The 115343-nt window shown below is 56.8% G+C and carries 103 protein-coding genes and 3 tRNA genes (2 of these 106 only partly in view); 61 read left to right on the top strand and 45 right to left on the bottom strand.

All coding sequences use genetic code 11. The features are described 5' to 3' along the window. The 7 genes from ACTRW9_RS00775 to ACTRW9_RS00745 all read left to right on the top strand — a co-directional run. Positions 1–533 carry the 3' portion of an RluA family pseudouridine synthase gene (locus ACTRW9_RS00775; protein WP_442427936.1) on the top strand. Its footprint begins 373 nt before the window's first position, so the window shows 533 of its 906 coding nt (coding positions 374–906); its start codon lies beyond the left edge, outside the window; it ends in the stop codon at positions 531–533. Between the two features lie 986 nt (positions 534–1519). Further along, positions 1520–2623: a rod shape-determining protein RodA gene (gene rodA, locus ACTRW9_RS00770; protein ID WP_442426491.1), complete on the top strand. Its 1104-nt coding sequence runs from the start codon at positions 1520–1522 to the stop codon at positions 2621–2623. Between the two features lie 134 nt (positions 2624–2757). Beyond that, positions 2758–4290, top strand: coding sequence for an Rne/Rng family ribonuclease (locus ACTRW9_RS00765; protein WP_442426490.1), 1533 nt, complete (start codon positions 2758–2760; stop codon positions 4288–4290). Between the two features lie 184 nt (positions 4291–4474). Then, positions 4475–4792 (top strand): outer membrane protein assembly factor BamE domain-containing protein, encoded by a 318-nt coding sequence (gene bamE / locus ACTRW9_RS00760; RefSeq protein WP_442426489.1) that lies wholly within the window; start codon positions 4475–4477, stop codon positions 4790–4792. Between the two features lie 31 nt (positions 4793–4823). Then, positions 4824–6242, top strand: coding sequence for an MFS transporter (locus tag ACTRW9_RS00755; RefSeq protein ID WP_442427935.1), 1419 nt, complete (start codon positions 4824–4826; stop codon positions 6240–6242). A 19-nt stretch (positions 6243–6261) separates the two neighbouring features. Next, positions 6262–7362, top strand: coding sequence for a redox-regulated ATPase YchF (gene ychF / locus ACTRW9_RS00750; protein WP_442427934.1), 1101 nt, complete (start codon positions 6262–6264; stop codon positions 7360–7362). Between the two features lie 107 nt (positions 7363–7469). Beyond that, complete coding sequence (locus ACTRW9_RS00745) at positions 7470–8216, top strand: tetratricopeptide repeat protein (protein ID WP_442427933.1); 747 nt, start codon at positions 7470–7472, stop codon at positions 8214–8216. Between the two features lie 35 nt (positions 8217–8251). On the opposite strand, the gene ACTRW9_RS00740 is transcribed toward ACTRW9_RS00745, so the two are convergent. From ACTRW9_RS00740 to ACTRW9_RS00725, 4 genes are read right to left on the bottom strand one after another with little or no spacing between them, the layout of a single operon-like run. Beyond that, the gene (locus ACTRW9_RS00740; RefSeq protein ID WP_442427932.1) at positions 8252–8578 is read right to left on the bottom strand and encodes a hypothetical protein; all 327 of its coding nucleotides are present in this window, start codon (positions 8576–8578) and stop codon (positions 8252–8254) included. Positions 8579–8638: 60 nt separating this feature from the next. Then, on the bottom strand, positions 8639–9259 hold the full coding sequence (locus ACTRW9_RS00735; RefSeq protein ID WP_442427931.1) for a hypothetical protein: 621 nt from the start codon (positions 9257–9259) through the stop codon (positions 8639–8641). A 4-nt stretch (positions 9260–9263) separates the two neighbouring features. Next, complete coding sequence (locus ACTRW9_RS00730) at positions 9264–9749, bottom strand: hypothetical protein (protein ID WP_442427930.1); 486 nt, start codon at positions 9747–9749, stop codon at positions 9264–9266. 3 nt (positions 9750–9752) lie between these two features. After that, entirely contained in the window at positions 9753–11276 is a 1524-nt protein-coding gene (locus ACTRW9_RS00725) for a leucyl aminopeptidase (RefSeq protein WP_442427929.1), read from the bottom strand. 256 nt (positions 11277–11532) lie between these two features. Between ACTRW9_RS00725 and ACTRW9_RS00720 the strand changes: the two genes are divergently transcribed. The 3 genes from ACTRW9_RS00720 to ACTRW9_RS00710 all read left to right on the top strand — a co-directional run bounded on the left by ACTRW9_RS00720 (position 11533) and on the right by ACTRW9_RS00710 (position 15441). After that, positions 11533–12591, top strand: a complete 1059-nt coding sequence (locus ACTRW9_RS00720; protein ID WP_442427928.1) for a Vgb family protein — start codon at positions 11533–11535, stop codon at positions 12589–12591. Positions 12592–12622: 31 nt separating this feature from the next. Beyond that, a complete protein-coding gene (locus ACTRW9_RS00715) occupies positions 12623–13165 on the top strand; it encodes a hypothetical protein (protein WP_442427927.1) in 543 nt (180 codons plus the stop codon). A 449-nt stretch (positions 13166–13614) separates the two neighbouring features. After that, positions 13615–15441: an NADH-ubiquinone oxidoreductase-F iron-sulfur binding region domain-containing protein gene (locus ACTRW9_RS00710; protein WP_442427926.1), complete on the top strand. Its 1827-nt coding sequence runs from the start codon at positions 13615–13617 to the stop codon at positions 15439–15441. A 101-nt stretch (positions 15442–15542) separates the two neighbouring features. Here ACTRW9_RS00710 and ACTRW9_RS00705 read toward each other — a convergent pair whose 3' ends face one another. Together ACTRW9_RS00705 and ACTRW9_RS00700 are read right to left on the bottom strand one after the other, a co-directional pair. Then, entirely contained in the window at positions 15543–17033 is a 1491-nt protein-coding gene (locus ACTRW9_RS00705) for a hypothetical protein (RefSeq protein WP_442427925.1), read from the bottom strand. Then, entirely contained in the window at positions 17026–17706 is a 681-nt protein-coding gene (locus ACTRW9_RS00700) for a hypothetical protein (RefSeq protein WP_442427924.1), read from the bottom strand. Before ACTRW9_RS00700 ends, ACTRW9_RS00705 begins: the two co-directional genes overlap by 8 nt. 126 nt (positions 17707–17832) lie before the next feature. On the opposite strand from ACTRW9_RS00700, the gene ACTRW9_RS00695 reads away from it, so the two are divergent. After that, positions 17833–19443 (top strand): peptide ABC transporter substrate-binding protein, encoded by a 1611-nt coding sequence (locus ACTRW9_RS00695; RefSeq protein WP_442427923.1) that lies wholly within the window; start codon positions 17833–17835, stop codon positions 19441–19443. 63 nt (positions 19444–19506) lie between these two features. Here ACTRW9_RS00695 and ACTRW9_RS00690 read toward each other — a convergent pair whose 3' ends face one another. Then, complete coding sequence (locus ACTRW9_RS00690) at positions 19507–19929, bottom strand: C1 domain-containing protein (RefSeq protein ID WP_442426475.1); 423 nt, start codon at positions 19927–19929, stop codon at positions 19507–19509. A gap of 32 nt (positions 19930–19961) precedes the next feature. Further along, positions 19962–20282 (bottom strand): hypothetical protein, encoded by a 321-nt coding sequence (locus ACTRW9_RS00685; RefSeq protein WP_442426474.1) that lies wholly within the window; start codon positions 20280–20282, stop codon positions 19962–19964. Between the two features lie 148 nt (positions 20283–20430). Between ACTRW9_RS00685 and ACTRW9_RS00680 the strand changes: the two genes are divergently transcribed. The 9 genes from ACTRW9_RS00680 (at position 20431) to ACTRW9_RS00640 (ending at position 30373) form a co-directional block, all read left to right on the top strand. Beyond that, positions 20431–21345, top strand: a complete 915-nt coding sequence (locus tag ACTRW9_RS00680; protein WP_442426473.1) for a formimidoylglutamase — start codon at positions 20431–20433, stop codon at positions 21343–21345. Next, a complete protein-coding gene (gene hutU / locus ACTRW9_RS00675) occupies positions 21346–23091 on the top strand; it encodes a urocanate hydratase (protein ID WP_442427922.1) in 1746 nt (581 codons plus the stop codon). Between the two features lie 226 nt (positions 23092–23317). After that, positions 23318–24550, top strand: coding sequence for an imidazolonepropionase (gene hutI, locus ACTRW9_RS00670; protein ID WP_442427921.1), 1233 nt, complete (start codon positions 23318–23320; stop codon positions 24548–24550). Between the two features lie 119 nt (positions 24551–24669). Next, positions 24670–26121, top strand: a complete 1452-nt coding sequence (hemG, locus tag ACTRW9_RS00665) for a protoporphyrinogen oxidase (RefSeq protein ID WP_442427920.1) — start codon at positions 24670–24672, stop codon at positions 26119–26121. A 47-nt stretch (positions 26122–26168) separates the two neighbouring features. After that, entirely contained in the window at positions 26169–27362 is a 1194-nt protein-coding gene (locus ACTRW9_RS00660) for an FIST signal transduction protein (protein ID WP_442427919.1), read from the top strand. Positions 27363–27420: 58 nt separating this feature from the next. Next, entirely contained in the window at positions 27421–27690 is a 270-nt protein-coding gene (locus ACTRW9_RS00655) for a NifU N-terminal domain-containing protein (RefSeq protein ID WP_442426468.1), read from the top strand. Next, positions 27683–29149 (top strand): thioredoxin-like domain-containing protein, encoded by a 1467-nt coding sequence (locus tag ACTRW9_RS00650; RefSeq protein ID WP_442427918.1) that lies wholly within the window; start codon positions 27683–27685, stop codon positions 29147–29149. Before ACTRW9_RS00655 ends, ACTRW9_RS00650 begins: the two co-directional genes overlap by 8 nt. Before the next feature lie 80 nt (positions 29150–29229). Beyond that, on the top strand, positions 29230–29379 hold the full coding sequence (locus ACTRW9_RS00645; RefSeq protein WP_442427917.1) for a hypothetical protein: 150 nt from the start codon (positions 29230–29232) through the stop codon (positions 29377–29379). A 427-nt stretch (positions 29380–29806) separates the two neighbouring features. Then, positions 29807–30373 carry a hypothetical protein gene (locus tag ACTRW9_RS00640; RefSeq protein ID WP_442427916.1) on the top strand — a complete coding sequence of 189 codons (567 nt, stop codon included), beginning with the start codon at positions 29807–29809 and terminating at the stop codon, positions 30371–30373. 277 nt (positions 30374–30650) lie between these two features. Here ACTRW9_RS00640 and ACTRW9_RS00635 read toward each other — a convergent pair whose 3' ends face one another. Further along, positions 30651–31403: an MBL fold metallo-hydrolase gene (locus ACTRW9_RS00635; RefSeq protein ID WP_442427915.1), complete on the bottom strand. Its 753-nt coding sequence runs from the start codon at positions 31401–31403 to the stop codon at positions 30651–30653. Positions 31404–31515: 112 nt separating this feature from the next. On the opposite strand from ACTRW9_RS00635, the gene ACTRW9_RS00630 reads away from it, so the two are divergent. From ACTRW9_RS00630 to ACTRW9_RS00620, 3 genes are read left to right on the top strand one after another with little or no spacing between them, the layout of a single operon-like run. Further along, complete coding sequence (locus ACTRW9_RS00630) at positions 31516–32016, top strand: DUF1566 domain-containing protein (RefSeq protein WP_442427914.1); 501 nt, start codon at positions 31516–31518, stop codon at positions 32014–32016. 51 nt (positions 32017–32067) lie between these two features. Further along, positions 32068–33939: an ethylbenzene dehydrogenase-related protein gene (locus tag ACTRW9_RS00625; RefSeq protein ID WP_442427913.1), complete on the top strand. Its 1872-nt coding sequence runs from the start codon at positions 32068–32070 to the stop codon at positions 33937–33939. A 9-nt stretch (positions 33940–33948) separates the two neighbouring features. Further along, positions 33949–35229: a hypothetical protein gene (locus ACTRW9_RS00620; protein WP_442427912.1), complete on the top strand. Its 1281-nt coding sequence runs from the start codon at positions 33949–33951 to the stop codon at positions 35227–35229. Between the two features lie 57 nt (positions 35230–35286). Here the strand turns inward: ACTRW9_RS00620 and nuoB are convergent, their stop codons facing one another. Further along, positions 35287–35820: an NADH-quinone oxidoreductase subunit NuoB gene (gene nuoB / locus ACTRW9_RS00615; RefSeq protein ID WP_442426460.1), complete on the bottom strand. Its 534-nt coding sequence runs from the start codon at positions 35818–35820 to the stop codon at positions 35287–35289. 251 nt (positions 35821–36071) lie between these two features. On the opposite strand from nuoB, the gene ACTRW9_RS00610 reads away from it, so the two are divergent. Next, positions 36072–36632 (top strand): hypothetical protein, encoded by a 561-nt coding sequence (locus tag ACTRW9_RS00610; protein WP_442427911.1) that lies wholly within the window; start codon positions 36072–36074, stop codon positions 36630–36632. Between the two features lie 107 nt (positions 36633–36739). On the opposite strand, the gene ACTRW9_RS00605 is transcribed toward ACTRW9_RS00610, so the two are convergent. Next, positions 36740–37579: a hypothetical protein gene (locus tag ACTRW9_RS00605; protein WP_442427910.1), complete on the bottom strand. Its 840-nt coding sequence runs from the start codon at positions 37577–37579 to the stop codon at positions 36740–36742. Between the two features lie 160 nt (positions 37580–37739). Continuing rightward, positions 37740–38348, bottom strand: a complete 609-nt coding sequence (locus ACTRW9_RS00600) for a NifU family protein (protein ID WP_442426457.1) — start codon at positions 38346–38348, stop codon at positions 37740–37742. A gap of 368 nt (positions 38349–38716) precedes the next feature. Here ACTRW9_RS00600 and ACTRW9_RS00595 point away from each other — a divergent pair. Next, positions 38717–38802, top strand: a tRNA-Leu gene (locus ACTRW9_RS00595). 191 nt (positions 38803–38993) lie between these two features. Here ACTRW9_RS00595 and ACTRW9_RS00590 read toward each other — a convergent pair. Continuing rightward, positions 38994–40268 (bottom strand): T6SS phospholipase effector Tle1-like catalytic domain-containing protein, encoded by a 1275-nt coding sequence (locus ACTRW9_RS00590; protein WP_442427909.1) that lies wholly within the window; start codon positions 40266–40268, stop codon positions 38994–38996. 281 nt (positions 40269–40549) lie between these two features. On the opposite strand from ACTRW9_RS00590, the gene ACTRW9_RS00585 reads away from it, so the two are divergent. The 8 genes from ACTRW9_RS00585 to ACTRW9_RS00550 all read left to right on the top strand — a co-directional run bounded on the left by ACTRW9_RS00585 (position 40550) and on the right by ACTRW9_RS00550 (position 48714). Further along, positions 40550–43594 carry a DNA polymerase III subunit alpha gene (locus tag ACTRW9_RS00585; protein ID WP_442427908.1) on the top strand — a complete coding sequence of 1015 codons (3045 nt, stop codon included), beginning with the start codon at positions 40550–40552 and terminating at the stop codon, positions 43592–43594. 526 nt (positions 43595–44120) lie between these two features. After that, a complete protein-coding gene (locus ACTRW9_RS00580; RefSeq protein WP_442427907.1) occupies positions 44121–45194 on the top strand; it encodes a formylglycine-generating enzyme family protein in 1074 nt (357 codons plus the stop codon). A 14-nt stretch (positions 45195–45208) separates the two neighbouring features. Next, complete coding sequence (locus tag ACTRW9_RS00575; protein WP_442427906.1) at positions 45209–45688, top strand: c-type cytochrome; 480 nt, start codon at positions 45209–45211, stop codon at positions 45686–45688. Between the two features lie 26 nt (positions 45689–45714). Next, on the top strand, positions 45715–46098 hold the full coding sequence (locus ACTRW9_RS00570; protein ID WP_442427905.1) for a hypothetical protein: 384 nt from the start codon (positions 45715–45717) through the stop codon (positions 46096–46098). Beyond that, positions 46095–46394, top strand: coding sequence for a hypothetical protein (locus ACTRW9_RS00565; RefSeq protein ID WP_442427904.1), 300 nt, complete (start codon positions 46095–46097; stop codon positions 46392–46394). Before ACTRW9_RS00570 ends, ACTRW9_RS00565 begins: the two co-directional genes overlap by 4 nt. Before the next feature lie 41 nt (positions 46395–46435). Beyond that, entirely contained in the window at positions 46436–47056 is a 621-nt protein-coding gene (locus tag ACTRW9_RS00560; RefSeq protein ID WP_442427903.1) for a tetratricopeptide repeat protein, read from the top strand. Positions 47057–47079: 23 nt separating this feature from the next. Next, positions 47080–47586, top strand: coding sequence for a pyrimidine dimer DNA glycosylase/endonuclease V (locus ACTRW9_RS00555; RefSeq protein ID WP_442427902.1), 507 nt, complete (start codon positions 47080–47082; stop codon positions 47584–47586). A 198-nt stretch (positions 47587–47784) separates the two neighbouring features. After that, positions 47785–48714 (top strand): NmrA family NAD(P)-binding protein, encoded by a 930-nt coding sequence (locus tag ACTRW9_RS00550; RefSeq protein ID WP_442426448.1) that lies wholly within the window; start codon positions 47785–47787, stop codon positions 48712–48714. A 9-nt stretch (positions 48715–48723) separates the two neighbouring features. Here the strand turns inward: ACTRW9_RS00550 and ACTRW9_RS00545 are convergent, their stop codons facing one another. Next, complete coding sequence (locus ACTRW9_RS00545) at positions 48724–49344, bottom strand: MBL fold metallo-hydrolase (protein ID WP_442427901.1); 621 nt, start codon at positions 49342–49344, stop codon at positions 48724–48726. 211 nt (positions 49345–49555) lie between these two features. Between ACTRW9_RS00545 and ACTRW9_RS00540 the strand changes: the two genes are divergently transcribed. Beyond that, entirely contained in the window at positions 49556–49819 is a 264-nt protein-coding gene (locus tag ACTRW9_RS00540; protein ID WP_442427900.1) for a hypothetical protein, read from the top strand. 37 nt (positions 49820–49856) lie between these two features. On the opposite strand, the gene ggt is transcribed toward ACTRW9_RS00540, so the two are convergent. Continuing rightward, on the bottom strand, positions 49857–51587 hold the full coding sequence (gene ggt, locus ACTRW9_RS00535; RefSeq protein ID WP_442427899.1) for a gamma-glutamyltransferase: 1731 nt from the start codon (positions 51585–51587) through the stop codon (positions 49857–49859). A gap of 135 nt (positions 51588–51722) precedes the next feature. Between ggt and ACTRW9_RS00530 the strand changes: the two genes are divergently transcribed. The 7 genes from ACTRW9_RS00530 (at position 51723) to ACTRW9_RS00500 (ending at position 62412) form a co-directional block, all read left to right on the top strand. Continuing rightward, positions 51723–52940, top strand: a complete 1218-nt coding sequence (locus ACTRW9_RS00530) for a hybrid sensor histidine kinase/response regulator (RefSeq protein ID WP_442427898.1) — start codon at positions 51723–51725, stop codon at positions 52938–52940. A gap of 26 nt (positions 52941–52966) precedes the next feature. After that, positions 52967–54331 (top strand): sigma-54-dependent transcriptional regulator, encoded by a 1365-nt coding sequence (locus ACTRW9_RS00525; RefSeq protein ID WP_442427897.1) that lies wholly within the window; start codon positions 52967–52969, stop codon positions 54329–54331. A 278-nt stretch (positions 54332–54609) separates the two neighbouring features. Beyond that, positions 54610–55740, top strand: a complete 1131-nt coding sequence (locus ACTRW9_RS00520; RefSeq protein WP_442427896.1) for an ATP-binding protein — start codon at positions 54610–54612, stop codon at positions 55738–55740. 272 nt (positions 55741–56012) lie between these two features. Beyond that, positions 56013–57119 (top strand): HD domain-containing phosphohydrolase, encoded by a 1107-nt coding sequence (locus ACTRW9_RS00515; RefSeq protein ID WP_442427895.1) that lies wholly within the window; start codon positions 56013–56015, stop codon positions 57117–57119. A 175-nt stretch (positions 57120–57294) separates the two neighbouring features. Further along, the gene (locus ACTRW9_RS00510) at positions 57295–58242 is read left to right on the top strand and encodes a GGDEF domain-containing response regulator (protein WP_442427894.1); all 948 of its coding nucleotides are present in this window, start codon (positions 57295–57297) and stop codon (positions 58240–58242) included. A gap of 80 nt (positions 58243–58322) precedes the next feature. Further along, positions 58323–61220: an ATP-binding protein gene (locus ACTRW9_RS00505; protein WP_442427893.1), complete on the top strand. Its 2898-nt coding sequence runs from the start codon at positions 58323–58325 to the stop codon at positions 61218–61220. Positions 61221–61245: 25 nt separating this feature from the next. Beyond that, complete coding sequence (locus ACTRW9_RS00500; RefSeq protein ID WP_442427892.1) at positions 61246–62412, top strand: hybrid sensor histidine kinase/response regulator; 1167 nt, start codon at positions 61246–61248, stop codon at positions 62410–62412. Between the two features lie 45 nt (positions 62413–62457). Here ACTRW9_RS00500 and ACTRW9_RS00495 read toward each other — a convergent pair whose 3' ends face one another. The 4 genes from ACTRW9_RS00495 to ACTRW9_RS00480 all read right to left on the bottom strand — a co-directional run bounded on the left by ACTRW9_RS00495 (position 62458) and on the right by ACTRW9_RS00480 (position 67995). Then, on the bottom strand, positions 62458–63642 hold the full coding sequence (locus ACTRW9_RS00495; protein WP_442427891.1) for a HAMP domain-containing protein: 1185 nt from the start codon (positions 63640–63642) through the stop codon (positions 62458–62460). Positions 63643–63707: 65 nt separating this feature from the next. Further along, the gene (locus tag ACTRW9_RS00490) at positions 63708–64370 is read right to left on the bottom strand and encodes a carbonic anhydrase (protein WP_442427890.1); all 663 of its coding nucleotides are present in this window, start codon (positions 64368–64370) and stop codon (positions 63708–63710) included. A 188-nt stretch (positions 64371–64558) separates the two neighbouring features. Continuing rightward, a complete protein-coding gene (locus ACTRW9_RS00485) occupies positions 64559–66358 on the bottom strand; it encodes a SulP family inorganic anion transporter (RefSeq protein ID WP_442427889.1) in 1800 nt (599 codons plus the stop codon). A gap of 326 nt (positions 66359–66684) precedes the next feature. Beyond that, positions 66685–67995: a porin gene (locus tag ACTRW9_RS00480; RefSeq protein WP_442427888.1), complete on the bottom strand. Its 1311-nt coding sequence runs from the start codon at positions 67993–67995 to the stop codon at positions 66685–66687. Positions 67996–68480: 485 nt separating this feature from the next. Between ACTRW9_RS00480 and ACTRW9_RS00475 the strand changes: the two genes are divergently transcribed. The 7 genes from ACTRW9_RS00475 (at position 68481) to ACTRW9_RS00445 (ending at position 77480) form a co-directional block, all read left to right on the top strand. Next, positions 68481–68891, top strand: coding sequence for a pentapeptide repeat-containing protein (locus tag ACTRW9_RS00475; protein WP_442427887.1), 411 nt, complete (start codon positions 68481–68483; stop codon positions 68889–68891). A gap of 9 nt (positions 68892–68900) precedes the next feature. Continuing rightward, entirely contained in the window at positions 68901–69428 is a 528-nt protein-coding gene (locus ACTRW9_RS00470) for a sirohydrochlorin chelatase (RefSeq protein WP_442427886.1), read from the top strand. 130 nt (positions 69429–69558) lie between these two features. After that, positions 69559–71511 carry a hypothetical protein gene (locus ACTRW9_RS00465; protein ID WP_442427885.1) on the top strand — a complete coding sequence of 651 codons (1953 nt, stop codon included), beginning with the start codon at positions 69559–69561 and terminating at the stop codon, positions 71509–71511. Positions 71512–71528: 17 nt separating this feature from the next. Then, on the top strand, positions 71529–73010 hold the full coding sequence (locus ACTRW9_RS00460; protein WP_442427884.1) for an AAA family ATPase: 1482 nt from the start codon (positions 71529–71531) through the stop codon (positions 73008–73010). 89 nt (positions 73011–73099) lie between these two features. Next, on the top strand, positions 73100–74257 hold the full coding sequence (locus tag ACTRW9_RS00455) for a zinc-binding dehydrogenase (RefSeq protein WP_442426429.1): 1158 nt from the start codon (positions 73100–73102) through the stop codon (positions 74255–74257). Between the two features lie 35 nt (positions 74258–74292). Next, positions 74293–75489 (top strand): glycine C-acetyltransferase, encoded by a 1197-nt coding sequence (gene kbl / locus ACTRW9_RS00450; protein WP_442427883.1) that lies wholly within the window; start codon positions 74293–74295, stop codon positions 75487–75489. Positions 75490–76298: 809 nt separating this feature from the next. Further along, positions 76299–77480, top strand: a complete 1182-nt coding sequence (locus ACTRW9_RS00445; protein WP_442427882.1) for a KamA family radical SAM protein — start codon at positions 76299–76301, stop codon at positions 77478–77480. Positions 77481–77616: 136 nt separating this feature from the next. Here ACTRW9_RS00445 and ACTRW9_RS00440 read toward each other — a convergent pair whose 3' ends face one another. After that, positions 77617–79074, bottom strand: a complete 1458-nt coding sequence (locus tag ACTRW9_RS00440; protein ID WP_442427881.1) for a pentapeptide repeat-containing protein — start codon at positions 79072–79074, stop codon at positions 77617–77619. A gap of 139 nt (positions 79075–79213) precedes the next feature. Next, positions 79214–79987, bottom strand: coding sequence for an ADP-ribosylglycohydrolase family protein (locus tag ACTRW9_RS00435; RefSeq protein WP_442427880.1), 774 nt, complete (start codon positions 79985–79987; stop codon positions 79214–79216). A 330-nt stretch (positions 79988–80317) separates the two neighbouring features. On the opposite strand from ACTRW9_RS00435, the gene ACTRW9_RS00430 reads away from it, so the two are divergent. From ACTRW9_RS00430 to ftsY, 5 genes are all read left to right on the top strand, one after another. After that, positions 80318–82456, top strand: a complete 2139-nt coding sequence (locus ACTRW9_RS00430; protein WP_442427879.1) for a methyltransferase domain-containing protein — start codon at positions 80318–80320, stop codon at positions 82454–82456. Positions 82457–82471: 15 nt separating this feature from the next. Next, positions 82472–83305: an MBL fold metallo-hydrolase gene (locus tag ACTRW9_RS00425; RefSeq protein ID WP_442427878.1), complete on the top strand. Its 834-nt coding sequence runs from the start codon at positions 82472–82474 to the stop codon at positions 83303–83305. Between the two features lie 92 nt (positions 83306–83397). Then, positions 83398–84999, top strand: coding sequence for an SDR family oxidoreductase (locus tag ACTRW9_RS00420; protein WP_442427877.1), 1602 nt, complete (start codon positions 83398–83400; stop codon positions 84997–84999). A 58-nt stretch (positions 85000–85057) separates the two neighbouring features. Further along, complete coding sequence (locus ACTRW9_RS00415) at positions 85058–86239, top strand: FG-GAP repeat domain-containing protein (RefSeq protein WP_442427876.1); 1182 nt, start codon at positions 85058–85060, stop codon at positions 86237–86239. A gap of 111 nt (positions 86240–86350) precedes the next feature. Continuing rightward, positions 86351–87307: a signal recognition particle-docking protein FtsY gene (gene ftsY / locus ACTRW9_RS00410; RefSeq protein ID WP_442427875.1), complete on the top strand. Its 957-nt coding sequence runs from the start codon at positions 86351–86353 to the stop codon at positions 87305–87307. 24 nt (positions 87308–87331) lie between these two features. Here ftsY and ACTRW9_RS00405 read toward each other — a convergent pair whose 3' ends face one another. The 7 genes from ACTRW9_RS00405 to ACTRW9_RS00375 form a co-directional block, all read right to left on the bottom strand. Continuing rightward, a complete protein-coding gene (locus ACTRW9_RS00405) occupies positions 87332–89326 on the bottom strand; it encodes an Lnb N-terminal periplasmic domain-containing protein (RefSeq protein WP_442427874.1) in 1995 nt (664 codons plus the stop codon). Between the two features lie 10 nt (positions 89327–89336). Further along, positions 89337–89849, bottom strand: coding sequence for a DUF3015 family protein (locus tag ACTRW9_RS00400; protein WP_442426418.1), 513 nt, complete (start codon positions 89847–89849; stop codon positions 89337–89339). A 388-nt stretch (positions 89850–90237) separates the two neighbouring features. Then, positions 90238–90311 (bottom strand) — tRNA-Cys (locus tag ACTRW9_RS00395). Between the two features lie 35 nt (positions 90312–90346). Continuing rightward, positions 90347–90421: transfer RNA gene (locus ACTRW9_RS00390), tRNA-Gly, on the bottom strand. Positions 90422–90489: 68 nt separating this feature from the next. Then, positions 90490–91092, bottom strand: coding sequence for a glycerol-3-phosphate 1-O-acyltransferase PlsY (gene plsY, locus ACTRW9_RS00385; protein WP_442427873.1), 603 nt, complete (start codon positions 91090–91092; stop codon positions 90490–90492). A gap of 77 nt (positions 91093–91169) precedes the next feature. After that, the gene (locus tag ACTRW9_RS00380; RefSeq protein ID WP_442426415.1) at positions 91170–92072 is read right to left on the bottom strand and encodes a sigma-70 family RNA polymerase sigma factor; all 903 of its coding nucleotides are present in this window, start codon (positions 92070–92072) and stop codon (positions 91170–91172) included. Between the two features lie 15 nt (positions 92073–92087). After that, on the bottom strand, positions 92088–92858 hold the full coding sequence (locus ACTRW9_RS00375) for an outer membrane protein assembly factor BamD (protein WP_442427872.1): 771 nt from the start codon (positions 92856–92858) through the stop codon (positions 92088–92090). 143 nt (positions 92859–93001) lie between these two features. Here ACTRW9_RS00375 and ACTRW9_RS00370 point away from each other — a divergent pair, with 143 nt between their 5' ends. Together ACTRW9_RS00370 and ACTRW9_RS00365 are read left to right on the top strand one after the other, a co-directional pair. Then, on the top strand, positions 93002–93823 hold the full coding sequence (locus ACTRW9_RS00370; RefSeq protein WP_442427871.1) for a MotA/TolQ/ExbB proton channel family protein: 822 nt from the start codon (positions 93002–93004) through the stop codon (positions 93821–93823). A gap of 3 nt (positions 93824–93826) precedes the next feature. Next, a complete protein-coding gene (locus ACTRW9_RS00365) occupies positions 93827–94222 on the top strand; it encodes an ExbD/TolR family protein (RefSeq protein ID WP_442426413.1) in 396 nt (131 codons plus the stop codon). Between the two features lie 72 nt (positions 94223–94294). Here ACTRW9_RS00365 and ACTRW9_RS00360 read toward each other — a convergent pair whose 3' ends face one another. Further along, a complete protein-coding gene (locus tag ACTRW9_RS00360) occupies positions 94295–94597 on the bottom strand; it encodes a hypothetical protein (protein WP_442426412.1) in 303 nt (100 codons plus the stop codon). Between the two features lie 345 nt (positions 94598–94942). On the opposite strand from ACTRW9_RS00360, the gene ACTRW9_RS00355 reads away from it, so the two are divergent. After that, a complete protein-coding gene (locus tag ACTRW9_RS00355; protein ID WP_442427870.1) occupies positions 94943–96259 on the top strand; it encodes a M18 family aminopeptidase in 1317 nt (438 codons plus the stop codon). Positions 96260–96274: 15 nt separating this feature from the next. Here the strand turns inward: ACTRW9_RS00355 and ACTRW9_RS00350 are convergent, their stop codons facing one another. Together ACTRW9_RS00350 and ACTRW9_RS00345 are read right to left on the bottom strand one after the other, a co-directional pair. Next, positions 96275–96583, bottom strand: a complete 309-nt coding sequence (locus ACTRW9_RS00350; RefSeq protein WP_442426410.1) for a NifU N-terminal domain-containing protein — start codon at positions 96581–96583, stop codon at positions 96275–96277. Positions 96584–96611: 28 nt separating this feature from the next. Then, the gene (locus ACTRW9_RS00345) at positions 96612–97178 is read right to left on the bottom strand and encodes a tetratricopeptide repeat protein (protein WP_442427869.1); all 567 of its coding nucleotides are present in this window, start codon (positions 97176–97178) and stop codon (positions 96612–96614) included. 233 nt (positions 97179–97411) lie between these two features. Here ACTRW9_RS00345 and ACTRW9_RS00340 point away from each other — a divergent pair, with 233 nt between their 5' ends. Beyond that, positions 97412–98140 (top strand): dolichyl-phosphate beta-glucosyltransferase, encoded by a 729-nt coding sequence (locus ACTRW9_RS00340; RefSeq protein WP_442426408.1) that lies wholly within the window; start codon positions 97412–97414, stop codon positions 98138–98140. Between the two features lie 8 nt (positions 98141–98148). On the opposite strand, the gene ACTRW9_RS00335 is transcribed toward ACTRW9_RS00340, so the two are convergent. The 8 genes from ACTRW9_RS00335 to ACTRW9_RS00300 form a co-directional block, all read right to left on the bottom strand. Beyond that, positions 98149–98940 carry an ABC transporter ATP-binding protein gene (locus tag ACTRW9_RS00335; protein ID WP_442427868.1) on the bottom strand — a complete coding sequence of 264 codons (792 nt, stop codon included), beginning with the start codon at positions 98938–98940 and terminating at the stop codon, positions 98149–98151. Then, positions 98937–99617, bottom strand: coding sequence for an alpha-ribazole phosphatase (gene cobC, locus ACTRW9_RS00330; RefSeq protein WP_442427867.1), 681 nt, complete (start codon positions 99615–99617; stop codon positions 98937–98939). Before cobC ends, ACTRW9_RS00335 begins: the two co-directional genes overlap by 4 nt. Positions 99618–99713: 96 nt before the next feature. Then, positions 99714–99896 carry a hypothetical protein gene (locus ACTRW9_RS00325; RefSeq protein WP_442426405.1) on the bottom strand — a complete coding sequence of 61 codons (183 nt, stop codon included), beginning with the start codon at positions 99894–99896 and terminating at the stop codon, positions 99714–99716. A gap of 516 nt (positions 99897–100412) precedes the next feature. Then, entirely contained in the window at positions 100413–101126 is a 714-nt protein-coding gene (locus ACTRW9_RS00320) for a DUF420 domain-containing protein (protein ID WP_442427866.1), read from the bottom strand. 21 nt (positions 101127–101147) lie between these two features. Then, on the bottom strand, positions 101148–101324 hold the full coding sequence (locus ACTRW9_RS00315) for a hypothetical protein (RefSeq protein WP_005009069.1): 177 nt from the start codon (positions 101322–101324) through the stop codon (positions 101148–101150). Between the two features lie 6 nt (positions 101325–101330). Beyond that, on the bottom strand, positions 101331–101912 hold the full coding sequence (locus tag ACTRW9_RS00310; protein WP_442426403.1) for a hypothetical protein: 582 nt from the start codon (positions 101910–101912) through the stop codon (positions 101331–101333). A gap of 171 nt (positions 101913–102083) precedes the next feature. Further along, a complete protein-coding gene (locus ACTRW9_RS00305) occupies positions 102084–102872 on the bottom strand; it encodes an HmuY family protein (protein ID WP_442427865.1) in 789 nt (262 codons plus the stop codon). 11 nt (positions 102873–102883) lie between these two features. Beyond that, positions 102884–103819 carry a hypothetical protein gene (locus ACTRW9_RS00300; RefSeq protein WP_442427864.1) on the bottom strand — a complete coding sequence of 312 codons (936 nt, stop codon included), beginning with the start codon at positions 103817–103819 and terminating at the stop codon, positions 102884–102886. Positions 103820–104057: 238 nt separating this feature from the next. Between ACTRW9_RS00300 and ACTRW9_RS00295 the strand changes: the two genes are divergently transcribed. Next, entirely contained in the window at positions 104058–106055 is a 1998-nt protein-coding gene (locus ACTRW9_RS00295; RefSeq protein WP_442427863.1) for a (Fe-S)-binding protein, read from the top strand. A gap of 128 nt (positions 106056–106183) precedes the next feature. Continuing rightward, a complete protein-coding gene (locus tag ACTRW9_RS00290) occupies positions 106184–107884 on the top strand; it encodes a glutamine--tRNA ligase/YqeY domain fusion protein (protein ID WP_442427862.1) in 1701 nt (566 codons plus the stop codon). 555 nt (positions 107885–108439) lie between these two features. Here the strand turns inward: ACTRW9_RS00290 and ACTRW9_RS00285 are convergent. The 6 genes from ACTRW9_RS00285 to ACTRW9_RS00260 all read right to left on the bottom strand — a co-directional run bounded on the left by ACTRW9_RS00285 (position 108440) and on the right by ACTRW9_RS00260 (position 114526). Continuing rightward, positions 108440–108838, bottom strand: a complete 399-nt coding sequence (locus ACTRW9_RS00285) for an endonuclease domain-containing protein (protein ID WP_442427861.1) — start codon at positions 108836–108838, stop codon at positions 108440–108442. Positions 108839–109028: 190 nt separating this feature from the next. Next, positions 109029–110441 carry a glutamate--tRNA ligase gene (gltX, locus tag ACTRW9_RS00280; RefSeq protein ID WP_442427860.1) on the bottom strand — a complete coding sequence of 471 codons (1413 nt, stop codon included), beginning with the start codon at positions 110439–110441 and terminating at the stop codon, positions 109029–109031. Between the two features lie 192 nt (positions 110442–110633). Further along, on the bottom strand, positions 110634–111074 hold the full coding sequence (locus ACTRW9_RS00275; protein ID WP_442426394.1) for a hypothetical protein: 441 nt from the start codon (positions 111072–111074) through the stop codon (positions 110634–110636). A gap of 113 nt (positions 111075–111187) precedes the next feature. Then, a complete protein-coding gene (locus tag ACTRW9_RS00270) occupies positions 111188–111589 on the bottom strand; it encodes a hypothetical protein (RefSeq protein WP_442426393.1) in 402 nt (133 codons plus the stop codon). Positions 111590–111932: 343 nt separating this feature from the next. Then, positions 111933–112589 carry a response regulator gene (locus tag ACTRW9_RS00265; RefSeq protein WP_005009109.1) on the bottom strand — a complete coding sequence of 219 codons (657 nt, stop codon included), beginning with the start codon at positions 112587–112589 and terminating at the stop codon, positions 111933–111935. Between the two features lie 17 nt (positions 112590–112606). Continuing rightward, positions 112607–114526 (bottom strand): GAF domain-containing sensor histidine kinase, encoded by a 1920-nt coding sequence (locus tag ACTRW9_RS00260; RefSeq protein WP_442427859.1) that lies wholly within the window; start codon positions 114524–114526, stop codon positions 112607–112609. A gap of 179 nt (positions 114527–114705) precedes the next feature. Between ACTRW9_RS00260 and ACTRW9_RS00255 the strand changes: the two genes are divergently transcribed. Next, complete coding sequence (locus ACTRW9_RS00255) at positions 114706–115200, top strand: hypothetical protein (protein ID WP_442427858.1); 495 nt, start codon at positions 114706–114708, stop codon at positions 115198–115200. Between the two features lie 28 nt (positions 115201–115228). Further along, a protein-coding gene (locus ACTRW9_RS00250; protein ID WP_442427857.1) for a hypothetical protein crosses the window boundary here: on the top strand, positions 115229–115343 show its 5' end (the start). The gene runs 761 nt beyond the window's last position; only the first 115 of its 876 coding nucleotides appear in the window; the start codon lies at positions 115229–115231; its stop codon lies beyond the right edge, outside the window.

Genomic DNA, 115343 nt, shown 5'->3' with positions numbered 1-115343 from the left:
TTGGCGGGGTGGAGCGTCCGGGCATCGTGCACCGGCTGGACAAGGACACCTCGGGTCTCGTGCTGGTGGCTAAAACTTCGACCGCGCTGGAGAATCTGCTAAAGCAGTTCCAGGAAAGGCAGGTGAAAAAGGTGTACCTCGCGCTGGTGAAGGGAAAGGTCGAGCCGGCATCGGGTTGGATCGAGGCGCCCATTGGACGGCACCGGGTGCATCGCAAGAAAATGGCATTGAATGATGGGGGCCGTGACGCGCAAACGTACTACGCCGTGGAAAAACAATTCCGGGAGTACGCGCTGGTGCGTGCTGAACCCAGGACAGGCCGAACTCACCAAATCCGGGTACACCTCGCCTCTATCGGCCATCCTATCCTTGGAGACCGTTTGTACGGTCACCTGCGCGGAGCTTCGGTCCCGCGTCTGGACCGGCAGGCCCTTCATGCCCACCGGCTGCAAGTGACCCATCCGCAGTCCGGGGAGGGTTGTGACTGGACCGTACCCTTCCCGGAAGACCTGGCGAAGTGGGTGGACTCCTGAATTCTGCATATATAGGATATTCTAAGTTGGTCGAAACCTGAAAGATTTCGGTTTTTCTATACATGGGGTGGAAAACGGGGGGCTCGCAATTTTTTTTACGGAATTGAGCCACGTTGTGGAAAACCTGTGAGTAGAACACGGGGGTCATCTATTATTACTCAAAAAAAGTAATTTTTTTTTAATTGCGCCAATCCAACTCCAATGATTAAACCCTGCTAAATACAATGGTTTTCCCAATGGTTTAAATATGCCCCTTTTTTAGGCTGATTTTTTTAAGTTATTCACAATTATTCTCTCTTTTTCTATAAGCCTGCTTTAGGGCCCCACAAATGAACTCGGGAAGGCTGTCCAAAAATTTGTCATGCGGATTTTGCGGTTGCCGGGCGTATGCCAAAAGAGATAATCCAGGTTGCATTCCATGCCTTCCCGAGGTGCTTTAAAATGGGCTTGAGAGGGTAATCAAAAATTTGACGCTCATTCAGGCCTTTATTTAAGCAGGATTTAAGGCGTGCAAAATGCGGTGGGTCCGGAGAGCTCTATTTTTAGGGGTTTTCCGGTATGCCGGGTGAAATTTCCCCAGTCCCTAAAGAGAAACCTGCTGGTCTCATTTTAGTCCGCTGAATTTTAATTGCCTATGTGATTTTTGAGAACGGAAGTGCAGTATCCACAAAATTTGTGTATAAACTGTGGATAACTTTGGGAGTATCACTACAAACTTAAAAAAACAAAGGGGTAAGGGAATAACGATTACATTCTAAGCAAAAACAATTATAATTGATTTATAAGGGGTTACTTGCTTGGAAAAGAAAAGGGGGCCGCAATGTTTTTCAAGAGGAAGTCAGTATAAAGACCCGCAGATTTATCCACAATATTAAATCCTACAAAGAGTCGTAAAAACGCTACATTTTAGGGGTGTTTCGTAAATCTGCTTTTTAAGGTCGTGTCCTCCCCGCCTCCAATTTGCTAGGATTTTTTCTGGATTAAGTATGATGGACCGAAGGCTGCTTTCCCATTTCAATCTCTGGTATTTCCTGTTGATCCTGGTCATTGCCGGGATCGGGGTGATTACCATCCACAGTGCCAATCACACCCGGGTGGAAACCTTCTTCCGGGGCCTGTATCTCAAGCAGATTTACTGGATTCTGATCGGCCTGGTGGCCATGTTCATCGCCGTGGCTGTGGACTACCGGGTATGGAGCCGTTACGCCTGGTTGATTTACGCAGGCATGGTGCTGGCCCTTTTATACGTTTTGTTTTTCGGTAAAGTCTCTTCCGGCGCCCAGCGGTGGATCCATTTGGGTCCCCTCACCTTACAGGTCTCGGAGTTTGCGAAATACGCCCTCATCATCATCCTCGCCAAATATTTTGAAGAAGCCAAACCCCAGGGGCAAAAATACGAGTTGAAAGACCTGGTGGTGCCGTTTTTGTTGACGGCGGTGCTCGGGGGGTTGATCGCCCTGCAGCCGGATCTCGGGACCGCCCTCATCATCTTCTTTATTTTCTTTGTTTTTGTGGTGGCCGCCGAAATGCAGTTTCGAACCCTTTGGCGGCTGGGGGCTTCGGTATTGATCCTCGCTCCGCTCACCTGGTTTCTGATGAAGGACTACCAGAAGCAGAGGGTGATGACCCTGTTCAATCCGGAACTCGATCCTCTGGGTGCGGGTTACCATACCATCCAGTCGAAGATCGCGGTGGGTTCCGGGGGGTTCTGGGGCAAGGGGTTGTACGCGGGAACTCAGAGCCGTCTCAACTTTTTGCCTGAAAAGCACACGGACTTCATCTTTTCCGTTTATGCGGAGGAAATGGGGTTTCTGGGAGTGATGGTCCTGCTCACACTGTTCCTGATACTGGTGTTGAAAGGGCTCAACATTGCATATCGAGCGGCGGACCGGTTTGGGGTGTTTCTTGGATTGGGCATTGTCGCCGCGATTTCGTTTTATATTATCTTCAACATTGGGATGACGGTGGGCCTGTTTCCCGTCACGGGGCTGCCTTTGCCGCTCATGAGTTATGGAGGTTCGTCGCTCATCACCACGTTTTTTGCGCTGGGATTGCTATTGAATATTGAAATGCGGCGAAATGTCCTTTGATTTCAACCCATTGGTTTTTAAACCAAAAAATCGCAATTAACCGTTTGCGAGCGTGATATACTTTTTCCGCTCTCCCTCACACGACGAAAATCGGTCTGAAGGCCGGAAGACGCTTCCGGGCTTCCACTAAAATTATGGCATCCGAAATCATCATCAATTCCAATCAGCGGGAAATCCGCGTGGCCCTGGTGGAAAACCACCAGCTTGTGGAAATTTTTGTCGAGCACAAGGCGAAGCGGGGCATCGTCGGCAACGTTTATAAAGGGGTGGTCACCAAGATCCTGCCCGGCATGCAGGTGGCCTTCGTGGACATCGGCCTGGAGAAGGCGGGATTTCTCTATGTGGGCGACATCGATGCGGGTGACCTTCTCGACGACGGTGAAAACCCCAACCAGGTGGACATCAACGAGGACAAGGATGGGCACGAGGAAGGAGAAACCGTGTCCCCCACCCGCTCGATGGACCACATTCCCATACAGGACCTGCTTTGCGAAGGGCAGGAGATCATGGTGCAGGTGGCAAAAAACCCGCTTGGCACCAAGGGCCCGCGCATCACCTCATACATCACCCTGGCCGGTCGGCATATAGTTTACATGCCGACGGTGGACCAGGTGTGTGTGTCCCGGCGCATCGAAAATGAGGATGAAAAAGAAAGGCTGAAAGCCATTATCGGTGAAATCGGCCGCCCGGGCGAAGGCTACATCATCCGTACCGCCGGCCAGGGCCGTCAAAAGGTGGATTTCGAAACCGATATCCAGTTTTTGCACAAGCTGGGTGACAACCTGAAAGTCCGTGTGGAAACGGAACCGGCGCCCAGCCTGTTGTACGAAGACCTCAACCTCATCTTCCGCTCCATCCGCGACCTGTTCAACGAGGACGTGCAGAGACTGGTCATCGATTCCAAATCCGATTACGAGAAGTGCATCGAGTTCTGTTCGAATTACCTGCCGGAGCTGGTGGACAAGATCGAGCTGTACAAGGAATCGGTTCCCATATTCGACTACTTCGGCATCGAGATCGAGATCAACCGTGCGCTGGGACGCAAGATATGGCTCAAGTCCGGTGGCTTCATCACCATCGACCAGACCGAGGCGCTGGTGGCGATCGACGTCAATACGGGAAAATTCGTCGGCCACTCCGATCCGGAAGAGACCATCCTCAAGACGAATCTGGAGGCGGTCAAGGAGATCGTGTACCAGTTGCGGCTGCGCAACATCGGCGGCATCATCATCGTCGATTTCATAGACATGTCGCGAGAAGAAAGCAAAGAGATCGTGTGGAGCGCGCTCCAGCAGGAATTGCGCTTTGACCGCTCGCGCACCAACATCCTTAAAATTTCCGAACTCGGCCTGGTCGAGATGACGCGCAAACGCGTTCGCGGCAGCCTCAGCCAGACCTTGTGCGACCCGTGTCCCTACTGCGAAGGCAAGGGCCACATCAAATCCCCCGCCACGGTGTGCTACGAGATCATCCGCGCCCTGCAGCGCATGGTGGGAAATCACCTCACCCCGAAGAACATCACCATCGAAGTCCCGCCGGCGGTGTACGACTTGCTTTTTGAGGAGGAGACCTCCTACATCGACGAGCTGGAAAAGTTTTACGGGATCGAAGTCAATATCAAGGTCAACCAGAAACTGCACCAGGAAAAATACAACATCATCACCTGAATGCCCTGATTTCATTCCCCTTCCCAACTTGCGTTTGGGTTGCCTCCCGCTGCGTGATAGAATCGGATCATTCCGTCAGGAAAGTTGGCCTGTTTGGACCCCGAATCGGTTTCGGCGGTCTGCTGGAACCATCAGGCGGAATAGGCAGGAAATGCAAACTGGATTTCCGGAAGGAGGTTAAGCCATGAAAAAGAATGTATTGTTTTCGATGTTGCTGGCCGGGGGGTTGTTGCTTGCGGGTTGTGGATCCGTGGGTACGGATTTTGACCTGTCGCAGACGCAACACATCACTCAGGGCAGCACCACCAAGCAGGATATCCAGGCCATGTTCGGGGAGCCGTTCCGCACCGGCGTGCAAAACGGGCATCCCGTCTGGGTTTACGAGAAAAGCGTATACCGGGCCATTGGTGACGACACGAGCAAAAGCCTCATCGTCGAATTCGACGACAACGACGTGGTGCGCAAGTACCAGGTCATGTCGAATGAGTCCGAAACAAAATAAGCATCCCGAAAGAAAGACCCCTTAGCCTTACATGTTCGGATTCGACAGGAACCAGCAGGGCGTCCTGCACTTGACGTGGATCGCCTTCTTCCTGACGTTTCTGACATGGTTCAACATGGCGCCCTTCAACACCACGCTGGAACACCATGCGGGGCTGAGTGCGGACCAGATCCGCATCCTCATGGTGTGCAACGTGGCGTTGACCATTCCCGCGCGCATTGTCATCGGCGCGCTGGTGGACCAGCATGGCCCGAAGATCGTGTTTGTCTGCCTGCTGGTGTTCTCCGGTGCGGTGAGCCTTTATTTCGCGCAATGCACCCGCTTTCATGAATTCCTCGCCGCACGCCTGCTGATGGGCATTGCCGGCGCGGGATTCGTGGTCGGCATCAAAATGATTGCGGAATGGTTTCCGCCGGAGAAGATGGGCACGGCGCAGGGCATCTACGCGGGCTGGGGCAATTTCGGCGCAGCCGCCGCGGCGTTCACCCTGCCGCCGATCGCGGCGGCGTTCGATCCCGCCACCGGATGGCGGGTGGCCACGGCGTTTTCTGGCGTGCTGTGCCTCGTCTGGGCGTGGGTGTATCACCATAGGGCGCGAGAAATTCCCGAACGTGCCACCCAGTTTCCCGTCACGCTCGAAAAAACCATCGAAGTCACTTCCTACCGCGACCTGGTCCTGCAGGTCCTGTTGTTCCTGCCGTTGTACGGCGCGCTTGGCGTGTTCGTCTGGAAGCTGTCGCATCCGTCCACGCCGTTGCTTTCCGGCTGGGAGATGTGGGGGCTGCTGGCGGCGGTCGGGGTGTTCTGCCTGTTCGAAATATACCGCTGCCTGCAGGTCAACCTGCCGCGCCTTCAAAACGGCCTGCACGCAGACCGGCATTACCCGTTCCAGCAGATCGTGGTTTTGAGTTTTGTCTATGCGCTCACCTTCGGCTCGGAGCTGGCGGTGATCTCCATGTTTCCCGAATACCTGGAGACCACGTTCGCCCTGTCGGCCACGGCAGCGGGCATCCTGGGATCCTCCTTCGCATTTTTCAACCTGGTCACGCGGCCCAGCGGCGGCTGGCTGGCGGACAGGATCGGCCGGCGCCGCGTTTTGTTTGTTCTGGTATTGGGTTGCATGATCTGTTATTGGTTTATGGGCGAAATCACTTCGGCATGGCCGCTTACAGCGGCCATCGCGCTCTGCGTGGTGTGCTCCATGCTGGCGCAGGCCGGCAACGGCGCGTGCTTCGCCATGGTGCCGCTCATCCGCAAGGACCTCACCGGCAAGATGGCGGGCATGGCCGGAGCTTACGGCAACGTCGGCGCGGTGTACTTTCTCACCCTGCTCAGTTTCGTGGATGCATCCGAATTTTTCCGCTGGATCAGTGCCTACGCTTTGTTTGTGCTGATGAGCCTCATGTTTTTGAAGTCGTTCAACCACCTCCACAACTCGTTCAGAAAATAGAAACGGAGACACTCGCATTATGGGATTCACCTGTGGCCTGGTCGGCCTGCCCAACGTCGGCAAATCGGTCATCTTCAACGCCCTCACCAAAACCCAGGCGGAGTCCGGCAGTTACGCCTTCACCACGGTGGAGGCCAACGTCGGTGTGGTGGAGGTGCCCGATCCGCGTCTCGAAACCATCAACCAGCTGGTGGAAGCGAAAAAGAAAACGCCGACGACGCTCCAGTTCGTGGACATCGCCGGACTGGTGAAGGGCTCGTCGCGCGGTGAAGGACTCGGCAACAAGTTCCTGGGCAACATCCGCGAGGTGGACGCCATCGCCCACATCGTCCGCTGCTTCGACGACCCCAATGTCATGCACGTGCATCCCGAGGTGGACCCGGCGTATGACATCGACGTCATCAACATGGAGTTGATCGTCGCCGACATGGAAACGCTGGAAAAACGCACGGTGAAACTGGAGAAGACCGCCAAGAGCGGTGACAAGGACGCCAAGTGGCAGCTGGAGCTGATCCAGAAACTGATGGGCACGCTGGAAGAGGAGAAGCCCGCACGATTCCTGCCGCTGTCCACGGTGCAGGAGGAACGTTTCGTCAAATCGCTCAACCTGCTCACCACCAAGCCGGTGCTCTACGTTTGCAACATCGACGACCCCACCGGCACCGACGACAACCCGCACGTGAAGGCGACGAAAGAGATCGCGGAGAAGGAAGGCGCGCCGGTGGTGGTGCTGGCGGGCAAGCTGGAGATGGAGATCATGGAGATCGACGACCCGGAAGAACAGCGTGTGTTCATGGACGAGATGGGGTTGAAAGAAACCGGCCTGCATCACATGATCAACGAGGGTTACCAGCTTCTGGACCTGTGCACGTTCTTCACCGTCGGCGAAAAGGAAAACCGTGCGTGGACCGTGCGCAAAAACTCGAAAGCGCCGCAGGCGGCGGGCAAGATCCATTCCGACATCGAACGCGGTTTCATCCGCGCCGAGGTGTTCCACTTCGACGACCTGGTGCAATACAAGTCCGAGCACGCGGTGAAAGAGGCAGGCAAAATGCGCCTCGAGGGCAAGGAGTACATCGTGAAGGACGGCGACATCCTGCACTTCCGCTTCAACGTCTAAGCTTTGAGAAATCAAACCTCCCGCAGAATCGGGCCGAATGCGTTCGACCCCGTGCTCTCCATTAAGGTATAATTGAGGCGACGTGACGATTCCCTCCTGGAGTCCGCATGCCCCGGTTTCTGAACAAAAAACGGATCGCGCTTTTATTCGGGTTTCTGATTCTGCTCGGACTGCCGTTCACCATCATCCGCGACCTTCCCGTCGAGGTCAAAACCGATACGCGCGAGCTGAATCCTTACAAGGAACCCAAAGACCCCGCCGCCGCGTATCTGCACAAGGCATCGGACAATTATTTTTACCGCGAGTTCGACGCCGCCGCCGACAATTACATGAAAGCCATCGCCATCTATGAGGAACGGGAGGACTGGGTTCATGTTGCGCGAACCTACGAGTCGCTGGGTGACCTGTACCTGTGGGCCAACCGCTCCAATGAGGCGGAGAAAAGCTACCTCACTGCTGTGAAGTACCACACGCAGAACAACGACGTGTTGGGGCAGGCCACGGCGCTCAAGGACATCGGCGACATGTACAGCAAAATGGAGGACCTGGAGGAGTCGGAAAGCTGGTACCTGAAATCGCTCGCGGTACTGAAGGAGGAGAAGGGCAACCGCGTGTTCGGCAACGTGCACGAGAACCTGGGCCAGTTGTACTGGAAGATGGAACGCATCGCCGAAGCGATGGAGTCCTTCATGCATGCGCGGGATACCTACGGTGCGCTCAATTACCGGATGGGGTACGACCACATGGAGAACGTGCTGAAACGCCTCCAGCGGGGCGGCGAATCCACGCACAACCACCGCGTGCCCAGAAGCATGAAAAATCCCTACCACAACCCGCCGCCGGCACACCCGTAACCGGAACGGCAATCATCTTAAATTAAAGCAAGGAATCAGGATTCGTCAGGGGGAGGAGTGTCCCCGGCGGTTTCGTCCGGCGATGCCGCGTCTTCACTTCCAGACGAGTCGTCGTGGTCTTCCATAAACCGGTCCTTGATGACCTCGATGTCGTGTTTCTGTTTGTGGACTTTTTTGAGCAGGGTTTTCAGTTCCGGTTCAGGAAACAGGTCGTTCAGGTCCTGGTCCGCGTCCGGAAACAGTTCGTTCAGGTTGATCTCTTCTTCCGTCTTATGCGGTGCGGCCGGGGCTTCTTCCGTGAGAAACTCCGCCTGCTGGGACGGGGAGGTTTGCTCGGTGGGTTGCGATTCGGTGTCGGTCATGCGCGGCTCCCAAAAAACGTAATTCTTCGTCATGGTACTGGAAATGCGGGGGACTGACAACTAGCTTTTCGGCATTCGCGCGAGGATGAGCGGAATGGCCTCGATGGCCAGCGTGCGGTCAAAATCGAGCAGGAACCGGATGACGCGCTTGATCTGATCCCAGTCCGGTTGCGGCTTGGATAGCGCACGCTCGACACGCTCGATCTCATCCAGAATTTCCGCCTTGTCGCGCGACGAAAGATCCATGCGATCCACCACCGCGTGTAAATCGCCGGCGGAAGCGGGTGCTGGAGTTGCGTTGCGCTGCGGCACGTGTCCGACCGCAGGCGGCGGTGCAGAGGCGGGCGCTGCCTGTTTTCTCGCTTTTTCCTTCTTCGCGTTTTCTTCGGCGGTCTCCCCCACCTGTTCCAGGAGTTGGAAGCACAGATCGATGTCGCTCACCAGCGCGATGCGGTCGTTGATTTCTTTCTGCTCGTCTTCGGGTTTGGAAAGAAGGAAGTCGGAGGCGAAACGGATTTCGTCGAACGCGGGCCGTTTCTTCGGGGCGAATTCCTGAACGAAAGCCTGCGCTTTCGCATGCCAGTCGGAGAAACGAGCGTCGTGGCGGTTCATTGCCGATTTTTTCAGCGCTCCGCCTTCGTTTCGAAGGAACGAGAGGGTTTCCTGCCAGCGTTCGCTCATGACGTCAAAACCGGGCCAGGTAGATTCCCATAAAAACGGCGAACACAATGGTGATCAGCGTCACCTGGCTGAGCGTGCGCATGGTGTCGAGAGTCGGCCCCACTTCCTTTTTCGCCTCCTCCGGTTTGAGGTCGAGGTCGGAGATGCGCGGGCGCAGGGCGAAGGTGGTGTACACACTCAGGAAAAACGCGGCGATCACGAAGATCAGCTTGATGCCGAGGATGTTGTAGTACCCGTCCTTCAGGTTCACCTGCTCGGTGTAGTTCTCCATCAGGTAATAAATGCCGGACCCGACGAGCAACAACACCGAAACGAACACCGTCGGCACCAGCACGTCGAGCAGTTTGTAGGTGATGGAATTTTCGTCCATGGCCTGGCCCGCCTCCTGCTTGTCGAAACGGGGCAGGATCAGGTACAGGCAGTACACACTGGCCCCCACCCCCACGGCGGCGGACATGAGGTGAACGAAGATGATGATGGAGTCGATCATGTCTCAGAGGTTTTTCAGGTAATGGACCAGCAGGCGGACGCCCACACCGGAGCCGCCTTTCGGCACGTAGGGTTTTTCTTCCGATCCCCAGGCGGTGCCGGCGATGTCGAGGTGAGCCCACGGAAAATCGCCGACGAACTGTTTGAGGAACGCGGCGGCGGTGATGGTGCCCGCGCCAACGCCCGCACCGGCGATGTTTTTCAGGTCGGCGATGTCGCTTTTGATGGCTTTTTCGAATTCGTCATAGAGCGGCAGCTGCCACAGGCGTTCGCCCGTCTCCGTGCCGCAGTCCATGAGGTTCTGGATCAGCTTGTCGTCGGTGCCGACCACCGCGGTGGCGACGTGCCCCAGGGCCACGATCACCGCGCCCGTCAGCGTGGCGAGATCGATCACCGCACGCGGTTTGTATTTCTGCGCGTACACCAGCGCGTCGGAGAGGATCAGCCGTCCTTCCGCGTCGGTGTTCAGCACCTCGATGGTCTTGCCGTTGGAAGCGGTGAGGATGTCGCCGGGCTTGATGGCCGAACCGCCGGGCATGTTCTCCGTCGCCGGAACCAGACCGACCACGTTGACCGGCAGTTTCAGGCTGGCCACGGCCGCCAGGGTGCCGATGGCCACCGCGCCGCCGGACATGTCGAACTTCATCTCGTCCATGCTTGCCGGCGGCTTCAGCGAAATGCCGCCGGTGTCGAAGGTGATGCCCTTGCCGACGATCACCACCGGGGCCTGGTTTTTTTTGCCGCCGTTGTATTCCATGACGATGAACTTGGGCGGCTCGTGACTGCCGCGGGCGACCCCCAGCAGGGCCCCCATTTTCTTCTGTTGCATGTCCTTCTTTTCGAGCACGCGGCAGGTGAATTTGTATTGGCGCGCCAGCTTTTTCGCCTGGTTGGCCAAATACGTCGGAGTGGCGGTGTTGCCGGGATGCGTCATGAGGTCGCGCGTGGTCATGACCGCTTCCGCCAGTCTTTCCGCCGACTGCACGCCCTTCTGGAATGCAGGCACCTTCGCCCTGGACCCGACGAGAAACACGATTTCCTGGATGCGGCTGGGCGGATCGTCCGCGTCCTTCTGCTTGTAGGCGTCGAAGTGGTAGAGCGCGAGGTGCGCGCCTTCCGCCAGCGCGTGGGCGACGGGGTCGCCGTACTTGTCCTTTTTCGATTTGCCCGGCTTGCCGGCATCGTCTTCCGGCAGGTAGAGGGCGACCTTTTTGTACCGCGATCTTTCGGCGAGTTTCACACCGGTGCCCGCCGCCTGGCGCAGTTGCTCTTCCTTGATGTCCTTCGTTTTGCCGAGACCCACCAGAATCAACTGCTGTGCGCCCAGGAGTCCCATCACGTTGAACGAGCAGGTCTGGTTGGGCTTGCCTTCGAAACGTTTGGCCTTGTGCGCGACGGAGATGGCCCCGTTCAACAGGCCGTCGATCTCCTTCACCACGCCCGCGGGTTTTTTCTCCGGGCAGAGCACGATCAGGCATTCGGTTTTGTGTTTCCGCACATCGTCCGTTTTGACACTGGTTTTGATCATGGTTGGGTCCAATCGGTTTGACGTTTCAAGGAGTATGAAGAATCGATTGTATGGAATTTTAAACAGGCAGACAAGGGGAAAACCCGGAGGCTGTGTCCAAAGGGGCACGCTGTCTGTGGAGTGCTTTTCCGGTGCGGCGGGGGTGGGGGAACCAACAGCCTTGCTTCACCGGCTGGATGGAAATTCAAAAACCCGCCGCCCTCGATCCGTACTATAATGACGGCACACCCACGCCAACGACATGGAGGACCATGTTATGACGCGTTCGAAACCGATTTCGTTCTGGCTGAACGCCTGGGCGGTTTGCTTGTTGTTGTCAGCACCGGCGGCGCAGGCGGTCACCATCGAGGAATACATTACGCCATCGGGCGGAAGCAGTCCGGCGGACATCGCCATCGCCCCGGACGGCACGGTGTGGTTCACCGAAATCAACGCCAACCGAATCGGCAGACTCATTCCCTCCGAGACCCGGCCCGGAACCTCCAACGGCATCACCGAGTTCGAACTGCCGGAGCCCAACAGCCAGCCGCATTACATCACCGTGGCGGAAGACGGCGCCGTGTGGTTCACTGAAATGGCGGGCAACCGCATCGGCCGGCTCGACCCCGCAAGTGGCAAGATCAGGGAGTACGACATCCCGACGGAAGACAGCGAGCCGCACCAGATCAAGGAAGGGCCGGACGGCTCTATCTGGTTTCTCGAGTTCAACGCCAACAAGGTGGGGCGGTTGAATCCGGAGGACGGAACCATCAAGGAATACACGGTGGGCGAGGGGCATCCGCATGCGATGGTGGTGGACGGCGCGCATGTGTGGTACACACAGGGCGGCATGTTCTGGGCCAAAAAGTTTTTCAACAAGGTGGGCAGGCTGAATACCGAAAGCGGGAAGGTTGAGGAATGGACCGTGCCGCCGGAGAAATCCGTGCCGCACGGCATGACGCAAAGCGGCGACGGCACGGTGTGGTTCACGCAGATGTTCGCCAGCAAGCTGGCGTACCTGGATTTCAAACAGGGCACTCCCCCGGAAATCGTCGAGTTTCACCTGGGCGAGCGCAAGGGGCCGCACGACCTCATCGTCGATGACCGGCGCCAAGTCGTGTGGTTCACCGCCAATCGACCCGACAGCATCGGCCGCCTGGACCTGGACAAAGCGCAACCGGGCACGAGCGAGGGCGTCGCGTTTTTTCCACTGGCCGACCCGAAGGCGCATCCCAGCCAGCTTGCGCTGGATGCCGACGGCAACGTGTGGTTCGCGGAGATGGGCATGTACTTCCGTGGCAAATACAACAACAAGATCGGGAAACTGATCCCATAACGAATATAAGCGGTGGATTCAGGAGGTGGATTTGTTTGCACTCACGAAGCATATCAATTGGGGTTTTGTTCTGGCGTTCATATTGATCGGGATCGCCGCCTGTGGCCAGCCGGAGAAACCCGGAGCGGCCAGTGCGGCGACAGCGGAGTCCTTGAAGCAGCACGTTGAGGCGGCCATCGCCGGGCTGGATCCGGCGAAGCTCAAGGACCTGGGCTTCGCCCCGCCGTACAACATGGCGGACAAGCAGTTCGAGACGCAATACGAAGTGAAGGTGCTCCGCATGAAACCGGCCGGCGACAAGGGCAAGCACACCGAGGGCGAGGTTCAACTGGTCGGAAGCATGCAGGACCCGCGGACGGAATTGTGGTTGACGGAGATGGTCCGCCTCAATTTTGTTCAACCCGGCGGGCGGGGAGAATGGAAACTGGTTTTGTACCGGGGGCAGATCGAGGACTATTTGTCGCAGGTCATCCCCGACCAGGAGTTGCGCACCCTTTCCGATTCCTTGCAGAATTACCTCAAGTCCGCGTTCGCCACCGTGTCGGCAGACGAACTGGAATCCGCCGCGCCCTGACCCTTTGGATCCCGTTCTTGGATGAGGTGGGCGATCGCCTCTCGATTCCAGGCCGGTTGCAGGGGGTGTGTTCCCATCGAACCGGTGTCCAGCCGTCGCGTTCCCTCGAACCCCTGAAATTTTATTTAAAATTAATGGGTTACGCCTATTTTATGTCCGGGATCGGAGGCGTTCCGGGGAAAAGGGGGTCCGAGGTGGGCGGGCTTTCAGCAAGTTGCGGCAAAATTAGGGATTTTCCATGAAGAAACGCCCCCGATTAGGTTGACAATGGGGTGTGGGCTCACTAGAATTTCTGGAAAAATCTCGCAAAATGTGAGATGGTATGAAGTCCTGAAAGCCCAAATGGAACCACCCCTTGGGCTGGATTCCAATCAAACAGATTGCATTGTTTTTTCAAAGCTTACGTATATAAAAAGTTTACAGGCAACTAAAGGTAAAAGGAGATCCCCATGACGGTTGCGGAAGCGACAGAATCCCAGGCCACCGAGCAGGAAAAAGGGACCATCAAGATCACGGTCTGCATGAGCCTCAGTGGTCAGGCCGAGGGAGCCAAAGACGTTTACGCGGAATTTCAGAAACTGATCGACGAGAACCAGGGTTCGGCGGAGTTGTCCGAGCGCGGCGGTTGCGAAATGGGCCAGGTCGGGTGCCGTGGTTATTGCAGCCGTGACGTGCTGGTGGACGTGTACGTCCCGGGCCAGCCGCGCGTCACCTACGAACGCGTGAAGGTCGCGAACGTTCCGCAGATTTTCAAGGATCACGTGCTGGGCGGCAAACCGTTTGCCAGGCTCGCGTCCAAGCCGGACTATTACGAAACGCTGGAGAAGCAGGCGCGGGTCGCGTTGAAGCATGGGGGCAACATCGATCCGGAAAGTATCGACGAATACATCAAGGTCGGCGGCTACGAGACGCTGAAAAAAGTGATGACCACCATGACGCCGGAACAGGTGCGCAAGGAAATCCGGCGATCCGGTCTGCGCGGCAAGGGCGGCGGCGGATTCTTCACCGGCGACAAGTGGGAGAAAACGGCAAACGCCAAGGCCGAACGCAAATACATCATGGTCAACGGCGACGAGGGCAACCCGGCGTCCTACATGGACCGCAGCATCATGGAAGGCTGTCCGCACCAGGTGCTGGAAGGCCTCCTGATCGGCGCGTATGCCATCGGCGCCACCGACGGCATCATCTACACCCGCTCCGACTACTCCATCGCCGTGCGGCGCCTCAACATGGCGCTGGAATCGGCGCGCGAGCGCGGCCTGCTCGGCAACAACATTCTGGGCACGGATTTCAGCATCGACTTCTACGTGCATGAAGGCATGGAGGCGTTCATCGGTGGCGAATCGACGGCGCTGATGTCTTCCGTCGAAGGCAAACGCCCGTTCCCGAAAGCCCAGCCGCCGCACTCCGCGGATAAAGGCGTCTTCGGCTACCCGACGAACCTGAACAACGCCGAGACCTGGGCGACGGTCACCGAGATCATGAAACAGGGCGCCGACTGGTACCTGTCGATGGGACCGGAGAACTCGCCGGGCTGCAAGACCTGGGCCATCGCCGGCAACCTGAAGTATGCCGGGCTGATGGAGTTCGACATGAACACCACCGTGGGCGAGATCATCAACGATTACTGCGGCGGCATCCTGAAAAAGAAAGAACTGAAGGTGGTGCACATCGGCGGCGTCACCGGCGGCTTCCTGCCCCCGGAGAAACTCGACACCAAGACCGACTACGAAAGCCTCATCGAGGCCGGCGCCATCATGGGCCAGGCCAGCCTGTCGGCCTACGACAACTCGGCCTGCGTCATCGACCTCACCCGTTTTTCCATCGGCTTCAACGAGTCGGAGACCTGCGGCAAGTGCACGCCGTGCCGGATCGGGCTGACGCTCATCAAGAACATGCTGGACGACATCGCCGAAGGCCGCGGAAAAATGGAATATCTCGACAAACTGCAGGCGATGTGCGAGGAGATCAACGTCACTTCGCTGTGTGGCCTGGGTGAGACGGCGGTCAAATCGGTGCTCAGCGGCCTCAAGTATTTCCGCAAGGAGTACGAGCGGCATATCGTCGACCAGGTTTGCGACGCGGCCATGTGTACGGGCCTGTACCGCTACGTGGTCAAGGAAGAAGACTGTGTGGCCTGCGGCGCGTGCATCAAGCCATGCCCGACCGGCGCCATCACCGGCGGCACCAAGAAGGTTTCGGCGCACATCGACATGGACCTGTGCATCAACTGCAACGCCTGCTACCAGGCCTGCAACTTCCTGGCGATCGCCTGACGGCACTTCAAGTCATAAAAAACAAAACCCCGGAACCTTCGCGGTTCCGGGGTTTTTTTATGCCTTCAAATTCGTTGTTGTGCGCCTGTTTTACATCCTGTTTAAAACCGGAATTCCTTCAGGGTCCGAAGGCGTTCCGACTCCGTAAACAGTTTGAAGCTGTCCACGCAGAAGTTGTTGCGCCGAAGGTCGAGGGTGGCAAGTGAGGTGAACCGCGGCGATTCGGAAAGCGCCTTGAAGCCGGAATAGCGGATGCCGTTGCTGTTGAGACGCAACTCGGTGACATTCGCCATGTTCTCCGAGCAGGCCAGCGCGATGACGCCGTCGCTCTCCATCCACGTGTTCCACAACTTCAGGGTTTTGAGCCTGGCGAAGTTGGGCGATTGTGCGAGGATCCTGCCGCCCTGGTTGCTGATGTCGTTGTGGCTCAGGTTCAGGTCTTCGAGCTTTGTCAACACGCGCGAAGTGCCGAGCGCCTGCACGCCCGCGACCTTGATGCCTGTCTTTTCCAGGTTGAGCGCAGTGAGGCCGGAAAATACCGCCTCGGCTAAAGCCAGCATGCCCTTGTCGCCGATGGGGTTGTCCATCAGGTTGAGCGATTTGAGGTTCTTGAGGTGCTCCGACTGGCAGAGCGCCAACAGTCCCATGTGGTCGGCGAAGTTATTGCGCAAAGAAAGGTGCTCTATGTTTGCCATTTCCGGGCAACGCGCGATGGCCTGAAACCCCTTATTGCCGAGACGCTGTCCGTTCAGGTTGAGCGTGCCGTTCTGCGCGCGCGCTTTGATCAATTGCCGGATGCGGAAATCCAGCAGCGTTTCCTCGCCTTCGCGGGTGAACTCGTTTTCGTGCGTGTACAAATCTTGAAGGTTGGCGAGGTGTTTGGATTTGGCGAGCGCCTTCGCGCCGTCGTTGCCGATCCAGTTGAAGTCGATCACCAGTTTCTTCAGGCGCGCCACGGTGGGCGATTGCGCCAGCAGTCTGGCCCCGGCGTCGTCGATGCGGTTGAATCCGAGATTGAGCACTTCCACCGGGGAGAACGCGCCGGTCTGAATCCAGTCGGAGAGCGTGTCGGTATTGATCTTGTTCTTGCGCAGGTTCAGCCAGCGCAATTGCGGGTTGGCCGCCCCGTCGGGAAACCGCGACAGGCGTTCCTCGCCAATGTGGTTGAGTTCCAGTTCCAGAAACTCCAGTTTCGGCAGTTTTCTCGATTTGAGCAGGCGCAGGGCGCCGTCGTCGCCGATTCGGTTGTTGGTGAGGTTGAGCAGTTTCAACTGACCGAGGTGAGGCGATTGCGCGAGCGCCGCCGCGGCTTTGTCCGTGATGGCGTTTGAATCCAGGTGCAGGTGCGTGACCCCCGCAAGAGAAGGGCACTGTGCCAGTGCCTCGATGCCCGTGTCGCCGATGTCGTTCCATGACAGGTTGAGGACGCGCACATGCGACAGGTCCTTGTGGCGGGCGAGGAACACGGCCCCGGCATCACCCAGCGAATCGTAACTCAGATCGAGCGTCGAATGGCGCAGGGCCAGCTTGTCCGCAATGGACTGGACCGTCTTCAGTCCGTTATCCCGGGATTTGGTTTGGGGATCAGTCATCGTCGGTGGGAAAATCGAAACGGAATTCTTTGAGTGATTGCAGACGTGGCGATTCACGCAGGCGTTCGAAGCCTTCGGGCGTAATCATGTTGTACGTCAGGTTGAGGACTTCCAGTTTTTTAAGACCCGGCGACTCCGCCAGCGCTTCCATGCCTTCCTGTCCGATGCCATTGGAGTCGAGGTGCAGGGCTTTGAGGCGAGGCAGGTTGCGCGAGTTGGCCAGCGCCACGGCCCCGGCGTCGCCGATCTTGTTGAACGACAAATCGAGCGTTTCCAGCCGCGACAGGTTGGGCGATTCGGCAATGGCTTCCGCGCCTTCGGAACCGATCTTGTTCGAGTACAGGCTGAGATACCGGACATTGTCCAGCTTGTCGCAGTCAGCCAGGTATTCCGCCCCCTGGTTGCTGATCTTGTTCTCGTACAACCACAACTCCTGCACGCCCTGGAACAGGTCCCCTTCCACCAGTTCTTCCAAATAAGTGTCCTTGATCCAGCAGTTGTGCATGTAAAGGATTTCGATGCCCGGTACGGCGAGATTTTCGGCCACGTCGAGGGCGATCTGCAGATCGAAGCGCTTGTTGGACAGGTCGAGCGTTTTCTTGTCCTTGCTCAGGCCTTTTTTGATCCAGCGCCGGATCCAGGTGATGTCGTCAACGTTCTGGTTTTTCGCCATATGTATGCGTGTATCGTGGTGGTGGAAAATTTCAATTCTATAGATGTCCCATGAAAAGTAAAGGTTAAATCTGACAGCCCTGTATGGCCGATTTTCCCGGCATGCCGATTCTGGTATGGTAGTCGAATGAACCTTGTACCGGCTCATACGGCCCTTTGGCGGGCCCTTTTGACGGCATGCCTGCTGGCGGCGGGGATGCTGGCGGCCCCCGGTTGTTCCAACCCGTCGGATGCCGGTGGGGAGAACGCCACCCTCCGCCTCGCCATCCATTCGGAGCCGCCCACGCTCGACTGGTCCCTCGCCACCGACAACGTGTCCTTCGACGTGCTGACCAACATCATGGAGGGCCTCACCCAGTACAACGAAAACCTGGAACCCGTCCCCGCCATCGCCCATCGCTGGGAGTTTTCGGACGACGGCACCGTCATCACCTACCACCTGCGCGACGACGTCTTCTGGACCGATGGAAAACCCGTCACCGCGCACGACTTCGAGTATTCGTGGAAACGCCTGCTCAGCCCTGCCACCGCGGCGGAGTACGCCTACTTCCTGTTCGACGTGAAAAACGCCTACGCCTACAACTCGGGCAGGCTCAAGGACGCCGGACAGGTCGGCGTGCGCGCGCTCACGGATACGGTGCTGGAGGTGACACTGGAGCGTCCCGTCATTTATTTCCCCAGCATCACAACCTTCATGGTGACCTTTCCCATGCGAAAGGACATCGTTGAGCAGTACGGCGACCTCTGGACCGATCCGCAACACATCGTTACCAACGGACCCTTCACGCTGGACGAATGGCAGCACGAGTACAAGCTGATCCTCAAAGCCAACGAAAATTTTTATGAAGGACGGCCCGGTGTGGACCGCGTCGTGCTCTACGTCGTGCGCGAACCGACAACGGAGTTGACGCTCTACGAGACGGGCGAACTGGAGATGGTGGAGCTCCCGCCGGTGGCCATCCCGCATTATAAAAGCAGTCCCGAGTACCGCAACCTGCCTCTGTTGCGCGGCTACTATTACGGTTTCAACGTGACCAAAGCGCCATTCGACAACGCCGCCGTGCGGCGCGCGCTGGCACACGCCATAGACCGCGATCAGATTCCGTTGATCCTGAAAGGCGGCGAGCTGCCGGCGGCGTCGTGGATTCCCAAAGGCATGTTTGGTTACAACCCGGACATCGGCCCGCATTTCGATCCCGAAAAAGCGCGGCGGCTCCTGGCAGAAGCGGGTTATTCCGGAGGAAAAGGCTTCCCACCATTTTCCATTGCCTACAACACCGACGCCACCAACAAACTCATCGCCGAGTTCGTGCAGGCGCAGTGGAGAAAACATCTTTCGCTGGACGTGACCCTGGAGAGTATGGAGTGGAAAGTGTTTCTGAGCAGACTCCGGCTGGACGCGCCTCCTGTGTTCCGGCTGGGGTGGGGCGCGGACTTTCCCGACCCGGACAACTTCATGAACCTGTTCACCTCGACCAGCGGCAACAATCACCTGAACTGGGGCAATCCCGAATACGACCGGTTGATCCGCCGGGGCGCGGCGGAGCGCGATCCCCAAAAGCGTCAGGCCATTTATGATACCGCACAGAAGATCCTCACCGAAACCGACGCACCGCTCACTTCACTGTTCGGTCTCACGCACAACGTGCTGGTCAAACCTTACGTGAAGGGGTTGCGCCTCAACGCGATGGAACTGCTGTACCTGAAGCACGTGCGGCTGGAAAAAGACCCGGCCTGAAACGAACGCACTTTCGGCGTTGGCCTGAAAGGAAAAAAAGGGAAGGAAAACCAGGACGCCGGATCAGTTGTAACCCGGGTCCTGATCAAACAGTTCGTTGTAATCGTCCAGGGTGTCCCCGCCGGAAGATTCCGACCGGTACCAGTCGAACCCGTTGCCGTCGTCATTGTCCTCTTCCAGCTCAAACGCCCCGGCTTCCTCGGCGTCTTCGGCGATGGTGGAGGGGTCGACCTTGAACACATTGGTGCTGCCGCACCGGCAGGGCGTGTTGCCCTCATCGAATTCCGTTTCCTTCAACAGGCACACCGAGAAGCCGCAGTCCTCGCAACGGTACTCGTTGTGCGTCTCGTTGAAATCCGGATGAATCAGCCGGTCCCGGCACTGGTTGCAGAATGTCGGTTGATCGGGCGTGTACTCGGAAAACACGTTTTCGATGTTGCAGGCCGAGCACTCGATCAACAGGTCTCTGGGTTCATCAAGAGCCATGAACGCCTCTCTCGTTACCGGAAGTTCTCGATTTATTCGAACGTCGGGGGTTTCATTTGGGAGATGTCGATGCCCATGTCCGCCAACTGCTTCGAGAAGGGACACTTGCTCGCGCCGGATTTTTCGCCCTCGGCGGCTTCGCCGGACTCCGACGGGCTGGTCTCCACCGACCCGGTCTCCGCCATGATGAACCACGACAGCGTGTCGATTTTCTGTTCTTTATCCGTGATGTAGCCTTTGAGCGCTTCGCGGGTTTCCTGGTGCGTCGCCGTTTTCAGCGCTTCCTGGTATTTCTCCAGCGCCGACCGCTCGAACTCGATGGCCTGTTTCAATGCCGTGATGGAATCTGCCATTTCCTTGCTCCTCGCGTGGATGTGATCGTTGGATTTCAGGTAAAAAATATAACAAAACCTATTTTAGAAAGTCCATGCCAAATTTGAAATACAATAGGTTGTGGGTGGGGTAGTTTACAATCCCCCAAAACCATTCTATAAAGAGACTATGAAGGACGATCCGAGGCTGGCGGATATCATTTATCCGGGAACGGATGGAAACGTGGTCCTGCTGGGCTTTCCCTACGATGAGGGGGTTGCCCGGAATGGCGGGCGTACCGGCGCACGGTCGGGTCCGGAGAAGATGCGGTCGTGGCTCCGCCGCTTCGGCACGGTGTTCAATCCCGAGTTGGGGATCGATCTGGCCCCCCTCCGCATCACCGACGCAGGCGACATCGACCCCGGCCTGCCGCTGGAGCAGGCCCACGCCGCCCTGACGGCCAAATTGAAGGATATATTGCAGGCAGGGGGCACCCCCTTCGTGGTGGGCGGCGGCAACGACCAGTCGTGGCCGAACGCGCAGGCCCTGCTTGACACCCACGAAAGCCGCCAGGTGGGGGCCATCAACGTGGACGCGCACCTGGACGTCCGCCCACTCATCGACGGCAAGGCGCATAGCGGCTCGCCGTTCCGCCTTCTACTTGAGGACGCCCGCTTCTCCGGCGAGCATTTCATCGAATTCGCCACGCAGGGAAGCCAGGCCGCGAAGGAGCACGTGGAGTATGTCCGCCACAGGGACGGGCACATCCACTGGTTGTCTGAGATTTACATGAACGACGACGCGCTCGGCTGGTTCAGCTCCGCCCTCGGTCGCGTGGCGTGGGACTGCGACGCGGTTTTCGTGAGTTTCGACCTCGATTCCGTCCGCATGGCGGACGCGCCCGGTGTGTCGGCCCCGTCGGTCATGGGCCTGCGCGGAAGCGAGGCGCTGGAGATCGCCCGCATCGCCGGGCAGAACTCGAAAGTCCAACTGTTCGACCTCTCGGAGTACAACCCGGAAATCGAGGAAGAACGCACCGGCCGCCTGGCGGCATCGATGTTCTATTACTTCTGCCTGGGGGTGGCATCCCGAAAGGAGGCATGAATGAACCGGCAACGCGGCTCGCCCATCAAACCCGCAGGATCGAACAAACCCTCCTCCGAACGCCCGCTCTACAGTGAGCTGGCTCCGAAAAAAGCGCCGCGGGCCTCCACCTCGCTCAAACTCCGATGTTGTGACTGGGACGCCGAAGCGGCGCTCCGCATGCTGATGAACAACCTCGACGACCGCGTCGCCCTCGACTGGAAGCAACTCATCGTCTACGGCGGCACCGGCCGCGCCGCGCGCAACTGGAAGGAATACCACCGCCTGGTCGCCGAACTCAAACGCCTCAAAAAAGACGAGACGCTGTGCGTGCAGTCGGGCAAACCCGTCTATATCGCGCGCACGCACCCGGACGCGCCGCGCGTCCTCATCGCCAACTCCAACCTGGTGCCGCACTGGGCCACGGACGAGCATTTCGATCACCTCGACCGCCTCGGCCTCATGATGTACGGCCAGATGACGGCGGGAAGCTGGATCTACATCGGCACGCAGGGCATCCTGCAGGGCACCTACGAAACCTTCGGCGCCTGCGGGCAGATCGATTTCAACCAGCCGAGCCTCAAGGGGAAATGGATCTTCACCGCGGGCCTCGGCAACATGGGTGCGGCGCAACCGCTGGCGGGCACGATGAACGATGCCTCGGTGCTGGTAGCGGAAGTGAATCCCGACCAGGTGGAGCGGCGGTTGAAAGAGGGGTATCTCGACCGCGTCGCCAAAAACCTGAATGAGGCTTTGAACCTGATCGAACGCTCCATCAAGGAAGGCGAACCCATCAGCGTCGGCCTCGTCGCCAACGGCGCAACGGTGGCGCGCCAGCTCGCCGAGGGCCGACGCCTGCCGGACATCGTCACCGACCAGACCTCGGCGCACAACCTCATGACCTACGTGCCCGAAGGCGGCGATTACGCCTCGCTCATGAAGCTGCGGAAAGGCGCCCCCGATACCTACCGCAAGCTGTCGCTGGAAACGGCAGTCAAACACTGCTCGGCAATGATCGACCTGCAATCGAAAGGATGCGTTGTGTTCGATTACGGCAACAACCTGCGCGGGCAGGCGGAACTGGGCGGACTCACCGTGCGCGATGCCGACGGCGCGTTCCTCTATCCCGGCTTCGTCCCGGCGTACATCCGGCCGCTGTTCTGCGAGGGGCAGGGACCGTTCCGCTGGGCTCTGCTTTCCGGTAAAAAGAAGGACCTGCACACGGTGGACCAGGCGGTGCTCGACACGTTTCCGGAAAAGAAGGCGCTCGAGCGCTGGATCACCAAAGCGCAGAAACAGGTTCCGGTGCTGGGGCTGCCGACGCGTGTCTGCTGGCTGGGTTACGGCGAGCGCGCGAAGATGGGCGCGGTGATGAATCACCTGGTCAAAAAGAAAAAGGTGGCGGCGCCGATCGTCATCGGCCGCGACCACCTCGACTGCGGCAGTGTCGCCTCGCCCAACCGCGAGACCGAAGGCATGCTGGATGGCAGTGACGCCGTGGCCGACTGGCCGCTCCTGAATTTTGCGGTGAACGCGGTGTCGGGCGCGAGCTGGGTCAGTTTCCACCACGGCGGCGGCGTGGGCATGGGCAACAGTCTGCACGCGGGCATGGTGATCGTCGCCGACGGCACGAAACGGAAAGAGGACCGACTCGACCGCGTGCTCACGCACGATCCGGGACTCGGCGTGGCGCGGCACGTTGATGCCGGGTACGAGGAGGCGAAACACATCGCCAAAAAACGAAAAGTGAATCTTCCCAAACCGTAGCGGAATCTTCATCGCAAGGAGAGCTTTGAAAAAGTCATAAAAAATCAGAGGAAGCCACCCTCACCCCAGCCCTCTCCCGTCAAGGGAGAGGGAGTATTTAAGGTCCCTTCTCCCCTTGCGGGAGAAGGTCAGGATGAGGGGGTTTCATGACTTTTCCTTTGTTCATAAATGGGTTGTAGGTGATTCCTAATTCATTTGTGCCAAGGTCTCAATCGCAAGAGGTTTCATGACGGAAACGCTGTGCTTCCGAAACATCGGGCAGTTGATCCAGGCTGACGCAACGTCCCAGCCCGGCGTTCGCGTGCGCAAGAACTCCGCGCTGGTGGTGAAGAACGGTCACATCGAAAAAATCTTGAAGGATTCGGAGGTGAAGGCATCGGCGAAGTACAAAAAGGTGATCGACGTGAACGGCCGTGCGGTGGTACCGGGGTTCGTCGACTGCCACACGCACCTGGTGTACGGCGGCGAGCGCAAGGACGAGATGGTGGACCGCATGAGCGGCGTGTCGTACCTTGAAATCCTGAGCAAGGGCGGCGGCATCCACGACACCGTGCGCGCCACCAGGCAGGCGTCGGAGGCGACGCTGTTCGATCAGGCCAAAGTGCGCATGAAGCGCATGATGGCTTTGGGCACCACCGCGTTCGAGATCAAGTCCGGCTACGGCCTCGACCTCGACACGGAAATGAAAATGCTGCGGGTGGGGCAACGGCTGAGGAAGACGTTGAAAGCGCCGGTGACGCTCACCTACCTTGGTGCGCACGCCATTCCACCGCAGGTGAAACGGAAACAGTACGTCGAGTTCGTGCTGGAGAACCTGCCACGGTTCCGCGGCCTCGCCGACGGCGTGGACATCTTCTGCGAGAAAAACGTGTTCACCGTCGCCGACCTGCGCCTCATTTTCCTGCAGGCGAAGCTTTTGGGATTCGACCTGCGCGCGCACGTCGAGGAGTTGTCGCACCAGGGCGGATCGTACGAGGCGGCGCGGCTGGGCGCGCTCTCGTGCGATCATCTGGAGCACGCCACGCCGAAGGACATCCAGGCCATGCACGCCGCGGGCACCGTGGCGGTGCTGATGCCCGGCGTCACGCTGTTCCTGGGCGGCACCAAGCAACCGCTGGTGCACAGCATGCTGGACGCACGTGTGACGCTGGCGCTTGCCACCGACTGCAACCCCGGCAGTTGCCCCACCTACAACATGCAGACGGTGATTTATCTGGCGTCGAACCTGTACCGCATCACCCCCGGTCAGGCCTTGGCGGCGGCGACCTACGGCGCGGCGAAGGCGCTGGGGCATCATCGATTGTACGGAGGACTCCTTCCCGGCCAGCGCGCCGACTTCAACATCCTCAAGACCGGCGACTACCGCGACCTCGTGTATTACTTCGGCGAGAACTTCGTCGACCAGACCTGGCTCGCCGGCAAACGCGTCACCGGCGGCAAGGAGCCTGCGGGGTTTTAGCCCGGTCAGGCTGGAAATCCATTGAGCGTTTCCCTCCATAAAATTTCGTTTTCGTGATTGAAAAATCATGGGATTTCGCCGGATTGCCTCGCCGTGGGAAACCTGTCATAATTAGCGCCATGAAAAAACTGGTCATCATCGGGGGCGGCATCGCCGGGCTGGCGGCGGCGTACCGCATTCAGGAAGAGTTCAACAACGGGCAGGGCGATATCGACTGCACCGTGCTGGAAGGGGCCGACCGCTGGGGCGGCAAGATCTGCACGATCCGCGAAAACGGGTTCCTCCTGGAACGCGGGCCGGACAGTTTCATCACGCAGAAACCGTGGGCGCTGGAGTTGTGCAAGAAGATCGGCCTCGAAGACCAGCTGATGAGCACCCGCCCGGAAACCCCCAAGACCTACGTCTATCTGAACAAAAAGATGGTCACCCTGCCCGACGGGCTGACGCTCATGGTGCCGACCAAGTTCCTGCCGTTCGCGCTGTCCCCGCTGTTCAGCATTCCCGGCAAGGTGCGCATGGCGATGGACCTGGTCCTGCCAAAAAAGTTCAGCAACCGCGACGAAAGCCTGGCGTCGTTTGTGCGCAGAAGGCTCGGTGAGGAGGCGTTGCAGAGGATGGCGCAACCGCTCATGTGTGGCATCTACTCCAGCGACCCGGAGACGATGAGCCTGCACAGCACGTTTCCCATGTTCGCGCAGACGGAAAAAAAATACCGTTCGCTGATCCTCGGCATGCTGGCAGCAAAACGCCAGCGCATGAAAGCCGCGCCGGCCCCGCAACCGAAAAAAGGCTACACGCCGTTCACCTTTTTCGTGAGTCTGAAGAACGGACTGGGATCGATGATCGAACGCATCATCGAGGAGTCGCCGGACATCACCTTCCGCAAGCAGACGCGGGTCAAGGCGCTGTTGCGGAAGGACGACGGCTGGCAGGTGGAGCTGGACACGGGCGAGCGGATAGAGGCCGACGCGGTGCTGGTGACCACGCCCGCGAACGTGACGGCCAAGCTGTTCGAACCGGTGGCGCCGCGCGCGGCGGAGTTGCTGAACCGCATTCCGTTCGTCTCGACGGCGGCGGTGACGCTGGCCTTTAAAAAGGACACGTTCAAGCATCCGCTCAAGGGGTTCGGTTTCGTGGTGCCGTACAGCGAAGGACGCAAGATCAGCGCCTGCACGTGGGTGACGTCGAAATTTTACGGCCGCGCGCCGGAGGATTACGTCCTCCTTCGCTCCTACGTCGGTGGCGCGTTGAACGAACCGTACGCCGAGCAGTCGGAGGAAGACATTTACAAAACCGTGCTGGGCGAATTGCAGGACATCATGGGTTTTGACAACGAACCCGAATTTTACAAAGTGTTCCAGTACAAAAAAGGCAACGTGCAGTATCATGTCGGCCACGGTCAACTGATCGAGTCCGTGTACAACGAACTGAAACCGTTCCCCGGCCTGTACGTGGCGGGCAGTGCCTACCACGGGGTCGGCATTCCCGACTGCGTGTTGAACGGCACCCGCACGGTGGAGTCGGCGCTCCGCACCCTGCGCGGGGCGCCCGCCGAAACCTCCGCCGGATGACGTTCGTGACGGCGGACCATCTTAAATAGAATTCAGGAGAGTTCCGAATGAAATGGGCCTCTAGCATATCGACGGGCGAGACGATTGAGCAGTGCATCCAGGAGACCGCAAAGGCGGTCCGTGAGCAGATGGGCGACAACGAAATCCATCTGACGGTGATGTTTGTTTCGCCGCATTTCAAAGACAAACTTCCGCAGATTCCAAAGCTGTTGCGCGAACAGCTGTCGATCGGCACCCTTTTGGGTTGCACCGGTGGCGGCATCATTGGCGGCGGGCAGGAGGTGGAGCAGCAACACGCATTCAGCCTGACCTGCGCGCACCTGCCGGGCGTGAAAATCCAGGAAATCCAAACCGACACCATGGCCCTGCCGGATCCCGACACCGCGCCCAGCGTGTGGCGCGAATGGCTGGGTGTGCCTGCGGAATCGAACCCGCACTTCATCCTGCTCGCCGACCCCTTTTCGTTTCGCGGCGAGGAGTTTCTGGCGGGCATGGATTTCGCCTACCCCAATTCGGCGAAGGTCGGCGGACTCGCCAGCGGTTCGCATTTCCAGGGGGGCAACGTGATGTACATCGGCGACCGCATGTACAACAACGGCCTCATCGGCTTGGCGCTCAGCGGCAACATCCAGCTCGACACCATCGTCGCGCAGGGGTGCCGTCCGATCGGCACACCCATGAGCATCACCAAGTGCAACGATTATCTGCTGGAGGAAGTGGACAACAAGCCGCCGATCCAGGTGCTGGAGGAGATGGTGGAGACGATGAGCGAAAACGACCGCAAGCTGATGCAGACATCGCTGTTCCTTGGAATCGAGATGGACCCGTTGAAGGACGATCCGGGGCAGGGGGACTTCCTGATCCGCAACCTGATCGGCGTCGATCGCGAGACGGGTGCGTTGTCCATCGGCGCGCCGCTGCGCGAGGGCCAGCTGGTACAGTTTCATCTGCGCGACAAGGTGATGTCGGCCGAAGATTTGAACGTCATGCTGAGCAAGTATTCGAAGCAGGGAAGGGGTGACGACGCCTGCGGTGCACTGTTGTTTTCCTGTCTCGGCAGGGGGCAGTATCTGTACGGCGAGGCCAACCACGACTGCAACGTGTTCAAGGACAAGCTGGGTGCGATTCCGCTGGGCGGGTTTTTCTGCAACGGCGAAATCGGACCGGTCGGGCAGAACACGTTTCTTCATGGCTACACCAGCTCGTTCGGCATCTTCCGTCCGGCGCCCGGTTCTGTTTGATGTCCAACCCAAAACAATGTATTCCATCTGATATATAAATTGAGGAGGAGAAACCACCATGCCTGTCAACATTCAGGTGTCGTCGACGCCGAATGAAAACGCGTTGAAATTCACACTCGACAAACCCGCCATCGAAAGCGGGCACAAGACCTATCCCAATCAGGAGGCGGCGGCGGAGTCACCCGTGGCCACGGCGCTGTTCGGTATCGAAGGCGTGGTCAGCGTGTTTCTGATGGCCGACTTCATTACCGTCACCAAACGTCCCGATGTCGGCTGGGACGTCATCCAGCCCGCCGCCGAGGCCGCCATCCAGAAAGCTTATGAATGAACGACTGATCCACGCGCCGCCCCTGGAGGCGAACGACCTGCCGTGGTTCAACGCGGCCCGGCCGCTGGACCTGCCGGACCTGAAAGGCAAGATCGTCATTCTCGACTTCTGGACGTTCTGTTGCATCAACTGCATCCACGTCATCCCGACCCTCAAGCGCATCGAGGAAAAGTTCCCCGAGCACGTGGTGGTCATCGGCGTGCACAGCCCGAAGTTCCCCGGCGAGAAGGTGACCGATAACGTCGAGCGCGCCATCCGGCGGTACGAGATCGTGCACCCGATCGTGCACGACCGCGATTTCAAAATCTGGAACCGCTACGCCATCCGCGCGTGGCCGACACTCGTGTTCATCGGCCCGGACGGGTACATCCTGGGCCAACTGCCAGGGGAGCCGAACGCGGATCTGCTGGAAGAGACGATGAACAGCCTGGTGAAGGAACTGAAGGAGAAGGGATTCCTGCAGGGCAACGCGGCGGAGTTGATCCAGCCGCCGAAACCGGAGGCGAAAAGCGAACTCAGCTTTCCCGGCAAGATCGCCTATAGCGAAAGCGACGGGGAGTTCGCCGTGGCCGACGCCAACCACAATCAGGTGGTGGTGGCGGACAGGGAAGGAACGGTCCTGCATCGCGTTGGAAGCGGGGCGGTGGGCAAGGCCGACGGCGGGTTTGAAGAGGCTTCGTTTTTCCGGCCACAGGGATTGTGTTATCAGGACGGGGTTGTGTGGGTGGCCGACACGGAGAACCACCTGCTCCGCAAAATCGACTTGAATTCAAAACAGGTGACGACGGTTGCGGGCACGGGCGAACAGGGCGGGTTTCTGCGCGACACGCATCCGGCGAAGGAGACGGCACTCAGTTCTCCGTGGGATGTGTCCCTGCATGACGGCGCGTTGTATTTCGCCAACGCCGGCACGCACCAGATCGGGCGATACCACATCGCCGCCGACACCGTCGAGCAGTTTGCAGGCACCGGCGCGGAAGCGCTTCAGGACGGCCCCCGCCTGCAGGCCCCGTTCGCCCAGCCGAGCGGGTTGACCGTGGGGGACGGCAGGCTGTTTCTCGCCGACAGCGAAACCAGCGCCATCCGTTCCATCGAGCTGGCTGGACAGGGCAAGGTGGAAACGTACGTCGGCACGGGGTTGTTCGACTTCGGCGACCGCGACGGCGTCGGTAAGGAGGCCGTGCTTCAGCATCCCCTGGGCGTGCATTACGTCGAGGGTGCGGTGTTCATCGCCGATTCGTACAATCACAAGATTCGGGTGCTGGACCTCGCTACCCACGAAGTGCATACCGTCGAGGCGTCGGTGGACATCGTGTGCGACGACAAGCGGTGCACGCGGCTGTGGGAACCGGCAGGCGTGCTCTGCCTCGACAAGGTGCTGTACGTCTCCGACACCAACAATCACCGCATTCTGAAAATAGACCTCGACACCGAAAAAACCGAAGTATTTATCGGATGAACCCGGCGGGGGCCCGGTCCGGCAATGTGGGGAACTGTGTTATGATGGCCTCCAATTTATAACCTTCGCTTTAATATTCCATGTCCGATCTCTTTACCTGGTTCGACAATTTTCTTGCACAACTGCCGCCGTTGTTGCAGTTGATTGCCGGCATTCTGGGCGGTATTGCCGTGTTCAAATTGCTCAGCTGGTTCTTCGCCCTGCTCAGGGGCGAAAACAAAACGGAATAAAAAACAGTTCGATAAAAATCAGAAAAAAGAAAAGGGCCGGCGCCCCCGCATGGAGCCGGCCCTTCCCATTTGAGGCAAGTTACTTGGAGGAGTCTTGCCAAATACACTGCCAGGTGGCAGTGCTAAGTCGGTTGCCGTTGAACGGCACCACCTTCTTGCTGCCATTTAAAGAGCAAATTGCATTCCAAAATCACGTCTTTCCTCCCCGCCTGCATCATTTCTTTTCGAGCGATTTTATAACGGCTTGATTTCATTTGGTCTGCCTTGAAAGAAGGTTTTGAGTCGATCTTAAGAATATTTGTCGAAGTCGGGATTCCCCGGAAAACGATGGATTGTCTGGCCTGATTTGAAATAAAAAATGACAAAAATGGTCAGTATGCTTGTCAAAAAATGACACGTGTTTCCTGATACAAGTTGGATGGAGGCAGTGGCTTCCCGCAAAAAAACCAGCCATCCGGGGGACCGGCGAATGCCCGAATTCGCAGGTTTCGAATGGCTGGTTGTTGAAGAGATTGAGGTCAAGATAGATGATACGGATTCAGTTATTGCGGAATTGACTGAGTTGCACCCAGGAAGCAAAGTTTTGCCCGATTTTCAAATGCCGCAAGTGGGCCTGCTGGGGTTCCCATTCACAATACTCGTGTTCCTCGGGGAACAGCTGGTTTGCCTGACTTTCAGAATACAAGTAATCCAGGTTGAATACCTCGTCCGAATTCACAACCTTTTCGTCCCATTCCGTCACCGCGGGGGGCGGCACCCTGTTTTCCTTCGAACTTGCATGGATGAAACTTTTGTAAAAAATCGCTCCGGCCATGAATGCCATGAGAATGAGAACGGCTCCAGGGTACAGGTCGAAACCTCCACTCACCTCGTCAGATTTGGAGTGCGCGCAAAACGCCAGTACGTGTTCCACGGAACAATTGAGGAAAACCAGGCTGAGTACGAGGCTGAAAATCGGGCGGCTGAGTTTCATCTTAGAATCCTTTCTGAATGACCGATCCATGTTCTGCCTGCTATAGAGCAATCCCCGTTCCAAAATTTAAGAGAATCGATATATTTTTATTCAATTATTGTTTGGGGTTTACGAATATGCTGAAAAAAGCGGGGTTAGGTCAAAAATAGAAAACGGAAAAGGGATATGAAGAAGAGAGGGCGGGGAGTGGTCCCGGGCCAAAACCCAATCCTGAGGACAAACTTCGTCACCAAAAAACGAAATTCGGGCCGGGGAGACGTAAATTGTCACAAAAGGATATCAGGATACTGGGCGGGGTTCACAGGTCGAAGCGGGTGAGGTCCCGGGCCAGCACGATTTTGCCGTTGAACTCTTTCCGGCATTGTTCCAGGACGGTTGCGTCGTCGCAGGGTGGGTAAAAGTGGGTGAGGCACAGGGTTTGGCATCTGGCTTCCCGCGCCACGCGTCCGCAAATGGAGGGAGTGGCATGCTTCTCCACTTTCATTTCGTCCGGCGTGGAGCACTCAATGATCATCAGGTCCGCGTCCTGTCCCAGCACCGCGAGGTTGGGATGGTATTCCGTGTCGCCGGAGATGGCCACGCTTTTCCCCTCGGCGTTTTCGAAGCGATAACCCCGGCTCATCTCGATATGCTGAACCCGTGCAGTGGTGACACGCAACCCGTCGTAAACCCGGGTCTCTTCATCCTGTTCCAGGATGTTCACCTGGAAGGTCTTCGGCACCAGCCAGTTGTTGAATGCGTTCATCAGAGTGTCGAAGTAGGTACGGAATCCCGGTGCGGCGATGATCGGTAGATCCTTTGTCCTCGGGTCGGCCGGATACTGACTGCCGAACAGCAGATAGACCAGGTCGCACATGTGGTCGGGGTGATGGTGGGTGAAGAAGATGCCGTCAATGTCGTGGTAGGTGATGCCGAGTCGAAGCAGCTGATGCACCGTGCCGTAACCGCAATCGACGAGGTACCGCCTGCCGTCGTTTTCCAGCAGGACACCCGCCGAGTTTCGCTTCAGATCGGGAACGGCGGTGCCGGAACCGAGGATGGTGACCTTCATGAAAGCCCCTGAAATCATTATAATAAAAAGGGTTTGGTTTGCCTTATCCCGGTAAGTATAATAAAGGAACGTTGCCGTTCAAATGAATTTCACACTCACTCAAGGTGGTTTCATGCGTTCAGGTTTCTTGCTCACGCTCCTGCTGACACTGTGGACAGGTTTGATGGGGTCTGTTGCTACGGCAGCGGATGCCCCGCGATTCCAGAAAAACGGAAACGGAACGGTGCTGGATACGCAGACGGGTCTGATGTGGCAGGCGAAGGATTCCTACCACGAACTGAAAGAGGGCATGAACTGGTACGATGCCCTGGAATACGTCAATAAGAAAAACGCCGGCAAGTTCGCCGGGTACAGCGACTGGCGTCTTCCCACAATGGATGAACTCAACGCATTGTGGGATGCACGGCGGCCTTTGAGCAGCAAGGACGGAGAACCCATCGGCCTTCCGGAGGCGTTTGAAGGCGGGGGCAGTTATTATTTGTGGAGCCGGGACGAACGCAATCTGGATCATGCCTGGTATTTCGGACTGGGACAGAACGAGGACTATTTCAACCTCAAGGACCTGGGCGACCTGGACCAGGGGGTGCGAATGGTCCGCGAGCACAAACCATGACCGGCAATGGAACGGGGGAGACCAACCCATTCATTTAGGGGGCCTCAGGCAATGAAAATTTTTTTCAAGGGTGGAACGGGGTTGTGGAACACGCTTGCGGCATTGGGCGTCCTCGCCGCATTTCTCGTTTTCGTCACCCCTGCGGGCGTGTTCTCACACGGCGAACAGAAACACGAACACGATCTGGAAAACCTGCCGGACAAACCGGAGGGCATGATCCAGTTTGAAGGTGAAGGCAAGGGCACCCCCACGCCCGGATCGGAATACATGGAACCGGCCCCCAAGGACGACATGAAGATGGATCACGGCGGCCACGACATGGGTATGGATCATGGCGGCCATGATATGGGACACGATATGGGCCACGGCGGTCATGACATGGGTCACGACATGCACGGTGGCGGACAAAAGGACCCGTTCCTCACCCGTGGTGAGCACGATCTGTCCAACATCCAGCAGCCGCAGACGAAAAGTCAGGCTTTACTGGCCCGCGGTCGCAACATCTACCTGCACATGTGCGTGTTCTGTCACGGCAAGGACGGTAACGGCGGCGGCGAGGCGGTGGATTACCTTTATCCCTGGCCGCGCGATTTCCGCAAAGGCATCTTCAAATTCCGCTCGACGCCCACCGGCAGCCTGCCGCGCGACGAAGACCTGTACCGTACCATCATCAAGGGTGTGCCCAACACCTCCATGCCCGCATGGGAAGCGGCTCTGTCTCCGCAGGACACCTGGGCGCTGGTCAACATGATCAAGAGCTTTTCCGACCGCTTCCGCAAGGAACCAGCCGGACCGCAGATCGAGATCCCCAAGCCGCCGGAACCGACGGCCGGGATGATCGCACGCGGCAAGGAATTGTTCGACGAGCATAAATGCGACGACTGCCACGGCATGTCCCTCAAGGGTGACGGCAAACTGGCGGGTTCACTGAAAGACGCGTGGAAGCACGCCGTGTTCGTTCACGACATTTCCAATCCCAATTACCTGAAGTCGGGCCGCCGACCGGAGGACCTGTTCCGAACGCTGTCCACCGGCCTGGACGGCACGCCGATGAACTCCTACGCTCACCTGCCGGAGAAAGACCGCTGGGCGCTGGTGCATTTCATCCGTTCGAAATTCACCAAAGAGTTTGAGAAGGGCGAGTTCGAAACCGATGTGTATTCGTTCTATGTGCCTTACGAGCTGGACACCGATCCGGAAAGCCCGGTCTGGGAGCAGGCGAAAACCACGAACATCGTGCTTCGGCCCCTGTCGGCGCGGCGTGATGCGGTGGAGGTGATCCGCTTCCAGTCGGTGAACAACGGCAAGCAATTGGCCATCCGTCTTCGGTGGAAGGACACCACCAAGGACGGTTTCGTCGAGAACCGGGGCGATGTGTTCCGCGACGGCGGTGCAGTGCAGTTGGCGCTGGGGGATGTGACCCTTCACACGCACGGCCACAACGAACCGTTCTTTGGCATGGGCAACCGCGGCAAGCCGGTCAACATCTGGCACTGGAAAGCCGGGCTCGAAGAGACGCTGGAAGCGACGGAGGATTCCGAGTACTCCACAGGTGGCGTGGACATGGATGCGCTCATCTTCGGTGGCACCATGACCAACCCCGTCGTCAAACTGGGAACCACCCAGCAGAACACGGTGGAGGAATTGAACGGCGAAGGCTTCGGCACACTCACACCGCAACCCAAAGATCAGCAAAACGTCCTGGGATACGGTGTCTGGGAGGACGGCGAATGGAGCGTGGTGTTCCTGCGCGACATGGACACCGCCGGTAAGTGGGATGCCAACCTCAATAAAGAAGAGCCGATCCTCGTCGCCTTTGCGGTGTGGGACGGCAAGAAGGAAGACCGCAACGGGCGCAAGGTGGTCAGCGTGTGGCAGAGGTTGAACGTCCTCAAGGAAAACGCCACCCAGCAGGGGGGTTGATTGCGCTCCGTGCCGTGCACAATGGCGGCGTGGATCGCAGGCGGGTTGTTTTGGGGATGTGCCGTGTTCTCCATCGCGCAACCCCCGGTCGGTGTGGGTGAATTGAGTTTTCTCATCGATTCACACCTGCCCAAACCGGATCCCGCCGGCCGCGTCGATCAGTTGAAACCGTTCCAGATGCAACTGCCGCTGGGCGAATCCGGCGCGCCCACCACCTTCCTCATCCCCGGGTTTGAAAATTACGAATGCGGGCGTTGCCACCAGCCTGCCGAACTGGTGGAAAAGGCGCACTCCCGCATGCAGTGGGCGCTGGCACGGCTGAAGGAAATGATGCCGGAAGTTCGCGAGATACCGGTTAAACAGTACATCATCCAGCCCTACGAAGACCCTCTCCTCAAGGAAGGCCAACTGGCCCACGCCACGTTCGATACCATCCGCATTTTTCCCGCTTCGATCCTGATCGATGAAAAAGCCTACGGACGCGCCACACACGTTCACGAAGCCCTGCACCTGTCGCAACCGTTTCTCGGTCATGTCAATGAACTGGAAGCGTATGGACTGAATGCACGGACCGATCCGCGGTTCCTGCTCCTCAACTACCCGTATTTCGAGGAAGTCATGCGCGCGTTCTTTGTTCCGGAACTGGACGACATTCTGAATGCCTACTTCCAGCGCGGCACCAAGGACGAACTGCGCGTGCCGCGCGAGGTGCAGTGGTTTCTTGGCGAGTTCGATAACGATGCCCTCGACCGTCTGCGCGCCGGGATGAAAGGGATGACGCCGGTGTTGAAGGAAGCGAGCCGTCTTTACCGGGCACATCCGCTGGAGGCGGCGTACTGGAGCGAGCGCACCGGCATCCGTTCCCTGATGCTCGACATCGCCGCGGCCCGCACACTGGACTTGCCGCCTGCGGCGGTGGAAGGCGAGAGATTGCGGCAGGCAATGGACCTGTTCGAACTGCAATTCGAAAAAGACGACAACACCCGCCTGGGCTACATCATCGACCGCAAGAAAGAATCCCAGATGCACCTCAAACACGGCATGCACGTCAAGGAGGCGCGCGACCGGTCGGTGCTTTATTTTCATTACCTCAAGCAACGGTTTGTGGACGGAGACGGCAATGTCGATTTGACCGTGCCGGAACGGGCGCAAAAGGATTTTTCAGATTTCGTGAATGCGAAATTGAAAGGGATTGAGGAGCTGCTTGCCCAGCCGGGGATGACCGAGGTGGAGCGGCAGGCGGGGAACCAGTGGGTTAAGAGCATCCGCCAAATTAAAAACCCCCGGTGATTGAACACCGGGGGTTAAAAATTCATCTGGCGCCGGTCGGAACCGGGACCATGAAAATCAGATGCGTTCGCTCGGTGTGACCAGAGCCGGACCTTTCACGTGGTCGGCCAGGGTCTCCTGCTGAACCTTGTCCTGCAGTTTGATCAGCGCGTCGATCACCATCTCCGGCCGCGGCGGACATCCGGGGATGTACACGTCCACCGGGATGAGGGTGTCGATGCCCATCACCGTGGCGTAGTTGTCGTAGAACCCGCCGGACACCGTGCACACGCCGTAGGCGACGACCCATTTCGGTTCCGCCATCTGGTTGTACACCTTAACGAGGATCGGCGCCTGCTTGTGGCTGATGGTGCCGACCACCATCAACAGGTCCGCCTGGCGCGGCGAGAAACGCGGGAAGGCGGCGCCGAAGCGGTCCAGGTCGTAACGCGGACCGGCCACGGACATGAACTCCATGCCGCAACACGCTGTAATAAAAGGGTATATGAAGAAAGAGTATTTGCGTGCCCAGTTCACGGCCTGGGTCATCTGGGTCACGATGACGTTATTGCCGAGGCTGAACTCAAGTTCAGACTGACTTAAATTAGCCATTACAAAAAGACTCCTAAAATCGATGCATTCAGGTTAGAATATTGGGCACAATATAGCAGAGAATGGCCCGGAACACCAATAAAACAGCCCCTTTTCATTGAATTTTTGAGGGCGTTCGGGGCCGCCCCGGACGCATTCCGGTTTTAGCGATCTGTGGCCTTATCTGCTTCAAATTGTGGACTCAACAGGTGCACGGCCGTGGGCCGCCGCGCCTCGAAATCATAGATGGAATCTTAGGAGGTCAATTTCCCATGGACATGTCGTTGAACAAGGAAGCCCGGGGTCAGAACCGGGGCTTCGAGGAATCGGTGGAGATCGTCAAGGCGGATCTCAGCAAGGACGGCAAGACACTGGACATCACAGCGGTCTATCTGAAGGAGTTCGGCGCCAAGGACCTGGCCAACATGGATTTCCTGGAAGGGCTGACCACGCTGGAGATGGGCACGAACCTGATCGGCCCCAAAGGAATGAAGTCCATCGCGCGGTCGCCGTACCTGAAGAACCTGACGTCCCTCAACCTGTTTTACAACAAGATCGGCAACGAGGGAGTCAAGTACCTGGCCACCTCCGACAACCTGGTGAGCCTGAAAAGCCTCACATTGTCGGACAACGACATCACCGACGAGGGCGCGAAGTACCTGGCAAAGTTCCTGCCGCTGTTCACCAACTTACTGCGGCTGGACATGCGCCTCAACAAGATCAAGGAAGAGGGCAAGAACGCCCTGCGTGAGATTCAGCCGAAGACCACCATCAAGCAGCTGCTCCTCGACAAAGAGGAAGGCTTCCAGGTCAAAACCAGCGGCCATCTCTAAAATAGAATTTTCGATCGACCCCACCCGGCCCGGCACTCTGTGCGTGCCCCCTGGTGAGGGGGAGGGAATATTAAGGACCCGCTTTTGGCGCAACCGGCCTTTGGGCTTCACGCCGCATGCAACGGCACGCTTTCCGGATCGAACAGCGTCCTCCCGTCTTCCAGCCGGATGCCCGCGAGCGGCAGGGTCGCCTTCAACTGAAGGCCGTTGTACACCACGTTCCACAACCCGCTTCCCAGTTCGCCCACGTTTTCCACCAGCTGGTGCAACTCGTCATGGCGGATCACCGCAAACAGGTCCAGCCCCGTCACCGCCCAGCGGATGTTCACCTCCAGGCAACGCCGGTAAAACCCCAGTTCCCATTGAACGTCTTTCAAGTTGCGTCGTAACGGATGCGCTTTGCGCGCCTCAGGGAACAGCGCTTCGAACTGCTTTTCGATGCCGCGCGCCGGGAAGCCGGTGAACAGGAACCCCACTCCCCGCCAGTGCAGTCGGCGCAGGCGCAGGATATAATCGTTGACGCGGTCCACGAGGTCGCCGGAGATGGCGGAACCCAGCAACAGCGTGGCGTGTTCGGTCGTTTTCAACTGGTTGATGCCGGACAGGTCGCGGAACAACTCGCGCAGGAAGGTGTTGAGGTTGGCGACGGTGACCGGGTCGCCGGGCGTCCGGGTTTCTTTCAACGAATGCCGCTCGACGTCGAGGTTGCGGTCGGTGGTCTCGTAGAAATTGATCTCCGGCAGGTCGAGCAGTTTTTCGAACGTGCCGGGAGACAGCGCCACATCGATCCCGGCATGGTCTATCAGCCAGCCGCGCAGGCGGCGCATCTTCTGCACCTCGCGCAGGGTTTCGATGAGGAGTTCAATCGGTTCTCCCGACGCCTCGAACGGAGCGAGGTCGGTGTCCTTGCCGAGGATTTTTCCGAGTACGCGTTTGGGATCTTTCATGACACAAAGCGTGAAGCCAACGGGCTGATACGTTTGTTGCGAATGAGGGTTGGTGGGCGCGGGTCAAAGGCCGTTCGTCCGTGGAGACCGGCTTTGCCCGGACAGGCTGGGGGCATCGTTCGCCACAGGAATTTCGTGCTGTTGCCCGGGCCCGGCCGGGTCAGAGGTCGTCGAAGCCGCGGACGACCACGCGCAGGTCCGGATGGACGCTCCGCTGCAGGATGTTCTGCATCGCCGACAGCGTGCTCGACTGCGACTTGGAACAGCTGCCGCACGCCCCCTGGTACTGGATGAAGACCACGTCGCCGTCGACGTCTTTCACCAGGATGCCGCCGCCGTCCTGCGCCAGCGCCGGGCGCACGCCCTCGTCCATGAACGCGTCGATGATCTCGCGTTTCGTTTCGTCGTCGTAGTCCATGAACTTCTCCAGGTCCACGTCGTCGAGAATGGATTTCTCCGGTTCGCCCGTTCCCCCGTCCTCGTAAGGCACCAAGTGCTCTTCGATGGTCTGGATGAAGGGATCGAACATGTCTTCCCACTCGTCCGGGCTGAGGAGGGTGATGGAGACGAAACGGTCTTTAATGTATAGAAAATCCACCACGCCGAAATCGAAGATTTCCTTGGCGAAGGGGTCGGACTCCGCTTCTTCCGCGTTGTTGTAAGCGCGGGAGCCGTCCTTGATGATGACGCTGTCCACCACGAATTTGAACGCCGAGGAATTCGGCGTCGGTTCGGTGGCGATGACGTTGAATTTTTTGGTGTGGGCCATGTCGGGTCGATCTATATGTAAAGTGAATTGAAGTTACGTTAAAAGGAACGCACCGGGCGGCTCCGGATACCCGTCAACCTTATCATACCTGTAGTTCGAAACCCTTTAAAAATCGGGGGAACCCGGGTGAAAAGGAGGGCAGGGCCGACCGGTCCTGTACTTCTTTAGATGCGGGGCGGCGGCGGGCGATTCGGCGGGGCCGACGATTGTTTGATTTTTGGCCAAAAACTGCTACATTTGGACGCCGCCGGGGTTTGGCCCCGATGCCTGGCACACCATTGAAGTTTCGCCCATGAGCCGTTTCCCTGTTGTGTTCCCCCGGGGGTTCGTTCGAATGGGCGGTTGAGACTCCCACAAAGACAAAACATGCCGGGGTGGTGGAACGGTTTACACAGTGGACTTAAAATCCATGCCCTGAAAGGGGTTGCGGGTTCGAATCCCGCCCCCGGCACCAATTTGAGTTTTCAGCCCCGCAAAACCTTCAGCAAGTTATCTTTCCAACCCCAGGTTGAATCCGATCGTGGACCATGCGGCGACCCGCCCTGGTGTTTCTTTTCCAGACTTCTTCAAGGCGTTGTAGGTGAAAAGTCGGGTTTACCGGATCTCACCTGAAGCGTCTAGCGAAAGCCAGAGATTGGGAAAATGTTATTTTTCCACCAAGTCATGAGGCGGGCAGAAACCCGTACCGGGCGTAGGCGGTTGGTTGTAATCGACAACTTGAAAGCACTGTTTTTCTTCGAGGTAATGGATGGCCCCGTCATTACTGGAGAAATCAAAACACTTCGCAAACCCGGATTTTTGCCAGTCGAACTCGAAAGACTGGCGGCAGGCTTTTTCCAAACGGTCGAACACGGATCGATGTATTTTCAGCCTGCCCCTGTTGTAGGTCGGCGTGGCATAGGCGGGAAGGTTCCGGTTGCGGTTGCGGTAGATGAAACGGAACCAGCCGCTTTCGGGATCGTGCGTGCGCCCGTAGGGATCAGCGTACACCCGGGTGTTTTCCGGAACGAGTTGGTAGAGTTCGATCTGGTTCAGCATCCAGTTGAAGGAGACGCCGTTGATGTCGGTGTCGTTGTAACCGCCGCCGATATCCGAATGTGCGCCGGCGAACCACACTTCCTCCACCACGCTGTTCAGGTCCTTGGCAACACAGTTTTCTACCAGGTGGGCATGTGTTAACAGAATGGGAGTGAAAATGCGGGCGCGGTCGTCATCGATCGACATCGCGTGCGCGGCTTTGTCCACGTTGCACAGCTGATCGACGTAACGGGGATTGGGAAAGGTGAAGTCTTCTTCATAGTCGGGAAGTCCGAGTGCTTCCACCGTATCCCACAGGCCCATGAAGCGGACGTTCACCGGTTGCGGGGTGATACCGGTTTCTTCCTTCACTTCCTGACGCCGTTCTGTGACGGTCATGTCCCCCTTGAAAGCGGAGTAGATGTCCTCTATGAAATCCATCTGGTCCGCTTCGGGAACCGCATTCAAATCCGGGATGCCCACGGTATAAAGGAGCCCGGCCAGAATGCGCGCCGCGTAAGCGCCGCGGCTGAATCCGAAAAGATAGACTTCGTCTCCCCGCCCGGGCCGGTAGTTGCGGGCCAGAAACAGGTAGGCCTCCCGCACGTCCCTCCCGATTCCCCAGCCCATTCCCATACCGATGACTTTTGCCCCCGTTCCCACGCCGACGATGTAAGTGGTGTGAAGGTCGGTCCGGTTCTGCAGGGTGACGAGGTTGTGAAGCTTGGCGATGCTCGTGTGACTGCTTTCGTCGTTATGGGTGCCGTCCAAAAACACCACCAGTTTTCTTTTCGCGGTGATGTCCGGCGTGAAAGGCGTGTGGTTGACGGGCGGCGTGTGGGAACAACTGACGAGCAGGGGGAGCGTCAATGCGAGCAGGGTGAAATGAAGCAAACGGGTCATGGGCGCTTTCCGGGCGGTGGACATGGAAATCAGGGGTCAATTGAATCAGGTCAGGCAGGCATCTTTATACCATGTCCGAACTGAATACGGAAAAACCTCTCCGGGACTTTTCCGGGGCAGATTCCATTTCCGCCCGTCGTACCCGCCTTTTACATTGCTATACGAAAAATTCCAGGATGCGCCTGCCCGATTGACAAGTTGTGGGAGGAGGGGGTAGAGTAAGGGTACCGAAATCAGTCGTTTAAATTTTTTTGCCGTTAACTTTCGCTTTGTTTTCGCCTATGTGGGTGCCGCTCAATTGTCACAGTGTCTATTCCTTCATGCAGGGCACGGCGTGGATCGAGGACCTCGCCCGCACCGCCGCGCGCATGGGGTGTCCGGCGCTGGCGCTCACCGACACCAACGGGACTTACGGCGCGGTCGCGTTTCAGAAAGCGGCGCAGGCGGCGGGCATTCGACCCATTTTCGGCGCGGAGGTGACCGATCCCGCAACCGGTTCCCACGCGGTCCTGCTGGCGAAAACCCTCGCGGGTTACGGCGAGGTCTGCCGCGTCGTCACCGACCGCCAGCTCGACAAGAACTTCTCCCTGGCGGAGCGGTTGCAGCACTGCGGCGATGCGGTCGTCATCCTGAGTCCCGACCTCGGCGTGATCGATGCGGTCGCCCGCGCGCGCGGGAGCGGCAACCTCGGTATCGAGTGGATCCGCTGGCGCACGGGCACGCGTCATGACATCGACGTCTGGGAGTTTTCGCGCCGGCACGGCATCCCGCTGGTCGCTTCCAATCGCATCTTCTTTCTAAAACCGGAGGACGGGCACACGCACCGGCTGGTGACGGCGATCCGCGAAAACCGCCTGCTCGATGCGCTGCCGCCGGAAAGCACCGCCAGTCCCGAAGCGTGGTTCAAAAGTCCGCAGGCGATGAAGCGCCTGTTCCGCTACTGCCCGCAGGCGCTCGACAACACACTGCGCGTGGCGGAGCAGTGCGACGTGACCCTGCCCGTCGGCCAGCTTCAGCATCCACCGTTCCCCCTGCCGGAAGGCATCACCCACGCCCGCCGCCTGCGCGAGCTGGCGTGGCAGAAGGCGCGGCGCCGGTACCGCCCTCTCACCCGCGCCGTCCGCGACCGCCTCGAATACGAGCTCGGCATCATCGAACGCATGGACTTCGCTTCGTACTTCCTGCTGGTGTGGGACATCGTCGAGGAGGCGCATCGCCGGGGCATCCTCACCGTGGGGCGCGGTTCGGCGGCGAACAGCCTGGTGTGCCGCGTGCTGGGCATCACGGAAGTCGATCCCATCCGCCACAACCTGTACTTCGAACGTTTCCTCAATCTCGAGCGCTCGGACTTCCCGGACATCGACATCGATTTCCCGTGGAACCGCCGCGATGAAATGATCCAGTACGTGTTCGACCGTTATGGATCGGAGCACGTCGCGCTCATCTCGTCGCACATCCACATGCGCGGGCGCTCGACGCTGCGCGAGGTGGGCAAGGCGCTGGGCCTGGCCGCCGTGGACATCGACAAACTCACCCGCAACCTGCCGCACTCGGCGCACGTGGACCGTCTCGACGCCGTGCGCGACGCGGTGCCGGAATGCCGCGACCTGCCTCTGGATGAGGAACCGTACAGGAGCGTCATCGAGCAGGCGGCGAAGGTGGAAGGCGTGCCGCGTCACCTGTCCATCCACTGCGGCGGCATCGTGGTCAGCCCCGGACGCATCACCGACCTGGTGCCGTTGCAGAACACGCCGAAGGGATTCGTGGTGACGCAACTCGACATGTACCCGGTGGAAGACCTCGGCCTGCTCAAGATCGACCTGCTCTCGCAGAAGGGGCTGGCGGTGGAGATCGATACCGTACGCTGGGTGCGGGAGTGGTATGGTGCGGCGCCGGACTTCGACCGCATCGATCCCGTGACCGACGACAAAACGCGCACGCTCATCATGCGGGGCGACACCATCGGCTGTTTCTACATCGAGTCGCCCAGCATGCGCAACCTGTTGCAGAAGCTCAGGGTGGATTCGTTCGAGGAACTCACCGCCGCCAGTTCCATCATCCGTCCCGGCGTGGCGAGCAGCGGCATGATGCAGGCGTACATCCGCCGTCACAACGGCAGGGAGCCGGTGACGTACCTGCACCCGAAGCTGGAGGCGGTGCTCGCCGAGACCTGCGGTATCATGATTTACCAGGAGGACGTCATCAAGGTGGCGCACGCCATCGCCGGCATGGGACTGGGCGAGGCGGAGGGACTGCGCAAGTGCATGAGCAAGAAACGCGACTGGGAACGCATGGAGACCTATCGCGAACGGTTCCTCTCCGGCGCGAAGCGGAACGGGGTGGCGGACGACACGGCACTCGAAATCTGGCGGCAGATCGAAAGCTTCGCAGGCTACTCGTTCTGCAAGGCGCACAGCGCGTCGTTCGCCTTGGAGTCGTACCGTGCCGCGTACCTGAAAGCGCACTACCCGGCGGCGTTCATGGCGGCGGTGCTTTCGAACGAAGGCGGTTTCTACGATGCCTGCGCCTACACGGAAGAAGCCCGGCGGCTGGGACTCGACATCCTTCCCCCGCACGTCAATCACAGCCAATATCATTTTACTGCCGAGCGTGTCGATGCGGTGCGCGTGGGGTTGATGCAGGTGAAGGGACTGAGCCGCGACGGCATCGAGTCCATCCTGCACGCGCGGGAGGTGCGGCGGTTCGACACGTTGCACGATTTCATGGAGCGGGTTTCGTTGGAGGAGCCGGAGTTCGACGCGTTGATCTACTGCGGCGCGCTGGACGGGCTGGGGCCGTCGCGTCCGGTCATGCTGTGCGAGATGATGAAGTGGTGCCGCAACCTGCCCCGGAAGAAAAACGGATCACAGAAGCCGTTGCCGCTGGCCCGTGGCGGGAGGCGCTGGGCGGTGCCGGCATTGCGGGAATACGACGCGCAGGCGTGCGGCCTGGCGGAGCTGGAGACGCTGGAACTGATGGTGAAGGCGCACCCGATGTCCCTGTTCGGCGTCACCGAGAAGACCTGGCCCAGAGGATTCATCCCGGCGAAAGACCTCGCCACCACGCGCCGCAAGTTCGTGACCATGATCGGGTTGCTCGTGACGTACAAATCGACGCGCACGACGAAAGGCGAACTCATGAAGTTCGTCAGCCTGGAAGACCCGACGGGGATTTTTGAAGTGACCCTGTTCCCGAAAGTTTACAGGAAGTACGGTCACCTGCTCCGCGACAAGGGACCGTTCATCGTGAAGGGGCAGGTGGAAGAGGACAGCGGAAACCGCACGCTGACGGCGCTGTGGGTGAGTGACGGATGGCAAGCGGAATGATCAAAGGGAGTTTCAATCTAGCCGGCCCCGGAAATAAAACTTGAGTCCCATCCCGAAGTGATGGATGTCGAACCGCTTGGGTGTGAACGCGTCGCAGTCCGGAGCCCATGCTCCGAAAATTCGTTCCGGTCCTCCCTGTGGTGTCCAGATTCACCCTGCCAGGTTCCGGTACAGGCAGCAGTGGACCGGGTCGCCGTGATTTTCTACGCAAAAACTTTGCCAGCCCCATCTTTGGAACTTGGGTCTAACCTTAATATAACTAATTGATTTAATTGCTATAATTATAATTATTAATCTTTTCTTAAAATTATTTAAAAACATTTGACAAACAATAGAAATAAGGCGTATTCTTTCCTTAATAAATAACCCAACCTTTGTTGGGCGCCCTTAACCGGGCTCGTCCTCTTCTTAGCGCCGCTCCCCTTATCCTTCGGCTCTTCCGACCTCGCGAGATTCGAGCCACCCCGGCAAATCCGCGAGGGGAGTTATTCCTTTAAGAATTCGTTTCGAGAAAGGAAGGCGCTGAATGGTTTCATCATCCGTCAAATCCGGTTCCAGGTTTCTTCTGAAGCTCTGCGCGGTCGTTTCCATGCTGTACGCGCCAGGCGCGGCTTTTGCCGAATCCCCCCCACCCGAAAACATGGTGCTGGTAAATGCAAGCGGTTTTGTCCGCGGCATGGATGCCGACAAGGCCCGTCTCCTGAAAGAAGGTTCGGGTTCGACCGCCGCCACACCCATGTCGAAAGAAGCGTTTGGGGATGAAGGGCCGGCGCGCATGATTTACCTCGATTCCTATTACATCGATATCTTCGAGGTGTCCAACGCACAGTACACCGAATTCATCATGGCCACGGATTACCCGGCTCCGGCTTACTGGGATCACCATGAACTGAACAAACCCAATTACCCGGTGACCGGCGTGAACTGGTTCGACGCCAACGCGTATTGCCACTGGGCCAACAAACGTTTGCCGACCGAGGCGGAGTGGGAAAAGGCCGCCCGCGGTCCGGCGGGTTTCCTCTATCCCTGGGGCAACGCACTCGATTACAGCAAGGCCAATTTCGCCCGAGGCAAAAGGGGCGAAACGTACATCACCCAGCCGGTGGACTCGCATCCGGAGGGTAAAAGTTATTACGGCGCGTACAACATGGCGGGAAACGTTTTCGAATGGGTGCAGGACTGGTACGACCCCAACTACTACAAGACTTCCCAAAAAGTGAGAAACCCGAAAGGTCCCGACTTTGATCCGATCCAGGGCACTGCAGGCAATTTGCCTCCTGGTCAGGCCGTGGGCACCGGTAAAAAGAAAGTCATCCGCGGCGGCTCCTGGTTTGCTCCGGCGCAAAGCATCACCACCACACATCGTTTCTGGAACGACCCGATGAACAATTCCTACGGCGTGGGCCTGGGTTTCCGTTGCGCCCGTGACTTTGAGGAAGAGCCCGCAATGGAATCGCGTATGCATTACATGGATGCTCTGATCCATCTGGGAGCGGAAAAATTCCAACGGGCGCATGAAGCGATTCGAAAAGCCTTGAAACTGGAGCCGGATAACCAGGAATACCTGAGTCTCCAGAAAATGATTGCGAACAGATTGTGAAGGGGGGCGTTGCCATGAATAGAAATGGGATGCTCACGATACTGGTCATCGGTTCCCTGCTGGTTCTGGGTCGGGGAGACGTGCAGGCGGAGAATGTACCTGAGACGGGAATCTGCCCGCAGGTCAGAAAGACCCTCTCTGCGCCGGGAGAGTTTTTGAAAAGAAAAAACCCCCTTCGTAAAGAACCGCGCCACCTGAAGCGAGGCAAGGTACTGGCGTTGATCAAAGCGAAACCCCTTGCCTGCAAGCAGTGTCACGGAATGAAGGGGAATGGAATGGGCGCCATGGCCCCGAACATGGATCCGAAACCACGCAACTTCACCTGCAGAATGACAATGGATACCATTTCCGACGGGCAGTTGTTCTGGATCATCAAGAACGGGTCGAAAGGCACGTCGATGCCTGCTTATTCGCACCTGTCGGATGAAAGAATCTGGCAAATAATCCATTACATTCGTTCACTTTCGGTTGAAAAAAATGAGGTGCCGGAATGAATCCATCCTATTTAAAAGGGGGCACCATGGAACCGAGTGAAAAAATATTATGGGTTGTGATTTTGATGGTCGGGTTGATGGCATGGGTTATGGGCCCAAGCAGGGCTTTTCCCGCTGACACCGTCCAGGTGGCACAGGCTAAAGAGGTGGAAGTGGAAGATGACGTTGAATCGTGGGAAGGGTTTCGCGGATTCAGCCCGCGGGTTCCTTATGGACAGGGACCGGATTCCGGCCAGGTTAGACAAGAGGGCACCTTGTCCATGCCGCAGGTGGAGGGAGTGCATTCCGAAACCAGCCAGTCGAAAAAAGAACCGGATTTGAAAGAAAAAGAAAAACCAGCGAATACGGACGAGGTCGAACCATGGGAAGGGTTTCGGGGATGGAGTCCCCGGGTGCCCTACGGAGAATGAAATTAAAAGTAAGCTGGAGGGTGCGGGTCATGAACAATTCAATTGTGCCAATGATTTTGTTACTTGGATGTGCGCTGACCCTGGCGTCTTGCGGTCCCGCAAAGGATTATCAGGCCTATCGGGACCAGACCGGGCAGGGAGAGCAGGTGTTTGACCGGCATTTCGAGCTTTGTTATCAGATGGCGTATCAAAAACCAAAACCGATTGAGGGGAGCTCCGGTGCGGGCCAGCGGCTTATCTGGAAAGGCGAAGAGTTTCATCGGTGCATGCTCGACCACAACTGGGTTCTGAAATGAATCGGAACAAGCCAACCTCGAAAAAAATGCAGGAGGTGGGTATGGATAAGAAAAGAAACGCAATGATTGGAATGTTGATGTGGTTGTGGCTCGGAGGAAACAGCGTCACCGGGGCATGGGCTTTTTCACCCGTTGACGGGTATCTTTTGGGATACAAGGCTTACCTGCGTCACGATTTCAATTCAGCTTTTCAGCATTGGATGCCCCTGGCGTGGGCCGGAAACGCCGATGCCCAGTATCAGCTTGGGATTCTTTATCTCAATGGCCAGGGCGTGCCCCTTGATACAAAGAAAGCGGCGAAGTGGTTTCTTGCCAGTGCTCTGCAGGGAGACGTCGGTGCGCAGTATTTTCTGGCAGAGCTGTATCGTAAAGGGCTGGGAGTGGACCGCGACCTGGAAATCGCCGCCGCCTGGTACCGGAAAGCCGCGGAGCAGGATTACCCCGACGCCCAGTACCGCCTGGGAACCTGGTATGCGGACGTCACCCACGATGCCGCCGATCCGGTTCAAGCGTATGTCTGGCTGGCGCTTGCCGCCCGCAACGGCATCCAGCCGGTCGGTGTGGATGTTCTGGGCCTTCTGTTCAATTTGAGCGAGGATGAACTTTTGCTTGCAAAGCAAAGCGTCCAGGACTGGGTGAATCGGTTCGAATCGCGTTACTAATATTGCGCAAGGGCGGGAGGATCATGAACATTTTCATCCTGGACCGGGATTTCGACCGATGCGCCCGGTATCACTGCGATCGGCACGTAGGGAAGATGATCCTCGAGTCCGCCCAGATGCTGAGCACCGCCCTTCGGGTGAATGGGGTGTTCCTCGGTTACCGGGTCGTCCATCTCAACCATCCCTGCACTCTCTGGACCCGTGCATCGCTTGCGAACTGGCGCTGGCTGCGTCAGCTGGCGGAAGCCCTGAACCGGGAGTACCGTTTCCGTTTCGACAAGAAGACCAATCATCGTTCGTGGGACCTCATTGCATCGTTGCCCCTGCCCCCGATTGCCGATGTCGGTCTCACCCCGTTTGCCCAGGCCATGCCGGACAGTTATAAACATAAGAATGCTGTTAAGGCGTACAGAAACTTTTACTGTGCGGAAAAACGCAATCTTTTTAAATGGACCCGGAGAACTCCGCCTGAATGGATTCAAACCAGCCTTCCATTGGAACCCACGTCGATGAAGGTGGGGACGCTTTAAAACCACCGGTACGAAAATCAGATTTGCAAAGAGGGAAGGTTGATGGAGGATGGATTTGTGGGATCATCCGGGTAACTTCTCACCTTAATTTAGGTGGGAGTTGAGTGCCCGAAAATGTGGAGTGATGATTGCTAATTCCTTCCTCAAAATCAATCAATTGGTTTAAACTTTAGACATTATTGGGTCTGGGGGGAAAACATGGGGGGCAGTCGAGAAAGCATACTGGTGGTCGGGGGTACGGGTTACGTAGGCAGTCGACTGGTCCCGCGCCTGTGTGAGAAAAACCATTCCATTCGCTGCCTCACCCGGTCCCGGGTCGAGAAAAAGAAATCCTCCTTCCACGACGTGGAACTGGTCCGGGGCGACCTCCTCCAACCCGCCACCCTGCCGAAAGCGTTGGAAGGCATCGAAATCGCCTTCTATCTGGCGCACAGTCTGGACGAAAAAACAGACTTTGAGGAAAAAGAGCGGCGTGCCGCGGAGAACTTTGGAGCCGCTGCCAAAAAAGCGGGGGTGAAGCGCATCATTTACCTGGGCGGCCTGGCTCGCGGCGAAGGCAACAGCCTGTCCCCGCATCTGCGTTCCCGCAAAGCCGTAGGGGACACGCTTCGCGCGTCCGGAGTTCAGGTCATCGAGTTTCAGGCGTCCATCGTGCTGGGCCGGGGCAGTTTATCGTTTGAAATGATCCGGGCCTTGTCGGAACGTCTGCCCATCATGATCATGCCTCGCTGGGTCCGGGTGAAAGCCCAGCCCATATGCATCTGCGACCTGGTCCTGTATCTGGTGCAGGCGGTGGACCTGCCCACACAAGAAAACGAGATTTTCCAGATCGGGGGTGCCGATCAGGTGTCTTACAAGGAGCTGATCGCCGAGTATTCGCGCCAGCGGAAACTGTGGCGCATGCTGATTCCGGTACCGGTGCTGACACCGTTCCTTTCCAGCCTGTGGCTGGCGCTGGTGACCCCGGTGTACGCCCGTGTCGGGCGCAAATTGATCGAAAGCATCAAAAGCCCGACGGTGGTTACCGATCTCCGCGCAGAGACGGTATTCCCCGATATCAAGCCGATGGGCATGGTCGCGTCCATCGAATATGCCCTCCGTGAAATCGAGTTGTTCGGTCCGGTGTAAGAAACGTCCTCAATCCGTGAAGAACACGTCCAGCGTCTGGCGTGCGTTGCCGCGGATGGGTTCGCCGTCACCGAGCAGAAGATCCTCGAAATCGTAATTCAACAGCACCTTCAAACCTTCCTTGGCTTTCGTGATGTCGTCGAATTTGTCCGGCGGCAGTTGATTGACCTCACCCGGTACCTTGCCGATCAGCGCGTCGCCGACAAACAACCATTTCTTTTCCTTTTGCAGGAGGGCGCACTCGCCCGGGGATTTCTGGTTCTGCAGGTGAATCACCTGCAGGCCGCAGGGCAGGGTGTCGCCATTCCTGAAGGTGGCGTCGGGTGAAAATTCCAACAGGGGCTTGTCCTGTTCATGGATGTGGATGGGCACTTGAAAGACGCCCTTCAGCCGCTGGCTGGCACGGTCGTGGTGCACATTGGTGAGAAGGATGGCTTTCAACGGATTGTTTCCGGCGCGGGCGACGGTGTCCTTCAGCGCGTGCAGGCCGTCGGTATCCAGTTCCGGCGGATCGATCAGCACGGCCTCGCCGCCACAGGCCAGGTAGTAGCCGTTGAAATTGAGTTGTTTTTCATCTGAAAACTCGGACCAGCGGTACAGGCCCGGAGCCAGTTCTTGCAATGCGGACATGTTGCCCTCCTCCTGGTATGCGATTTCGCCCGAAAAATTCCCATCTCTCTTTAGAGCGGCGGATTATAAACATTGTGGTGGTTCGGGCACCTGTACTAGACTTGTTTCTGTCAGGCGTATTGTAGAACGAATTGTTGTTTTCTCCCAACCCGCAAACTTCTTGCCCCATCCCAGGGCTGAAGGCGGGACGTTATATAAGGAATCGATTGTTATGAGCGAAAATCAGGAAAGCCCTGCACCGGAGTCCGCCAATCAGCGGCACATCCTGCGCTTCAAAGCCGCCACCGGCTTCACCGTGGTGCTGGAGTTTGGAAGCCTGGAGGTAATGAAGAAGAACCAGGAAAAAATAGAAGAAGCCGGGTTGACCTGCGATCACCTGAAACAATTCACCACGCAGTTCGACCAGGCCGATCTTTACATGGACATGCGCAGTCCGGAATGCCAGGTGCAGTTCGACCTCGACGACTGGATTTGAAATTAGCCCCGGTCCCCTCTTTGTTTCAGGTCAACATTCAGTATCCCACCGCCCCCGCACCGGGCCGGCGCGGGTCGGCCGCTCCAAAGAACAATTTTCCCTTGTGCATGACCGTCTGTGTGGAGCCGATGGTGTTGGTCACACGTACGTCGTGGCCCATGCTTTTCAGGATGTCGATGGTGTCCTGGCTCATTCCCTTTTCCACGCGAAGCCTGTCAGGCACCCATTGGTGATGGATGCGCGGCGTGTTGGTGGCCGCCGCAATGTTCATGCCGAAGTCCATCACGTTGATCAGCACCTGGAGTGTTGCCGTGGTCAGGCGCGGCCCGCCGGGACTGCCTGTCGCCATGAGCGGTTTGCCGTTTTTGAACACGATGGTCGGACACATGGAACTGAGCGGTTTCTTGCCGGGCTGGACGGAATTGGCATCCCCGCCCAGGAGGCCGTAAGCGTTCTTTGCCCCGACCTTGGCGGAGAAGTCGTCCATTTCATTGTTGAGCAGGATGCCGGTGCCCGGCACCACGATGCCGGAGCCGAAGCTGAAGTTCAGCGTGTACGTGTTGGCCACCACGTTGCCCGCTTCGTCCATCACGGAGAAGTGCGTGGTCTCGTCGCTTTCCTTGTTCATGAATTCGCCCGGCTTCACTTTCCCGGACGGCGTGGCGTGTTCGGTGTCGATGTCCCGGCTCAGTTTGGCGGCGTATTCCTTGGAAATGAGTGTTTTCACCGGGACCGGCCAGTAATCGGCATCACCCATGTACTGGCTTCGGTCGGCGAACGAGCGGCGCATGGCCTCGGCGATCAGGTGCAGGGTCTGCGCGGTGTTGGAACCGTATTCCTGCAGGGGGTAGTGTTCGAGGATATTGAGGATCTGGATGATCTGGATGCCCCCCGCACTGGGCGGGGGCATGCTGGCGATTTCGAACCCGCGGTAGGTTCCGCGAACGGGTTCGCGCATGACGGGGCTGTAATTTTTTAAATCTTCCAGGGTGATGATGCCGCCGTTCGCCTGCATGTCCGCCACGATTTTCTGTGCGATCTCCCCTTCATAAAAAGCGGAAGGCCCCTGCTCCGCGATGAGCTTCAGGGAATGCGCGAGGTCCGCAAACACGATCTTCTCTCCGAGCTTGTACATCGAACCGTCGGGTTTGAAAAACATCTTGCGCGTGGCCTCGAACGCTTTCAGCCGTTTCTTTCCCTTGGTGATGGTGAAGACGTGGTCGTAGTTGATGAAGATGCCGCGGTCGGCGAGCTTGATGGCGGGTGCGACGAGGTCCTTCCACGGAAGTGAACCGTATTTTTGATGCGCCATCCAGAGGCCTGCCACCGTGCCGGGAATACCGGCGGAAAGGTGGTGTGCTTCCAGCAGGCGGCGGTTCACCGTGCCGTCCGGGTTCAGGTACATGTCGGAGTGGGCCTGGGCCGGGGCTTTTTCCCGGTAATCGATGATGACCGTCTCCCCGGTTTTGGCGAGGTGCACCATCATGAACCCGCCGCCGCCGATGTTCCCGGCGCGCGGAAGGGTGACCGCGAGCGCGAACCCAATGGCGATGGCCGCGTCCACTGCGTTGCCGCCTTTCTTCAGAATTTCCACTCCGATGGCACTCGCGGTTTTTTCCTGGCTGACCACCATGCCGCGGTGGCCCACTTCCGGGTGAAACCGGTCGCGCTGGGAATAGATGTTTTTCAACTGCGCTTCGGTGGAGAGAGGAAGCGCGAGTACCAACAGTCCTGCTAAAAGGGTGCAAGTGAATCTGGCAAGTCGCATAAGGCTGGGCTCCCGAGTTGGGGTTTCCGCTGAATCGAAATTCTCGCCAATGATTTTACCGCAACCCGGCTGGCCCGGTGGAAACACTTTCAATAATCGGAAAAATGATTAAAATGGAAAGAACTTGGCCAATGAATGAAGACGGGAGCAGGCGTGGTCACAGCAGAAGACATCATGGCGTCGAAAATTTTGATTGTGGACGACGAATTGACGAACGTCCAGCTATTGGAAAAAGTTCTCCAGCATGAAGGTTACGCCAATTTTCAATCCATCACCGATCCCCGCAAGGCCATCCCCAAATATCAGTCGTTCCAGCCGGACCTGGTCCTCCTCGATCTGAACATGCCGGATATCGACGGCTTCGAGATCATGGAGCAGTTGAAGGAAATCGAAAAGGAATCGTATCTTCCGGTTCTGGTGCTGACCGCACAGGCCGACCTCAACACCCGCCTCCGGGCGCTTCGCATGGGCGCTCGCGACTATGTGAACAAGCCGTTTGATATTTCCGAGATCTGTTCGCGCATCCGCAACATTCTGGAGGTGCGCCGGCTCCACAATCAGATTCGCAAACAGAACGAGATTCTGGAAGAAAAGGTGCGGGAACGGACGGCGGCGATGATCGCCTACCACCAGCAACTGATGCACGTGGAAAAGCTTTCCGCCGTAGGCAAGCTGGCCGCTTCCATAGCCCACGAGATCAACAACCCCTTGCTTGGGGTGCGCAATATTCTGGAACAGATTCAGGACGGGACGCAACTCAATGAAGATTTGAAAAGCCTGGCCGACCTGGCCGTGCGGGAGACGACGCGGGTGATGGATCTGGCTACGCGACTCAAGCAGTTTTATCGTCCTTCCACGGGGAAGTCCGTACCGCTGGACTTGCACCATGTTTTCGATGACATGATGGCCCTTGCCATGAAAAAATTTCAGTCGAAAAAAATCAAGGTCGTCAAGCAGTATGCTGACGAGTTGCCTCCGGTGCTGGGTGTGGAGGACCAGGTCAAGCAGGTGGCGTTGAACCTCCTGCAGAATGCCGAAGAAGCCATTCATCAGGAGAACGGCACCATCCACATCAGCACCGCAACCGACGGCAAACACGTCACGGTTGAAATCGAAGACACGGGTTGCGGCATTGAGAAAGACGCCATCCCGAAAATTTTCGAGCCGTTTTACACCACCAAGTCCGAGGTGAAGGGGACCGGACTGGGTCTTTCGGTCAGTTACGGCATCGTGCAGAAGCATGGAGGAACCATCGAGTGCGACAGCACGCCGGGGCAGGGGACCCGGTTCACGCTCAAGTTCCCCGTATCCCAGAACCGTCCGGTTGCCGAGAATAACGAGGAACCGGGTTGAGTGATTCCGGAGATTTTTGAAGCTTTATGGAAACGGTCAACAAGATCCTGATTGTGGATGATGAGGAAATCGTTCGTCGCGCCTACTCACATCAGTTGAACCAACGTGGATTTGAAGTCGAAGCCCGGGATTCCGCCGAAAAGGCGTTGAGCCTGTTGTCCCCGGCCTGGCCGGGAATCGTCATCACCGACATGATGATGCCCGGCATGAACGGGCTGGACCTGCTGGCGGCGATTCGTGAAATGGATGCGGATCTTCCCGTGGTGTTGATGACCGGCCAGGGGGACGTTCCGATGGCGGTGAAGGCCATCCAGGACGGAGCTTACGACTTTCTCGAAAAACCGTTCGAAACGGACCGTTTCATGGACGTGCTTCACCGGGCGCTGGAGAAACGGCGGCTGGTGATGGAAGTCCGCGAATTGAGAGCTTCCCGCGAAGGCAGTCGCGGCAAGGCTCAGATCATCGGCAAATCTCCCGCGATTGAAAAATTGAAACAAACCGTGGAGAACATCGCGGACTGCGATGTGGACGTGCTCCTGCTGGGTGAAACCGGAGCGGGCAAAGACCTCGTTGCCCGTTGTCTTCACGATCAGAGCAAGCGCGCCGGCAATCACTTTGTCGCCATCAACTGCGGCGCCATCCCGGAAGCCATTATAGAAAGCGAACTGTTCGGACACGAGGCGGGATCGTTCACCGGTGCGAGCAAGCGGCGCGTGGGCAAATTCGAGCACGCCCAGGGCGGCACGGTTTTTCTGGATGAAATCGAGAGCATGCCTCTGCACCTGCAGGTCAAGCTGTTGCACGTCCTGCAGGACCGTTACATCCTGCGTGTGGGGTCCAACGATCCGGTCAACGTGGACGTGCGGGTGATTGCCGCCACCAAGGAAGACCTGAAGCAGGCGTACGCGGAAAACAAGTTCCGCAAGGATCTGTATTACCGGTTGAACGTGGTGCAGATCGAACTGCCCGCTCTCCGTGACCGCAAGGAAGACATCCCCGTCCTGTTCCAGCATTTTGTTCTGGAAGCCTGTGCCCGTTACAATATACAGGCCCCTGCGCCGTCCAAGGAAACGATCCAGCGCCTGTTGAGCCGGCAGTGGGAGGGCAATGTGCGTGAGTTGCGCAACGAGGCGGAAAAATTCGTGCTCGGCCTCAATCTCGACCTCGAATCGTCGCTGTTGTCTTCCGACGATCTCCCCGACCCCAACCCGGACAGGCTCAATTTGACGTTTAAGGAGCAGGTTGCAAATTTTGAACGGAACCTGATTGAACAGGAACTGGTCCGGCAGAAGGGAGACCTCAAAAAAGCGCAGGAGGTCCTGCAGATTCCGAAACAAACGCTGTATGACAAAATTAAAACCTTCGGTTTGAACCGAAAAGACTATCAGTAACCCCCCCCCCCGAACCCTTTCTCCTGTCCGCATTCGTGCGCCCCGGTAAAAACGTCCGTCTCCTGTCCGACGTGGTCCGAAATCCAGAAAAAAACCCGGAATTCGTGAAGCGAACCCCCTGAACGGTATCCGGTTTGGGACCCCTCCCTCCCTGTAACTATAAGTAATATATAGGCTTGTTTTCCATTGTGTCCGGTGGCATGCAATTTGCTGTATCAGGATAAGTGGAGTTGGACCCGTCTTTCCTTACTCCTCCCAAAAATATAAAGGAAACCAAAATGAATTCCTTGCAAGCGAACGGCACCTTGGAAGTGACAGGCGAATTCCTGAGAGATGTGTTGGAGGCCAGTTATCAGGGTGTGGTCTGCACCAATGCCACGGGAATGGTGGTTTGGGCAAACAGCCGGGCGGGGGAAATGCTGGGGTTCCATCACGAACCGATAGACCACCCTTTGATGGATGAATTCATGGAACCCGGGCACCTGAGTGCGTATCACGATGCATTGAACCGGCAGGTTAAAACGAAGGTTCCTTCGAGGACCCTGCATCTGAAAATGGTGGGTCCCGGAGGGAAGGTTTTTGATGCTGAAATCGGGTTGCGGGCCATGACACATGAAGGTGTTCTCATGGTGGTGCATACGATTCTCCCAAGGGAACCAAAACAATCCAGTTCACACGCCGGGCAAAACGATTTCATTGCCGGCGAAAAGCAGTTTGAAATGTTGATGGACCAGGTGCAACGCCATCTTCCCGGACCGGTCGGGGAGATGGTGGCTCTCAGTTACCAGGCACTGAGAAATTTTGAAAAAAATAGAGACCGGGAGGGGATGGCCAAAGTGCAGGAACTGGAGCGGACGGCGGGTGACCTGACGCGGCTTTTGACCGAGATGGGCTTGAACGAAGCATTGGTACCCAATTCCGGACCGCTCCGGATGAGGGTCGCTTTGGATCAGGTGGTCTCGCGGGTGGCGGTGGAGTTTTCCGATTTACTGCAATCTCCTCCCAATCGGCTGGAGGTGGGTTACCTGCCGGTGGTGGAGGGGGACCCGGAAAAATTCTACCTGCTGTTCCGGCATTTGATTGCCAACGCGGTGGCTTTTCGCAAAAAGCAATGCCCGGTGGCGATCACTGTGGACAGTTTTCAGGGAGGAAACGGGGTGTGGCACATTCTGGTGAAAGACAACGGGATCGGATTCGACAACAAGGATTCGGACCGCATCTTTGAACCGTTCGTGCAACTGGGTCCGGCGGGGGAACGCCTGGGCTCGGGTCTGGGTTTGACCGTATGTCAGCGCATCGTGACGGAAATGGGGGGGAAGATTTCCGCGCTGGCGGAAAAGGGGGAGGGCACGACCGTGATCCTCACCTTTCCCGGTCAGGCCGGGGCAAACGAGGGTGCCGGATTTTGACAACACGCTCCGGACCTTTATCAGGGGTGAGGTAACCTGCTATGATTCGATAGTTGTAATTGACTGCATGCTTTGTCATATCCGAAAATATTATTCGGATTTTCGAATTTAATTGTGAAAAGGGAGTTTGGTAAAAGAAGAAACTGGGCAGGGGATAGGTTTCGGATTAATATAAGCGGAATTTCATGCGAGAATAATATCAGGGGTCTGCGGTAGAGATTTTCATGGGTTCCGCTTAAACTGAGTAAAACTACAAGGATACGTGGCCTGTTATGTTGACCGAAGACGATATTCTCGACGGCAAGATTTTGATAGTGGACGATGAGGTGTCTAACGTGAAGCTGTTGGAGCAAATGCTCCATCAGAGGGGATACAGTTCCATCAACGTATGCACGGACCCCCACGAGGGTTTGAAGAAATACCAGGAATGGGGTCCGGACCTTGTTTTGCTGGACCTGAACATGCCGGGGATGGATGGTTTTCAGTTTTTGAAGGAAATCCAGGTTTACGAGCGTGAGGTCAATCCCCCTCCGATATTGATCCTCACGGCCAATAACAGCAACGACATCCGGGTCAGGGCGCTTCTCGCCGGGGCGATGGATTTCATCACCAAGCCGTTCAATGTGATCGAGGCGCTGGCCCGGATCAAGAACATGCTGGACGTTCGGCTGCTGCATAACCAGGTTCGCCAGCAGAACCAGGTTCTCGACCAGAAAATTCAGGAACGGACCCAACAGCTGGTTGACACCCGTCTGGAGGTGATCCAGCGGCTCGGCCGCGCGGCGGAGTACCGGGACAATGAAACCGGCATGCACGTCATTCGCATGAGCAAGTTTTCTGCGCTGCTGGCGGAGTCCATCGGCATGACGGAGGAAGAATGCGACCTGATCCTGAATGCGAGCCCCATGCACGACATCGGCAAAATCGGCATACCCGACCGCATTCTGCTGAAACCGGGGCGGCTCACACCGGAAGAATGGGAAGTGATGAAAACCCACACCACAATCGGTGCGGAAATTCTTTCCGGGTCCAGTTCGGAAATGATGAAGATGGCAGAGAGCATCGCTCTCACGCATCACGAGAAATGGGACGGGTCAGGCTATCCATCAGGGACGAAGGAGGAAGAAATTCCTGTGGAAGGCCGGATCGTCGCCATTGCCGATGTGTTCGACGCCCTCACTTCCGACCGGCCTTACAAAAAAGCCTGGACGGTGGAGGAGGCCGTTGAGGAATTGGATAAATGCGCCGGGCAGCATTTCGACCCCCACCTGGTTGAAAAATTCAAAAACATTTTGCCGGAAGTCAAAGAAATCAAAAACCAATATGTGGACACGCCGGACCAGTTTCCGGATCTGGAAAAGTTCCTCACCAACTCGTAAGTTCAATCGGCGGGCCGGTTGGTGAATGTTTGTGGGTTTTTGGCGATGGCCCGGAAAATCTCCTTCCCGGACTGAAGGTGAAGCAGGGGCCCGTTTTGTGTGCGATTCGCTTGTGGAAGTGGATGGTTCACGGTGTTCGATCCAGTTCTTTCCAGGAGTGGAGATGGAAGGTGGGATGAAAAGTCATTTCGGAATGAACATTCTCATTGTGGATGACATTCCCTCCAACATCGATATCCTGAGGGGAATGTTGGAGAAGGAAGATTACGTCATTTTCGCCACTTCCGCCGGAAACCGCGTGCCTGAAATCCTTTCCCGTTCTCTACCCGATCTCATTCTGCTGGATGCACATCTTGAAGGGACAGACAGCTTCGAGCTGAGCAGGCAGCTGAAATCCAACCCCGTCACTGCGGACATCCCCATTATTTTTCTGCTGGGCCAGACCAGCATTGAGGAAATTGATAATTGTTATCTGTCGGGCGGTGCCGATTACATAACCAAACCCTTTCGGCAGGACGAGGTGTTGGCCCGTGCCCAGAATCAATTGCGAATCCAGCAGCTTCAGCGTGAAAAAAAGCTGTTGATCAAGGAAATGTCTCAAAAGCTCGGTGCCAAGAGAACACCGGGAGTCCTGGACCGGGATTTGCTGTTGGAACTGTACCGGTGGGAAGGCATCCGCTACCAACGGATTCAGGTGCCGTTCACTTTAATGATGGGACATGTTGATGAATGGCAGGAGAAATTTGCCCGAGAAAAGAAAGAGGACCTGGATCATCTGCTGTCTGACCTGGGTGAAAAGCTGAACAGCCACAGCCGAATCCTGGATGCCATCGGGCAATGGAATCCTCAACGGTTTTTAGTGTTGCTTCCGGGCACACGGCTGGAGGGAGCGGTGGTGGTGGCGCGCAAGTTCCAGACCATTCTGAAGAACTCCCTGTTTCGTATTGGATCGCAGGATATGGCGGTTTCCATGAGTTTTGGGATGTGTCAGTATCCGATTGGCACGTCCACCGAGTTGGAAGAGCGTCTCAAACAGGCTATAGAAAACACCGAACATCAGCTGGACCAGGCGGTACGGGGGGGGACGAACCAGATTTGCTTTGCTCCTGTGGAAAACGAATAAAGGTTGTTTCAGTCCAGGAAGCAATCGGCGGGCGCGAAGCGCCATCCCGTTTCTAGACGGGTTGAACTTGGTTTGCTGCTATGAAAAAAGCGGAAGAAATAGTCTATGCGAAATTGTCGTTGCTAAAAATCATCGACGAATTTCAACTGGAGATCAGCCGTGGTGACGATCTTCACACGGTATTCCGGAACCTGACCCGGCGGGTGCTGGGGTTGACGGAAAGTGAGTATGGGTTCATCGCCGACGTGAGGGAAAGCCCCGCAGGGGATCCCTACGTTTCCATACTGGCCTATTGCAGCATTTCCACCGACCCGGAGGTAAACCGGTTTTTTCAGGAATACGGCCGCAGTGGACTGGAGTTTTTCAACCTCAAAACCTTGTTCGGCCAGGTGTTCACCACCGGCAACCCGGTGGTTGCCAACGACCCGGCAAACGATCCGCGCGGGGGTGGAGTGCCGAAAGGGCACCCGCCGCTCAACGCTTTCGTTGGCCTGCCGGTCTCCCATGGTGGAGAAGTATTGGGGATGCTGTGCCTGGCCAATTGCAAGGACGGCTACAAAGAAGACCTTGTTGAATGGTTTCAACCGTTGCTCAATGTTTGCGGGCAGGTTTTGCTGGGTCTTCGCAATTCCCGGAAGGATGAGGAGGTGGAGAGGTGCATGGAACGCAAGGCCTCCTATATTCATTTGTTGAAATCGGTCACCCGGATTGCGGCTCAATCCGATTCATTTGAATCCGGGCTGCGGGCCTACCTGCGTGAGATTTGCGTGACTCTGGATTGCGCCCTGGGTGTTGTGCACCGGATGGATGACAGCGGGACCTGCCTGGTTCCGGCCGGCATTATGTACCAAAACATTCCCGATCTCACCCTACCCACCATGTCCCGGGTCATGGAAGCGGTATTTGCAAATGGAGAAGGGTTGCCCGGAAGGGTTTGGGACTCCGGTCTCCCGGTCTGGGAGCAGAATGTTTGGCGGGACAAGCTTTTCCTGGAAAGACTCGATATCCAGGAATCGGGGGCCGGTCATTCCGGGTTTGCCTTCCCCATTTCCATGAATAACGATTTTTTGTGGGTGGTTCAGGTTTATACCTCCAATGTCCGGGAACCCGACATGGAGTTGCTGGAGATCCTGACCACGGCCGGGACTCAATTGCAGGCCTTATTGGAACACAAGCAGCTTTCACGAAGCCGGGCCGTTTTGAACACCATTCTGCGAAATGCCCAGGATGCCATCATTGAGGTGGATCTCGACGGCAAGGTCACCGGTTGGAATTCGGGTGCGGAGCGGATTTTTGGTTACAAGCAGGATGAATTGATGGACCAAAACCTGGCCATGCTGATCGCTCCCGGAAATGAGGAGGACGCCGGGCGGATTCTGGAGGGGATTCGGGGAGGAGATACGGTCAAATTTGAGACCCGGGGAATTGACAAAAATGAAGAAACCCTGGAACTGGCCCTCACCCTGGCGCCTGTACTGGACTCCGGGGGAGCCTGTATTGGGGCTACAGTGATTGCGTGGGACGCCACAGGCTGGAAACAGCGGGAACGGGAATTATTGAGGACCCGCATTGAGGCCAACGCTGCCAATCGGGCCAAGAGCGAATTTCTTGCCCATATGAGTCACGAGATTCACACCCCACTCAACTCCGTCCTCGGGTTTGCGCAGATCATTGAGCGCGACCCCCGTCTTCCACCGCAACATAAGGAATACGTATCCCGTATTCTGGATGGTGGGAACCAACTCATGCGATTGATGGACGATATTCTGGAAATGTCCAAGATCGACGGCGGTGAATCGGAACTGTACAGTCAGGCTTTTGATTTGGTTGGCATGGTTGACCGCATCAATTCGTCCATTCGCAACCGGTGCATGTTCAAGGGGCTGGATTTTTTTGCAGAGGGACTGGAGGAACGGCCCCTTTGGGTGTACGGTGACGAGGCCAAATTGCATATGGCGCTCACCAACATCCTCAGCAATGCCATCAAATTTACGGACCAGGGAGCCGTGCTTCTGCGTGTTCAGCAAAAACCGAATGAGTGGTTTCGCTTTGAAATTATAGATACCGGAAGGGGCATTGCCGAGGACCAACTGGCAAAAGTATTTGACCCGTTTGAAAAACTGGGAGAAATCGGATTGAGCAAAGGCATGGGACTGGGCCTTTCTATCTCAAAGAAACACATCGAAGCCATGGGCGGGACCATTACCGTTCAGTCGGCGGAAGGCAAGGGCACGCATTTCACCATCGAGTTGCCGCTCAAACGGTTTGGAGAAATTTCGTCGTATGACAACGATTCCTGGCATTTTAAAAAGCCGCTTGCGTGGATGTCTTTGCGGGCAGGTTTTACGAATGGATTCCAGCTCCTGGAATCCCGCCAACTGGGCGAAGTGCTCGAAAGCCTGGGTATCTCCCTGCATCATGTAGAAAATATCGAGTCGCCGCAAATGCTTGAAGACCCGGGGGTGGATCTGGTGTTCTTGAATCTGGACGGGCTGGGGGCCAAAGCCGAGGCGCTGATCCGGAACCTGCGCAAGTACAATACCTTTGAAAAAATTCTTCTTGTGGGGGTGGCCGGGGCCCAAGGCCGGGAACTGGCCGATGCCTTCAAGCAGGCGGGAGCGAACCAGGTTTTGGATAAGCCGGTGAAGACTCAGGAAATTCTTCAAATCATTGGAACAGGTTACGGTTTGACCATCGATTTTCTGAAACGAACATCGGGACCCCAGGCGGCTGCCTCGGACCGTGAAATCGATCTGGCCCGGGTTCACTTTTCCAATCAGGTAATGGAAAACATCAAGGCGGCGGCATCCAGTTATAATTTCACCAGTTTTGAAAAGAGCCTGAACACCATCCAGGATGGCGGTGAAGAGAAAAAGCTCGCCCTGTATTTCAAGGATTTGATACGTTCATATGATATGAAGTTGATCAACCAGGTCATTGAGTTTTTGAACAGAATTCAATCGGGCCCGAGTTCCTAGTTCCCGGTTGTAATGTGTGAGCAGCATGTCTTCCATCCAGCCCGACCTTGAAGATTTCAAAATTTTAATTGTTGATGACACTCCCGCCAATGTAGATGTTCTGCAGAAAACGCTGGAGGTGGAGGGCTACAATATTTCCGTTGCCCTGAGCGGAGAAAAAGCCCTTACCATCGCGTCGCGTTTCATGCCGGACCTCATCCTGCTCGATATCATGATGGAGGGCATGGATGGCTATGAAACCTGCCGAAGGCTGAAAGCCGACCCGCAAACCGCCGAAACTCCTGTCATATTTATTTCCGCGCGTACGGATATTGAGGATGTGGTCGCGGGGTTCAAGCAAGGTGGTGTGGATTACATCATCAAGCCTTTCAAATCAGGGGAAGTGCTGGCACGGGTCAAAACACACCTTCAACTCCATTCCCTCAAAAAGCAACGGGAGGTTTTGATTCAGGAACTGGAAAAAAAGAACGTGGATCTGGTTGCGTTGAACGAAATAAAAAATAAATTCCTCGGCATTGCCGCACACGATATTCGAAACCCGCTTTCTTCCATCAAGGGATTCATTGAACTACTCGAACTTTCCGGGGATTCGTTTTCTCCCAAAGAACACAACGAAATGCTTCAGTTGATCAGCAAGTCGGTCAATGATGTGTTGGGCATGGTGGATGACCTGCTGGATATTTCGGTTATCGAGAGCGGCAACCTGAAGCTGGACCTGGGGCCCGGCGATCTGACCGCTTTGTTGAAGGAAAGGATCCAGATCAATTCAGGGCATGCGCGGGGCAAGGATATTTCCATAAATGAGGATTTGCAGGATATTGAACCGATCGTTTTCGACCGTGGCCGCATGGCTCAGGTTTTGGACAATCTGATCAGCAACGCGATCAAGTATTCCCCGCTCGGGTCGGATGTCTTCATCGAGCTGCGGCAGGAGGACGGCTGGACACACGTGCGGATCCGGGATGAAGGGCAGGGGATCCGGCCGGAAGATCAGGAACAGATATTCAGGGGATTCCAGAAGCTCGGCGCCCGTCCCACCGGGGGCGAAAAAAGCACGGGTCTGGGGCTGGCTATTGTCAAAAACATCATGGAATCCCATCAGGGAAAAATAGAGGTGCGCAGCGAGGTGGGAAAAGGGTCGACGTTTGAAGTCGCTCTGCCAAAATTGGAGATGCCGGACTACAGGTTTTAAAGAGGGGCGGGAATCCGGAACAGGTTGGCCGGCAAACCCATTGCCTCACTTGCCTTTCATTTTTTCAAGCAGCTGGTTGAAGCTTTCCGTTAGATCGCCCACTTCATCCTTGGCCTGAATAGGAAGCTTTTTCTGGCGTAAATTCCCCTGCGCCATTTCCCTCGCCATGTTGCTGACCTGTTTGATGGGTTCGCTCACAGTGCGTGTGATGGTGGACCCCAGCACCCCCGCCATCAATGCCGCAATGAAAAACAGGATGACCAGAAGCACCACGAGAAAGTGTGTGCGGTTGGAAATTTCCTGCATGTCTTTATCAAGCAGCTTGTTCTGCGTATCCGTCATTTCATTCAAAAAGGATTTGATACGGAAGGCGACGGGCACCGCCTTTTGCGCCAGCCAGGCGTTGGCCAGATTCCACTCCTTGCCCGAACGGATTTGGATGATCTCCTGCAAAAGAGGGGCGATCTGTTCACGCGCCCGTTCCAGCCGTTTGAACACCTTCTGCTGGTCCGCAGACAACAATTTGAAGTTTCGCTTCAGGTCGTTGAAGCGGTTCGTGTTGTCCTCCCAGTTTTTCCGAAACTGTTCCTTGAATCCGGGGTCGCCCGATAATAGAAACTCTTCCGCCTTTTCGAATGCCAGACTGGTCGTTCCCTCCAGGTCGGCCATGATGGCCAGGAGCGCTTTGCGGTTCTGTGAAGACGGAGGGATGCGCATCTCCAGGTTGATCATGCGGGTGACGTAAGTCATCAACCGGTCTTCCAATGGCTGTGCTTTTTCAAACAGGATTTTTCGGGCCGGTGTATTTTCGTCTGTTTGGGCAATGCTCTCGATTTCCTGCTGGAACACCTTGAACTGTTTGAGGTCTTTCTCAATGGCATGGAGTTGATTCACATACTCCTGGTTGTTCCATTGGCCGGAGAGCTCGTGCAGCTTTTGGAGGGAGGGTTCAATCTGCTCGTTCCAGGCAGTGGCGCGCTCTTCCTTGAACTTGGGATCGCCCAGTATCACCCATCCGCGCAGGGAGGCAAGCGAATGGTTCATCCCGTTCAACATCATCAGGCTGGAGTGGGCGGTCGGGGTCCGGAGGGTCACCACCCGTTTGGTGATCGCCTCCATATTCTTGACCTGCTGAATGGTTATCAGAACCACTCCCATAAGAATCAGGGTGATGACCCCGAATCCTACCCCGATTTTGGTGCTTACTTTACAATCTCGGAACTTTCCCATTCGTAATCCAGGATGGCGAAATCAGAATCTGCGGTAATCCGGTCCCGAAAAAACCAGGTTCCTACCTATAATAATTCTATTTTCCCGGATTCCAAATGATAAATCGCACCCATGACCACCAATCCGGCCTCTTCGGTCAATTTGGACAGGATCGGTTCGGTTTTCCGGATATTTTGTACGTTATGTAGGACATTCTCCCGGACCACCTCATTGACTAAAGGAAGGTGCCCATTACTTGTGCACTTTGATACGCTGGGTTGAATGAACTCCACCAGGTTGCCAATGTGCCCCGGAACCTGATCGCCGGAAACGGCCGCCGTCACCGCGCCGCAGTTGCTGTGGCCGAGAACGATGATGAGCCGCGTTCCCAGGTGCTCCACGGCATATTCCAGGCTGGCCAGGACCATGCTGGAGGCGATATTGCCCGCGACCCGCAGGACAAACAGGTCCCCCAGTCCCTGATCGAATATGATTTCAGGGGCAACCCGGGAGTCGGAGCAGGCCAGGACCGCCGTAGGTGATGGCCGACCCTTCGCGCATTCCTTCCGGTAGAGAGGGTCCTGATGGGGATGGAGCGTGGCTCCCCTTGCAAATCGTTGATTCCCCAGCATCAGTTCGTTTAATAATTGAGTTGTCATTTGTCCGCTTTCAACAATAAAACAGGTTGGAAGAAAACCCGGTAATCTAAAGTAGCACAGGGGCTTAATAATTTTTATCTGGGAATTCATGATTGTGAGGTCGAGATACTTCGAATATTACGGGGAGGATTGGCAGTTTCTGGAATTGGTTTTTTAAAGGCGGACAACGGGGATCGTCCCCGGTTGCTTCTGCAGGAGGGAGCGGGAGGTTCCTGTTATGAAAATGAAATCCGGACCCGAAAAAAAGGGCCCGGTCGCTCGATCCCATGAGGGAAGTCTTACAGCCTGTATTTGGGAATCAGCTTTTGCTGGCGGCGGACATTGTCCAGTTCGTCAAAAAATGCATGCATGTCTTCCTGAGAGGCATCGGACAATTCTTCTTCCAGCCACTTCATGCAAGCTTCAAAGGAAGGGAAGAGATACTGCTCCGGAATCATGCCGGGAACAATGTTGATGCGCCTCAGCATGCGCAGGGGCTGGTCCTGCAGTCCGGTCATCACCACCGCAATGTTCCGGGTTTCAAATTCGCGGATCACCTCTTCCAGTGCGTACAGACCCGTCTGGTCGATGTGGGGGACCTTTTTCATGCGGAAAATCACGACGCGGATATCAGGCAGGGTTTTTGCCATTTCCTGAAAGAACGGAGCGAATCCGAAAAACAACGGGCCGTCCAGATGCTTCACGTAAATTTTGTCCATGATGTGGGCGGGAATGTGTTCGTCATCCCACGGAATTTCCTTGGAATAGGATCGGAGCGGGGAGATTTTCACTTTCTGTCCCGCCTGGTCGCTCATCTGCTTCATGAACAGAACGGAAGCCAGGATGAGGCCTGCCGCCACGGCCTGGATGAGGTCCACAAAAACGGTCAGCCCGAGCACCAGGAACATGACCACGGCATCGGCGCGCGGCACTTCCTTGACGTGGCGTATGCCCTTGTAGTCGATGATACCGATACCGACGGTGATCAGGATGCCTGCCAGTACGGCAAGGGGAATCTGGGAAGCATACACGCCCGCCCCCATCAGGATGACAAGAAGCACGATGGAGTGGATGATTCCCGACAGGCGGGTGAGGCCGCCGGAATTGATGTTGACCAGCGTGCGCATCGTCGCGCCTGCACCCGGCAGACCGCCGATCGCGGCTGCGGCCATGTTGCCGATGCCCTGGCCCACCAGCTCCTGATTGGAGTTGTGCTTGGTTTTGGTGATGTTGTCCGCCACCACCGAGGTTAGAAGCGAGTCGATGGCACCCAGCAGCGACAGGGTGAGTGCCAGCTTGATGATCAGGCCCATTTTCATCCCATCCAAAGACATATCACCGATCCGCAGTTCCGGAAACCCATCGGGAATGTCGCCGATCAGGGGAACGTTCAGCCCCACCCAGCCGGAGATGCCGGAGACCACGAAAAGGGCGACCAGCGTACTGGGGATGGTTTTGGTGATGCGCGGGAAGATGTAAATGATGGCGATGGTGGCGGTGGCCACCAGCACGGCTTCCCAGTTGATGGCGGTCAGGGCTTTGGGCAGTTCATGAAAAACCGCCGGAATGGTTTTCGGCGATTTCTGTCCCATAAAGGGAAAGATTTGCAGGATGATGATGATCACCCCGATGCCCGTCATGAAACCGGAAACCACCGGATAGGGAATGTAGCGGATGTAGGTGCCCAGTTTCATGACACCGTATCCGATCAGGAACACCCCGGACAGGAAAAAGATGGCGATGATGGTGCCGAAAGCGGCTTCCAGACTGCCCATGTTCTGGACGGCGGTCATGACCACCACTGTGGACACAACCGTCATCGGGCCGGTAGGGCCGCTGATCTGCTGGCGGGTTCCTCCGAAGAGGGCGGCAAAAAAACCAAGCGCAATCGCGCCGTAGAGCCCGGCGATCGCCCCCATGCCCGATTGAACCCCGAAAGCCAGGGCCAGGGGGAGCGCCACGATGCCTGCCGTGACCCCTCCGAAAAAGTCCCCCTTTAGGTTATTCAGGTCGTACTGAAAGTACGATTTGAGGGAGAGGCTTGCTCTTTCCTTTTCAACCTTCGGCATGGACCCAATATTCAAGGTTTTCGTCTGCATATGGATTTTAACTGTAAAACATTGGAAAAAAGCATAGAGTTTATTCTAGCGAAAATAAGCAATTTGGTCACAAAAAAAACGACATATAATCGAAAAAACTCTATGCCTGTAAAGTATTAAATTCAAAGGTCATTTCTGTCATTGAGTAGGAATTTTGCCCGGTTTGGCATAGGATAACACGAGGAAAAACCAGCCGCCCTCTCCCGCAAAGGAGGGCGGCCAGCCGGAGGTAAGCCAGTGAGAAGGAAAAGTCCTTATCGCTGGTCGGAGAATCCGGGCAGGAGAGGCTGGCCCGAACTCAAACATGGGGGTGCGTGGGGGTCTCCCTAGAAAGAGATATCCCATTGAACCCGGATGCGGTTGTCGTCGTAAGACATTCCGGTGGACGCGTCTTCCAGCTCCAGAATGGAATAGTCGACGGTGACTTTGTTATCGTGGCCGGAGAAGAAGTAGTTCAAAGCCCAGGTGTATTCTTCACGCTCGTCGGTGAGGGCCACGTTGCTGGCCACCGGTGCATCGACAAACGCGTACCGGAAAGCCAGTTCCAGTTTTTCCGGAATCTGGGGAACCAGGCCGTGAAAGAAGTAACCCGCCTGGGCGTACATCCCCTTGTATTTGTGGGTGGTCATGTTGCGCTTGTCCTCGACGTCCTTCCAGTGGTATTCCTGCTGAATCGACAGGCCCCGGTACTTGAACGCGAATTCCTGAACGTACTGTTCGGTCTTGAAATTCTGCGAAGTGGCCCCGGGACCGGTCAGGCCGCTCAGGTTGCCACAGCCGGAAGAACTCCAGCGCGAGCATTTGCCGTTGTTGGTGGCGGCGCCGAAAGCCAGGCTGCCGGTCGGTTTTTTATGGAATTCCACATCCGACTGGCGCCATTTCAGGTCGCGGCCGAGAAAGTTCCACTGCAGGCGGCCCATGTACATCATGTCATTGTCCGGATTGTTGACCGAGCGGCCTTCGCCGTTGAACACACCCACCCAGTACCGCATATCGGCGTAAGTCTCTTTAAAAAAGCGGCCGCGAATCTGCGCGCCCACCTGGCGGTCGATGGTGAACACGCGGTTCACGATGGACCGTTCCACGAACTGCTGGCGTCCGGAGGAATCCACACGCTCGCGGTTGAAGTCGATTTTCCACTGGCCCACGCGGATGCCGAACTCATCGATCGGTTGCAGGGTGATGCGCCAGTCGATGACCCGCGCGGAGGAGGCCGCAGCATTGTCATCGACATCGCGCGACGGTTGCAGGTCCACTTCGAAGTAGTAATCGATCCAGGGCTTGTATCCGTGACCGCCGATCTTCATGCGCAACCGGCGGGCTTCAAAGTTATTTGAATCGGAGCGGGTGGTGAAGTCCGACACACCGCGCGGATCGGAGCGGTGGGGACTCGTGTACCGCAACTGGGCGCGCCACACGAGCCGGGTCGAGAACAGGCCGTCGGCGGTTTCCAGCTCGAAACCGGGATTTTTGTATTTAACCCGAATATAATCTTCTCCGCCTCCCCCCTGTTTTCCCACGTTCTCCTTCCACTTTTTTTCAAGCTCTTCGAGCTCTTTCAATCTTTCCTCGTCCCGTTTCAACCGTTCCTCAAGGTTTTCGATGCGCTTCTCGGTGTCTTCATGAATGCTTTCCATTTCCTCATTACCCGGGACACAAAACGCCGTGGACGGTAACAGGGCGCTCAGAACAAGTAAAACAAGGACTGCCTTTCTGATCATTACTTCCTCCTCGTTAGGGATGGCTTGCGGTGACTTGTGAACCCTTCGATCTTTTGTATGACAGGTTCAATGTTCAACGGGTTCAAAATAGAAAGGAAATGTTAGATTTTCGCAAGGGATGAATTTGCATTGATCTAGAAATAGGGAAAACTCTGCCAAATCATGCGAAATCTGGAAATACTAAAAAATACGGCCAACCCTCCCGTGGGTTGAACGGCTTGATGGATGGCTTCCTGCCGTTTTGGAGTGGGCATTCTCCCAGGAATACCGGATGTTCGATTGTTCGGGACATCGACGGGTCGAAGGCGTAACGTGGTTGACAAAACAGCATGCCAGCGAATACATTGATTTCGTTATAACTTACCCAGAAATCGTTGTTAATCCGTTGAAATGTTCGAATCATGTTGCCTGAATGGATTGAATACAAAATTCAAGTAGAAAAAACCAAAAATGAACTGGCGGGGGCCGATTTGAGCAACCGCAAGCTGATGCAGGCCAAGCTGGACCACGCCCAGTTGCAGGGCGCGGACCTGAGTTATTCCTACCTCATCTGCGCCGATCTCACCGGCGCGGATTTGAGCGGAGCGGACCTCACCGGCGCAGTGCTCAGCGAGGCCATCCTCAAAGGCGCCAACCTGGAGGACGTTGAATTCGAGGATTCCTACCTGAACGGTGCGGACCTGAGCGGTGCCACCAATCTCACCTGCGACCAGCTCGAACTCGCCTACCTGGACAAAGATACGCGTTTGCCCGACAATATCCAGATTGAATGGGTCTCCGACGACCAGTTCGAATGCTGTGAAAAGGGTTGAGGCCGGATCATGACTGAAGGCAAACACGCGGTGGTTCTGGTGGGTCATGGAGGCCTGCCTAAGGACTGCCCGTCCGACTGGGTCTCCCGACTCAAGAAGCTGGAAGGCCAGCGAAAGGCCACGGGGCAACCGCCGACGGCGGAGGAAATGGACCTCGACCGCCAGATCCGCAACTGGCCGCGCACGCCGGAGAACGATCCCTATCACCACGGCCTGCAACGTCTGGCCGAGCGGCTGGAGAAGCGGGTGGCTCCCTCGCGCCTGGTCGTGGCCTACAACGAGTTCTGCGCGCCTACGGTGCTGGAAGCGGTGGAGAAGCTGGTCGAGGCGGGGTTCACCCACGTCACCGTTGTTCCCACCATGTTCACGCCGGGTGGTTCCCACTCGGAACAGGAAATTCCTGAACTCCTCTCCACCCTGCGCAGCCAGTTTCCCGATCTCAACCTGCAATACGCATGGCCGTTCGACCTCGATACCCTCGCCGGATTTCTGGCGGATCACCTTGACGGGTATTCTTCGCAACCCCCTTCCCGCTGATTGCTTCCCGATCCCTCTCTTCCTGTTATGCCATTTCCGGCTTTAAAAATCCGGTAAAACCGTTACATTGGACAAAGGGTTTATACTCTATTGAATTATTGGTTGATAACTTCATTTTATTCTTCGCGCCGTGCCGTCACATTCCAAACGACAAGCCAATAAGTCCGGTGTCCGCCTGTGGGCGCTGGAAGTCCAGGGCGGGGTCACCTGCGCCGATTACGACGGCGTCTCGCACTTCCTTGCGCTCGGGTTCGAGGACGGGCACGTGCAACTTCTGGACGCCAACGGCCATGTGCTGTTCGATGCGAACGTGGGCAAACCCGTCAGGCAGGTGCGGTTGTTGCCGGTCAAAAAACGTCTGGCGGCACTGGATGAGTACAGCCGTGTGACGGGGTTCGATTTTTCCGGAAAACAGACATTCCGCCAGGATTACGACGCGGTGTGGACCTCGGTGGAGGCGAAAGGCGGTTTCTTTTACCTGTGGGGCTGGAAAGCGGAGACCCTCAAGGTCGACGGTTCCGGCCGCGTGCGCCAGCGCCTGCCCCTGCCGTCGCCGCGACGGGTGGTCCGCGCCATCGGGAAAAAGGATCAGTTCTGGATCGTGCACAACCAGGTTTCGCTCGGGCTCTACACCGGCCACGGCGCCAACCTGTGGCTGGTCAATTGTCCGGCGGCGATCGACCTCGGCCGTGACCGTCCCTCGGAAATCGTGACCAGCGACTCCGGCGACGCGCTGGCCATCTGCTGTTTCGACAAGGGGGTGTATATCTTCGATGGCGAGGCGCGCACCTTGCGCCACATCGACCTCGACCGCATGGTGAACCACATCGACGTCAGCGGAACCGGCGACTACCTGCTTTTGTCCGATCCTTTCCACAGTGTTTACATGGTGGACCGGGAAGCGCAGGTGGTGTGGCAGACGAAACTCGACAGCGGAGTGGGCGGGCTGTTCGTGGACCGCAAGGGTGACCGGGTGCTCCTGTTCGAGGAAACCGGGGTGCTTTCCTGCTACAAGTTTGTGAAGGACACGGAAGCGCGCACCGATTACCTGGAGCTCACCAGCTTCAGCGAGGTGTCCGATAAAAAGGAAATCTGGAAGGAGAAGGTTCCACCGTCCCTCGCCCACGGCGATCCGGTGCTGTGCCTGTCCGCCGACGGCAAACGATTCCTGATGGGCGGACGCAAGGACTTCCGCCTGCTTGATGACGCGGGTCGCGGGTTGTTATCGAAAACCTTCATGACGGGCATGGATCACGCACGACTTTCCCACACCGGCGACCGTGCGTTTTTCTGGAGCGGCAACGAGTTGTGGGTGGTGGATATGGAAACCGGCAGGGAGACGCAGATCGGATTTTATCACTACCCGCTCAAAGCGGTGGGGATCGACCCGGAGGGCCGGGCCTTGATGACATACGATGCCAGCGGCTGGGTGGGGTTCTATTCCGGAAGCGGCAAAAAAAAAGGTTCGTACGATTTCGACCTGCCCATCCGCGCCATTCTGTTGAACCAGCGCGGTCGCATGGCCGCCTTCCACACGTCGCCCGCGGTGGCCATCCTGCTGGACCTGAAAACCATGAAAGGCAAACGCCTCCGTCTCAACGCGCCGATCGACGCCTGGGCGCTGGACGATAGCGGCCTGTACCTGGGGTGCCGGGACGGCGGATGTCATCGCTTCAACCCGAAAGGCGACCGCGACTGGAAGTTCACCCTGCCGGAGGCGGTGGGCGGCATCGATCTCCTGCCGCGTTTCGCGGTGTTTCGGGGAACCAGCAAGCATATGTTTGTACTGGAAAAGCTTGGTTACCAGCCGGAAGGGGCCGTGCTTCATTCATCGCGTTCGGTGCTCACACAGCACGGCGACGATATTCTTGAACTCGCTCCCGTGCGTGATGCGGTTTCGTGTTACAAGGTGTCGACAGGGGAACTGGTATGGAAAATCCATTGCGGCTCCACCGTCAAGGCCCTCGCCGCCAGTCCCGGCACCAACCGGCTGGTGGTGCTGGATGCCAAGCAGTGTCATTACCATCAATTGATCGCGGACGCGGCGGACCTCGAAGACCGCTCCGGTTTTCTTGAATTTTAATCGACCCGGGAGACGCCATGAAACAACTCAAGGAAGACATGTCCCTGTCCATCCGCGCCCGGTACCCCCTCCTGTACCTGGTGACCTCGGAAGAAGCGCGTGCCGAAGAGATGCTTCAGGAGATCGCGCAGTCGAGCCGAAAGGAACTGATCATATGGAGCCTGTCAAAGGGACTCATGCCTTCCCGCTACGGAGATGAGCAGGACAACGATCCCGAAGCGGTGCTCAAGCACATCGAGGCGTCGGATAAAAAAGCCATCTTCGTGCTCCGTGATTTCCATCCGTTTCTGGAAAAGGAAATCGTTCTGCGCCGCCTGCGCGACCTCATCGGCCACCTCAAGAAAAGTTACAAGACGGTGGTGCTGGTCTCTCCGGTCATGAAAATTCCGCCGGAGCTGGAAAAAGACATCACCGTGTTCGACCTGCCGCTTCCCGATGCGAAGGAACTCACCACCGTGCTCAACCAGCTTCTTGCGCCCTACCGGGACAGCGACAAGGTGAAGATCGACCTGCCGCCGGAACTGCTGGAGAAAGTCGTGCAGGCGACGTTGGGTCTTACGCGCAACGAAGCCGAGAACGTGTTCGCCAAGGCGCTCATCACCGGGCGGCAGTTCGGCTGGGACGATCTGCCGTCGATCATCGAGGAGAAGAAGCAACTCATCCGCAAAAGCGGCATCCTCGATTTCATCGGCCTGTCGACGCAACTCAACCAGGTGGGCGGACTCGACAAACTGAAAAGCTGGCTGGCCGAGCGCGGCCGGGCTTTCAGCGTGAAGGCGCGCGACTACGGCCTGCCGGAGCCGAAAGGTTTGCTCATGCTGGGCGTGCAGGGGTGCGGCAAGAGCCTCGCCGCCAAGGCCATCGCCGCCGAATGGAACCTGCCGCTCCTGCGTCTGGACGTCGGCAAGATCTTCGATTCGTTCGTCGGTTCCTCCGAGGACAACATGCGCAAGGCGATCCACCAGGCCGAGGCCATGAGCCCGACCATCCTGTGGCTGGACGAAATCGAAAAAGGCTTTTCAGGCATCCAGAGTTCGGGTTCGGTGGACAGCGGCACCACGGCTCGCATCTTCGCCACGTTCCTCACCTGGATGCAGGAGAAAACGAAACCCGTGTTCGTCATCGCCACTGCCAACAACGTCGAAGACCTGCCGCCGGAATTGCTGCGCAAGGGCCGCTTCGACGAAATCTTTTTCATAGACCTGCCCAAAGAATCCGAGCGCGCCAGGATTTTCGAAATCCATATCCGCCTCAAAAAACGCGATCCGAAAAAATTCGACGTGGCCGCGCTGGCGAAGGCGGCGGACCAGTTCAGCGGCGCGGAAATCGAGCAGGCGATTCTCTCCGCCATGTACCGGACGTTTGCCGAGAACCGGGAGTTTACCACCGAAGATGTGGTGCAGGAGATCGGCCGCACCGTACCGCTTGCCGTCACCATGAAGGAAAAAATCCAGTACCTGCGCGACTGGGCCAGAAACCGGGCGCGTCCCGCTTCCTGAAAACGGCCGCGCTCTCAACCCTGTAATTCGCTTGCGCCCACCGGGTCGGGCTCCCATATTTAAAAATATACCTTTTTGGAAGAGCTCCCGTGAAAGCCCTCATTCTCGACATCCAGAAAAAAGACTGGGAAACCACCCGTGGCATGACGTTCACCGACGTGAGTGAACCCTCCCTCGACGAACGCAAGAATCCCGACGACGGCGGCAAGGTCATCATCAAGCCCCGGTTTGCCGGGTTTTGCGGCACCGACAAGGGCATCTGGTTTCGCAAATCGTTCCGCGACATGATTTTCGACTCCATGCGGAAGGAAGGCCGGCATTACCGCATCATGGGGCACGAACTGCTGGGCGAGGTGGTGGAAGCGGGCTCTTACGCCGCCAAGCAGTACGGCTACAAGGCGGGCGACACGGTCTCGACCGAATCACACATCTTCTGCGGGCGATGCCATCAGTGCCGGATCGGCGACCAGCACGTGTGTGCCGACCATTTGATCATCGGCATCTCCACCGACGGCTGTTTCGCCGACTACATCAAGCTCCCGGCCAAGGAGTTGTGGCGGGTGGATACCGACCGCATCCGGCCGGAGGTGGCGGCGATCCAGGATCCGCTGGGCAACGCGGTGCATGCGTGCAGCCGTGTGGACCTGCGCGGGCGTACGGTGGCCATCTTCGGGTGCGGCACCATCGGCCTGTTCACCATCCTGGTGGCGCGGGCGATGGGCGCGACCCACATCATCGGTGTCGATCCCAATGAAAAGAACCTCAAGCTGGCCGAGCGGCTGGGTGTGGACCTGACGCTTGCCGTGGACAAGACCGTCGAGGAAGGGGAGGTGGGCCCGGATCAGGACATCGTCGCGCGCATTCGTGACGACTGCTTCGGCGCCGGGGTGGACGTGGCGTTCGAGATGTCCGGGAACAACCGCGCCCTCAACACCGCGCTGGCCGCCACCCGTGCCGGCGGTGACGTCATCCTGTTCGGCCTGTCGGCGGGGGATTTCACCCTGACCGACTACCAGCAGATCATCATGCACGGCAAAGCCCTGCACGGCATTGTGGGGAGGGAGGTGTTCCAGACCTGGTACACCATGAGCAACCTTTTGATGTCGAAAGGCCACGACCTGCAGGACAAGATTTACGAGGTGATCCTGAACAAGGGCGAGGGGACGCTGTTTCCGTTTCATTCTTTCGACCGCGGGCTGTTCGAAAAGGCCATTCAGGAACATCCCAAGATCATTTTCCGGTTCTGACCGGACACCGTTCCATTTGAGGAGGCAATTCCGACATGGACAGCAAGCATCTCGAATTCATCCGGCAGGAGTTGCAGGACATCCGCCAAGCGGGATTATATAAAGAGGAAAGAACCCTGCTTTCTTCCCAGCATGCGCACATCCGCACGGGCGAAGGGGAGGTGCTGAATTTCTGCGCCAACAATTATCTTGGCCTGGCCAACCACCCGGAGATGATCGCCGCCGGAAAGGAGGCGCTCGACCGGTACGGTTACGGCATGGCCTCGGTGCGTTTCATCTGCGGCACGCATGAGGTGCATAAGGAACTGGAAAGCAAGGTGTCCCGGTTCCTCGGCATGGAGGACACCATCCTCTATTCGTCCTGCTTCGACGCCAACACCGGGCTGTTCGAGACCCTGCTCACGGAAAAAGACGCGCTGTTCAGCGACCGGCTGAATCATGCCAGTATCATCGACGGCACCCGCCTGTGCAAGGCCATGCGCTTTCGCTACAACCACAGCGATATGAACCATCTGGAGACCCGCCTCAAGAAAGCGGCGGAAAAGTACCGTTTCAAGCTGATCGCCACCGACGGCGTGTTCAGCATGGACGGCGACGTGGCCCGATTGAAGGATCTGTGCGACCTGGCCGACCGCTACGGTGCGACCGTGATGGTCGATGACAGCCACGCGACCGGGTTCTTCGGCCCAACCGGACGCGGAAGCATTGAATATGGCGAGGTTATGGGAAGGGTGGGCATCATCACCTCCACCTTCGGCAAGGCGCTGGGCGGGGCGTCCGGGGGATTCACCGCCGCGCGAAAGGACGTGGTGGAGCTCCTGCGGCAACGCTCACGCCCCTATCTGTTTTCCAACTCCCTGTCGCCGGTGATTGCCGCCGTGACCTCGAAAGTGATTGATTTCATCGACGCTAACCAAAATCTGGTTAGAAAAATTGCGGACAACACCCGTTATTTCCGGGAGCGCATCGCAAAAATCGGGTTCGCCATCAAGCCAGGTGACCATCCCATCATCCCCATCATGCTGGGCGACGCCCGGCTGGCCCACCAGATGGCCGACGCTCTTCTCAAGGAAGGCATCTACGTGATTGGCTTCAGCTATCCTGTCGTGCCCAAGGGTGAGGCGAGGATACGCCTGCAAATTTCAGCGGCTCACGAGACTGCGGACCTGGATCGAGCCGTTGATGCCTTCAGGAAAGTGGGCGAATCCTTCTCAGTCCTATCCCCAGCCTGACACCTTGTGAGAGTTAAGCCCTGCGTAGCCACTTTCTTTGGTTGTTTTTTAGAGTGTAAATATTGAGATTGTAGTTGAGTGGATGAGGTATTTGGGGGCTGAAATTTTTCGTTTTATTTTCGCTTTTCAGTGAAAAAATAGTATATCCGATTTCTTCAAGATATTTCGGAAGCGCTGAACCTGGGGGGCGGCTGGGTTGTGCCGGCCGGGAGTGGGTCCCCGGGTGACCGGTTAACCATATCGTTTGATTGAGCTAACACCGATCCTGGAATGGAAAAAATGTACGCTTAAAAATGAACCGGTTTTGGGGCATCCCATTACCAAAAATAAGCGCGAAAAACTTAATTGGAAAATTTGTTTTTTATTCGAACGCGTGCTTCATGGCGTTATTTTGATTGAAATAAATACGTAAATTTTTTTTTGTACAAAAATTTATTTCCCATAAAATCATTCGACATTTTGCATTTGTGAGAAAATATAAGAAAGCACAGTTCAAGTTGTTTGGGTTGGATCGAAATCAATTATGGGTTGATCGTCCCTCACAAATTTGATAATCATGTTTTCTCTTTTTACATAAATTCAAAAATTGCATTTGAATTTTTGAAGAAGGAACCATTCCATCCCCGGTCCAATGAATCATTGGATTCGCCGTTGAAGCCGAACCCTGGTTTCATTTGAATAATCCGTTAGCTTAAAACTGAATTGCTGAAGGGTAAAACCGCTGGGGATGTTTTGCTCTTTGAAAGGAATCACCTTTGCTACGAATTTTGCCGGAAGGCCTCGCAGCAGCTATCAAAGGGGGTGTTGGCATGTTTGATAAATCTCAATACAAGGGTGGCGACAAGAAGCCTAAATACCTGACAAAGCTGGGGCAAATCCCACAGTTGAGCCAGGACGACATAAAGGCGTTGGCGCCGGTCAGCGAGCAGTTTATTTTCCGCACCAATGAGTATTACCAATCGCTGGTCGACTGGGACGACCCGAATGATCCCATCCGGAAAATCGTGGTTCCCGACGTCAGTGAATTGAATGAATGGGGCCAGCTCGATGCTTCCGACGAAGAGTCGTACACCGTGGGGCACGGCATTGAGCACAAGTACGATTCCACGGCTCTGCTCCTGGTGAACGAAGTCTGTGCGGCCTACTGCCGGTTCTGTTTTCGCAAGCGCCTGTTCATGGACGACAACGACGAGGTCACCAAGGACATCACCGAGGGACTGGCGTATATCCGCGAGCATCCGGAGATCAACAATGTGTTGCTCACCGGCGGTGACCCGCTGATCATGTCCACGTCCAAGCTGGAACCCATCATTCAGCAGGTACGCGAGATCGATCACGTGAGGATCATCCGCATCGGCACGAAAATTCCGGCGTTCAACCCCATGCGCATTTACAACGACGATTCCCTGCGAGCCATGTTTGAAAAGTACAGCCTGCCGGAGAAGCGCATTTACGTGATGGCGCACTTCAATCATCCGCGGGAATTGACGCAGGAAGCGGTGCGGGGGCTGGATTTTCTGATGAAGTCCGGGGCCGTTGTCATCAACCAGACGCCGATGATCGCGGGAGTCAATGATGACCCGCAGGTCCTGAGCGAGTTGATGAACCGGTTGTCATACATTGGCGTTCCGCCGTATTACGTGTTTCATTGCCGGCCGACACTGGGCAACCGTCCGTATACGCTGCCCATCGAAAAGGCATATGAAATTTTCGAACTGGCCCGTATGAGGGGTTCCGGCCTTGCCAAACGGGCGAGGTTTGTGATGTCGCACAGCACGGGCAAGATCGAGATCATCGGTCTGTCGGCGCGGAACATTTATTTCAAATACCAGCGTGCTGCAGAGAACAGGAACAGTTCGCGCTTCATGGTGTACAAGCGTAATCCCGAAGCCTTCTGGTTCGACGACTACAAGGAACTGGTGGATGATTACATTCTGGAGGATGAGCGGGCTATGAGGCAGGAGCCGGCCTTCGACTTCGAGTACGCCTAGCGGTACATGGTTGGACAATCAGGCACCCTGCACGGTTCCGGGATGGAACGGTGCGGGGTGTTTTTTTTTGTACGTGAAACCCGGGGTTGCGGGATGACGCGCGCTTGCCGGCAGGGCGGCGATGAATCCGCCTGGATTATTTGTATCCCTTCGCGTCAGTGAAATCAGCGTGTTCGGTTTTTGCTCCCTCCAGATTGGCCTGGGTGAGGTTGGCTTCCCAAAGTTTCGCGCCGGTGAGGTTGGCGCCCTGCAGGTCGGCGTTTGAGAAATCCGCTTCATCGAGTTCCGTGCGGTGGAGATCCGCGCCCTTAAGATCGGCCTTCACGAGGGAAGCATGGCGCAGGCGCGCTCCGGCGAGGTCCGCGCCTTCCAGCACGGCTCCTTTCAGTCTGGCCTTACGCAGGTCGGCTCCGGCAAGGGCGGCATTTTTGAGTGAGGCTTTTTCCAGAACCGCCTCTTTCAGATTCGCCCGGCTCAAGTCGGAATCATCCAGAAGGGCCGCCGTGAGGTCCGCTCCTTCCAGATTCGCGTCGCTCAGGTCGCTCCCAGTGAGGTCCGCTTTAACCAGCTTGGCCCGGCTCAGGTGCACACCCCGCAGGACCGCCCCGCGTAACTTGGCGTCGTTGAGCTTGGTGCGGTTCATGTGCGCGCCATCCAGCTTCACGTCATTGAGGATGGCGTTGTTGAGGTCAGCGATATCCAGGACGCATTCGCTCAGATTGGACCCTTCGAGGTTGGCACGGCGCATGATGGAGCCGTTGAAACGGGCCCGCGCCACCTCCGCCCGGATCATTTTCACTTCGGTCATGTCGGCATTGGTGCAATCCACCCGCATCATTTTTGTATTCTGAAACAGTGCGCCGTGGAGTTTCGCGCCCTTGATTTCCGCGCGGGTGAGCTGGGCGTTGGTGAAATTGGTTTCGAAAAACACGCCGATGCTCAATTTTGCGTCGGAGAGGTCGGTGTCTGTCAGGTCCGCCTGCTTGAAGCTGGCGCGGGAGAGGTCGGCTCCGGTCAGATTGGCTGAAGTGGTCACGGTTTTGGAGCAGTCGGCTTTGATCAATTTCGCGTCGACCAGGTTGGCGCGGGTGAGGGTGGATTCACGCAAAACCGCGCGGCGCAGGTCCGCACGCTCCATCACTGAATCAGTCAGGTTGGCCAAGGTCATTTTGGTGTCGTTCAGGATGGCGTCGGTCAAATCGGCCTTGTTCAGGTCGGCGTGGTCGAGCAGGCAATCCGAGAGGTCCGAGTCCGTCAGGCGGGTGCCCACCAGCTTGGAGTTTCTGATGTCCGCGCCGTAAAAAATGAGGTTGGAGAGGTCCAGACCGGAGAGATCCATGTCCCGCAGGTGCGGGGTATCGTCTTCTTCCTCTTCTTCACCCGCTTTTTCTTCTGATTCTTTGGCGCCGGCGGTTTCCCCATTCAAATCTCCTTCGGTTTCATCGTCCCCGTTTTCGGACAATTCGTCTTCCACCTCGGGTTCTTCCTCCTGGGGTTTTCCCTTGTTGCTTTCCGCTTCCTCGGCTTCGCGTTCGCGGATTTCTTTAAGCTGGTTCAGGATGTCTTCGACTTCTTCGCGCGTGAGATCGGCCATGGACTTTTCCCGTTTGAATGCTTGAGAACCCCTGATCATTTGGGGATTCCGGCAGGGTTCCGAATGAAAAACAAGTCAAAAACATATATGAGGACCGGACCAAACGCAAGTGCGGGTTTTGAAAAAATGTCCGGATTCCTCAGAGGCAGCTGTAGCGGTTGCAGAACAGGGTGGTGACACGCCGCAGGGGGGACTCGAGACGGTCCAGCACGGTGTCCAGGATGGCGTCGGGGATGTGGCGGTAAAACGCATGGGCGACCGAGCCGGTGATGCAGGCGAGGGTGTCGCTGTCGCCTCCCAGCGAGACGGCCTTCCGCACCGCATCCTCGAAATCCGTCGATTCCAGAAAGGCGCGCAGGGCAGGCGGCACCGTTCCCTGGCAGGAGACGTCGAAGGAATGGTCGCGCCGCCGGATATCAAGCGGCGTGTGCAGGTCGTAACCGAAACGCGATTCGATTTCTCCGGCCAGCGTGTCTTTGCCCGATCCGCTGCGGGCGAGGAAAACCGCCAGCGCGGTGGCCTGCGCGCCTTTGATGCCCTCCGGGTGATTGTGCGTCACTGACGCGCTTTTTTCCGCCTCCAACAGAACGGATTCGATGGAGTCGAAGGCGAAGCCAACGGGACTGACCCGCATGGCCGAGCCGTTGCCCCAGCTGTTGTAGGGCTGGGAAGCGTCGGATTGTCCCCATTTCAGGAAACCCCTCCCGTATCCGGCATCAGGATACCGCCGGAAATAGTTTTTCAGCGTGTCCCCGTAGCCGGTCCCGTTGAAAATGCTGTCGGCCACGGCAACGGTCAACACCGTGTCATCGGTGAAGCGGGAGGTGTCGGTGAACAGTTCGAAATCGACGGTTTGGATGGGGGCGTGCTCGAAGCGGGACCCGATGATGTCGCCTGCGATGGCACCCAGCATGAACGACTCCTTTCATTTTTGCTGCGGGAATCCTTCTCTGGGACGCAGCCTCTGTCCCCTTGCGGAAGGCGGGTGGATGCCGTCGTTATACCATTCTCATGGGGATTGACAAGGCGGCTGTCCATGGAAAGGACCGGACAGCCGAAATATCGCGGCTCTCTGAGGTAGGGCGCGGTTTATCATCGGTTTTGGGATTGCCTTGGTAACCCATTGAAAGTCAGAGGCTTTTAAGGTATGAAAGGATGCGGAAAAGCGTAGAATGTATTTGCCAGCGGAATCCCTTGCCCTTATTCTGAAACAAATCCACTAACCTTATTTTCCGGTACCCATTTGGACGCATCCACCACAACTTCGACCCTGCCTCCTGCCGAAACCGCGCCAGAAAGGGATGTGTTTCCTGTCTGGTCGGCGTTCCGTCTATTGGGTTTCAGCTTCCTTCTTCTGTTTTTCGAAGTGGCACTGATCCGTTTCATTCCGGCGCACGTGCAGGTGGTTTCCTATTTCATTAATCTGGTTCTCATCTCCGCCTTTCTGGGCATGGGCGTGGGTATGATCCTTCAGGCACGCGGCCGCACCACCGTAATCGGGTTCGCCCCGTTGCTGCTGGTTCTGATGGCGGTAGTGAATTACTTTTCCAATGTCTGGGTGCAGGTGCCGCAGGCGCAGGGGGAATATTTGTGGACCACTATGGTGAAGCCCTCGGAAGCCGTGCAGACCTGGGGTATGGAGCCGGTGGTGTTCATCATTTTTATTTTGTCCACAATGGTATTCATTCCTCTGGGATCGGGAATCGCCCGTGAGTTTGACCGGTTCAGACCGCTGGTCGCTTATTCGATCAACATCCTGGGAAGCCTGCTGGGCCTGGCGGTGTTTTCCCTGTTCAGTTGGTTATCCATGCCGCCTCTCGTCTGGTTTGCCTTCGGCTCCGTGTATTTCGCCGCCTTGTGCGTGGACAACCGCCGGGTGCTGGCTTCGACCCTGTGCCTGCCGGTGGTGCTGTTTCTGGTTTACAGTTTGGGACACAACGGGAAGAACGGGGGGGAACTGTGGTCTCCTTATTACAAAATAAATTACTCCGTTCACGAAGATCATTTTGATCTGTCCGTGAATGGTTCATTCCATCAACACGCGCTGAATTTTTCGGATGAGGCTGTGGCCCGGTCTCCCTATAACAAAAGGGCAATGCAGGATTTCTCTGCGCCTTACCACTTTGCCAGATCCGTGGAACGGGTGCTCGTGCTGGGAGCGGGCACGGGAAACGATGTGACCATCGCACTTCGCCAGGGAGCAAAGCATGTGGATGCGGTGGAGATCGACCGCGAGATCCTGCGCCTCGGCAAACAGCATCATTTCCAGAAACCGTATGCGGACCCCCGGGTCAAGGTGCACAACGACGACGCGCGGGCGTTCCTGAAAAAAAGTAAAGAGAAATACGACGTCATTGTGCTGGGAACGCTGGACAGCCAGACGCTTCTGTCCAGCATGTCGTCGGTGCGACTCGACAATTACGTGTACACGCGCGAATCGTTTGAGTCCATCCGCGATCATCTCAAGCCGGGCGGGGTGCTGATTCTCTACCATTTGTCCGGCAAGTTTTTCATCGCGGAAAAAATATATACCACATTAATGGAAGTGTTCCGCGAACAACCGCTCATGCGTTACATCCAACCCGCGCACCTGTTCAATTTCACGTTTGTGGCGGGATGGTCGGATCAAATTGACGACAGCTTCTGGGACGATCCGGCCCTCCCCGCCTTTCAGAAAAAGTTCAACGTCCCCATCGGTCCCGATGGGAAGTTGATCCCGAAATACGAGGTTCCGACGGATAACTGGCCATACCTGTACCTGCAGGAACCGAAGGTGCCGAGCCACTACTTCAGTGTCGGTGCGTTCATTCTGGCTTTCTCCCTGGTGTTGGTGTGGTTGAGCGCGGGGGGAACGAAATGGAAGCATCGCCCGGACTGGACCCTGTTCCTGCTGGGGGCGGGGTTTCTCCTGCTCGAAACCAAAAGCGTCACCGAAATGTCCTTGCTGTTCGGGTCGACGTGGCTGGTCAACGTGCTCGTGTTTTCCTCCATCCTGGTGATGGTGCTGTTCGCCAACCTGGTTGTGATCCGCCGCTGGATTGAGAACCGGAATCTTCAATTCGGTCTGCTGATGGTCACTCTCATGATTTGCTTCCTTGCGCCCGTGGAAAATCTCCTGGCATTGCCACTGGCCCTGCAGTGGCTGGTGGGGAGTCTGCTGGTGGCCCTGCCCATTCTTTTTTCCAGTATTCTTTTTGCAATGGTGTTCGAGACGCGCAAGGCGGCGGCCCTGGCTTTGGGGTATAATGTGCTCGGCGCCGTGCTGGGAGGTCTTATGGAATACAACGCCATGCTGCTGGGCACCAAGCCCCTTTACCTGCTTTCCATGGTCATGTATCTCGGCGCTTTTTATTTTCTGCGGAAGGAAGCCACTCCCGCCTGAACGATACCGGACTTTATGCCTGCATCCCTCGAAGACGAACTCGGGGACATACTCGAAAAAGCCCGCGACGGCAAAAACTGGTCGCCAAAGGACCTCGCCGCCGCCACCGGTATGGACCTGCAACGCATCCAGAAAATGGAACGCTACGAGCAGGTGCCAGAGGATGCGGAAATAGATTTGCTGGCGGAGGCGCTGGATCTGGATGCCGCCTGCCTCCGTGCCATCTCGCACGAGGCCTGGTCCCCGAAACTGCCAAAGAATGATCCCGCCCTGGACCTCACCTGCCTCAATGTGTTCATGGGGCTGTACCCGGTAAAATGCTACCTCATCCGCTGCCCCGAAACCGGTGAGTCCGCGGTGGTGGACACCGGAGCCAGCCCGGATGCCCTCATTCAGAAAGCAAACGAGCTCAAGCTCAAGCCATCGAAGATTCTGCTCACGCACGCGCACCCGGACCATGCCGGGGGGCTCGACAAGCTGGACCGGGCTTTCTCCTGCCCTTCCTTCATCCACGAAAAGGAACTGCGGCCGCGCGGCAGCCGCAACCTTCAATTCGTTAATGACGGCGACGTGTTGGAAGTGGGAAACATGAAGGTGGAGGTTGTGTTCACCCCCGGTCATACTGCGGGCGGTGTGTCCTACAAAATTAACGACACCGTTTTCTCCGGTGACTGCATTTTCGCCGGGTCGATGGGCCGCGCCAACGCCTCCTGGCCGGGGTTGTACCGTTCTATCACCGAACGCCTGCTGGTGTACCCGGATGCCACCCGACTGCACCCCGGGCACGGTCCCGCCACCACCGTCGGCGAGGAAAAACGCCACAATCCCTTCTTTTGCGGCAAGGTGTGAGCCTTCCTGATTGGGGCCCTCCTCTTTAGCAGGCTCCTCCGGATTCCCAGAGTTTTCTTGAAAATCCGCCATGCCGCCCCCATATTGGAAGCATGGATCCAGAGAAGGTGAATTACCACTATTGCGACGATCTCCCCACCCGGTCTCTGCCCGCGGGCACACTCATACTCGTTACCGGTGCCAATGGGTACGTGGCCAAGAGACTGGTGCCGGAGTTGCTGTACCGTGGCTACCGGGTGCGGTGCATGATGCGCAACCGCGTGCTGACGCCCCTTCTGGAACACCCCAACCTGGAGTACGTGTATGCGGATGCGCTCGATAAGGACAGCCTGAACGAGGCCCTGCGCGGGGTGCATACAGCGTATTACCTAATCCACAGCCTGCGCCTGGAAAAAAGGAAATTCGCACAGGCGGAAAAAGTGTCGGCGCAGAATTTCAAAGAAGCGGCTGAGGAAAACCGCATTCAAAAGATCATCTACCTGGGCGGGCTGGGCGAGGACTGCAAACAGATTTCCTGGCATCTGAAAAGCCGCATGGAAGTGGGCCAAATCCTCTCCGAGGCCAGCATGACCGTGGTGCACCTGCGGGCGGCGATCATCATCGGAACTGGAAGCGCTTCCTACGAGCTATTGAAGTCGATGATTTTGCACATGCGCTGGATTCCCTTTCTTCCGGAATTCAACTCTCTGTGCCAGCCCATCGCCATTCGTGATGTCATCAAGTATCTGGTGGGGGTACTGGAAACCCATGAAATCGAAACCGGGCAGTATCCCATTGGTGGACGCGACACCATGTCGTACCGGGAGATGGTCCTTCGCTTTGCCGGATTGTACGACCGCCGCGTCCGGTTTTTCGATGTGTCCTGGGTGCCGGTCCCGGTCAACATGCTGTGCCGGATTTTTTCCTTCTACCTGCACCTGTTCATCTCCGTGCCGGTCAACATCACCTGCCTTCTGCTGGAAAGCCTGCGTACCGATGTGATCGTGACCGATGATACCATTCGCGGGATCGTGCCGTTTGAGCCGCTGGATTTCGACACCGCGGTGCGCTGGGCGTTTGAAAAGGAACAAAGCTCGCGCGTGTTTTCGCACTGGAGCGATGTGCCGCCGGAAGACATGGCCGATCTCATGCCGCTGGCCCAGTACGAATCGGCGCATTTCCTGTTCGATGAACACGAGCGAAAAATTCCCGCAAATTTGGAGCAAACCTTCCAGATGGTGTGCCGCATCGGAGGGCCTTACGGCTGGTTGCACGGCAACCTGTTGTGGGAGATCCGGGGGTTCATCGACCGCCTGCTGGGAGGGGTTGGGCTGAAGCGGGGACGGCGTGACCCGTTTGACCTGTGTGTCGGCGACTCGGTCGATTTCTGGCGGGTGGAAAAGCTGGAGCCCTGCAAGGAACTCCTGCTTCGGGCGGAGTTGATATCACCCGGTTACTCCTGGTTGCAGTTTTTGCTGGAACCGGCGGAATCGGGCCAAACCCGCCTCATCCTCCGTGCTCATTTCATCCCAAAGCCCTTCTGGGGCCATCTGTACTGGTACACGCTTTCCCGTTTCCACACTTATATTTTCCGCGGCATGCTCAATCATTTTGAACGCGAAGCCCGGTTGACCGATTCCTTTGGCCGCACCCCGCTCGAAGATGCGAAGGGCGCTGCCAGCGGGCAAATGCCCGAAAAAGAAACCTCAGTCTAAGGTTGTTGCAACCCAGTGGCTGTGCTATCCTCACCCATATAAAAGTGTGCAGGTAATTATGAAGCGGTTTGTTTTTTATACCATTATATTGGTCCTGGGTGTTTCCCTGACAGGGTGCCCCCAATCCAACTCCCAACCCCAGAAACGCATTCCCCCGCTGTTCATGATCAATGCGGTGTATGACACGGGGAAAGAACCGTCCTACCTGGTGACGGACGATTTCGATGCGGACGGTCATCTTGACCTCGTGGTGCTCAACAGCGGGGAACACAACCTGTCTTACCTGAAGGGAAAGGGAGATGGCACCTTTCAGGAAGGCATCGTCATCAAAACCGGTGCCGATCCCATCGCCACCGCGGTCGCCGATTTCAACAACGACAGGTTGAAGGACCTGGCGATCCTCAATTATCAGGATGGCACTCTGCACATCCTGCTGAACTCCGGCGGCGGCAGTTTCCGCAACACGGGCAGCATCATCAAGCCGGGGCGTATCCCGATCAACCTGACGACGGACGATTTCAACGGAGACGGGTTGCCGGACCTCATGGTTTCCCTGCGCTTCCACAAGGTGGTGTACCTGGAGGGCAAGGGCAACGGCGTGTTCGCCGAACCGGTGGAGATTGCGGTGCGGGGTCAGCCGACCGGTGTGATTTCCGGAGATTACAACAAGGACGGGTTTCGGGATCTGGCGGTGGCACTGGCGGGTTCCGGCAACACCGGGGTGCAGATTCTGTGGGGAGAGGGCAACGGCAAGTTCGATCCCGGTAAAAATTTTCGCGGTGGCGGTCAGCCGCTGACCATCGCCAACATCGACGCCAACAACGACGGCAAAGTCGACCTCGTGACCTCCAGCAATTCCCTGCATGCCTTGACCATGGTCATGAATGACGGCGACAAGAAGTTCCACGCTCTCCGGGATTTCGCGGCGGGGGAGTTTCCCAAGTTTATTGTTGCGGCGGATTTTTCCGGCGACGGCATTGAGGACCTGGCGGTCTCCAACGCCACCAACGACACGATTTCCGTCACGCTGGGTCGTGGAGACGGGACCTTTATCTATCCTCCCGTAATCCATTACGTGGATGAGTACCCGCAGGGAATGGCGGTGGGCGATTTCAACCAGGACGGGCATCTGGATCTTGCCGTATCCTGCCGGGATAAAAACCTCATCACCATCCTGCTGAAGCAGGGGAAACAACCTTCTCCCTTGCCCGGGCCCACCGTGCAGAAAACCTCCGGCTGAGGGCTTTCCGGGGAAAACATCCCTGTCGATTCCGCCTCAAAAAAATTACCTAAAATACCATGCCAAGTTGCCGGTCCGATTGAGTTTCCGGCCTGATATAATCACCCAAACATGAACGATTCCACCGAACCCAGAATTGAAGAGGAAAAACAGGGCGGCTTTTTTTCTCGGCTCAAAAGCGGGCTGAGCAAAACGCGCGACTCGTTTTCCAAGGGCATCGACAACATCGTGCTCGGCAAGGCCAAGGTCGGGCCGGAGTTGATGGATGAAATCGAGGAGGCCCTGCTCATCGCCGATGCCGGTATGAACTCGACAAGCAGGATTCTTGGCGAGTTGAACCACGAAGTGGCGCAAAATCACCTGCGCACCCCGGAGCAAGTGCAGGCGCATCTGAAAACCATCATGGTGCGGTTGTTGAGCGAACACCAGACTCCGTGGGACCTCGCGTCGAAAAAACCGTTTGTGGTGCTGGTCATCGGCATCAACGGCTCCGGAAAAACCACCACCATCGGCAAGCTCGCGCAGAAATGGTCGATGGAGGGCAAGAAGGTCCTGCTTGCCGCAGGCGACACGTTTCGCGCGGCGGCAATCGAGCAGTTGCAGATGTGGTCGGATCGAGCCGGGGTGCCCTGCATCGCGCAGAAACATGGAGCCGACCCCTCCGCTGTGGCGTTCGATGCGGTGCAGGCGGGTATCGCGCGCAAGTCCGACATCGTGCTTATCGATACGGCCGGGCGATTACAGACCAACACCAACCTGATGGAAGAGCTCAAGAAAGTGAAGCGCGTCATCGGCAAGGTGCAGGAAGACGCGCCGCATGAGACCATGCTGGTGCTCGACGGCAGCATCGGCCAGAACAGCATTTCGCAGGCCCGCCTGTTTCACGAAGCCCTGCACATCGACAGCCTCATCATGACCAAACTCGACGGCACCGCCAAGGGCGGCATCCTGTTCAACATCGTGCAGGAAATGAAACTGCCGGTGCGCTACATCGGCGTCGGCGAAAAAGCCGATGACCTGCAGGAATTCGATCCCACCGCCTTCGTCAACGCCCTGTTCGAGCGTTGAACCTCAGCGCGAAGTTTCGTATTTTCAGAAGTAAAGGTTGAGCGACAGCACACCCTCGTCGGTGTGGCCGGTGCGCCGGTATTCGAGACGCACATCCACATTCTGCGACGCGCGGTAGCGTCCCTGCGCCGTCCACTCGATGACTTCAGAGTCGTGCCCCAGTGGAAAGCGTTTGTACTCGCCGCCCAAAAAAACCCGCCAGTCGCGGTTCAGTGTGAAGAAGGCGCCACCCGTGCCGCCGCCGCCCAGTCGGAAGTTGTCGTCGAAACTGCCGGAGGTCTCCGCTTCGGCCTCGAGCATGGCGAACAGCAGGAACGGTGAGTCGTGTCCCGGCTCGTAGGTGAGGCCCACGCCGGTGGTGCCGCCGAAGGCAAGGCAGTATTCGCAGTCAAAATCCCGCACCCGCTCGAAGCCCAGGTTCACTCTCCAGGAAGGACGTTTGAAGATCGGCTCGAAGGGGGTGAGGGTGATGATGTCGAGCAGTTGAAAACGTTCCACCCGCCAGCGTTGCGATTCGTGATAGTAGCGGTACAGGCCGTCCATCATGAGGATCTGTGAATGACGGTCGTAACCGGTTTCGTCGGCAAGCAGGTCGTGCAGGGCGGGACGGTATCCCACCTCCTGAAACAGTTCGCTGTCGTTGAGCCCGGTGGCAAGGCGGAAACGGTCGGTGCCGTGGCCTTCTTCCGGCGGTGAGGAAAACCGCGTCACCTGGGAGTCTCCCCGCTGGTGATTGAGGCGCGCGCGTTCCAGCAGGATCTCCTGCGGGATGCGGATGGGAGCCATCGGGTTCACCGCGCGGTCCTGCACGTACAGGTATTCGAGGTAATCGAGGTAGGCGTCCAGCACCAGCGCTTTCTGCGGGACGGTCAACGCGCCGTACGGTTTTTCCTTGAGCGCCGATTTGTCGTCCGCCAGGGCGTACAGGACGCGACGTTCCCCGGACTCCATCTGCTCGATCTTGTGATTCATCTTGCTCAGGATGGCGGGACGGTAGAACACGGAATTCACCAGTCCCGGTTGTTCCACCAGTGCCTTGATGGTGTCGCCGGGAATGACGGAGAACACGAAGCCGTCGGTCAGCCGCCATTCCGGGTTGGCCGTTTCCAGCACGGTCAGCATGTGGTAGGAACAGTTTTCCTGGAAATAGTAGTAATCGAATTCAATGTTGCCCAGTTCCCACAGGTGGCGCAGGAGATAGTCCATCTGTTCCGCCGTCAGGTTCAGTTCATATTCCCAAAGGTCGCGGCTTTCCCAGTTGTTGTACTCCTGCACCTTGATCGAATAGGGAAACACCGTGAACGTTCCCGAAAAAAAACCGCCGACCCCCTTGATGGCATAGAGAACGGGATTGTCCGTGTCCGGGTTGGCGGCGTAGTTGACGCCGTAGTTGAGGAGCTTCTTGTAACGGCCGCGCGAATGACTGTCGATGCGGAGCAGGGTGTGACCGAACATCGAGGACGGATTGTTCATGTAGTAGGAAGCGAAAACCAGCGTGATTTTTTCCGGATCGAGCCGTCCGATCCAGCGCTCCAGCCGCGAGCAGGGCTGGTCCGACAGACGTGCTGGATCGAAGTTCAACCGCTCGTTCAGCCACTTGTAGCGGGCCGGGAAACGGCACTGCGGATGCATGACGCCTTCCGGCACGTTCGCCTGTTTTTGAAAGAACGCGAGGAGTGTGGCATCGAGTTCTTTTTGCGGATCGGTCTTGCCCTCAGGCGATAGAAAAAATTCCGGCGCGTCGGCCTCGCTTTCCAGATGGCCCCACCAGTTGGTGCGGTAATGACCCAGCAGACTCCAGCGGCGTTCTTCCGAAAGGTTGAGGGAGCGCGCCCGGTCGATGAGTTCCCGCGCATATGCGGGGCCTTCAGGCTCGGCCTGCACTGTTTCAATGGAAAGGAACCCGGCAAAAGCCAGGAAAACGGCGAATCGAATAAAGAGTGAAAGAGTGAGGGTCAAGGCGGGAAAAATAAAAGAATGCCGGCTCCGGATCACCCGGAAGCCGGCATCCTTGTTCAAGCGGTTTGATTCAGCCGATGATTCCGGTGCAGGCTTTGGACAGGTTGCCGTCCTGGGCCAGTACGCCGTTCAGGTTCATCAGCATGTCTTTGTGCGTGGTTTCGGAGCTGGTGATGATGCTGCCGAAATTCTGCTGGGTGACGGTGCCGAAATCGGAAAAGTTCGTTTCCGTGCAACCGTACAGGGAAGCCAGGGTGTTCAGGTTGTCGCCTTCGCCCATGGCCATTTCCTTAACGAGAGTCGAGAAATTGATTGCGGCGAAAACTTCGCGCTCTTTCTCTACCTTGAAAATGCTGTCATTGCAGTTGGAAGTACCGGTGGTGATACCAAACGTCTGGCTACCGAACGTGCCGTTCGTGGTGGAAGCCAGAATCTGGAAAACCGGATCTTTTTGCTTGGACGCATCCTGCCAGACCAGGGAACCCAGTCCGCAACCCGCTTCGCCGTAACCGGCAGCCAGCGCGTTGCCAGAGAAACACATCATCGAGAACAGGATGGAACCCACCAATAGCATTTTCTTCATGGATGATCTCCTCTTGATGTTGGAAATTAAACGCCACCAGAGCGCTGTCAGCGACCCGGTGGGCGCTGCTTGCGGAAATTGTGAAGCAAATCGTGTTGCCGACAATTTCAATTCATGGAGTCTAACACATTCACCTTACCTGTACAACAAATTGCGCCATCCCGGGCAAGCCAAAGTAATTGAAAGTATTGGTTCAATCGGGGGTGTCTAGAATTAACGGAATAAAAGATTGATTTCGGCCTAGTTAAGCTTGCATGCAATTTCACCCTGTTCAGGGAAAATCGATTGTTACGCCAAAAAAATAATTTCAATCCCGTCCTGGAAAAAAGAGGGAAGTGAGCCGGGATTGATTGACCGGGAGAATTCCAAGTTCTGGGAGTTGGGAAAATGGAGGCACCGGGCGGATTCGAACCGCCGATAAGGGTTTTGCAGACCCCTGCCTTACCACTTGGCGACGGTGCCGGAATAAAAAGAGAAAGAAACCGGAAGGGGAAAAATGGAGCGGGAGAAGGGATTTGAACCCTCGACCTCAACCTTGGCAAGGTTGCACTCTACCACTGAGTTACTCCCGCGCATTTTCCATTTTTGGGGAAGTTCCCTGAGAAATTCATTATATTTTTTGAGGGCGGATTGTCAAACGCTATTTTTTCAGGAATTTGCTTTCGGTGCCGGCGCGCAGGCGGGACAGGTTGTCTTTGTGCTTATAGAAGGTGAGCCCCGCGGCCGCTCCGGCGACGGCAATGTAGGACGGAGGGGCAGAAAAAAACCAGCCCAGCACGGGGATGGTCACCGCGGCTGCGAGGGAGCCCACGGACACGTAGCCGGTGATCCCCAGCAACAGGGCGAACATCAGCACCCCGCCTCCCGCCGCGGCGGGCATCAGGAACAGGTAGATGCCCAGCCCGGTGGCGATGCCCTTGCCACCCTTGAATTTGAGGAACAGCGAGAACACATGGCCGAGAAATGCCAGAAGGCCCGCTCCGGCGATCTGCCAGGTGGTTCCCAGCGTGGTGGCGGCGAGCCAGCAGGCCAGGTAGCCTTTACCGCAATCGCCCACCAGCGTCAGGATGCCTGCCTTGCGTCCCAGCGTGCGCGCCACGTTGGTGGCGCCGATGTTGCCGCTTCCCTCCTTGCGGATGTCGATGTTTTTGAGCCTGGCGATGAGCAGGCCGAACGGAATGGATCCCAGTAAAAATGCGCAGGTCCAAATCACACCTGTCAGGGCGAGGTTGGTTTCGTTCATAGATGGTTAATGGTGGCCAGGGGTAGGTCGTGCAGGGTTTGTTGGATTCGAGAAACCAGGGCGGGTCATGCGGCACCTCATGAGTCCAGGTGATCCTGTAAGGATTCACCGGCGGAGCGCACCTTGAGCCGCATCTTGGCGCGTTTTTCAATCTGCCGCACGCGTTCGCGCGACAGTCCCATGGCTTGCCCGATTTCTTCCAATGTTTTGGGGTCGCCGTCGAAACCGAAACGCATGCGGATGATTTTCTCCTCGCGCGGCGACAGGTGGTGCAGCAGGTCGTCGATCTTTTTCCGCAACGTGTCCCGCATGATCTGGTCGTCGTACGGAATGTAATTCGGGTTTTCCAAAAGGTCGAGGTACGGCGTCGTTTCGTTTTCCTTGAGCGGGGTGTCGAGCGACAGGTACGTGCGGTAGGCACGCATGATCGACTCGATGTCTTCCACCTTGTATCCGAGGTCTTCCGCCACCTCCAGCGTGGTTGGTTCGCGTTCGAGGTCGTTGGTGAGCTTCTTGTATTCGCGTTCGATCTTGTACAGCTTGCCCGCCTGCTTGATGGGCAGTTTCACCGTGCCCGCCTGTTCCGCCAGGGCGTGCATGATGGCCTGGCGGATCCACCACACTGCGTAGGTGATGAACTTGACGTGACGTTCGCCGTCGAAACGCTTCGCCGCCTGGATCAGGCCGATGTTGCCTTCCTCGATGAGGTCCTGCAGGGACAGCCCGCATCCCCGGTACTTGTTGGCGACGGTGACCACGTATTTCAGGTTGCGCCGAACCAGCTCGTGCATGGCCTGAGCGTCGCCCGCCTTGATCTGACGGGACAGTTCTTCCTCTTCCTCACGGGCCAGCGGTTTGAGTTTGCTGATCTCGTTCATGTAATGAGTCAGCGCATCGGGCACTGCGCCCCGGTTGTCCTTCTTGGCGGGGCGGGCGGACCGTTTGGTCGACTTCGATGTATTCAATCCTTTTTTTGCCATGTCTTTTCGATTATATCAGGGAATTTCCCTGAGGCGAGACCGGGCTTCGCGCACATAGGGACTGCGCGGATACGATTTCACCAATTGTGCGTAGGACTTACGTGCATTTTCAAAGTTCTGCTCAAAAAAATAAGATTCCCCCAGCAGAAAGTAAGCCTCGTCGATGAAAGGCGATTCCGGGTATTTATTGATGATCGTCTGGAACCGGTTGATCGCGGACAGAAACGAACTGGTTCGGTAATAAAACCGCGCGATTTCCATCTGGTTGTCCGCCAGGCTTTTTTTGCAGTCCTGGATTTTTTGACGGGCTTTACTGGCAAATGGACTTTCAGGATGCTCGTCGAGCACCTTTTGAAAATTCCGTATGGCATTCTCCGCGGCGGTCTGGTCGCGCAGGGCCGTGTCCATCAGGCCGTAGTCGCAAAGCGCGCGGTAGTACATGGCCTGAGCCGTTCTGGGGTGTGCGGGGTACAGCTCGACAAAGCGTTCGTAGTGGAACTTGGCCTCAAGATATTCGTCCATCAGATAATGGCTGTGCGCGAGCAGGAGCAGGCCCTCCACCCGCTCCGGACTGTCCGGAAACTCCTGCAGCAGGTCGTTGAGGGTGCGGATCACCTCCGGATAATTGTTGCCCTTGAAAATGGACTTTGCCTCTTTCAGCAAGCCCTCAGGGGTTTTCGGCGGCGGTGTGAGTGCGGCACACCCGGTTGCAGCCAAAGCCAGAATCAGCAGGGCGAGCAGGGAGCGGCAGGACGTTTTGCAGCGGTTCAGCATGATTGGATACACAGAATCTCCCTCAGGACACTCTCTATAATAGCATTGTTTTATTTAATTTTATTGCAAGAAACGGAGCTTTCCGTTTGTGCCTTGTCATGGGACAAACGTTCATGATATAAGAGCTAAGTATTTGTCAATTCGAGACTAATGCCATGTCTGCTGCCAGAGCCACCCGTTTTCCCCAAAGCCTTCCGCCCGGTGTCCGCGTCATTCTGGCCGCTTTCACAATAAATTTTCTTTTCGCATCGAATTCCTGGGCGCAGTCGAAACCCGCCAGTACCGCGGACTGGGACTTTTTGTCCATCATCGAAAAGGGCGGATTCATGATGTACCCCATCATTTTCTGCTCCATCCTGATGGTGGGCATTGCCATTGAGCGCATGTACAACCTGCGGCGCAAGCACATCATCAACCCTGACTTTCTCAAAAAAATACGCGACCACTGGAACTGGCGCGACATTCAGCTGGGTCTCCAGTTGTGCCATGGCTACGACACCTCGCTCGCGCGTATCTTGAAAGCGGGACTGTTGCGCTTCGGCGGCAAGGTGGATGAAATCGAACGCGCCATTGAAGGCGCGGGCCAGCACGAAGCGGCGCTGCTCACCTCCAACCTGCGCGTGCTGGGAGCGGTGGCCAACATCACGCCCATGCTGGGCCTGCTGGGCACGGTATTCGGCATGATCAAGGCGTTCAACGTCATCTCGCAAAGCGGCACGGGCGATCCGGGCCTGGTGGCGAGCGGCATCTCGGAAGCGCTCATCACCACCGCTGCAGGCATGATGGTCGGCATTCCGGCGCTGGCGTTGTACCATTATTTCCGCGGGCGTATCGAGCGCTTCGTGTTCGAGATGGAAGAGGTGTCGTTCCAACTGGTGGAAGAGTTGTCCTTTGAAGCAATGAAAAAGAACCAGGACAAACAACGCAAGGAAGGTGAAGGCAAACCGCCCACCAAATCCCAGCCGTTCCGGGCCTGACCGATGTATTTCAAACGCGAGGAAGAAGAAAACTATTCGCTGGAACTCACGCCTCTCGTGGACGTGGTGTTTCTTCTTCTGATTTTTTTCATGGTGTCCACCGCGTTTGTGGACTTCCCCCGCCAGTTGCAGATCGACCTGCCCACTTCTAAAAAGTCCAGTGAACTGAAAGAACGCGAGCGTCTGGAAATCGAGATGACGAGCGGGGAAGAAATGTTCCTGAACGGCAAACCCATCACTGTCAAGGAACTGGAAACGAAAGTGGAAGCGATCGAATCGCCGGCCGGCCAGCAGGCGCTCATCCGCGCCGACAAGGCCCTGGCTTACGGCAAGGTGGTGGAGGTGATGGGCATTTTACAGGCGGCGAAGATCGCCGATATCAGCATCGCCGTCAAGTGACGGTCCTGCCTCAGGTCAAAGAGCGATTTCCCTTAAATTTAAAAACGTCTTGCCTGGATTGGGTGGTTGCCGTCACCGGGACGGTTTTTTGGCGAACTGCGGACCGCGTGTCTGGATCCACTCGTTCAGCCAGCGCACTTCGTCCTCTTTGAGGAATTTGAGCACGTGCTCCGGCGTGGGGTGGTCTTCGTCGTTGATGACCGTGCAGTAATTCCTCTCGACATAGGCGGCGACGTGCGCCTTGTACTGGGGAAAACTTTTGAACAGTTCGCTGAAAATGTCCGCGTGGTATTCCGGATCGGGGTTGGCCGGATCGAATTTAAGCAGCTTCGGTGTCAGCGGGGTTCCAAATTTTGCGTCAACCACATCACCCATCAGTCGCTCCTCCTCATAATCGGGCTTCGTAATAGGCTCCCAAACCTTTGATAGCATAATGGAACAGGGGCCCGGGAGGAAACAGAAGATTTTGAACCGGTTCGCTTCGCCGGGTTCCGGCAAGCCCCGGTTGCGGTATCTATTGTGTAACTTATTTAAAAAAAATGAGTTGAAAATGTCCGGGGGGATCACAATTTTTGCCGGGTTCACTGCGCCTTTTGGTGCAGGGATCGACACGGAGGAGGGAGGATTTCGCCGCTTTTCGAAAACGGTTTGAATGGTCCTCGATTGCGGGTACCATATCGGTTCGGTTTTTTCATGCACTTTGATTGACAGGAAACACTCATGAAAGCATCTGCAAGTCCCCACCGGCCGCTGGCTGAAGAGCTGTTGGAATACATCGATGCCAGCCCGACGCCCTACCATGCCGTCGCCGAAACCGTGAGTCGGCTGCAGGCAAGGGGTTTTACGGAATTGAAGGAGGAGGACGCCTGGAGCCTGAAGCCGGCCGCGCGTCACTATGTCGTTCGAAACGGCACCTCCATCGTGGCCTTCGTGACGGGCACGCGGCTGCCAGAGGAGGCGGGATTCAAAATCGTCGGCGCGCATACGGACAGCCCCAACCTGCGCCTCAAACCCCATCCTGCCTACGAGAAAAACGGATACGGCCAGCTGGGTGTGGAGGTGTACGGCGGCGTGCTGTTGACCACGTGGACCGACCGCGACCTGTCACTCGCCGGGCGGGTGATGGTGCTGCGCAAACAGGGATTGCCGGAGGCGCGCCTGGTACGGTTCGATCGGCCTCTTTTGCGTATCCCGCAATTGGCCATCCACCTCAACCGCAACGTCAACGATCAGGGACTGGTGCTGAACAAGCAGAGCCACCTGCCACCCGTTTTCATGATGGCGGAAAAATCGCAGGTCACGGAAAACGTGTTGAGGCAATTGGTGTCGAAGGCGGTGAAGTGCAAGCCGGAGGAGATCATGAGCCAGGACCTCATGCTGTTCGACACCCAACCCTCTTCGTTCGCCGGGGCGGAGGAGGAATTCCTGTTCGCGCCGCGTCTGGACAACCTGGCCTCCTGCCATGCGGCGCTGATGGCGCTTGGGGACGCTCCTAAAAAAGACGCCGCCACACGGCTGGTGGTGTTTTATGACAATGAAGAAGTGGGGAGCGAAACCGCGCAGGGCGGCGGCTCGCCGTTTTTGAAAGACACGCTGGAGAGACTGGCCATGCAGTCGAAGCAGCCGCGTGAGGCGTTTCTGCGCGCGATGGCGAAGTCGCTGTTTATCTCCGCGGACATGGCGCACGCGGTGCATCCCAATTACGCCGACCAGCACGACATCCGTCACATGCCGCTTCTCAATCGCGGCCCGGTGATCAAATCCAACGCCGGTCAGCGGTACGCCACCGACGGTGAAACGAGCGCCCGCTTTGAATGGATTTGCAGACAAGCGAAGGTGGGGGTACAGAAATTCGTGATGCGGTCGGACCTCGCCTGCGGCAGCACCATCGGCCCCATCACTGCGGCGAACCTGGGCATCCGCACCGTGGACGTGGGCAACCCCATGCTCTCCATGCATTCCGTGCGCGAGATGGCGGGTGCGCACGACCACGCGGACATGGTTCGCGTCCTGAAGGAATTTTTCCGTCCGGAATGAAACAGCGCGGCGGGGTCAGCCTTCGATGCGCTTGATCGTTTCGATGATGCGGGAGGTGATGGTGCCCCAGCGCACTTTCTCGTCCTTCGTCACCTGAACATCGTTTCCCAGAATCCAGACGCTTTTGACGCCGCGAATCTGAAACAGGGCGTTGGCGAGGGGATGGTCTTTCGCGTATTCCGGGCCGGAAAACGACTGGCCGGTTCCCGGCGGAATCAGGGTCTTGTTCAAACGAAACGTCACCAGGTCCGGGTTGCGGGTGACTTCGGCTTTGACTTCCAGCGTCATGGGTGCCTCGAGTTGTGAGTTTTGAGTATCCAGCATGAGCGATCCTCGTGAATCAACGGTAATATTATTCGTAACCGAATTGTTTGCGGGCCCCGTCCAGGGTTTCCCGTGTGGCGCGGGCGGCCTGGTGCAGGCCCTGTTGCTCGAACAGGTGCACGGCTTTTTCCAGGTTTTGCAGAACCAGCAGTTTGAACTGCGGTCCTTTTGAATAATTCAGCAGCGCCCAGCCCAGGTTGCCGTGCGCCTCGGCATTGTCCGGAACGCGGTGGACGACCAGGTTGAGATGTTCGATCGCCTGGTCCCACTTCTCCATCAGGTTGTAGATGTTGCCCAGCCTGAGACGCACTTCCATGTTCCCCGGCTCCAGTTGCCGCGCCCGTTCAAATGCCGCGGCGGCGCGATCGTATTTCCCGATGGCCTTGTAGGCAAGACCCAGGTTGAAGAACGGCCCGGTGGCATCCGGGTTGATCTGGATGGCCTGGTGGTACGCTTCCACCGCCTCCTCCCATTTGCCGGCCTGGCTGAGCTGGTTGCCCTGCATCCACCAGTCGCGGGCGTCATCCGCGTGGCCGGGAACGGGAACCGTCCACAACCACAGGCCTGCCAGCACAATCCAGAGGGCGTTCCGCACGAAGGTCTCCTTGTCCCATTGGGTCAACCGGACGATTCTATACCAATTCCGGGAATGTTGACAAGCCGTTGCATGGATATCGTTCTTCCCGATCCGGGGGTGGCATGGAACCTGTTTGTGGAAAAGGGGATATTTTGGCCGGGGGATGGATTTCCCGCCGGATTTGGTGTTTAATGAACGGCATTTTGCCTGGAATATGAATTCGTTTTATTCATCCCTCCTGTGAGCCATTCATGCCTGCCGATCCGTTTTTGTCCGTGGTCATCCCGTGCCTGAACGAGGAAAACCGCCTGGGTTCCACTCTCGAAAAAGTGACCGCGTTCCTGAAAACCAAGGAGTACCGCTGGCAGGTGCTGATCGTGGATGACGGCAGCACCGACCGCACGGTGGAGGTTCCGGCCCGCTACATGACGGCGGAAGAATGCGTGGTGCTTAAAAACGACGGCAACCGCGGCAAGGGGTATTCCGTGCGGCGAGGCGTGCTGGAGGCGGCGGGGGAGTTTGTGCTGATTTCCGACGCGGATCTCTCCACACCGATCCGGGAGTGGGACCGGTTCCTGCCGCACCTGGAGGCGGGGTGCGATGTGGTGATCGGTTCGCGTTCGCTTCCGGATTCCAACGTGGTCAAAAGACAGGCCTGGTACCGGCAGGGCATGGGGCGCATCTTCAACAGGATCATCCGGTTTCTGGTGATCGACGATTTCGTCGATACCCAGTGCGGGTTCAAGGCCTTCCGCCGAAGTTCGGGCGGGCAGTTGTTTCAGAAAATGCGGATCGATCACTTCTGTTTTGATGTGGAGATGCTGTTTCTGGCGAAGAAGGCGGGTTTGAACGTGCTGGAGCTTCCCGTCGAATGGCATAACTCTGAGGATTCCCGCGTGCGCATTTTGCAGGATTCGTCGAAGATGCTGAAAGACGCCATTCGCATCCGCATCAATGACCTGCTGGGCCGTTACCGGTAACCCGCGCTTTATTTTTTACGTGTCGGTTGGCATCCCGTGATCCAGAACCGCCCGCCGTTTTCCTGCACACTCACCCGGCATTCCAACGCTTCCGAAAAGGCCTCACTGGTCAGGATGTCCTCCTTTTTGCCCTGAGCGAAGACGCGTCCGTGTTTAAGCAAAAGGACGTGCGTGATGGCGGGGAGAATTTCCTCGATGTGGTGGGTCACGTAGATGAGGCTCCGGTTGCGAATTCGCTGGGAGAGGGTGTCGAGAAACAATTCGCGTGTCGGGATGTCGAGCCCCGCGCAGGGTTCGTCCAGCACCAACAGGTCCGGCCGGTTCACCAGCGCCCTCGCCAGGAGCACGCGACGGGCCTCCCCGTAAGACAACTGCAGAAACCGCCGGGGTGCCAGATGCAGGATACCGAGGTGGTCCATTTCCGCCTCGGCCTTCTGCGTTTGCGCGGAGCGCACGTCCTCCCACAACCCGATACTGGAAAAGAACCCCGACTCCACCACTTCCAGCGCGGTCACGTTCTGGTCGTACTGCCTCTGGAATTCGGCGGAGACGAAGCCGACGCGTTCGCGGATTTCGAACAGGCCGTGCCACGTTTTGCTGTTGAACCAGTAAACCTGTCCACCGTCGAGAGGCAGGATCTCGCCGAACAGCAGTTTCATGAGAGTGGTTTTGCCACATCCGTTGTTGCCCACCACGGCCCAGTTTTCGCCCTCGTGGTGGGTCCAGTGGATTTCCTTCAGCACCTCGTTGTCACCACGGTACACCGTGGCGTTTTCAACGCGGAGAAGGAACGGTTTCATGGCAGGCAGGAGGCGATTTCCCGGGTGGAGCCGTTCATCAACTCGACCACGACCTGGTCGGTGTAATACTGGATGACGTTGATGGCGGCGTATTCCTGCGCGAAACGGAACAGGTGGGCGGTGGGAATGCCAAGAAGGTGACTGAGGATGGTGCGGTTGACGCCGCCGTGACTCATGATGGCGATGACGTCGTTCGGATGTTGCTCGACGATGGCGTTGTAACGGGGCACGACGCGCGAGGCCAGTTCATCGAAGGTTTCACCCTCGTCGGCACGGAACAGCTCCGTGTTCTTGATGCGTTTTTCCATCTCTCCCGGAAATTTTTCGGTGAGTTCCTTGACCGACATGCCCTCCCATTTACCGAAAGACAACTCACGCAGGTCGGGAAAGGCGACAGGCTCCAGGTTGTGTTTTTCCGCGATGAGACGTGCACCGGTGAAGGTGCGTGTGAGGTCGCTGGAATAAACGGCTTTCAGCGGAAGCGGGCGGAGCGCTTCTGCGACTTCCTGCATCTGCTGCTCGCCCTTTTTCGACAATTCAACGTCGTAATGGCCGTTCATGCAGATGAGGTGGGCGTTGGCCACCTCGCCATGGCGGATGAGGTACACGCGGCACCCCGGTTCGCCTTTGAACTTGCGGGTGCCGGGGTCCGAGGGTATGAAACTTTTTGAGGACACGGGAATGCGCTTAAATAAAAAAATGACAAGCCGGGGGCTTGTCATTTTTTATACAACAATGATTGAACGGGAAATGGGTAAAACAGGGGACGGGGATTAATGTCCGCCGCCGCCACCGCTACCGGAAACCCACAGGTAGTGGAATTCCAATCCCTGTACCTTCATGAGGGCTACGTTGATGAGGTAGTAGTAGCCAGCCATGAGGACGAAGGCAATCAGGAAGTGGATGATCGACTTGGGGGTGATCCACCGTTTCTTTTCTTCTTGCGTCTCTTCCATTTATCAAAGCTCCAAATATACTGGTTAGAAAGTTAATCCATGGGCCGGTGTGGGGCTTAGCGCCAAACCGAAGCGAACCAGTAGAAAAACCACAAACTGAAGATCACGGTAACGACGTAAATCCAAGGACCCGCTTTTTCTTTGAGTTTTTGAATGTCCATGGGTTCCCTTTTCCCTTCTTCAACAAAGTTAAAAACCGAAACTGTATGCTAAAAACCTTGACACCTTAAACAGGCGAATGGTACCTTACGCAATCTTAATTTCACCTTATTTTTTGATCAAACGACTTTCTTATGTTTACCGGAAAAGACGGAAAAATCTTTAACGCGATCGTTGCTATCGGCTTGGGTGTTAACGTTTTATTCGCCGTGTACTTGCTGCTGATGTACTTCGAAGTCATTTGATCCAGCGAAAGATATCACCGGATCAGACGGGTGTCAAGGGTAAAAAAGCCCTTTTTTGCCTTCCCTGAAGCCTCTTCAGGCCCTTGTGTCGAAAGGGGTTAGAGCATCCACCCTAGGCCGCCCGCACGGGGTAAAACACGTACAGCAAAAGGTAGGTGGCGGTGCTCGTCACCAGGATCAGCGCGAACAGCACCATGGTGCCCCGGCCCAGGATACGGTGACGGCGGTCCCCCTCCGGCAGCAGTTTTTCGATCAGCTTTTCAATGCTGATGACCAGCGCGATGGTGAGGAAGATGAGGAAGTAGGCGATCATCGAGCCGATTGATTTGCCTGCCGCCATCAATACGACCTGCAATCCCGCCCAGATGGTCAGCAGCCAGATGTAAATCCGTTTGAAGCGTGCCGGGTTCGCCTTCAGTACCCCGGTCTGCAAAGTCCATTTCCCGTCCACTTTTTTCGACGCGCGGAAGCCCTCGATGATCATGTAGGGGGTCAGAATCAGCCCCAGAGTCACCAGCACCAGGTGCGTGGTGAGAATGGGAATGAACACGTTGTTGTAAATGCTCTCCGGTCCGCCGAACCCTTCCTTGCCCTCCAGCGACAACACGCCGAGCGAACGGGTGTAGTAGTAGCCGATGAAGTAAACCACCATCGACACCATCGAAACGAGAATGAGCTTATGATGCCGGGTGCCATCGCCTTTTTTGGCCTGCCACCAGGCAAAAAGGAACATGACGGTGAAGATGACCGCGAGCAGGTAACTGAGGTCGGCCCCCAGGGTACTGGTGGCGATCAGGAATCCGGGTTTTGCCAGAGTTTCCTTCATGATGGCCTGCGAAAAGGGTGGTTACTGATTTTTTTCGAGGAGCAGGGTGCCTCCGTAAAACATGGCCACTCCGGCAATTGAATAGTAAAGCAGGAATTCCATGCCCACGGGTTGAAAAAACTTGAACACCACGTAGGTGATGATGGCCAGTCCCACAATCTGCAGGGACCGGCCGAGATAATACAGAAACGGATTCATGCGGCGTTAACCTTTCAGGCCGCTCCGAACCTTCTGGTTGGCGTCGATCAGGGTCTGGATGTTGCTGCGGACATAATCCTGGATGGTCTCCTGGACCATGATGAGGGCCAGTTTGCCCTGCACGGTAAAAACCCCGGGAATTTCAGGCAGGGATTCTCCCGATCCGGATTGCAACGCCTCGTACCGCTTGATGATTTCATCGTTTTTGTACAAATCTTCCAATGGATACGTGTACTGGCACTTCACGTAGTCGCGTTCCTTTTCGGTTTCCTTTTTGGAATCCCACACGATATTTTCACGTTCAACAGAAACCGGTTTTTTCTCGTCGTTGTTCAGGATGCTTTTAATCTTGTCAAAGTACACTTCCATTGCTTTTTCGTCTTTAACTTCATCCTGCGGGATTTTGGAACTGATTTCGAAACCGAGCTGGTTGTCCTGCAAACTGGGGCGGCTGATTTCGTAAGTGATGTCCGCATGGTTGAAGCGGCGTCCCTTTTTGGGTTTGTATTTTTTCTGCAACTCTTCAATCAACTGGTTGACGCCTTCGCTGGCGAACTGGTTGAAAAGAATTCCTTTCAAGCTTGGCATTGAGCGGGTCTCCTGCGTTTCGATGCAATTGTTCAACAATCCGGTCCGCGACTGGGCGGAAGGGCGCATGGCCGGGGTTCCGCGGGATGCGGGGGGCGTTTCCGCGAAAACTTCAATTCTAATACATTTTCCGGTGATATTGCCAATTTTCCGTTCCGCCGGAACCGGTTTTTACATTTTCGGCGTTTCCAGCACGGAAGTGGTGGAAAAGGATCCGGAATTCTTCAGGAAATTGGGGGAACCGTTCGGCTGGTAGGCGTACTTCATCTGGATGCACCCCGGCTGTTTGTCCGCACAGTAAAAGTTCTGAAACTGAATCTTGGCGTAGTTGCCCTCCGCAGTACGCAGGATGTAAATGTTCTTGCGCGCGGTCAGCTTATGCGTGATGTAGTTGTACTTGTACCATTGTGCAAGCACCGGGTTTTCGGGTTCGGTTTGGGTGGCCTTGTCCTGGATGAATTCGCGGTCCAACGGCACGTCTTCAACGGCGTCGTAGCTCACTTCACCCATGTCCATCAGGCCCGCTTTGCCGATCTTGTTGGTCATTCCGCCGTTGGAGATGATCTTGCCGCGGCGAAAGGCGAGGTCCCATTCGAGGGAGGACCGGTCATGGATTTCCACCGGGCCGCCGCGCGAAAAATCGTAATACCGCCAGGTCTGTTCGTCGCGTGCGTCCACCACCACCACGCGGGATTTCAGCAGGTGGCTTTCCGGAATCACTTCGGTTTTCAACGTGCCGCCCACGTTCGCCGGACCTTTTTTCTTGGTCGCTTCCATGCTCGGCTCGTCCATGGTTTTGTTGATTTCGGCGAATTTGACCGGAAGCCACCAGATGCCGATCAGTAACAGCGTGACGCAAAGATTCAGGATGAACAGGTTGCGCCACAATTTGTGTTTTTTCCGGGCCTCCGGGCTGACCGGCTCATTTTCCTGGACAGGGGTGTTGAATGGTTCGCTCATGACTCTTCTATCTATTTAATGTTTCTACCGGGTTTATTGGTATTGAACACGTCAAACGCCTCGAAAGTTTTCTTGATGGCTTCCTGCGAAAACTCCTGTTTGCTCAGCCAGCGTATCTGGCCTTTAAACAGGTTTCCCAATCTGGGGCGCTGGGTGCCGACATACCGGGCGGCCCAGATGACTTCCCCCGTTTCGGTACTGATCAAAAATGCGCCGAATTCGACCGACGCGGCGAGGCTTTCTTTTTTCTTTCCGTGACGGTCTTCATACTGGTTGCTGAACCGGGTGACCGCACCGATCAAAACAGCATCCATTTTATCACCAGCATACGGCAAATCATATCCCGGTTGGGAATTTTCAGGGCCGCTTTTGGAATCTTTGGGTCCCTTGCCGGAAACAGGCGGTAGAACCCGCCCGGGATGGGTGATTTGCAGGTAAAACTCATCCACCATTTTTTGGGGAGGTATGACATTGAGTTTGGACAGGGTTTCGAGTTCGGTGGTCACCTGTCCTGCCAGAAACTTGCCTGCATCGGGATCGCGTTCGTTGACGGGGATCTTGTTTTCAAAATGCACCACGCCGATGCGCCGGAGCCGGGAAAACAGCACGGGGTTGAAAACCTTGCTCTGCACCTGGTCCTGCGGCGGAAGCTGGATCAATTCATAATAGTATTTCGGTATTTTATGCTCCCCGATGAACCGTTTCATGTAATCCGGGAACGGGTGCGGGTCGTTGATGTCGCCGCTCAGGTTCGGGTTCAGGGACGGGTACTGGCCCATGGGCACGCGGCTTCGCGGGTGTTCGTGAACGTAAGTCCTGGGTTTTTCCTGCGGCAGGGGGAAGGCGTCGTCAACGGGAAAGGCCTGCGCCGGGGAAACCCAACCGATGCACGCGGCGAGGCTGATCAGGTATAATGCATTCTTGAATGGAGCCGTATTCGAGAGCATGCGAAAATGCTCCTTATTAAAGGTTGCCAACGTTCTCCCCTTGCACCGTTTGATATAGTTTCAATATAACACACGGTGGGCACGGGGCAAACGGGTTTCGGGTCGGAAAATTGCTGATTTCACAAGAAGTTATGGGAGTTCGGCCTGTTTCCTCAGGGGATTCTGGTGAATTTTCCGGCCTCCTCAAACACGCCTCTCAGGGCGTTCTTTTTTCTCAACCTTACACCTGATCGCTCATATGGACCCCATCACTCCGGGAGGCATCGCTCCCGCCTGGCACCCCTGGGTGCTGGCCTCGCTCACGCTCGTATCTCTTGCTGTATTCCTTTTTGCACTCTGGCCGAAATGGCAGGCGCTCCGCCGGGCGCAACCGGAAAACCGCTTCGACCGTCCGCTCGACCGTCTGTTCCAGACGCTGAAGATCGCCATCGCGCAGTCGAAGATGTTCAAGGATCGGGGCGCGGGCTGGATGCATGCGCTCATTTTCTGGGGATTCCTCGTGCTGCTCCTGCGTGCCGCCGAATTTTTTCTCATCGGGTTCTTTCCCTTGATGGAAGCCCCGGCGTTTCTCGATGCTCCCCGCGGGTTGTACTACGCGGTGAAGGACGGGTTCGTGGTGCTGGTGACGGCGGCCTGCCTGTACGCTCTCTATCGGCGGCTGGTGGTGAAACCGAAACGGCTCAACCTGTCCGGCGAAGGCATCCTCATCCTCGTGCTCATCCTGCTCATCATGCTGTCGGACATGGTTTATGAAGGCGCGCGGCAGGTCCTCGTGCCGGAGGAGGCGACGCCGTGGGCCTGGCTGGGCGGGCTTCTCGCGCAGGCGGGCCTGGGCGGCATGGACCGCGCATCGCTGATCCCCATTCAGGCGGCGGGTTTCTGGACGCACATCGTGGCGATCCTGTTCTTCCTCGACCTCCTGCCGCGTTCGAAGCACTTTCACGTCATCACCTCCATCCCCAACGTGTATTTCTCCAACCTGGATGCGGGCACCAACCTGCACCGCATGGATTTCGAGGATGAGGACCGTGAGTCGTTCGGCGTCAATGTCATCGAGGAGTTTTCGTGGAAGAAACTGCTGGACCTGCACACCTGCACCGAGTGCGGCCGCTGCGATGTGTTCTGCCCGGCGCTCAACAGCCAGAAACCGCTGTCGCCGAAACAGTTCACCATCGACCTGCGCGACCACCTGAACGCGCGCACGCCGGAGTTGTTGAAGGCGGAACCTGCGGAAGGTCCGGCGGTGATGGGCGGGGTGATCCTCGATGAAACGGTGTGGTCGTGCACCACCTGCGGCGCGTGCGAGGAGGAGTGCCCGGTGATGATCGAGTACGTCAACAAGATGATCGATCTCCGCCAGGGCATGGTGCTGATGGAGTCGCGCTTCCCGAAGGAACTCAATGACGCCTTCAAGTCGCTGGAGTCGCACAGCAACCCGTGGGGGTTTCCCGGCACCAGCCGCGCCGACTGGGCCAAGGACCTGGGCGTGAAGGAATGGGACAAGAACAACCCGACCGAGTACCTGTACTTTCCCGGGTGCAACGGCGCGTTCGACAACCGCGGCAAAAAGGTGGCGGCGTCGGTGGTGAAAACATTGCAGGCGGCGGGGGTCGATTTCTCCATCCTCGGCAACCGCGAAGGGTGCACCGGCGACCCGGCCCGGCGGCTGGGCAACGAGTACCTGTTCGACATGCTGGCCACGCAGAACGCGGAGACGTTCAAAGAGGAAGGGGTGGTGAAGGTCATCACACACTGCCCGCACTGCTTCAACTCGTTCAAGAACGAATACCCGGAATACGGCGTGCACCTGGAGGTGATTCACCATTCGCAACTGCTCGCCGACCTGGTGCAGAACGGCAAACTGAAACTGGAGAAAGCCGACGACAAGGTCGTGTACCACGACTCGTGCTACATGGGCCGCCATAACAAGGAATACGAAGCGCCTAGAAAGGTGATCGAACAGGCGGTTCCGGAGGGGGCGCTGCTGGAGGTGGAGACCAGCCGCGAGCGCGGTACCTGTTGCGGTGCCGGCGGCGGACGCTTCCTGCTCGAGGAAAACACCGGAACGCGCGTCAGCCACAACCGCGTCGACGAGCTCATGCAGACCGAACCGGAAACCATCGCTGTCTCCTGCCCGTTCTGCGTGCTGATGCTCGAAGATGCGCTCAAGGCGAAGAACCTGAACGAGAAGGTGCGCGTGCGCGACATCTCGGAGATGATCACCGGAGGGCAGTGATCCGGGCCGCCTTCCTCCTTTTAAAAAAGGAGGTCCCGCATGCGCGCTGCTGCCTTGTACGCCTCCCGGCTTTCCATTAATATGTGGGCGTGTTGAACAGCCCGAACTTCCCCTAACCCGCGAGACCCATGAACGAATCCCGAAACCCATCCGACACGTCCGAAGAATCCACCCATCCGTCGCATTTTGTGCGGCGTCACATCCAGGAAGACAACGCCAGCGGCCGTTTCGGCGGCAAGGTCGTCACCCGTTTCCCGCCGGAGCCCAACGGCTACCTCCATATTGGCCATGCCAAAAGCGTGTGCCTCAACTTCGGCATGGCGCTGGAGTTCGGCGGCCGCTGCAACCTGCGCTTCGACGACACCAACCCCGTTAAAGAGGAAACCGCATACGTCGAATCGATCAAGGAAGACGTGCGCTGGCTGGGTTTCGACTGGGGCGACAAGGAATACTACGCGTCCGACCACTTCCAGCAGTTGTACGAGTGGGCGGTGCAACTGATCAAGGCGGGCAAGGCGTACGTTGATGACCTGAACGCCGACGAGATCCGCGAACACCGCGGCACGCTCAGCGAACCGGGGAAGGACAGTCCGTACCGCACCCGCACCGTCGAGGAAAACCTCGACCTGTTCGAGCGCATGAAGAACGGCGAGTTCGATACCGGGGCCAAAGTGCTGCGTGCGAAGATCGACATGGCGTCGGGCAACCTCAACCTGCGCGACCCGGTGCTGTACCGCATTCTGAAAGCGCCGCACCACCGCACCGGCGACGCGTGGTGCATCTATCCCATGTACGACTGGGCGCACGGGCAGTCGGACTCCATCGAGGGCGTCACCCATTCCATCTGCACGCTGGAGTTCGAGGACCATCGTCCGCTTTACGACTGGTGCCTCGACGCGCTGGGCGTGTTTCATCCGCGGCAGATCGAGTTCGCGCGGCTTCACCTCACGCACACCGTGCTGTCCAAACGCAAGCTCATCCAGCTGGTGAAGGAGGAGTATGTCGATGCGTGGGACGATCCGCGCATGCCGACGGTGAGCGGACTCCGGCGGCGCGGCTACACGCCGGAATCGATACGGGACTTTTGCGAGCGCATCGGCGTCGCCAAATCCAACAGCACGGTGGAGCTCGGTCTGCTCGAGTTCTGCATTCGCGAACATTTGAACATGATCGCCACGCGCGTCATGGCCGTGCTGCACCCGCTCAAGGTCGTCATCACCAATTACCCGGAAGGTCAGGTGGAGGAGTTGCAGGCGGAGAACAATCCGGAGGACGCGGCGGCGGGTCACCGCACGGTGCCGTTCAGCCGCGAGTTGTACATCGAGCAGGAAGACTTCATGGAAGACCCGCCGAAGAAATTCTTCCGTCTAGCGCCGGGCCGCGAGGTGCGCCTCAAGCACGCCTACATCATCAAGTGCGAGGAGGTGGTGAAGAACGACCAGGGGCAGGTGGTGGAGCTGCGTTGTACTTATGACCCGGAGACGAAGTCCGGCCAGACCACAGATGGGCGCAAGGTGAAGGGGACGCTGCACTGGGTGTCCGCACTGCACGCGTACGAGGCCGAAGTGCGGCTGTACAATCATTTGTTTGTGAACGAAGACCCCGAAGACATCGAGATTCCCGCCAGCATCAACCCCGATTCCCTGGAAGTGCTGAAAGACTGTAAGCTGGAGCCCAGTTTGAAAGAAGCGAAGGTTGGCGACCGCTTCCAGTTTTTACGCATGGGGTATTTCGTGGTGGACAGCAAGTATTCCCAGTCCGGCCAGCCCGTCTTCAACCGCACCGTCCCCCTCCGCGACACCTGGGCGAAGATTCAAAAGAAGGGATAGGTTGTATTGATAATCGTTGATTGAAGATAAAGGACCGTATGGACTGGACGCGTGACGAGTTGCTGGTAGCGATCAATTTGTATTGCCGCATCCCGTTCGGTCGTATTCATGTCAGGAACCCGGAGATCACCGAAACCGAATATAAAAATCCTCATTAAAATCTCCTCGTTGCCTACGGCTCCTCAGAGTAAAATACCTTAAGGAAAAATCCCCCTAGCCCCCTTCACAAAGGGGGAATAACTGCGCCCTCTCTTCGAGGGAAAGGGATGGTTACAAATACCTGCATCCCGAATCCTTCCTTAAAACGGAACCCTGGGCCCTCTCACAAGAGGGGATGGCTGAACTCTTCTCTTGTGAGGAAAGAGGGGCGGTTACAAATAATTCCCCCCCGAGTCCTTCTCCTGTAAGGGAGAAGTATTGGAAGCCTATTTAAGAATTACGATTTCCCTGTTCTTTAAGGTGAGGTGTATTGAAGCTTATTGGGATGGAAAGTTTGTTTTGGCGCTGGAGTTATTGTGGTTTGGAGATGGGTCGGTTCCCCCTTTGTGAAGGGGGCTAGGGGGATTTTTCCTCCTTCTTCCCAATGACCCGTTCTACCTCGCCCAGCACACCTTCGATATTGTGCATCACTTCCCGGTTGGTGAATCGCACCACCGTCAATCCCTGAGCTTCCAGAAATTCGGTGCGTTCTAAATCCTTCGCCTTCGCGGCATTTGTGCCATGCGTGTCGCCATCGATTTCGATGACCAACTGATGGTGATGGCAGTAGAAATCGACGATGTAAGATCCGATGGGTTTCTGGCGGTTGAATCGGGTGCCTTTATAGAAAGGCATCTGGCGCAGGTGGTGCCAGAAATGTTTTTCAGCGGGAGTGGGTTGGTTGCGCAGTTCGCGGGCTTTGTCGGTGAGGGTTTCGTCGTAAGGCAAGAGGTGTTTTCGATGTTTACCTGGCATGGTAGAACACCCTGAAAATTTATTAAATAGACTTCGTTGCCTGCGGCTCCTCAGACTAAAACACCTTAATGAAAAATCCCCCTAACCTCTTTCGCAAAGGGGGGGACTGTTACATTGTCTTCGTCGCCTTTAGCTCCTCATGTTTATTAACCTGAAAGTAACCTCCCCTAGTCCCTCTCATAAGGGGGAACTAATTAACTCCATTCCGCAGGCGGGTGAGGGAGCGGTCTTTGCCCAGCATTAAAAACAGATCGTAGATGCCGGGGGAGGCGGTCTGGCCGGTGAGGGCGACGCGCACGGGCTGGGCCAGGTTCTTCAATTTGATGCCTTCTTCCTCGATCACCTGCTTGAACAGGGCCTCGACGGCATCGTGCTCCAAGGGCTCATCCATCTTCTCCAACCCCGCGCACAACTTCTCGAACCACGGTTTCACCTCTGGCGTAAGAAACTTCTCCTTCGCCTTCTCGTCGAACTCTACCTCGTCTTTGAAATAAAACGCGGCGCCGTGGGCCATCTCCACCAACGTCTTGGCGCGTTTCTGCAGGGGCGGGACGATGCGCGCGATCTCGTCCTGCGAACGGCCGTGTCCCTCGGCCAGCAACCCTTCCTGCACCAGAACCGGTTCCAGGTGCTTTGCCAATTCTTCCGGCGGGCTGGTCTGGATCCATTGCTCGTTGACCCACAGCAGTTTTTCCGGATTGAACACGGCGGCGGAGATGGTGACGTTCTCCAGCGCGAAGTGCTGGGTCATTTCCTCCAGCGTGAACAGTTCCTGGTCACCGTGCGACCAGCCGAGCCGCGCGAGATAATTGATGAGCGCGTGCGGCAGGTAGCCCTGTTTTTTGTATTCGAGGGTGGAGGTCGCGCCGTGGCGTTTGCTCAACCGCGTTTTGTCGGGACCGAGGATCATCGAGATGTGCGCGAACTCGGGCCGCGCCGCGCCGAGGGCGTCGTACAGCAATACCTGCTTCGGTGTGTTGGACAGGTGGTCGTCGCCGCGGATGACGTGGGTGATCCGCATGTCGGCGTCGTCCACCACGACGACGAAGTTGTAGGTCGGCGTGCCGTCGGTGCGTTGCAGGATGATGTCGTCCATTTCCTTCAGCTCGAAGTTCACTTTGCCGCGCAGGATGTCCTTGACGGTGACCGTCCCCTCCTTCGGCGCCTTGAAGCGGAGCACATGCGGCTGGTCGGTGGGCTGGTCCGTGCGGTTGCGGCAGGTGCCGTCATAGCGCGGATTCTCGCCCGCCGCCTGCTGTGCCTTGCGTTTGGCTTCCAGTTCTTCCGCCGTGCAGTAACAGCGGTAGGCCTTGCCCGCGTCCAGCAGGTGGGCCAGCTGTTCGCGGTAGCGGTCCTGCCGCTCCATCTGGCGGAACGGGCCTTCGTCGTAGTCGAGGCCGAGCCACTGCATGGCCGAGAGGATCTCCTGGATGGATTCGTCGGTGGAGCGGGAGAGGTCGGTGTCTTCGATGCGCAGGATGAAGGTGCCGCCGTGGTGGCGGGCGTAGAGCCAGTTGAACAGGGCGGTGCGCACGCCGCCGATGTGCAGGGTGCCTGTGGGGCTGGGGGCGAAACGGACGCGGACTTGCTGGTTTTCGGTCATGGGGTTCGGGTTCCTCGGTTAAAGCGGTTGGAATGTGAAGAACAGTTTTACACCAAACGGGCGGGGGTTGCCAAGATGAGGGCACAAAAAAACAGCCGGCAGGGGCGTGCCGGCTGTTTCCTTGGGTAAGGGAGTGTCCGCTGTAACGGTTAGAGCTCGAATGTTACTCCCACAGGGGTTCTGATTTGTTGATTACTGACAGGTAACCTTAACGGTGTTGGTGCCGGTGTTGGTGAACCGTACCAGACCGCTGATGTCACCAATGGAGTCACCGCGGCTGAAAGCCGGCTGGCCGGTCAGAACAACCTTGTTGCGGCCCATGGTGCCCATCGGCTTGATACCAACCTTACCGTGGTCGGTCGTGGTCAGGGACTGGTTGCTGTCGTTCGGGCCCAAGGTCAGGGGCACGGTGGTGGCGTTGGAAGACTTCCATACCACCAGGCTCGCGGTTCCGCGATCGTTGGCGGTGTGACCGAACTCACCAGCAGCTTTGTTCGGGATGGTGTCAACTTCTACCGTGATTTGTTTGGCATCGTTGCAGGACGTGGATTCACCGGGTTTGATGGTTCCGGCAAACGCCGTGCCGCTGAAGGCAACAACGCACAGAGCAGTCAGCAAAGAAATCTTTTTCATTCCTCGGCTCCTTTCATCGTGATGTGAGGATAATAAAAATGAAACATTAAAATGATTAAATAGAAACTTTCCTAAAAACAAAATTTTGCTCCCCGCTGTAGCTTCAGGAATTCTTACGTGGACTGGAGCTTGACCACGTTGACACGAACACAAGACTGTTGGAAAACGGTGGCGTGTTTCGGCTTCCATTCGTAACAAATCCGATAGGTTCCCTGGGCGGTGAATTCCAGGTCCATGGACTGACCGGGCTGGAAAGCCTGAACACGTACCATATTTTTATCCGGGTTGACCCGCGCAATGGATGTATTGTGGATCACTCGGTCCAAATCGTTTTGAACACGCACCGATTTACCGGCTGGGACATGATAGGTGTACTCGGAAGCCTCCCCTTCAACGGTGGTCAGGGAAATGGTGCGGAGGAGGTAAGTTTCCGCATCAGCCGGAATGGTCGTGGTTAGAAATGCGGCCGCAGTGACGAGGGCGGCAAGCAGGACTTTTCGGGAAAACGGGTTCACAATTTTCCTTTCCTTCGGATTGCGTCGGTCAGAATCTCATTACCTTAATTTAGAGAAACGCAATGTCGAAAAGAGCAAAGTGATTGTTATGCCCAATACTGAGATTCCAAGTTAAGGTGGAGTTTAATAAAAGGTGGGAAGGTTAACTATCAGCGTATGGCTATTTCTGTTGTAGGAAAATAACCTACTCAAAATAGAATTTAGTGAAGCTTTTTTAGGGTAAGGCTGGCCGGGATTTATTCTTATCTGTTGTCGTATTTTTTCGATTTAGGAAGATAAAAGGAGAGGCTGGGATTTTTCGGTCACAAAAACCGGAGGCGGGAGTTGCGTTACCGTATTTTAGTTAAATGAGGCTGTAATTGATTGCGTAATGAATCAGTTCCGCATTCTTTTTCATTTTCATTTTTTCCAGAATGCGGGACCGATGCGTGCTGATGGTCTTCACACTCAACGACAATTCGTTGGCGATCTCCGTCAACGATTTGCCACGCGCGATCATGAGGAATACCTGGTACTCGCGATCCGACAGCGTTTCGTGCAACGGTTTGTTGGTTTCGAGGAAATCGAAAGCAAGTCGTTCGGTGATTTCCGGGCTGGCGAATTTTCCACCCTGGGACACCTTGCGCACTGCGTGGAGCAGCGTGTCGAGAGCGCTTTCCTTGGTGAGGTATCCCGCCGCGCCGGCTTTGATGAAGCGCACCGCGTACTGGTTTTCCGGGTACACGCTCATGATGAGGATGGGCAGTTTGGGATATTCCGTCTTGATTTGCTTCACGACCTCCAGGCCGTCTTTTCCCGGCATGGAAATATCCAGGATCACCAGGCTCAATTCCTGGTCACGGATTTTGTCCAGAACATCGTTCCCATTGTCTGCTTCCGCGATGATTTCGATGTCGGGCGTTTCTGAAAACGCGTTTTTGAGTCCACGGCGAAACAGGGGGTGGTCATCTGCGATCAGAATTCTGATCTTTTTCTTCGAGGTCAGAACTTCAGTTGTCATTATTGATAACTCCTAGATTAGTTTCTGCTGATGTTGATGGTTACCAACGTACCCTCGTTGGGTTTGCTTACAAAGTTCACGGAGCCCCCCCAGACCCGTGCCCGTTCCTGCATGCCCAGAATGCCAAGGGAATGGCCGTTTTTCAGTCTGTCCGGGGTGATGCCCACCCCATCATCCTGAACATGCAATGATACCATACCATTTTCATCACTCAGTTTCACGCTCACATTCTCCGCCTTGGAATGCCGCGCGACGTTGGTGAGCGTCTCCTGGAAAATACGAAACAAGGTGGTGGACCGTTCCTTGTCCAGGTTTTCAGGTTCGCTGTCGCAATCGAATTCAAATTGAATGCCCGTCAACCGTTCGAATTCCTGACCCTGCCAGGAGATGGCTTCCTCCAGGCCAAAGTGATCGAGAATCGGCGGGCGCAGGTCGTGGATCAACTGCTTGACCGTCGGGATGGTCTGGTCGATCAGCTCGATCACCGTTTCTGCGTTTTCCTTGAGCTCCGGGTGTCTGACTTCCAGCTTCTTGCACAGCCGCGCCACCTCCAGCTTCATTGTGGTCAGCACCTGCGCCATCTCGTCGTGGATTTCGCGGGCGATGCGCGACCGTTCTTCTTCGCGAACGGTTTCCAGTTTGTTGTAGAGGTTGCGCAACTGCTGGCGCGAACGTTCGATTTCCTCTTCTGCAAGCTTGCGTTGCGCTGCAACGCTCAACAGGTATGCGAGCCCGTCCAGAAGCCGGCGCTCTTCCTTGACAAAAGGGCCTTCCTCCGAATCCGGTCTTTCCTCCAGGTAACAGACCACCAGCGATCCCTGCTGAACGCCGTGGATGGTGAGCGGTGCGGACATGGTCCACGGCGTTTCCCGGAAATCCGGCGGAGCGAACGCCTCTTCACCAAAGACGACCTTGACGCGGGTGATCTCCGGGTATTGCCAGGCCGAGGCCACATAGGACTGCAGGTTGTTGAACACCTCGCGGATGGTTTTGGCATTGGCGATCAGGTTGGCCACATTGTAAAGGCATGTCTGTTCGTTGACGCGTTCCTTCAAAAAGTGAAGCAGTTGTTCCTGTTCGTCCTCGGCCCGCTTGCGCTCCAGAACGCGGCCCAGCAAGGTGCCGATGTGGCCCATGACTTCCAGCATGTCATCGTTCGGAGGTTCCGCACGTGGCGAGAAAAATTCCATGATGCCCGCCACCTCGTTACCAATCAGGATGGGAAACGCAAACCCTGCCTTGACGCCGATGTTGGGGGACAACCGCGCGCGCGGGAAATTGGGGTCCTTGTTGACGTCAATGATCCAGGCAGGTTTGCCGTTGGCCAGCACACGACCGGGAAGCCCGATTCCGGAATCGAAGACGGTGCCTTCGGAGACGGAACGAAACGTCTGAAACTGTTCCGGGTTTTCCAGGTGCCAGGTGGTGGTGGAGACCAGGTTCGGATTGGCGGGGGAATTGACCAGGTACAGGTGACCCACAGGCCACCCCGCCTGATGACAGATGCGCCGCAGGCAGTACTGCAACGTTTCCTCCACAGCCCGCGTTTCGTTGGAAGCGACGGCGATGTCCTTGTGCAACTGCACAAAGGACCCTTGCCGTTGCAGCAACTGATAGGCATGGTCTTCCGACTTCTGTTGCACCAGGCACAGCCAGCCCGCAACCCAGATGGTCAGCGTGGAGCCCAACCTGTCCAGAAGTTCCTGATAAAGGTTGGGGCCTTCCAGTGCCAGATAAAACCCGATCATGTTCAGCATCGTGGCCAGAAGGGTCGCCATGATCAAAAAGTTTTTGTGGCGGATACGCAGTGCCGCAAGAACCAGAATCACATAAAAGAAGCCGTCGATCGTCCCTTCCGGCAAAAGCAGGTCGATGACGAACAAAAAGGCGGCAAGAATGCCCCACAATAACTTTACAAATTCAGGTCGTGATTCCACTTATGTGTACCCAATAAGGGGTGGGTCTGTGGGATTGATTGCAAAGCGGATATTATAATCAATTTGCCATACCTCCGCATAACTTATCTGCACGAATACCGGTTTTCCTTGGTCCATGCAATTTATTTGCGGTAGTCTTTTAATAGTATTGCCAACCTTTGGAAGGACACCGTGGGGCCATGAAGACACGATGCTTCATACTGGTTTTGGTATTTTGGATATTTTCCAATTCTGCCTACGCTCACGAACAACGCGGCGAACTCATCCTTTACAAGGAGCCGTTATTCGAATTTGAGGATGCAAGGAAGATTGATTGTCAGGGATTGTATGATGTGGAGTCGGGAAACGATGTGTCCAGCATGAAAGGTTTCCGGGACTACTGGTGCCAGGGTCGTTACACGCTGACTCTGGAGGGCCAACCGGGAAGGACGGTGACTCTGTTTGGACTTTTTGAGTACCGAAAGGATCGTGGATTTCTTGTGATCCGCAAAACCGACAACCGCAAAGTGTGGCTGATCAACCTGGACCTGCTTCCTGAAAACAAATGGGTGACGCGTCCCGCCGATGATAAGTCCGGTGGCGTGGAAATATATTTCCACGCGGCTCCGCAGTTCAGCCAGAACATCTCATCGGTCAAGTGGGGCAAATGGTGGGAGGGGGACAAACCCCAGTGATGGAACCCCTGTCGCGCGGGAGGGGATCATGCAGGTTTCGGTAGTGGAATGCCGGTCCATCCTGACCCGCTCCACGGGATATTTGAAAAGGGTGTGCTCGCATTCGATGAATCCCTACACCGGCTGCGGTCTTGGCAAGTCCG

It is taken from the genome of Nitrospina sp. 32_T5 (assembly GCF_052156635.1).
In the GTDB taxonomy this organism is placed as follows: domain Bacteria; phylum Nitrospinota; class Nitrospinia; order Nitrospinales; family Nitrospinaceae; genus Nitrospina.
This window is presented reverse-complemented; position numbering and strand designations above follow the sequence as displayed.

Coding starts and splice junctions, on each gene's coding strand:
- rodA (WP_442426491.1), top strand. CDS start 1,520: ATGATGGACCGAAGGCTGCTTTCCCATTTCAATCTCTGGTATTTCCTG.
- ACTRW9_RS00765 (WP_442426490.1), top strand. CDS start 2,758: ATGGCATCCGAAATCATCATCAATTCCAATCAGCGGGAAATCCGCGTG.
- bamE (WP_442426489.1), top strand. CDS start 4,475: ATGAAAAAGAATGTATTGTTTTCGATGTTGCTGGCCGGGGGGTTGTTG.
- ACTRW9_RS00755 (WP_442427935.1), top strand. CDS start 4,824: ATGTTCGGATTCGACAGGAACCAGCAGGGCGTCCTGCACTTGACGTGG.
- ychF (WP_442427934.1), top strand. CDS start 6,262: ATGGGATTCACCTGTGGCCTGGTCGGCCTGCCCAACGTCGGCAAATCG.
- ACTRW9_RS00745 (WP_442427933.1), top strand. CDS start 7,470: ATGCCCCGGTTTCTGAACAAAAAACGGATCGCGCTTTTATTCGGGTTT.
- ACTRW9_RS00740 (WP_442427932.1), bottom strand. CDS start 8,578: ATGACCGACACCGAATCGCAACCCACCGAGCAAACCTCCCCGTCCCAG.
- ACTRW9_RS00735 (WP_442427931.1), bottom strand. CDS start 9,259: ATGAGCGAACGCTGGCAGGAAACCCTCTCGTTCCTTCGAAACGAAGGC.
- ACTRW9_RS00730 (WP_442427930.1), bottom strand. CDS start 9,749: ATGATCGACTCCATCATCATCTTCGTTCACCTCATGTCCGCCGCCGTG.
- ACTRW9_RS00725 (WP_442427929.1), bottom strand. CDS start 11,276: ATGATCAAAACCAGTGTCAAAACGGACGATGTGCGGAAACACAAAACC.
- ACTRW9_RS00720 (WP_442427928.1), top strand. CDS start 11,533: ATGACGCGTTCGAAACCGATTTCGTTCTGGCTGAACGCCTGGGCGGTT.
- ACTRW9_RS00710 (WP_442427926.1), top strand. CDS start 13,615: ATGACGGTTGCGGAAGCGACAGAATCCCAGGCCACCGAGCAGGAAAAA.
- ACTRW9_RS00705 (WP_442427925.1), bottom strand. CDS start 17,033: ATGACTGATCCCCAAACCAAATCCCGGGATAACGGACTGAAGACGGTC.
- ACTRW9_RS00700 (WP_442427924.1), bottom strand. CDS start 17,706: ATGGCGAAAAACCAGAACGTTGACGACATCACCTGGATCCGGCGCTGG.
- ACTRW9_RS00695 (WP_442427923.1), top strand. CDS start 17,833: ATGAACCTTGTACCGGCTCATACGGCCCTTTGGCGGGCCCTTTTGACG.
- ACTRW9_RS00690 (WP_442426475.1), bottom strand. CDS start 19,929: ATGGCTCTTGATGAACCCAGAGACCTGTTGATCGAGTGCTCGGCCTGC.
- ACTRW9_RS00685 (WP_442426474.1), bottom strand. CDS start 20,282: ATGGCAGATTCCATCACGGCATTGAAACAGGCCATCGAGTTCGAGCGG.
- ACTRW9_RS00680 (WP_442426473.1), top strand. CDS start 20,431: ATGAAGGACGATCCGAGGCTGGCGGATATCATTTATCCGGGAACGGAT.
- hutU (WP_442427922.1), top strand. CDS start 21,346: ATGAACCGGCAACGCGGCTCGCCCATCAAACCCGCAGGATCGAACAAA.
- hutI (WP_442427921.1), top strand. CDS start 23,318: ATGACGGAAACGCTGTGCTTCCGAAACATCGGGCAGTTGATCCAGGCT.
- hemG (WP_442427920.1), top strand. CDS start 24,670: ATGAAAAAACTGGTCATCATCGGGGGCGGCATCGCCGGGCTGGCGGCG.
- ACTRW9_RS00660 (WP_442427919.1), top strand. CDS start 26,169: ATGAAATGGGCCTCTAGCATATCGACGGGCGAGACGATTGAGCAGTGC.
- ACTRW9_RS00655 (WP_442426468.1), top strand. CDS start 27,421: ATGCCTGTCAACATTCAGGTGTCGTCGACGCCGAATGAAAACGCGTTG.
- ACTRW9_RS00650 (WP_442427918.1), top strand. CDS start 27,683: ATGAATGAACGACTGATCCACGCGCCGCCCCTGGAGGCGAACGACCTG.
- ACTRW9_RS00645 (WP_442427917.1), top strand. CDS start 29,230: ATGTCCGATCTCTTTACCTGGTTCGACAATTTTCTTGCACAACTGCCG.
- ACTRW9_RS00635 (WP_442427915.1), bottom strand. CDS start 31,403: ATGAAGGTCACCATCCTCGGTTCCGGCACCGCCGTTCCCGATCTGAAG.
- ACTRW9_RS00630 (WP_442427914.1), top strand. CDS start 31,516: ATGCGTTCAGGTTTCTTGCTCACGCTCCTGCTGACACTGTGGACAGGT.
- ACTRW9_RS00625 (WP_442427913.1), top strand. CDS start 32,068: ATGAAAATTTTTTTCAAGGGTGGAACGGGGTTGTGGAACACGCTTGCG.
- nuoB (WP_442426460.1), bottom strand. CDS start 35,820: ATGGCTAATTTAAGTCAGTCTGAACTTGAGTTCAGCCTCGGCAATAAC.
- ACTRW9_RS00610 (WP_442427911.1), top strand. CDS start 36,072: ATGGACATGTCGTTGAACAAGGAAGCCCGGGGTCAGAACCGGGGCTTC.
- ACTRW9_RS00605 (WP_442427910.1), bottom strand. CDS start 37,579: ATGAAAGATCCCAAACGCGTACTCGGAAAAATCCTCGGCAAGGACACC.
- ACTRW9_RS00600 (WP_442426457.1), bottom strand. CDS start 38,348: ATGGCCCACACCAAAAAATTCAACGTCATCGCCACCGAACCGACGCCG.
- ACTRW9_RS00590 (WP_442427909.1), bottom strand. CDS start 40,268: ATGACCCGTTTGCTTCATTTCACCCTGCTCGCATTGACGCTCCCCCTG.
- ACTRW9_RS00585 (WP_442427908.1), top strand. CDS start 40,550: ATGTGGGTGCCGCTCAATTGTCACAGTGTCTATTCCTTCATGCAGGGC.
- ACTRW9_RS00580 (WP_442427907.1), top strand. CDS start 44,121: ATGGTTTCATCATCCGTCAAATCCGGTTCCAGGTTTCTTCTGAAGCTC.
- ACTRW9_RS00575 (WP_442427906.1), top strand. CDS start 45,209: ATGAATAGAAATGGGATGCTCACGATACTGGTCATCGGTTCCCTGCTG.
- ACTRW9_RS00570 (WP_442427905.1), top strand. CDS start 45,715: ATGGAACCGAGTGAAAAAATATTATGGGTTGTGATTTTGATGGTCGGG.
- ACTRW9_RS00565 (WP_442427904.1), top strand. CDS start 46,095: ATGAAATTAAAAGTAAGCTGGAGGGTGCGGGTCATGAACAATTCAATT.
- ACTRW9_RS00560 (WP_442427903.1), top strand. CDS start 46,436: ATGGATAAGAAAAGAAACGCAATGATTGGAATGTTGATGTGGTTGTGG.
- ACTRW9_RS00555 (WP_442427902.1), top strand. CDS start 47,080: ATGAACATTTTCATCCTGGACCGGGATTTCGACCGATGCGCCCGGTAT.
- ACTRW9_RS00550 (WP_442426448.1), top strand. CDS start 47,785: ATGGGGGGCAGTCGAGAAAGCATACTGGTGGTCGGGGGTACGGGTTAC.
- ACTRW9_RS00545 (WP_442427901.1), bottom strand. CDS start 49,344: ATGTCCGCATTGCAAGAACTGGCTCCGGGCCTGTACCGCTGGTCCGAG.
- ACTRW9_RS00540 (WP_442427900.1), top strand. CDS start 49,556: ATGAGCGAAAATCAGGAAAGCCCTGCACCGGAGTCCGCCAATCAGCGG.
- ggt (WP_442427899.1), bottom strand. CDS start 51,587: ATGCGACTTGCCAGATTCACTTGCACCCTTTTAGCAGGACTGTTGGTA.
- ACTRW9_RS00530 (WP_442427898.1), top strand. CDS start 51,723: ATGAAGACGGGAGCAGGCGTGGTCACAGCAGAAGACATCATGGCGTCG.
- ACTRW9_RS00525 (WP_442427897.1), top strand. CDS start 52,967: ATGGAAACGGTCAACAAGATCCTGATTGTGGATGATGAGGAAATCGTT.
- ACTRW9_RS00520 (WP_442427896.1), top strand. CDS start 54,610: ATGAATTCCTTGCAAGCGAACGGCACCTTGGAAGTGACAGGCGAATTC.
- ACTRW9_RS00515 (WP_442427895.1), top strand. CDS start 56,013: ATGTTGACCGAAGACGATATTCTCGACGGCAAGATTTTGATAGTGGAC.
- ACTRW9_RS00510 (WP_442427894.1), top strand. CDS start 57,295: ATGAAAAGTCATTTCGGAATGAACATTCTCATTGTGGATGACATTCCC.
- ACTRW9_RS00505 (WP_442427893.1), top strand. CDS start 58,323: ATGAAAAAAGCGGAAGAAATAGTCTATGCGAAATTGTCGTTGCTAAAA.
- ACTRW9_RS00500 (WP_442427892.1), top strand. CDS start 61,246: ATGTCTTCCATCCAGCCCGACCTTGAAGATTTCAAAATTTTAATTGTT.
- ACTRW9_RS00495 (WP_442427891.1), bottom strand. CDS start 63,642: ATGGGAAAGTTCCGAGATTGTAAAGTAAGCACCAAAATCGGGGTAGGA.
- ACTRW9_RS00490 (WP_442427890.1), bottom strand. CDS start 64,370: ATGAATTCCCAGATAAAAATTATTAAGCCCCTGTGCTACTTTAGATTA.
- ACTRW9_RS00485 (WP_442427889.1), bottom strand. CDS start 66,358: ATGCAGACGAAAACCTTGAATATTGGGTCCATGCCGAAGGTTGAAAAG.
- ACTRW9_RS00480 (WP_442427888.1), bottom strand. CDS start 67,995: ATGGAAAGCATTCATGAAGACACCGAGAAGCGCATCGAAAACCTTGAG.
- ACTRW9_RS00475 (WP_442427887.1), top strand. CDS start 68,481: ATGTTGCCTGAATGGATTGAATACAAAATTCAAGTAGAAAAAACCAAA.
- ACTRW9_RS00470 (WP_442427886.1), top strand. CDS start 68,901: ATGACTGAAGGCAAACACGCGGTGGTTCTGGTGGGTCATGGAGGCCTG.
- ACTRW9_RS00460 (WP_442427884.1), top strand. CDS start 71,529: ATGAAACAACTCAAGGAAGACATGTCCCTGTCCATCCGCGCCCGGTAC.
- kbl (WP_442427883.1), top strand. CDS start 74,293: ATGGACAGCAAGCATCTCGAATTCATCCGGCAGGAGTTGCAGGACATC.
- ACTRW9_RS00445 (WP_442427882.1), top strand. CDS start 76,299: ATGTTTGATAAATCTCAATACAAGGGTGGCGACAAGAAGCCTAAATAC.
- ACTRW9_RS00440 (WP_442427881.1), bottom strand. CDS start 79,074: ATGGCCGATCTCACGCGCGAAGAAGTCGAAGACATCCTGAACCAGCTT.
- ACTRW9_RS00435 (WP_442427880.1), bottom strand. CDS start 79,987: ATGCTGGGTGCCATCGCAGGCGACATCATCGGGTCCCGCTTCGAGCAC.
- ACTRW9_RS00425 (WP_442427878.1), top strand. CDS start 82,472: ATGCCTGCATCCCTCGAAGACGAACTCGGGGACATACTCGAAAAAGCC.
- ACTRW9_RS00420 (WP_442427877.1), top strand. CDS start 83,398: ATGGATCCAGAGAAGGTGAATTACCACTATTGCGACGATCTCCCCACC.
- ACTRW9_RS00415 (WP_442427876.1), top strand. CDS start 85,058: ATGAAGCGGTTTGTTTTTTATACCATTATATTGGTCCTGGGTGTTTCC.
- ftsY (WP_442427875.1), top strand. CDS start 86,351: ATGAACGATTCCACCGAACCCAGAATTGAAGAGGAAAAACAGGGCGGC.
- ACTRW9_RS00400 (WP_442426418.1), bottom strand. CDS start 89,849: ATGAAGAAAATGCTATTGGTGGGTTCCATCCTGTTCTCGATGATGTGT.
- plsY (WP_442427873.1), bottom strand. CDS start 91,092: ATGAACGAAACCAACCTCGCCCTGACAGGTGTGATTTGGACCTGCGCA.
- ACTRW9_RS00380 (WP_442426415.1), bottom strand. CDS start 92,072: ATGGCAAAAAAAGGATTGAATACATCGAAGTCGACCAAACGGTCCGCC.
- ACTRW9_RS00370 (WP_442427871.1), top strand. CDS start 93,002: ATGTCTGCTGCCAGAGCCACCCGTTTTCCCCAAAGCCTTCCGCCCGGT.
- ACTRW9_RS00365 (WP_442426413.1), top strand. CDS start 93,827: ATGTATTTCAAACGCGAGGAAGAAGAAAACTATTCGCTGGAACTCACG.
- ACTRW9_RS00360 (WP_442426412.1), bottom strand. CDS start 94,597: ATGGGTGATGTGGTTGACGCAAAATTTGGAACCCCGCTGACACCGAAG.
- ACTRW9_RS00355 (WP_442427870.1), top strand. CDS start 94,943: ATGAAAGCATCTGCAAGTCCCCACCGGCCGCTGGCTGAAGAGCTGTTG.
- ACTRW9_RS00350 (WP_442426410.1), bottom strand. CDS start 96,583: ATGCTGGATACTCAAAACTCACAACTCGAGGCACCCATGACGCTGGAA.
- ACTRW9_RS00340 (WP_442426408.1), top strand. CDS start 97,412: ATGCCTGCCGATCCGTTTTTGTCCGTGGTCATCCCGTGCCTGAACGAG.
- ACTRW9_RS00335 (WP_442427868.1), bottom strand. CDS start 98,940: ATGAAACCGTTCCTTCTCCGCGTTGAAAACGCCACGGTGTACCGTGGT.
- ACTRW9_RS00325 (WP_442426405.1), bottom strand. CDS start 99,896: ATGGAAGAGACGCAAGAAGAAAAGAAACGGTGGATCACCCCCAAGTCG.
- ACTRW9_RS00320 (WP_442427866.1), bottom strand. CDS start 101,126: ATGAAGGAAACTCTGGCAAAACCCGGATTCCTGATCGCCACCAGTACC.
- ACTRW9_RS00315 (WP_005009069.1), bottom strand. CDS start 101,324: ATGAATCCGTTTCTGTATTATCTCGGCCGGTCCCTGCAGATTGTGGGA.
- ACTRW9_RS00310 (WP_442426403.1), bottom strand. CDS start 101,912: ATGCCAAGCTTGAAAGGAATTCTTTTCAACCAGTTCGCCAGCGAAGGC.
- ACTRW9_RS00305 (WP_442427865.1), bottom strand. CDS start 102,872: ATGAGCGAACCATTCAACACCCCTGTCCAGGAAAATGAGCCGGTCAGC.
- ACTRW9_RS00300 (WP_442427864.1), bottom strand. CDS start 103,819: ATGCTCTCGAATACGGCTCCATTCAAGAATGCATTATACCTGATCAGC.
- ACTRW9_RS00295 (WP_442427863.1), top strand. CDS start 104,058: ATGGACCCCATCACTCCGGGAGGCATCGCTCCCGCCTGGCACCCCTGG.
- ACTRW9_RS00290 (WP_442427862.1), top strand. CDS start 106,184: ATGAACGAATCCCGAAACCCATCCGACACGTCCGAAGAATCCACCCAT.
- ACTRW9_RS00285 (WP_442427861.1), bottom strand. CDS start 108,838: ATGCCAGGTAAACATCGAAAACACCTCTTGCCTTACGACGAAACCCTC.
- gltX (WP_442427860.1), bottom strand. CDS start 110,441: ATGACCGAAAACCAGCAAGTCCGCGTCCGTTTCGCCCCCAGCCCCACA.
- ACTRW9_RS00275 (WP_442426394.1), bottom strand. CDS start 111,074: ATGAAAAAGATTTCTTTGCTGACTGCTCTGTGCGTTGTTGCCTTCAGC.
- ACTRW9_RS00265 (WP_005009109.1), bottom strand. CDS start 112,589: ATGACAACTGAAGTTCTGACCTCGAAGAAAAAGATCAGAATTCTGATC.
- ACTRW9_RS00255 (WP_442427858.1), top strand. CDS start 114,706: ATGAAGACACGATGCTTCATACTGGTTTTGGTATTTTGGATATTTTCC.